This is a genomic window from Arthrobacter sp. RAF14 (assembly GCF_052114185.1).
In the GTDB taxonomy this organism is placed as follows: Bacteria; Actinomycetota; Actinomycetes; order Actinomycetales; family Micrococcaceae; genus Arthrobacter_E.
On sequence record NZ_JBFREG010000001.1, the window covers coordinates 961536 to 1075343 of the forward strand.

The 113808-nt window shown below is 66.5% G+C and carries 104 protein-coding genes, 1 tRNA gene, 2 pseudogenes and 1 riboswitch (2 of these 108 running past the window's edge); of the genes and pseudogenes, 67 read left to right on the plus strand and 40 right to left on the minus strand.

What is annotated here, in order from left to right; genetic code table 11:
• The 3 genes in view from AB4Y75_RS04525 to AB4Y75_RS04535 are tightly spaced (each overlapping or abutting the next) and all read right to left on the minus strand, a layout consistent with a single transcriptional unit that may run on beyond the window.
• Positions 1–762, minus strand: partial view of a carbohydrate ABC transporter permease gene (locus tag AB4Y75_RS04525; protein ID WP_441434673.1) — the 5' portion only. Its footprint begins 141 nt before the window's first position; only the first 762 of its 903 coding nucleotides appear in the window; it begins with the start codon at positions 760–762; its stop codon lies off the left edge, out of view.
• On the minus strand, positions 762–1664 hold the full coding sequence (locus tag AB4Y75_RS04530; protein ID WP_441434674.1) for a carbohydrate ABC transporter permease: 903 nt from the start codon (positions 1662–1664) through the stop codon (positions 762–764). The genes AB4Y75_RS04525 and AB4Y75_RS04530 overlap by 1 nt, the downstream gene beginning before the upstream one ends.
• Positions 1661–2953, minus strand: coding sequence for an ABC transporter substrate-binding protein (locus AB4Y75_RS04535; RefSeq protein ID WP_441434675.1), 1293 nt, complete (start codon positions 2951–2953; stop codon positions 1661–1663). Before AB4Y75_RS04535 ends, AB4Y75_RS04530 begins: the two co-directional genes overlap by 4 nt.
• A gap of 238 nt (positions 2954–3191) precedes the next feature.
• Between AB4Y75_RS04535 and AB4Y75_RS04540 the strand changes: the two genes are divergently transcribed.
• The 5 genes from AB4Y75_RS04540 to AB4Y75_RS04560 all read left to right on the plus strand — a co-directional run bounded on the left by AB4Y75_RS04540 (position 3192) and on the right by AB4Y75_RS04560 (position 8925).
• Complete coding sequence (locus tag AB4Y75_RS04540; RefSeq protein ID WP_441434676.1) at positions 3192–4415, plus strand: ROK family protein; 1224 nt, start codon at positions 3192–3194, stop codon at positions 4413–4415.
• A gap of 109 nt (positions 4416–4524) precedes the next feature.
• The gene (gene murA, locus AB4Y75_RS04545; protein ID WP_441434677.1) at positions 4525–5847 is read left to right on the plus strand and encodes a UDP-N-acetylglucosamine 1-carboxyvinyltransferase; all 1323 of its coding nucleotides are present in this window, start codon (positions 4525–4527) and stop codon (positions 5845–5847) included.
• A 36-nt stretch (positions 5848–5883) separates the two neighbouring features.
• Positions 5884–6663 carry a lysophospholipid acyltransferase family protein gene (locus AB4Y75_RS04550; RefSeq protein ID WP_441435258.1) on the plus strand — a complete coding sequence of 260 codons (780 nt, stop codon included), beginning with the start codon at positions 5884–5886 and terminating at the stop codon, positions 6661–6663.
• A 56-nt stretch (positions 6664–6719) separates the two neighbouring features.
• Positions 6720–7724 (plus strand): NAD(P)H-dependent glycerol-3-phosphate dehydrogenase, encoded by a 1005-nt coding sequence (locus tag AB4Y75_RS04555; RefSeq protein WP_441435259.1) that lies wholly within the window; start codon positions 6720–6722, stop codon positions 7722–7724.
• A gap of 70 nt (positions 7725–7794) precedes the next feature.
• Positions 7795–8925 (plus strand): D-alanine--D-alanine ligase family protein, encoded by a 1131-nt coding sequence (locus AB4Y75_RS04560; RefSeq protein WP_441435260.1) that lies wholly within the window; start codon positions 7795–7797, stop codon positions 8923–8925.
• An 86-nt stretch (positions 8926–9011) separates the two neighbouring features.
• On the opposite strand, the gene AB4Y75_RS04565 is transcribed toward AB4Y75_RS04560, so the two are convergent.
• Positions 9012–9545: a DUF3515 domain-containing protein gene (locus AB4Y75_RS04565; protein WP_441434678.1), complete on the minus strand. Its 534-nt coding sequence runs from the start codon at positions 9543–9545 to the stop codon at positions 9012–9014.
• 154 nt (positions 9546–9699) lie between these two features.
• On the opposite strand from AB4Y75_RS04565, the gene thiL reads away from it, so the two are divergent.
• From thiL to rsmD, 4 genes are read left to right on the plus strand one after another with little or no spacing between them, the layout of a single operon-like run.
• A complete protein-coding gene (thiL, locus tag AB4Y75_RS04570; RefSeq protein WP_441434679.1) occupies positions 9700–10758 on the plus strand; it encodes a thiamine-phosphate kinase in 1059 nt (352 codons plus the stop codon).
• 22 nt (positions 10759–10780) lie between these two features.
• Entirely contained in the window at positions 10781–11755 is a 975-nt protein-coding gene (locus AB4Y75_RS04575; protein ID WP_441434680.1) for a DAK2 domain-containing protein, read from the plus strand.
• Between the two features lie 60 nt (positions 11756–11815).
• Positions 11816–14035 carry an ATP-dependent DNA helicase RecG gene (locus AB4Y75_RS04580; RefSeq protein WP_441434681.1) on the plus strand — a complete coding sequence of 740 codons (2220 nt, stop codon included), beginning with the start codon at positions 11816–11818 and terminating at the stop codon, positions 14033–14035.
• A 60-nt stretch (positions 14036–14095) separates the two neighbouring features.
• Positions 14096–14659: a 16S rRNA (guanine(966)-N(2))-methyltransferase RsmD gene (gene rsmD / locus AB4Y75_RS04585; protein WP_441434682.1), complete on the plus strand. Its 564-nt coding sequence runs from the start codon at positions 14096–14098 to the stop codon at positions 14657–14659.
• Positions 14660–14892: 233 nt separating this feature from the next.
• On the opposite strand, the gene AB4Y75_RS04590 is transcribed toward rsmD, so the two are convergent.
• Genes AB4Y75_RS04590 through AB4Y75_RS04600 form a run of 3 tightly spaced genes read right to left on the minus strand, consistent with a single transcriptional unit; the run spans position 14893 to position 17382 of the window.
• Positions 14893–15390, minus strand: coding sequence for a GNAT family N-acetyltransferase (locus AB4Y75_RS04590; protein ID WP_441434683.1), 498 nt, complete (start codon positions 15388–15390; stop codon positions 14893–14895).
• Between the two features lie 4 nt (positions 15391–15394).
• Positions 15395–16180 carry a spermidine synthase gene (locus tag AB4Y75_RS04595; RefSeq protein ID WP_441434684.1) on the minus strand — a complete coding sequence of 262 codons (786 nt, stop codon included), beginning with the start codon at positions 16178–16180 and terminating at the stop codon, positions 15395–15397.
• The gene (locus AB4Y75_RS04600; RefSeq protein ID WP_441435261.1) at positions 16177–17382 is read right to left on the minus strand and encodes an aminotransferase class I/II-fold pyridoxal phosphate-dependent enzyme; all 1206 of its coding nucleotides are present in this window, start codon (positions 17380–17382) and stop codon (positions 16177–16179) included. Before AB4Y75_RS04600 ends, AB4Y75_RS04595 begins: the two co-directional genes overlap by 4 nt.
• Before the next feature lie 177 nt (positions 17383–17559).
• On the opposite strand from AB4Y75_RS04600, the gene coaD reads away from it, so the two are divergent.
• From coaD to mutM, 5 genes are all read left to right on the plus strand, one after another.
• Positions 17560–18042, plus strand: a complete 483-nt coding sequence (gene coaD, locus AB4Y75_RS04605; protein WP_441434685.1) for a pantetheine-phosphate adenylyltransferase — start codon at positions 17560–17562, stop codon at positions 18040–18042.
• A 145-nt stretch (positions 18043–18187) separates the two neighbouring features.
• The gene (locus AB4Y75_RS04610) at positions 18188–18715 is read left to right on the plus strand and encodes a YceD family protein (protein WP_441434686.1); all 528 of its coding nucleotides are present in this window, start codon (positions 18188–18190) and stop codon (positions 18713–18715) included.
• 52 nt (positions 18716–18767) lie between these two features.
• The gene (gene rpmF, locus AB4Y75_RS04615) at positions 18768–18971 is read left to right on the plus strand and encodes a 50S ribosomal protein L32 (RefSeq protein WP_307497329.1); all 204 of its coding nucleotides are present in this window, start codon (positions 18768–18770) and stop codon (positions 18969–18971) included.
• Positions 18972–19011: 40 nt separating this feature from the next.
• Positions 19012–19683, plus strand: coding sequence for a ribonuclease III (rnc, locus tag AB4Y75_RS04620; RefSeq protein WP_441434687.1), 672 nt, complete (start codon positions 19012–19014; stop codon positions 19681–19683).
• A 3-nt stretch (positions 19684–19686) separates the two neighbouring features.
• Positions 19687–20661, plus strand: a complete 975-nt coding sequence (gene mutM, locus AB4Y75_RS04625) for a bifunctional DNA-formamidopyrimidine glycosylase/DNA-(apurinic or apyrimidinic site) lyase (protein WP_441434688.1) — start codon at positions 19687–19689, stop codon at positions 20659–20661.
• A 140-nt stretch (positions 20662–20801) separates the two neighbouring features.
• Here mutM and AB4Y75_RS04630 read toward each other — a convergent pair whose 3' ends face one another.
• The 4 genes from AB4Y75_RS04630 to AB4Y75_RS04645 all read right to left on the minus strand — a co-directional run bounded on the left by AB4Y75_RS04630 (position 20802) and on the right by AB4Y75_RS04645 (position 26015).
• Positions 20802–22946 (minus strand): hypothetical protein, encoded by a 2145-nt coding sequence (locus tag AB4Y75_RS04630; RefSeq protein ID WP_441434689.1) that lies wholly within the window; start codon positions 22944–22946, stop codon positions 20802–20804.
• Between the two features lie 54 nt (positions 22947–23000).
• Positions 23001–25346: an AAA family ATPase gene (locus AB4Y75_RS04635; protein WP_441434690.1), complete on the minus strand. Its 2346-nt coding sequence runs from the start codon at positions 25344–25346 to the stop codon at positions 23001–23003.
• Positions 25347–25461: 115 nt separating this feature from the next.
• Positions 25462–25671, minus strand: coding sequence for a hypothetical protein (locus AB4Y75_RS04640; RefSeq protein ID WP_441434691.1), 210 nt, complete (start codon positions 25669–25671; stop codon positions 25462–25464).
• 8 nt (positions 25672–25679) lie between these two features.
• Positions 25680–26015 carry a carboxymuconolactone decarboxylase family protein gene (locus AB4Y75_RS04645; protein WP_441434692.1) on the minus strand — a complete coding sequence of 112 codons (336 nt, stop codon included), beginning with the start codon at positions 26013–26015 and terminating at the stop codon, positions 25680–25682.
• Between the two features lie 204 nt (positions 26016–26219).
• Between AB4Y75_RS04645 and smc the strand changes: the two genes are divergently transcribed.
• The 4 genes from smc to AB4Y75_RS04665 all read left to right on the plus strand — a co-directional run bounded on the left by smc (position 26220) and on the right by AB4Y75_RS04665 (position 33081).
• A complete protein-coding gene (gene smc, locus AB4Y75_RS04650) occupies positions 26220–29801 on the plus strand; it encodes a chromosome segregation protein SMC (RefSeq protein WP_441434693.1) in 3582 nt (1193 codons plus the stop codon).
• Between the two features lie 21 nt (positions 29802–29822).
• Entirely contained in the window at positions 29823–31025 is a 1203-nt protein-coding gene (gene ftsY / locus AB4Y75_RS04655) for a signal recognition particle-docking protein FtsY (protein WP_441434694.1), read from the plus strand.
• A 353-nt stretch (positions 31026–31378) separates the two neighbouring features.
• Positions 31379–32746: an ammonium transporter gene (locus tag AB4Y75_RS04660; RefSeq protein ID WP_441434695.1), complete on the plus strand. Its 1368-nt coding sequence runs from the start codon at positions 31379–31381 to the stop codon at positions 32744–32746.
• A complete protein-coding gene (locus tag AB4Y75_RS04665; RefSeq protein WP_441434696.1) occupies positions 32743–33081 on the plus strand; it encodes a P-II family nitrogen regulator in 339 nt (112 codons plus the stop codon). The genes AB4Y75_RS04660 and AB4Y75_RS04665 overlap by 4 nt, the downstream gene beginning before the upstream one ends.
• A gap of 128 nt (positions 33082–33209) precedes the next feature.
• Here AB4Y75_RS04665 and AB4Y75_RS04670 read toward each other — a convergent pair whose 3' ends face one another.
• Positions 33210–34613, minus strand: coding sequence for a glucose-6-phosphate dehydrogenase (locus tag AB4Y75_RS04670; protein WP_441434697.1), 1404 nt, complete (start codon positions 34611–34613; stop codon positions 33210–33212).
• Positions 34614–34755: 142 nt separating this feature from the next.
• On the opposite strand from AB4Y75_RS04670, the gene ffh reads away from it, so the two are divergent.
• Together ffh and AB4Y75_RS04680 are read left to right on the plus strand one after the other, a co-directional pair.
• Complete coding sequence (ffh, locus tag AB4Y75_RS04675; protein WP_441434698.1) at positions 34756–36327, plus strand: signal recognition particle protein; 1572 nt, start codon at positions 34756–34758, stop codon at positions 36325–36327.
• Positions 36328–36330: 3 nt separating this feature from the next.
• Positions 36331–36840 carry an alpha/beta hydrolase gene (locus AB4Y75_RS04680; RefSeq protein ID WP_441434699.1) on the plus strand — a complete coding sequence of 170 codons (510 nt, stop codon included), beginning with the start codon at positions 36331–36333 and terminating at the stop codon, positions 36838–36840.
• Between the two features lie 90 nt (positions 36841–36930).
• On the opposite strand, the gene thiC is transcribed toward AB4Y75_RS04680, so the two are convergent.
• Positions 36931–38688 (minus strand): phosphomethylpyrimidine synthase ThiC, encoded by a 1758-nt coding sequence (thiC, locus tag AB4Y75_RS04685; protein ID WP_441434700.1) that lies wholly within the window; start codon positions 38686–38688, stop codon positions 36931–36933.
• A riboswitch (TPP riboswitch) is annotated at positions 38682–38788 on the minus strand. (Overlaps the previous gene by 7 nt.)
• Before the next feature lie 103 nt (positions 38789–38891).
• Between thiC and AB4Y75_RS04690 the strand changes: the two genes are divergently transcribed.
• The 3 genes from AB4Y75_RS04690 (at position 38892) to AB4Y75_RS04700 (ending at position 41446) form a co-directional block, all read left to right on the plus strand.
• Positions 38892–40019 carry an amidohydrolase family protein gene (locus AB4Y75_RS04690; protein ID WP_441434701.1) on the plus strand — a complete coding sequence of 376 codons (1128 nt, stop codon included), beginning with the start codon at positions 38892–38894 and terminating at the stop codon, positions 40017–40019.
• A gap of 27 nt (positions 40020–40046) precedes the next feature.
• Entirely contained in the window at positions 40047–40925 is an 879-nt protein-coding gene (locus tag AB4Y75_RS04695; RefSeq protein WP_441434702.1) for a VOC family protein, read from the plus strand.
• A 74-nt stretch (positions 40926–40999) separates the two neighbouring features.
• Positions 41000–41446: a hypothetical protein gene (locus AB4Y75_RS04700; protein WP_441434703.1), complete on the plus strand. Its 447-nt coding sequence runs from the start codon at positions 41000–41002 to the stop codon at positions 41444–41446.
• 31 nt (positions 41447–41477) lie between these two features.
• Here AB4Y75_RS04700 and AB4Y75_RS04705 read toward each other — a convergent pair.
• A pseudogene (locus AB4Y75_RS04705) lies at positions 41478–42428 on the minus strand (cation diffusion facilitator family transporter); the annotation flags it as partial.
• On the minus strand, positions 42425–42790 hold the full coding sequence (locus AB4Y75_RS04710) for an ArsR/SmtB family transcription factor (protein WP_441434704.1): 366 nt from the start codon (positions 42788–42790) through the stop codon (positions 42425–42427). The gene AB4Y75_RS04710 and the pseudogene AB4Y75_RS04705, both read right to left, overlap by 4 nt.
• A gap of 255 nt (positions 42791–43045) precedes the next feature.
• Between AB4Y75_RS04710 and rpsP the strand changes: the two genes are divergently transcribed.
• The 15 genes from rpsP to AB4Y75_RS04785 all read left to right on the plus strand — a co-directional run bounded on the left by rpsP (position 43046) and on the right by AB4Y75_RS04785 (position 54889).
• Positions 43046–43459, plus strand: coding sequence for a 30S ribosomal protein S16 (gene rpsP / locus AB4Y75_RS04715; protein WP_066210725.1), 414 nt, complete (start codon positions 43046–43048; stop codon positions 43457–43459).
• Positions 43460–43702, plus strand: a complete 243-nt coding sequence (locus AB4Y75_RS04720; protein ID WP_307497316.1) for an RNA-binding protein — start codon at positions 43460–43462, stop codon at positions 43700–43702. It begins immediately after the preceding gene.
• 141 nt (positions 43703–43843) lie between these two features.
• Positions 43844–44392, plus strand: a complete 549-nt coding sequence (gene rimM / locus AB4Y75_RS04725; RefSeq protein WP_441434705.1) for a ribosome maturation factor RimM — start codon at positions 43844–43846, stop codon at positions 44390–44392.
• Positions 44393–44395: 3 nt separating this feature from the next.
• On the plus strand, positions 44396–45205 hold the full coding sequence (gene trmD / locus AB4Y75_RS04730; protein ID WP_441434706.1) for a tRNA (guanosine(37)-N1)-methyltransferase TrmD: 810 nt from the start codon (positions 44396–44398) through the stop codon (positions 45203–45205).
• 260 nt (positions 45206–45465) lie between these two features.
• On the plus strand, positions 45466–45825 hold the full coding sequence (gene rplS, locus AB4Y75_RS04735) for a 50S ribosomal protein L19 (RefSeq protein WP_441434707.1): 360 nt from the start codon (positions 45466–45468) through the stop codon (positions 45823–45825).
• A 54-nt stretch (positions 45826–45879) separates the two neighbouring features.
• Positions 45880–46536, plus strand: coding sequence for a signal peptidase I (lepB, locus tag AB4Y75_RS04740; protein ID WP_441434708.1), 657 nt, complete (start codon positions 45880–45882; stop codon positions 46534–46536).
• A gap of 19 nt (positions 46537–46555) precedes the next feature.
• Entirely contained in the window at positions 46556–47374 is an 819-nt protein-coding gene (gene lepB, locus AB4Y75_RS04745; protein WP_441434709.1) for a signal peptidase I, read from the plus strand.
• A 3-nt stretch (positions 47375–47377) separates the two neighbouring features.
• Positions 47378–48181 (plus strand): ribonuclease HII, encoded by an 804-nt coding sequence (locus AB4Y75_RS04750; protein ID WP_441434710.1) that lies wholly within the window; start codon positions 47378–47380, stop codon positions 48179–48181.
• Positions 48182–48233: 52 nt separating this feature from the next.
• Positions 48234–48560 (plus strand): DUF2469 domain-containing protein, encoded by a 327-nt coding sequence (locus AB4Y75_RS04755; protein ID WP_441434711.1) that lies wholly within the window; start codon positions 48234–48236, stop codon positions 48558–48560.
• Positions 48561–48582: 22 nt separating this feature from the next.
• Positions 48583–49878 carry an MFS transporter gene (locus AB4Y75_RS04760; protein ID WP_441434712.1) on the plus strand — a complete coding sequence of 432 codons (1296 nt, stop codon included), beginning with the start codon at positions 48583–48585 and terminating at the stop codon, positions 49876–49878.
• 166 nt (positions 49879–50044) lie between these two features.
• Complete coding sequence (locus tag AB4Y75_RS04765; protein WP_441434713.1) at positions 50045–50410, plus strand: YraN family protein; 366 nt, start codon at positions 50045–50047, stop codon at positions 50408–50410.
• Positions 50410–51963 (plus strand): YifB family Mg chelatase-like AAA ATPase, encoded by a 1554-nt coding sequence (locus AB4Y75_RS04770; RefSeq protein WP_441434714.1) that lies wholly within the window; start codon positions 50410–50412, stop codon positions 51961–51963. Before AB4Y75_RS04765 ends, AB4Y75_RS04770 begins: the two co-directional genes overlap by 1 nt.
• On the plus strand, positions 51960–53159 hold the full coding sequence (dprA, locus tag AB4Y75_RS04775) for a DNA-processing protein DprA (RefSeq protein WP_441434715.1): 1200 nt from the start codon (positions 51960–51962) through the stop codon (positions 53157–53159). The genes AB4Y75_RS04770 and dprA overlap by 4 nt, the downstream gene beginning before the upstream one ends.
• 82 nt (positions 53160–53241) lie before the next feature.
• A complete protein-coding gene (locus AB4Y75_RS04780) occupies positions 53242–54165 on the plus strand; it encodes a tyrosine recombinase XerC (RefSeq protein ID WP_441434716.1) in 924 nt (307 codons plus the stop codon).
• A 220-nt stretch (positions 54166–54385) separates the two neighbouring features.
• A complete protein-coding gene (locus tag AB4Y75_RS04785; RefSeq protein WP_066210699.1) occupies positions 54386–54889 on the plus strand; it encodes a DUF3145 domain-containing protein in 504 nt (167 codons plus the stop codon).
• 261 nt (positions 54890–55150) lie between these two features.
• Here the strand turns inward: AB4Y75_RS04785 and fabF are convergent, their stop codons facing one another.
• The 6 genes from fabF to aceE form a co-directional block, all read right to left on the minus strand.
• Positions 55151–56389, minus strand: a complete 1239-nt coding sequence (gene fabF, locus AB4Y75_RS04790) for a beta-ketoacyl-ACP synthase II (RefSeq protein ID WP_441434717.1) — start codon at positions 56387–56389, stop codon at positions 55151–55153.
• Between the two features lie 205 nt (positions 56390–56594).
• Positions 56595–56840, minus strand: coding sequence for an acyl carrier protein (locus tag AB4Y75_RS04795; protein WP_066210694.1), 246 nt, complete (start codon positions 56838–56840; stop codon positions 56595–56597).
• Between the two features lie 99 nt (positions 56841–56939).
• Positions 56940–57989, minus strand: coding sequence for a beta-ketoacyl-ACP synthase III (locus tag AB4Y75_RS04800; RefSeq protein ID WP_441434718.1), 1050 nt, complete (start codon positions 57987–57989; stop codon positions 56940–56942).
• Positions 57986–58969, minus strand: coding sequence for an ACP S-malonyltransferase (locus AB4Y75_RS04805; protein ID WP_441434719.1), 984 nt, complete (start codon positions 58967–58969; stop codon positions 57986–57988). The genes AB4Y75_RS04800 and AB4Y75_RS04805 overlap by 4 nt, the downstream gene beginning before the upstream one ends.
• A gap of 91 nt (positions 58970–59060) precedes the next feature.
• Positions 59061–60290, minus strand: a complete 1230-nt coding sequence (locus AB4Y75_RS04810) for a PucR family transcriptional regulator (protein WP_441434720.1) — start codon at positions 60288–60290, stop codon at positions 59061–59063.
• 187 nt (positions 60291–60477) lie between these two features.
• The gene (gene aceE / locus AB4Y75_RS04815) at positions 60478–63216 is read right to left on the minus strand and encodes a pyruvate dehydrogenase (acetyl-transferring), homodimeric type (RefSeq protein ID WP_441434721.1); all 2739 of its coding nucleotides are present in this window, start codon (positions 63214–63216) and stop codon (positions 60478–60480) included.
• A 346-nt stretch (positions 63217–63562) separates the two neighbouring features.
• Between aceE and AB4Y75_RS04820 the strand changes: the two genes are divergently transcribed.
• The 5 genes from AB4Y75_RS04820 to AB4Y75_RS04840 all read left to right on the plus strand — a co-directional run bounded on the left by AB4Y75_RS04820 (position 63563) and on the right by AB4Y75_RS04840 (position 65995).
• Positions 63563–63982, plus strand: a complete 420-nt coding sequence (locus AB4Y75_RS04820) for a DUF3052 domain-containing protein (protein WP_441434722.1) — start codon at positions 63563–63565, stop codon at positions 63980–63982.
• Positions 63982–64476: a peroxiredoxin gene (locus tag AB4Y75_RS04825; protein ID WP_441434723.1), complete on the plus strand. Its 495-nt coding sequence runs from the start codon at positions 63982–63984 to the stop codon at positions 64474–64476. The genes AB4Y75_RS04820 and AB4Y75_RS04825 overlap by 1 nt, the downstream gene beginning before the upstream one ends.
• Positions 64473–65339 carry an NAD-dependent protein deacetylase gene (locus tag AB4Y75_RS04830; RefSeq protein WP_441434724.1) on the plus strand — a complete coding sequence of 289 codons (867 nt, stop codon included), beginning with the start codon at positions 64473–64475 and terminating at the stop codon, positions 65337–65339. The genes AB4Y75_RS04825 and AB4Y75_RS04830 overlap by 4 nt, the downstream gene beginning before the upstream one ends.
• Positions 65340–65474: 135 nt before the next feature.
• A tRNA-Val gene (locus AB4Y75_RS04835) sits at positions 65475–65550 on the plus strand.
• Positions 65551–65575: 25 nt separating this feature from the next.
• On the plus strand, positions 65576–65995 hold the full coding sequence (locus AB4Y75_RS04840; RefSeq protein ID WP_441434725.1) for a hypothetical protein: 420 nt from the start codon (positions 65576–65578) through the stop codon (positions 65993–65995).
• Positions 65996–66535: 540 nt separating this feature from the next.
• Here AB4Y75_RS04840 and AB4Y75_RS04845 read toward each other — a convergent pair.
• Positions 66536–66748: a hypothetical protein gene (locus AB4Y75_RS04845; RefSeq protein ID WP_441434726.1), complete on the minus strand. Its 213-nt coding sequence runs from the start codon at positions 66746–66748 to the stop codon at positions 66536–66538.
• Between the two features lie 146 nt (positions 66749–66894).
• On the opposite strand from AB4Y75_RS04845, the gene mpaB reads away from it, so the two are divergent.
• From mpaB to AB4Y75_RS04905, 12 genes are all read left to right on the plus strand, one after another.
• Positions 66895–67908 carry a daptide biosynthesis RiPP recognition protein gene (gene mpaB / locus AB4Y75_RS04850; protein WP_441434727.1) on the plus strand — a complete coding sequence of 338 codons (1014 nt, stop codon included), beginning with the start codon at positions 66895–66897 and terminating at the stop codon, positions 67906–67908.
• A complete protein-coding gene (gene mpaD / locus AB4Y75_RS04855) occupies positions 67905–69200 on the plus strand; it encodes a daptide-type RiPP biosynthesis aminotransferase (protein WP_441434728.1) in 1296 nt (431 codons plus the stop codon). Before mpaB ends, mpaD begins: the two co-directional genes overlap by 4 nt.
• On the plus strand, positions 69197–70339 hold the full coding sequence (locus tag AB4Y75_RS04860) for an iron-containing alcohol dehydrogenase (RefSeq protein ID WP_441434729.1): 1143 nt from the start codon (positions 69197–69199) through the stop codon (positions 70337–70339). Before mpaD ends, AB4Y75_RS04860 begins: the two co-directional genes overlap by 4 nt.
• Positions 70340–70400: 61 nt before the next feature.
• Positions 70401–70538, plus strand: coding sequence for an MpaA1 family daptide-type RiPP (gene mpaA1 / locus AB4Y75_RS04865; RefSeq protein WP_441434730.1), 138 nt, complete (start codon positions 70401–70403; stop codon positions 70536–70538).
• Between the two features lie 47 nt (positions 70539–70585).
• Positions 70586–70717: an MpaA2 family daptide-type RiPP gene (mpaA2, locus tag AB4Y75_RS04870; RefSeq protein WP_441434731.1), complete on the plus strand. Its 132-nt coding sequence runs from the start codon at positions 70586–70588 to the stop codon at positions 70715–70717.
• A gap of 42 nt (positions 70718–70759) precedes the next feature.
• Complete coding sequence (gene mpaA3 / locus AB4Y75_RS04875) at positions 70760–70882, plus strand: MpaA3 family daptide-type RiPP (RefSeq protein ID WP_441434732.1); 123 nt, start codon at positions 70760–70762, stop codon at positions 70880–70882.
• A 144-nt stretch (positions 70883–71026) separates the two neighbouring features.
• Positions 71027–71761, plus strand: coding sequence for a daptide-type RiPP biosynthesis methyltransferase (gene mpaM / locus AB4Y75_RS04880; protein WP_441435262.1), 735 nt, complete (start codon positions 71027–71029; stop codon positions 71759–71761).
• Between the two features lie 350 nt (positions 71762–72111).
• On the plus strand, positions 72112–72987 hold the full coding sequence (locus AB4Y75_RS04885; protein WP_441435263.1) for a YcaO-like family protein: 876 nt from the start codon (positions 72112–72114) through the stop codon (positions 72985–72987).
• On the plus strand, positions 72869–74650 hold the full coding sequence (mpaP, locus tag AB4Y75_RS04890) for a daptide biosynthesis intramembrane metalloprotease (RefSeq protein ID WP_441434733.1): 1782 nt from the start codon (positions 72869–72871) through the stop codon (positions 74648–74650). Before AB4Y75_RS04885 ends, mpaP begins: the two co-directional genes overlap by 119 nt.
• A 31-nt stretch (positions 74651–74681) precedes the next feature.
• Positions 74682–75419, plus strand: coding sequence for an ABC transporter ATP-binding protein (locus tag AB4Y75_RS04895; RefSeq protein ID WP_441434734.1), 738 nt, complete (start codon positions 74682–74684; stop codon positions 75417–75419).
• A complete protein-coding gene (locus AB4Y75_RS04900) occupies positions 75416–76147 on the plus strand; it encodes a hypothetical protein (protein WP_441434735.1) in 732 nt (243 codons plus the stop codon). Before AB4Y75_RS04895 ends, AB4Y75_RS04900 begins: the two co-directional genes overlap by 4 nt.
• 71 nt (positions 76148–76218) lie before the next feature.
• Complete coding sequence (locus tag AB4Y75_RS04905) at positions 76219–76854, plus strand: hypothetical protein (RefSeq protein WP_441434736.1); 636 nt, start codon at positions 76219–76221, stop codon at positions 76852–76854.
• A 331-nt stretch (positions 76855–77185) separates the two neighbouring features.
• Here AB4Y75_RS04905 and AB4Y75_RS04910 read toward each other — a convergent pair whose 3' ends face one another.
• Together AB4Y75_RS04910 and AB4Y75_RS04915 are read right to left on the minus strand one after the other, a co-directional pair.
• The gene (locus AB4Y75_RS04910) at positions 77186–77338 is read right to left on the minus strand and encodes an Lsr2 family DNA-binding protein (RefSeq protein ID WP_441435264.1); all 153 of its coding nucleotides are present in this window, start codon (positions 77336–77338) and stop codon (positions 77186–77188) included.
• Between the two features lie 9 nt (positions 77339–77347).
• Positions 77348–77479, minus strand: a pseudogene (locus AB4Y75_RS04915) (Lsr2 dimerization domain-containing protein); the annotation flags it as partial.
• Between the two features lie 260 nt (positions 77480–77739).
• Here AB4Y75_RS04915 and AB4Y75_RS04920 point away from each other — a divergent pair.
• Positions 77740–80100 (plus strand): AAA family ATPase, encoded by a 2361-nt coding sequence (locus AB4Y75_RS04920; protein ID WP_441434737.1) that lies wholly within the window; start codon positions 77740–77742, stop codon positions 80098–80100.
• A gap of 147 nt (positions 80101–80247) precedes the next feature.
• Here the strand turns inward: AB4Y75_RS04920 and AB4Y75_RS04925 are convergent, their stop codons facing one another.
• Positions 80248–80778 (minus strand): hypothetical protein, encoded by a 531-nt coding sequence (locus AB4Y75_RS04925; protein ID WP_441434738.1) that lies wholly within the window; start codon positions 80776–80778, stop codon positions 80248–80250.
• 132 nt (positions 80779–80910) lie between these two features.
• Between AB4Y75_RS04925 and AB4Y75_RS04930 the strand changes: the two genes are divergently transcribed.
• Positions 80911–81075, plus strand: coding sequence for a hypothetical protein (locus tag AB4Y75_RS04930; protein WP_441434739.1), 165 nt, complete (start codon positions 80911–80913; stop codon positions 81073–81075).
• Positions 81076–81094: 19 nt separating this feature from the next.
• Here the strand turns inward: AB4Y75_RS04930 and AB4Y75_RS04935 are convergent, their stop codons facing one another.
• Both AB4Y75_RS04935 and AB4Y75_RS04940 read right to left on the minus strand, forming a co-directional pair.
• Entirely contained in the window at positions 81095–82093 is a 999-nt protein-coding gene (locus tag AB4Y75_RS04935) for an alpha/beta hydrolase (protein WP_441434740.1), read from the minus strand.
• 31 nt (positions 82094–82124) lie between these two features.
• The gene (locus AB4Y75_RS04940; protein ID WP_441434741.1) at positions 82125–83441 is read right to left on the minus strand and encodes an MFS transporter; all 1317 of its coding nucleotides are present in this window, start codon (positions 83439–83441) and stop codon (positions 82125–82127) included.
• A gap of 184 nt (positions 83442–83625) precedes the next feature.
• On the opposite strand from AB4Y75_RS04940, the gene AB4Y75_RS04945 reads away from it, so the two are divergent.
• Positions 83626–84732, plus strand: a complete 1107-nt coding sequence (locus AB4Y75_RS04945; RefSeq protein ID WP_441434742.1) for a LacI family DNA-binding transcriptional regulator — start codon at positions 83626–83628, stop codon at positions 84730–84732.
• Between the two features lie 10 nt (positions 84733–84742).
• On the opposite strand, the gene AB4Y75_RS04950 is transcribed toward AB4Y75_RS04945, so the two are convergent.
• Positions 84743–86380 carry a serine hydrolase domain-containing protein gene (locus AB4Y75_RS04950; RefSeq protein WP_441434743.1) on the minus strand — a complete coding sequence of 546 codons (1638 nt, stop codon included), beginning with the start codon at positions 86378–86380 and terminating at the stop codon, positions 84743–84745.
• Between the two features lie 223 nt (positions 86381–86603).
• Between AB4Y75_RS04950 and AB4Y75_RS04955 the strand changes: the two genes are divergently transcribed.
• A complete protein-coding gene (locus AB4Y75_RS04955; protein WP_441434744.1) occupies positions 86604–86852 on the plus strand; it encodes a hypothetical protein in 249 nt (82 codons plus the stop codon).
• 14 nt (positions 86853–86866) lie between these two features.
• Here the strand turns inward: AB4Y75_RS04955 and AB4Y75_RS04960 are convergent, their stop codons facing one another.
• The 3 genes from AB4Y75_RS04960 to AB4Y75_RS04970 all read right to left on the minus strand — a co-directional run bounded on the left by AB4Y75_RS04960 (position 86867) and on the right by AB4Y75_RS04970 (position 90246).
• On the minus strand, positions 86867–87625 hold the full coding sequence (locus AB4Y75_RS04960) for a VOC family protein (protein ID WP_441434745.1): 759 nt from the start codon (positions 87623–87625) through the stop codon (positions 86867–86869).
• Positions 87626–87684: 59 nt separating this feature from the next.
• Positions 87685–89223 (minus strand): S53 family peptidase, encoded by a 1539-nt coding sequence (locus AB4Y75_RS04965; protein ID WP_441434746.1) that lies wholly within the window; start codon positions 89221–89223, stop codon positions 87685–87687.
• A 93-nt stretch (positions 89224–89316) separates the two neighbouring features.
• Positions 89317–90246, minus strand: a complete 930-nt coding sequence (locus tag AB4Y75_RS04970; protein ID WP_441434747.1) for a LysR family transcriptional regulator — start codon at positions 90244–90246, stop codon at positions 89317–89319.
• A gap of 124 nt (positions 90247–90370) precedes the next feature.
• On the opposite strand from AB4Y75_RS04970, the gene AB4Y75_RS04975 reads away from it, so the two are divergent.
• Genes AB4Y75_RS04975 through AB4Y75_RS04990 form a run of 4 tightly spaced genes read left to right on the plus strand, consistent with a single transcriptional unit; the run spans position 90371 to position 96569 of the window.
• Positions 90371–91675, plus strand: coding sequence for an aromatic ring-hydroxylating oxygenase subunit alpha (locus AB4Y75_RS04975; RefSeq protein WP_441434748.1), 1305 nt, complete (start codon positions 90371–90373; stop codon positions 91673–91675).
• Complete coding sequence (locus AB4Y75_RS04980) at positions 91672–93066, plus strand: ferredoxin reductase (RefSeq protein WP_441434749.1); 1395 nt, start codon at positions 91672–91674, stop codon at positions 93064–93066. The genes AB4Y75_RS04975 and AB4Y75_RS04980 overlap by 4 nt, the downstream gene beginning before the upstream one ends.
• A 46-nt stretch (positions 93067–93112) precedes the next feature.
• Entirely contained in the window at positions 93113–94036 is a 924-nt protein-coding gene (gene purU, locus AB4Y75_RS04985; protein ID WP_441434750.1) for a formyltetrahydrofolate deformylase, read from the plus strand.
• Positions 94037–94061: 25 nt separating this feature from the next.
• On the plus strand, positions 94062–96569 hold the full coding sequence (locus AB4Y75_RS04990; protein WP_441434751.1) for a GcvT family protein: 2508 nt from the start codon (positions 94062–94064) through the stop codon (positions 96567–96569).
• Positions 96570–96873: 304 nt separating this feature from the next.
• On the opposite strand, the gene AB4Y75_RS04995 is transcribed toward AB4Y75_RS04990, so the two are convergent.
• The 9 genes from AB4Y75_RS04995 to AB4Y75_RS05035 all read right to left on the minus strand — a co-directional run bounded on the left by AB4Y75_RS04995 (position 96874) and on the right by AB4Y75_RS05035 (position 109464).
• Positions 96874–98589 carry an APC family permease gene (locus tag AB4Y75_RS04995; RefSeq protein ID WP_441434752.1) on the minus strand — a complete coding sequence of 572 codons (1716 nt, stop codon included), beginning with the start codon at positions 98587–98589 and terminating at the stop codon, positions 96874–96876.
• A 139-nt stretch (positions 98590–98728) separates the two neighbouring features.
• Positions 98729–100234: an aldehyde dehydrogenase family protein gene (locus tag AB4Y75_RS05000; protein ID WP_441434753.1), complete on the minus strand. Its 1506-nt coding sequence runs from the start codon at positions 100232–100234 to the stop codon at positions 98729–98731.
• Between the two features lie 4 nt (positions 100235–100238).
• Positions 100239–101945 (minus strand): choline dehydrogenase, encoded by a 1707-nt coding sequence (betA, locus tag AB4Y75_RS05005; protein WP_441434754.1) that lies wholly within the window; start codon positions 101943–101945, stop codon positions 100239–100241.
• A gap of 299 nt (positions 101946–102244) precedes the next feature.
• Positions 102245–102829, minus strand: coding sequence for a TetR/AcrR family transcriptional regulator (locus AB4Y75_RS05010; protein ID WP_441434755.1), 585 nt, complete (start codon positions 102827–102829; stop codon positions 102245–102247).
• Between the two features lie 158 nt (positions 102830–102987).
• Positions 102988–104205, minus strand: coding sequence for a formaldehyde dehydrogenase, glutathione-independent (gene fdhA / locus AB4Y75_RS05015; RefSeq protein ID WP_441434756.1), 1218 nt, complete (start codon positions 104203–104205; stop codon positions 102988–102990).
• Between the two features lie 71 nt (positions 104206–104276).
• On the minus strand, positions 104277–105266 hold the full coding sequence (locus AB4Y75_RS05020) for an ABC transporter substrate-binding protein (protein WP_441434757.1): 990 nt from the start codon (positions 105264–105266) through the stop codon (positions 104277–104279).
• A 14-nt stretch (positions 105267–105280) separates the two neighbouring features.
• A complete protein-coding gene (locus AB4Y75_RS05025; RefSeq protein WP_441434758.1) occupies positions 105281–107338 on the minus strand; it encodes an ABC transporter permease in 2058 nt (685 codons plus the stop codon).
• Entirely contained in the window at positions 107335–108417 is a 1083-nt protein-coding gene (locus AB4Y75_RS05030; RefSeq protein WP_441434759.1) for a quaternary amine ABC transporter ATP-binding protein, read from the minus strand. The genes AB4Y75_RS05025 and AB4Y75_RS05030 overlap by 4 nt, the downstream gene beginning before the upstream one ends.
• 390 nt (positions 108418–108807) lie before the next feature.
• Entirely contained in the window at positions 108808–109464 is a 657-nt protein-coding gene (locus tag AB4Y75_RS05035) for a GntR family transcriptional regulator (protein ID WP_441434760.1), read from the minus strand.
• 112 nt (positions 109465–109576) lie between these two features.
• Here AB4Y75_RS05035 and glyA point away from each other — a divergent pair, with 112 nt between their 5' ends.
• The 4 genes in view from glyA to AB4Y75_RS05055 are tightly spaced (at most 21 nt apart) and all read left to right on the plus strand, a layout consistent with a single transcriptional unit that may run on beyond the window.
• Positions 109577–110869, plus strand: coding sequence for a serine hydroxymethyltransferase (glyA, locus tag AB4Y75_RS05040; RefSeq protein WP_441434761.1), 1293 nt, complete (start codon positions 109577–109579; stop codon positions 110867–110869).
• On the plus strand, positions 110869–112086 hold the full coding sequence (locus AB4Y75_RS05045) for a sarcosine oxidase subunit beta family protein (RefSeq protein WP_441434762.1): 1218 nt from the start codon (positions 110869–110871) through the stop codon (positions 112084–112086). The genes glyA and AB4Y75_RS05045 overlap by 1 nt, the downstream gene beginning before the upstream one ends.
• A gap of 21 nt (positions 112087–112107) precedes the next feature.
• On the plus strand, positions 112108–112401 hold the full coding sequence (locus AB4Y75_RS05050; RefSeq protein ID WP_066210618.1) for a sarcosine oxidase subunit delta: 294 nt from the start codon (positions 112108–112110) through the stop codon (positions 112399–112401).
• Positions 112398–113808, plus strand: the 5' end (the start) of a protein-coding gene (locus AB4Y75_RS05055) for a sarcosine oxidase subunit alpha family protein (protein ID WP_441434763.1). The gene runs 1562 nt beyond the window's last position; 1411 of the gene's 2973 nt are visible here — the first part of the coding sequence; the start codon lies at positions 112398–112400; its stop codon lies beyond the right edge, outside the window. Before AB4Y75_RS05050 ends, AB4Y75_RS05055 begins: the two co-directional genes overlap by 4 nt.

A 113808-nucleotide genomic window follows, 5' to 3' on the forward strand; every position in this document is an offset into this window, starting at 1 on the left:
GTTCTGCCGAACCGGAAGGGTCTGCAGTGCCGGATCCGAGATGATCAGGGACGGCATCATGAAGTCGTTCCACGCGTAGAGGAAGGCGAAGATGCCGACCGTGGCGCTCATGGGAGCGAGCAGCGGGAAGATGATCCGCCAGAAGGTGGCCCAGGTGCTGGCGCCGTCGATCCGGGCGCTCTCCTCGAGTTCGAGCGGGATCGAGCGGAGGAACGCGGTGAACAGCAGCACGCTGAAGCTCAGCTGGAACATGCTGGCGAGCAGGATCACGCCGAGCGGGTTGTCCAGGTGCAGCAGGCCCGTGAGCTGGATCTGCGGCAGCGCCACCACGGGGAACGGGATGAACATCGCGGCCAGCAGGTAGTAGAACGAATAGCGGAAGACCTTGCGGTCCCAATTGCGCACGATCGCGTAGGACGTGAAGGCCGACAGCACGATGGTGAGCACCACGGTTCCGGCCGTCACGAGGAGGCTGACCCCCGCTCCCACGGGGAAGCTGGTCAGGTTCCAGGCCTGCACGAAGCCGTCCACCGAGAACGGCGCCGGCAGCGAGAAAGCGTTGCCGTCCACCGCCTGGGTTCCGGTCTTGAAGGCCATGGACAGCGTGACGTACAGGGGCAGCAGCACGGTGACCGCACAGAGCACAAGCAGGACCGTGGCGGGCCAGTTGACCCGTTCCATCCGGACGCGGGGCACGCGGCTGCGGCGAGGAGCGACGTCGGCGGTGGGGGTTTCGGTGGTGGGAATCGTCTGCGTCGACATCAGAGTGCGTTCCTTCCGCGGGTCAGCGACAGCTGGAGCAGGGAGATGAGGACCGCGACGACGAAGAAGATCGTCGCGTTGGCCATCTGATAGCCGTAATCGCCGCCGTTGAAGCCGGCGATGATGCTCATGGCGATGCTGCGGGTCGAGGTGCCCGGGCCGCCGTCCGTGAGGCCTTTGATGATGTCGTAGGCGTTCAGGAAGCCCTTGAACCCGAGGATCACATTGATGACGACGTACCCGGCGACCAGGGGCATGGTCACGCGGATCAGCTGCTGGGTCTTGCTCGCGCCGTCCAGATCGGCCGCTTCGTAGATGTCGCCGGGGACCGAGAGGAGGCCCGCGATGTAGATGAGCAGCGTGCCGGGGATCGCCTGCCAGGCGGTGACCGCCACGATCGCCACCCAGGCCAGGTCCGGGTTGGCGAGCAGGCTCGTCTGGAGCCAGGTGACGCCGGTGGCCGAGCCGACGGCGGGCAGGGAGTTGGAGAAGAGGAAGTTGAAGACGTAGGCGATGATGATGCCGGAGATCACCATGGGGATCACGAACACCGTGCGGAGCCCGGTCTTGAAGCGGATCCGTGCGGTCAGTCCGATGGCGAGCAGGAAGGCGATCACATTGACCACGAGCACGGTCACGATCGAGAAGCCGAAGGTGAACAGGTAGCTCTGCAGGATGGCCGGGTCGCCGAACAGCGCGATGTAGTTGGTCAGCCCGTTGAAGCTCCAGTCACCCACGCCGATCGAGTCGGTGAAGCTGAAGGTGATGCCGATGATGCCGGGCACCGTGATGGCCAGGGTGAACAGGACGAGGCTCGGCAGCAGGAAGAGCCAGTACACGGGTTCGACGCGACGGCGGCCGCGCCGCACCGGGCGGCCCGTGGCAGTGGTGGTTGCGCTCACTTGGTCTTCTCCTTCGTGGCCGGGGCGCGGAACGCGAGCCGTGCCCAGTCCGCGTCGAGGGTGCGCAGCGTCGCGCCCGGCTCGGCTCCGAGGGCGATCGCCTGCGCGTAGTTGAAGACCGGGATGGTCTTCGGGATGAGCACCGAAGGGCCCTGGTAGACCTTGCCCTGGTCGACGTAGGGGATCATCCCGGCGACCCGCGGGTCCTTGGGTGCCGCGGCGCCCTTGAGCGGGGTGAATCCCAGCTGGGAGTCGTTGTAGGCCTGGATGTGCTGTGGCGTGTAGAGGTAGTCCAGGAAGGCCCGGGCGGACGCCTTGTGCTTCGATCCTTCCGGGATCATGGCGGCGAGGTCCAGATTGACCCGGACGGCCAGGTCCTTCTCGTCGTTGGTCATCGGCAGCGGGAAGGTGCCGAGCTGCAGATCGGGCGCCGTCTTGGCGATCTCGCTGAACGCCCACGGGCCTTGCAGGTACATGGCCGCCTTGCCCTGGGCGAAGGCGAGATTCCCGTCGCCGTACGTCTGGCTGGAGGCGTTCTTGTTGGTGTACTTCAGGAGCTTCTGCATCTTGGCCAGCGGTTCGGCGAAGTCCTTCGAGAAGGACGGGCCGGAACCCCGGCCGACCGTGTCGCCCTCGGCGGCGAGGCGCTGGTAGAAGTCGACGACGTCGAGCGAGCCGCCCACGGCGTAGTCGAACCACCCCTGGCCCACCGTCCAGTTGTCCATGATGGTCGCCTGGAACGGTGTGACGCCCGCGGCCTTGAGGGCCTCGCAGGCGGCGAGGAGCTGATCCCAGGTCTTCGGGACGGCGATGCCGTGGTCCGCGAAGATCTTCTTGTCGTAGATGACGGACGAGGCCATGACCGAATAGGGCAGGGCACTCTGCCGGCCTTCGCAGTGACCGTACTGGTCCAGCAACGGCTGGTAGTCCTCGCGGATCCGGCCTGCGGCGGCCGTGCCGCTCAGGTCACTGAGCGCGCAGCGGTCGATGAATCGCGAGACCTCGGTGTTGTAGTTCGCGAGCATGAGATCCGGTGGATTGCCGCGGACGAAACTCGCCGAGACCACGTCCACGCCGGAGGTGTCCAGCACCACCCGGGTCTTGTCCTGGGAGGCGTTGTACTCGTTGACGAGCTTGGTCATGAAGGGGATGGCTTCGCGCTTGCTGAAGGTGAAGCGGATGGTCTCCGCGCCGCCGTCGCCCGCGCACCCTGAGAGCAGGCCCGCCAGCAGGAAGAGGCTCAGCGCCAACCCTGCGGCGCGCTTGGCCCGTGTCGGTTTCACAGACACCGTTGTCCTTTCGTCGTGCGGCCTCCGGGCCGCAGGCGCCAGGCGCGGAGTGCTTCCGTGAACGCTGCCGGGCGAGTTTAGATAGGAGGTAAATTTATAACCTATCGACAGTATAGAGGTGATCCGGCTCACGCCGTCAAGGATCGGGCGGACATGTTTCGCCGCCCCGGTTCATGAGCTAGATTTCAGAGCGGGCCCGCGAGGAGCCCACCGTCAGACGGAGTGAGGAGGGCCGAGGATGAGCGAGACCGCGCCCTCAACGCAGCTGGTGCGCCGGATCAACGCGAGCGCCATGCTCAAGGCCATGCGCGGGGCCGGGGTCCTCACCGGCACGGATCTCATGGCCGGGACCGGGCTGTCCCGGGCCACCGTCATTTCGATCTGCGACGAACTCGTGAGGCTCGGCTGGCTGCGGGAACTGGAGAACCAGCGGGACGCGGGGGACTACGTCAAGGGCCGGCCGGCCCGCCGCTTCGTCTTCGACGACCGTGCCGCCAGCGTTCTCGGCATCGACATCGGCGCCAACAAGATCACCGCCATCGTGGCCGACATGGCCGGCGCGCCCCTGTCCCAGGTGACCATGCCGTTCCGTGCCGACAACGTGCCCGCGGACGAACGCGCCGACGTCCTCGACCGCCTCGCGGCCCGGGCTCTGGCCGACGCGGACGTCTCCGCCGATTCGGTGCTCGCCGTCTCCGTGGGGGTGGCCGCGCCGGTCAGCCGGGACGGCGAAGTCCTCACGGTTCAGGAGTTCTGGCGCTCCTTCGACGTCCGGGGGATCGTCTCCGAGCGGCACGGCTGGCACGTGCTCCTGGAGAACGACGCCAATCTCGCCGCGCTCGCCGAACGCTGGCTCGGCGTCGCTCAGGGCGTGGACCACCTGGTGGTCATGCTCGCCGGTGACCGGCTCGGCTCCGGCGTGCTCGAGTCCGGACGGCTCCTGCACGGGCAGCTCGGCGGTTTCGGCGAACTCGGCTACCTCGATCAGCTCGACGGCGTGGGAGACACCCACGGCATCGCCCACTACGCGGCGCTCTGGGGGAGGGAGGCGGTCCGCGACGGCGCGAAGACCGCCCTGCGTGGACTCTGCGGGGGCGACCCTGGCAGGCTCAGCGCAGAGATGGTCTTCTCGGCCGCCGGCGACGGCGACGCGGTCGCCGTCGGGATCCTGGACCGGGTGGCCCACCGCATGGCGCGCGTCATCGGCTCGCTGAGCACCATGACCAACCCCGAGCTGGTGGTCATCGCGGGTGCGGTGGCCGAGTCGGCAGGCGCGCTCCTCCCGGCGATTTCCCGGGACCTGCCGCAGTTCACGCACACGCCGCCACGCGTCCTCGCCTCGACTCTGGGGGAGGGCATCGTCTCCCTGGGAGCCGTGCGGCACGCCCTCGATTACGTGGAGGAGAACGCCCTGGACGTGTACCCCGCCTCACTCGGCAAGGGCTCGTCCGGGCGCTCCTGACCCACGCCGGGGCGGCCACGCCGGGTCCCGCCTGCGCGGCATCGGGGCTCTATGCTTGATGAGGAACTGGGACCCAGCTCCGAACGTAGAAGTGCGAGGACAGATGTCGATGAGTAGTGTGCTGACCATCCGGGGCGGGGTTCCGCTCAGTGGCAAGGTTTCCGTGCGGGGCGCCAAGAACCTGGTGCCCAAGGCGATGGTGGCGGCACTGCTCGGGAGCGAGCCGTCCGTGCTGCGCAACGTCCCGGAGATCAAGGACGTCGAGGTCGTCACGAGCCTCCTCCAGCTGCACGGCGTCTCGGTGGAGAAGGACCCGGTGACCGGGGACCTCACCCTGGACCCGGCCAACGCCAGGAACGCCTCGCACACCGAGATCGACGCGCACGCCGGGGACTCCCGCATCCCGATCCTGCTCTGCGGCCCCCTCATCCACGCCATCGGCGCGGCCTTCATCCCGGACCTCGGCGGCTGCCGCATCGGCGACCGGCCCATCGACTTCCATCTCGCAGTGCTCCGTAAGTTCGGCGCCGTGGTGGAGAAGACCGGCAACGGCATCCACCTCTCGGCTCCCGAAGGCCTCAAGGGCGCCAAGATCACCCTCGACTACCCGAGCGTTGGCGCCACCGAGCAGGTGCTGCTGTCCGCCACCCGGGCCGAGGGCATCACGGAGCTGCGCGGCGCGGCCATGGAACCCGAGGTGGTGGACCTCATCGCGGTGCTCCAGAAGATGGGCGCCCTCATCAGCATCCAGACGGACCGGACCATCCGGATCGAGGGCGTCGCCGAGCTGGGCGGTTATGACCACCGCGCGCTGCCGGACCGCAACGAGACCGCGTCCTGGGCCTCCGCCGCACTGGTGACCCAGGGCGACATCTTCGTCGAAGGCGCCGCCCAGCACGACATGATGACGTTCCTGAACACCTATCGCAAGGTGGGCGGCGGCATGGACATCCTGGACGACGGCATCCGGTTCTACCACCCGGGCGGCAAGCTGAACCCGCTCGTCCTGGAGACCGACGTGCACCCCGGCTTCATGACCGACTGGCAGCAGCCCCTCGTGGTGGCGCTGACCCAGGCGGACGGCGTGTCGATCGTCCACGAGACGGTCTATGAGAACCGCTTCGGCTTCACCCAGGCCCTCACCCGCATGGGTGCGAGCATCCAGCTGCACCGCGAATGCCTCGGCAGCGTGCCGTGCCGCTTCGGACAGCGGAACTTCCTGCACTCCGCCGTCATCTCCGGCTCCACGCCGCTGGTGGGACGCGACATCGACGTCCCGGATCTGCGCGGCGGGTTCAGCCACCTGATCGCCGCCTTCGCGGCCACGGGCGTCTCCCGGGTCACCGGCACCGAGGTGATCCAGCGCGGGTACGAGCGTTTCACCGAGAAGATCGCCGGGCTCGGCGCCGATTTCGAACTCACCGGAGCGTAGAACCCCATGGGGAAGACCGAGATGAACCACAGCGGCATGAAGGAGAGCCCGGGCGCCCGGGCGACCTTCGCCTTCCTGGCCGGGGTGCTCCGGCCGCTCATGAACCTGGTGCTGTCCAAGCGGTGGGAGGGGCTGGAGAACCTGCCGTCGGGCGGCTTCATCGCCGCACCCAACCACGTCACGGAGATCGACCCGGTCGTCGTGGGACACATGCTGTACAACGCCAAGCGCCCGCCGCACTTCCTGGCCAAGGCGAGCCTGTTCAAGATCCCCGTGTTCGGACGCCTGTTGCACAGCTCCCGGCAGATCCCCGTGGAGCGCACGACCGCCGGGGCGAACAACTCGCTCAAGGTGGCCCAGGAGGTCGTGGACGCCGGGGGATCCATCATCATCTACCCGGAGGGCACCCTGACCCGCGACCCGGATCTGTGGCCCATGAAGGGTCACACCGGAGCGGCCAGGCTGGCCCTCCAGACCGGCGCCCCGGTGGTCCCGATCGGGCACTGGGGAGCGCAGGAGCTCTTCCCGCGCTACGCCAAGCGGCTCTACGTCTTTCCGCGGAAGCGGGTGCGGGTCCTGGTGGGGCCGCCGGTGGATCTGGAGGATCTGCGCGGCAAGCCCCTGACCAAGACCGTGCTCACCGAGGCCACCACCCGGATCATGAATGCCGTGACGGCACTCGTCGCCGAACTCCGCCAGGAGCCGGCGCCCGCCTCCCGCTGGGATCCTGCGGCGCACGGCCAGAGCGCCACGGGCCGCCTGGATGACAAGGGCGCCACCGCCGCGCCGAAGAACGACGACGGCGGTGCCGCGTGAGCGTTCAGGACACGGCGAACGCGCCGGGAGAGGCCGCCGTGGAGAAGATCGCCGTCATGGGCGCCGGTTCCTGGGGGACCACGTTCGCGAAGGTCCTGGGCGACGCCGCGCTCGCGGCGGGCGAATCCCGGGACATCGTGCTCTGGGCCCGGCGTGCCGAGGCCGCGGAGGAGATCAACCGCGAGCACCGCAACAGCCGCTACCTGCAGCAGACCCCGCTCCCGGACGCCGTGCGCGCCACGGACAGTGCCGCCGAGGCGCTGCGGGAGGCCGCCGTCGTCGTGCTGGCCGTTCCGGCGCAGTCCTTGCGCGAGCAATTGCGCGCCTGGAAGGACGCCGTGGCCCCTGGGGCGCTGGTGGTCTCGCTCATGAAGGGACTGGAGCGCGGGACGGACGAGCGCATGAGCGAGGTGATCGCCCAGGAATGGGGGACTCCCGCGTCCCAGATCCTGGTGCTGTCCGGCCCGAATCTGGCCATGGAGATCGCCCGTGAGGAACCCACGGCGTCCGTGGTCGCCTGTGCGGACGAGGCCGTGGCACAGCGCGTCGCGGAACTCTGCACCGCCCCGTACTTCCGGCCCTACATGAGCTCCGACGTGGTGGGCGTGGAGATCGGCGGGATCGTCAAGAACGTCATCGCGCTCGCGGTCGGTATCTGCGAGGGCCGGGACATGGGTGACAACACCAAGGCCTCGGTCATCACGCGCGGCCTGGCCGAGACCACCCGCCTGGCCCTGGCGCTCGGCGGGGAGGCCCACACGCTGGCCGGCCTGGCCGGGCTGGGTGACCTCGTGGCCACCTGCGCCTCGCCACTGTCCCGCAATCACACGGCCGGCAAACTCCTGGGCCAGGGACTCACCCTGGAGGAGACCGCGGAACGCATGACCCAGACGGCCGAGGGCGTGAAGTCCGCGGACGCCGTGCTGGAGCTGGCGGCACGCCAAGGTGTCGAGATGCCCATCACCGCCGCGGTGGTGGCGGTGCTCGCCGGTAAGCTGGCTGTCGAGGATCTCGGCCCGCTGCTGCTGAACCGCTCCCTGAAGTCCGAGGACGGCTACTGAGCCGTCAAGCCCCACCAATCGCCAGCCCCACCAACCGCCAGCCCCACCAACGACCAGCTCCACCAACAACCTGAACGGAACCACTGTGACTGACGCCCGGAAGCCCCGCATCGCCGTCCTCTTCGGAGGACGCTCCAGTGAGCACGCCGTCAGCTGTGTCACCGCAGCGGGCGTGCTGGGCGCCATCGACCGGGAGAAATACGACGTCATCCCGATCGGTATCGCCAAGACGGGCCAGTGGGTGCTGCCCGAAGGCGATCTGAGCCAGTGGACGCTCACGGCCGGGTCGCTTCCCGAGGTCACTCCCGGGGACGCCACGGTGGCCCTGGCCGAGATCGGAGGGGAGCACCAGCTGATCGTGGCCGCGCCCGATCAGGTGCCCACGGAGCTGGGCCAGGTGGACGTGGTGTTCCCGCTCCTGCACGGCCCCTTCGGCGAGGACGGCACGGTCCAGGGCCTGCTGGAGCTCAGCGACACCCGCTACGTGGGCGCGGGAGTGCTGGCCTCGGCCATCGGCATGGACAAGCACTTCATGAAGGTGGTCTTCGAGGCCGCCGGGCTGAAGGTCGGTCCGTACGTGGCGGTCACCGACCGTGAGTGGCTCCGCGACCCCGCCGGCGTGCGCCGCCGGGTGGAGACCCTCGGGTTCCCGGTGTTCGTCAAGCCTGCCAGGGCCGGTTCCAGCATGGGCATCTCCAAGGTGGACCGTGCGGAGGACCTGGACGCGGCGATCGAGGAGGCCCGGAGGCACGATCCCAAGCTGGTGATCGAGGCCGGGATCGTCGGCCGCGAGATCGAGTGCGCCGTGCTGGAAGGCCGGGGCACCGATGAGCCGCGCGCTTCGCTGCCCGCCGAGATCGAGGTGGCCGTGGGGGAGCACTCGTTCTACGACTTCCAGGCCAAGTACGTGGACAACGCCGCGTCCCTCAGCTGCCCGGCCGACCTTCCGGAAGAGGCCATCGCCGAGGTCCGGAAGCTGGCCGGCCTGGCATTCGACGCCATCGGCGCCGAGGGCCTGAGCCGCGTGGACTTCTTCTACACCCCCGACGGCGAGTTCGTGATCAACGAGATCAACACGCTGCCGGGCTTCACGCCCAAGAGCATGTACCCGCAGATGTGGGCCGCCACGGGTCTCAGCTACACCGAGCTGATCGATGAGCTCATCCACCTGGCGCTGCACCGCAAGACCGGGCTGCGCTGACCACGAGGCACTGATCACGCACTGACCGGGCACACGAAAGGCCCCCACCGTTTCCGGTGGGGGCCTCGTCGTTCAAGGGTGACGGTCTACTTGCCGCTTCCCGGGAGGTTCTGCAGATCCTCCTGGCCCACGCACTTCTTTCCCGCGTCGATCTTGCTCACCGGGGCGGAGAGGTCCGCGAGCACGGTGGCCGAGGAGATCTTCCCGGGATCCAGGAGCACCTCCACCGCCGGAGTCCGCCCGAAGGTGGTCAGGGTGTAGATCGGGTTTCCCTTCTCACCCTCCTTGATGACCCAGTCCACACCGTTGACGGTGGCGCAGCGGTCCTTCGTCGGACCGGGAGGGGTGACGCCGCAGCGCAGGATCACCAGGGAAGGATCGCCCCAGGCAGCCGTCGCCTGGGCGTTGGTCTTCCTCAGCGTGGCGTCGCCGATCTTGTCCGGCAGCGCCACCATCATGGGCGCGCAGTCCGGGTTGGCGGCATCCTTGGCCGGAGTGACGTCGACGGCGGGCGAGCAGGCGCTGAGGGCCAGCACGGACCCCAGCGAGAGGGCCAGGAGGGAGGCCGGTTTCCGGAGCTTCCGCAGTTCTGGCCGCGGTACAGGACGGGTGACACGCATGGCACCAGCCTACCGAGCTTCGCTGGGAGCTCCTGTCAGGGCGGCATGCCAGGAGGCCGGGCCCGGGTGCCATGCCCAGCCCTCCGGCGGGCGGCTCGGGATCAGGGGGCGGACCGGTTGACGCCCCGGCCCGGAAGTTGGATAGCGTTGCCGTGTGCCAGAGAACCAGCCGACCGTCGCCACCGTGGGCGAAGGGGGCCTCCTCGCGAGGATCTTCCCTCTCCTGCCCCAGGGCTCCGCCATGCTCCTCGGACCCGGGGACGACGCCGCCGTGGTCGCGGCGCCGGGAGGCAGCGTGGTGGTCTCCATCGACACTCAGACGCAGGACCAGGACTTCCGGCTGCGCTGGAACAACGGCTACGCGAGCACCGGCTACGACGTGGGCTGGAAGTCGGCGGCGCAGAATCTGAGCGACATCAACGCCATGGGCGCGGAACCTCATTCGCTGCTCATCAGTCTCACCCTGCCCCCGGCGACCCCGGTCGCCTGGGTGGAGGACTTCGCCAGGGGAGTGCACGACGCCGTGCGCTCGCTGGGAGCGGACGTCGCCGTCGTCGGCGGTGATCTCGGCCGTGGCCGGGAGATCTCGGTGACCGCCACGGCCATGGGCCGGGAGGCGGCCGGGAAGGTCGGTCTCCGCTCGGGGGCTTCGGCCGGGGACGTCATCGCGGTGGCCGGAAGACCGGGCCGTGCAGCCGCCGGCTGGGCCCTGCTCGAGAGCCCCGTTCCGGTGGGGAGTCTCACACCCGTCCAGCGCGAGCTCATGGATGCCCAGTGCCGCCCCTGCCCTCCGCTGGGCAGCGGAGCGGAGGCTCTGGCGGCCGGGGCCACGGCCATGATGGACATCTCCGACGGGCTGCTGAAGGACTCCGCGCGGCTCGCCAGGGCCAGTGAGGTCAGCCTGGAACTCGACCCCGCTCTGCTGGCGGTGTTCGCGCCGGAACTGCTCCCTGCGGCGGAGCTGCTGGCTGGTGTTCCGGGCTCCGGCGAGTCCCCCGAAGAGCTCATCCGCGGCTGGATTCAGGGTGGGGGTGAGGACTTCTGCCTGCTCAGCACTTTCCCAGGAAACGGTCCCGTACCGGACAGCTTCACTGTTGTAGGCTCGGTGGTGCCCACAGCGCCTGGACAGGATCACGGTTCCCGGATCCGGAACGGCGAGGGGGATTCGGCAGGGCACGCGACGCGAGGATGGGATCACTTTGGGGCACCATAAGATTGCCGCCAACTCTCAGGCGATGAGGCGCTGGCTCTGCACCGCCGAGCAGGTGGTGGGCAATCACAGCGACCGCCTGAACGCCATCAACATCTTCCCCGTCGCCGACGGTGACACCGGAACCAACCTCTACCTGACGCTCCGTGCCGCGGCACGCGCCATCGGGCCGGAGGAATACCCTCTGGGCAACGACGTGGGGGTCGTGCTCGCGGATGCCGCCGGAGCCGCCATGGAGAACGCACGCGGCAATTCCGGAACGCTCCTGTCGGTCTTCCTGGCCGCACTGGCGGAATCGGTGCAGGGCCATCCACGTCTGAGCGCCCCCTTGCTGGCCTCCGGCCTGCGCAGGGCGCGGATGCGCTGCTGGTCCGCGCTGAGCGAGCCGGTGGAGGGCACCATGCTGTCCGTGCTCGCCGCGGCCGCCGACGCTGCCGAGGAGATGGATTCCTCCCTCAACGGGGACGACAGCAACCTGGCGCTGGCCCAGTCCCTGAACCACGTGGTGGAGACGGTCCGGCTGGCCGTGGTGCGCACCGAGGAGCAGCTCGGAGCGCTCCGCCAGGCGCAGGTGGTGGACGCCGGCGCGGTCGGCTTCCTCCTGGTGCTGGACTGCCTGCGCGGCACCATCCTGGGCACCGAGACGAGCGAGACGGCCTGGGACGAACTGCACGGTTACCAGACCGAGTTCCCCCACATCCACGGTGACATGCCGGCGGATGACGGGTACGAGGTCATGTGCACCATCGAGCTGTCCCCGCTGGACGCCGCCACCCTGCGGCAGCGGCTCGATGAGATCGGCGAGTCCGTGATCATCTCGCCCGTGAAGGCCGTCTCCGGGCACCGCGACGGCGTCGACGTCCAGGAAGGCGAGCTCAGCTACCGGTGGCGTGTCCACGTGCACGCCGCCGACCCGGCTCCCATCCTCGAATTGATCAACGCCCTGGGTGAGCCCGCCAACGTCACCCTGTCTGAGCTCGCCGCCCCTCGTGAGTCCTGAATGGGACGACGGAATGACAGCGCGGCGGTCGTGAGCGCGCCCGGCCAGGGACGCTGACCCGTGGAACAGCACACCGCCCTTGAACTCCTCCTCGGCAAGCGCGTGGCAGGCAGCCTCGAGAAGAACCTGGGTCTGCACACCGTGGCCGACCTTCTCGACGACTTCCCGCGCCGGTACCTGGACCGCGGCGAACTGAGCAGCATCGAGACCCTGCCCTTCGACGAGGATGTCACCATCCTGGCCCGCGTCATCTCCAGCAGCACCCGCACCATGCGCGCACGCCGCGGGTCCATCACGGACGTGGTCATCAGCGACGCCGAGGACGAAGCCGGCCCCGCCCTCTCCGCTGTGAAACTGAGCTTCTTCAACGGGTTCAAGGCCCGCCAGCAGCTTCAGCCCGGGGTGCTGGCGCTGTTCTCCGGCCGGGTGGGCTCCTACGCGGGCAAGCTCACGCTGACCAATCCGGACTTCATCCTTCTCGACGAGGCGGTGACCAGCACCGCCGACGCCGAAGCCCTGGCCCGCATGCCCATCCCCGTCTACGCGGCCACCGCCAAGGTCAGCTCCTGGACCGTGCAGCGAGCCGTCGGAGTGGTCCTGGACCAGGTGGACACGGGAAGCTGGGGGGACCCGATCCCGGCGGAGATCCGTCGCAGGAAGAACCTCCCGGGCCTGTCCGAGGCGTACCGCATGATCCACCAGCCCGCCACGGCGGAGGACTACTGGCGCGCGCGGCACCGTTTCCGGTACCAGGAGGCGCTGGTCCTCCAGACTGCCCTGGCCCGCCGTCGCGCCGAGGCGGCGCAGGAAGTGGCGACCTCCCGTCCCGGAACGCTCGACGGCGCCCTGCAGGCCTTCGACGCCCAGCTCCCGTTCACGCTCACGGCCGGTCAGCGGCGCGTGGGCGAGGAGCTGTCGCGGGATCTGGCGACCTCCCATCCCATGAACCGCCTGCTGCAAGGCGATGTCGGGTCCGGAAAGACACTCGTGGCGCTGCGCGCCATGCTCCAGGTGGTGGATTCGGGAGGGCAGGCCGCGCTCCTGGCTCCCACCGAGGTGCTGGCGGCTCAGCATGCCGACTCGATCCGCCGCACCCTCGGGTCGCTGGCGCGCGACGGTCTGCTCGGCCCGGGGGACGGGCCCTCCGTGAGCGTGGCACTCCTCACCGGTTCCCTCTCCACCGCCGCTCGCAGGCAGGCCCTCCTGGACGCCGCCTCGGGCGCTGCGGACATCGTGGTGGGCACGCACGCCCTGCTGGGGGACAACGTGACGTTCTTCGACCTCGGCCTGGTGGTGGTGGACGAACAGCACCGCTTCGGTGTGGAGCAGCGGGACGCCCTGCGGGCCAAGGCGGACGCCCCGCCGCACCTGCTGGTCATGACGGCCACGCCCATTCCGCGCACGGTGGCGATGACGGTGTTCGGGGACCTGGAGACCTCCGTGCTGGATGAACTGCCTGCGGGCAGGGCTCCGATCGTCACGCATGTGGTGGGTCTCCAGGAACACCCGTCCTGGGAGGCCCGGCTCTGGCAGCGGGCCCGCGAGGAGGTCGACGCCGGCCGTCAGGTGTACGTGGTGTGTCCCAAGATCGGGGACGGCGAGGTCTCCAACGACGACGGCGGCGAAGGACTCGCCGAGCAGCCCGGCGGTGAGCAGGGCGCACAGCAGCTGGCCGGCGTCGTCGGCATGCTGGAGACCCTGCGGGCCGCCCCGGCGCTTCAGGGCGTGCGAGTGGAGGCCCTGCACGGCCGGATGGCGCCCGAGGAGAAGTCCGCCACCATGGCCGCGTTCGCGGCGGGGGAGGTGGGCGTCCTGGTCTCCACCACGGTGATCGAGGTCGGTGTGGATGTCCCCAACGCCACCCTCATGGTGATCCTCGACGCCGACCGCTTCGGCATCTCGCAGCTGCACCAGCTGCGCGGCCGCGTGGGCCGTGGCGGACTGCCGGGCACGTGCCTCCTGGTGACCAGGCTGGAGCCGGACCACCCCAGTCGTGAGCGCCTGACGGCCGTCGCCGCCACCACGGACGGATTCGCCCTGTCCCAGGAGGATCTCAAGTTGCGGCGAGAAGGCGATATCCTGGGCGCCCGCCAGTCGGGTGGCCGGTCGACGCTCAAGCTGCTGCGCGTCATCCAGGACGAGAAGATCATCGCCGAGGCCAGGGATGACGCCCAGGACCTCGTGGCGGAGGATCCCACCTTGCAGCACCACCAGGCGCTGCGGCTGGCGCTGGAGAATTATCTGAACCCGGAGAAGGAAGCCTTCCTTGAACGGGGCTGAGCACGCACACCGGTGCGCGGCGGGACGTCACGTCCCTGGCGCGCCGGAAGGAAGGAACGCATGAGCCGGATCATCGCAGGCGCCGCCGGAGGCCTGAGCCTGGTCTCGGTGCCGGGCACGGCCACGCGCCCCACCACGGACCGGGTCAAGGAGGCGCTGTTCTCGCGTCTGGAGGCCTACGGGATCCTGCAAGGGGCCGAGGTGCTCGACCTCTTCGCCGGCTCGGGGGCGCTCGGACTGGAAGCCGGGAGCCGCGGCGCCGCCTCCGTGACCCTGGTGGACCTCGACGAGAAGGCCGCCCGGGTCTGCCAGAAGAACGCCGAGCTGGTGAGCGCCTCCGCGAAGGGGCTCCGCACCTCGGTGCAGCGCTCCAAGGTGAGCGCGTTCCTGGAGCGCACCGCGGTGGGGACCTGGGACCTGGTGTTCCTGGATCCGCCCTATCCGCTCAGCGAGGAGGACCTGGTGAGGGTCCTGGAACTGCTGGTGCCGCGATTGTCCGACGGCGCCGTCGTGGTGGTGGAGCGGAGCTCGCGGTCACCGGAGCCGGGCTGGCCCGAGGGCGTGGAGCGGTTCGCGGAGAAGAAGTACGGCGAGACGACCCTGTGGTTCGCGGAGCCGGTCTGAGCGCTCGTTCCTGAGTCCGGCCGGGGTCCGTAGGGGCGTCCGCCGGGTGTTTTCCCTCGCGGCTCAGACACGCCTCTGCGCTCGTTCCTCGCTCCGAGGCGCGATGCGCCGCTTCCGGGAAAACGCCCGGCGGACTGCATTCCGCTTTGCCCTGCGCTGTGGACTTTCCCCTGCGCTTCAGCGGCGGGGAATGTCCGTCGAGCCGGGGACTTTCACCCGAGCCAGTCTTCAGGTCAATCTCGCTCAGGACCGTGCCTCAGAGACAGCGCCATCCAGACGTTGTCAGGACCTCCCAGGTCATCGGGAGTCCGGTGGGTTTCCGCGAAGCCCCAGCGCTCGTAGAACGACCGCGCTCGAGTGTTGCCCTCTTTGTGCGCCAGGCGGATGGACGTGGCGCGGCTCCCAGGGCCATCGATGACGGCCTGGAGCATCTGCGCACCGACGCCGGAACCCTGGAACTCGGGCATCACGTACAGCTTCCACAGGTCGACCACGGAACCGTCGGCGGAGAACATTGCAACTCCCACCACGCGGTCGTCGACCTCCGCGACCAGGATCTGTCCGGCCGCGATGGCTTCGGCGATTCCCTCTGAGCCCCACCATCGCGCCAAACCGGCCTTGACGTACTCGGCGCCGGCCAGCTCCAGATACGTTGGCGGCCAGGTCGTGTGCCCGACGGCGACGACGCCGTCGACGTCGGCTGCCTTCGCCTGTCGAACGTGTGGATTCATCGACTCACCCCAGCCAGTCTTCGAGTTCCATGCCGCTCAGGACCGCGGCCGGGTGCGGGCCTGCGGCGAGGAGGGCTTCCGTCCAGGTGGCGGTCCAGGGCTCGGCGCGGGCCGCGAACACGATGTTGCCCGGGTACCGGGCAGCGAGCATGCCGGTCTCGCACAGCGCCGCGACTCCGCCCGGGAAGACGTCCAGGAGGGCCTTGCCCTGGCTCCGGATGAGGGTGAAGGGCGGGTCGTCGCCGACGTTCACCAGGAACAGGCCGCCGGGTTCCAGCCGCGCCGCCACCTCACGGTAGAACTCGGCCGAGGCCAGGTGCGCCGGGGCCTCCGGGCCGGAGAACACGTCCAGGACCACGACGTCGAACCGTCGCGGTTCGCCGTCGTGCCCCGGTTCCAGCGCCGCGAACTCCGCCCGTGCGTCTCCCAGCGCCATCTCCAGCCGGGTCCCCGGGGGAAGCGGCAGCTCCGTCAGGACGAAGTCCGGGAGCTCCCGCTCCAGCTCGACGGCCCACTGCCGTGACCCGGGCCGCGTGTGCTGAAGGTACCGGGGCAGGGTCAGCGCCCCGGCCCCGAGGTGCGCGGCCGTCACGGGTCGTCCGGCCGGGGCCACGAGGTCCGTCGCGTGGGCCATGCGGGCGAGATATTCGTAGAAGATCTGACCCGGGTCGGCCAGGTTCACGTGCGACTGCTCGGCTCCGCCCAGTGCGAGGATGGCGGAGCCGGGCACCAGGGTGTCCGGCTCGATGCTCGCGTGGACGCCACCGGCCCGCAGGTACCGGGAACTCAACGGCCTGCCTGAGGGGACTGGCCCAGCGCCTCGCCGAGACCGCCCAGGCGCGCGACCGCCTCGCGGAGCACCGGCTCGCGCTTGCAGAACGCGAAGCGGAGCAGGCTCGCGGTGCGGCGCGCGCCGTCGTCGTGGCAGAAGACCGAGAGCGGGATGGCGGCCACCCCGATGCGTTCCGGCATCAGCCGGGCCAGCGCCGCCGCGTCGTGGAAGCCCAGGGGAGCGGTGTCCACGGTCACGAAGTACGTGCCCTGGGGCTCGTACACGGTGAAGCCCGCTGCCCGGAGGCCTTCCGAGAGCAGGTCCCGTTTCCCGCGTAACGTCTCGGCGAAGCTGCGATAGAGCGAGTCGTCCAGGTTCAGCGCGGAGGCCACGGCGCCCTGGAACGGTGTGCCGGAGCTGTAGCTCAGGAACTGCTTGACGGTCCTGGCGGCGGCGACCAGCGACGCCGGCCCGCTCAGCCAGCCGATCTTCCAGCCGGTGAAGGAGAACGTCTTGCCGGCCGAGGAGACGGTCAGGGTGCGGTCGAACGCTCCGGGACGGGTCGCGATCGGCACGTGGGGCACGTCGAACGTGAGGTGCTCGTATACCTCGTCGCTGAGGATCACGGCATCGTGCCGGGTGGCCAGTTCCACGACCTGATCCAGGACGTCCGTGCCGAACACGGCGCCGCACGGATTGTGAGGGTTGTTGAGGATCACCAGGCGGGTCCGGGGGCCGAATGCGGCCGCCAGTTCCTCGGGGTCCGGCTGGAAGTCCGGAGCGCGCAGCGGGACGGTCCGGTGCACGCCGCCGGCCAGCGCGATCATGGCGCCATAGGAGTCGTAGAAAGGCTCGAACGTCACCACCTCATCGCCCGGACGCACGACGGCGAGGATCGCCGCCGCGATGGCCTCGGTGGCGCCGGTGGTCACCACCACCTGGGTTTCGGGATCGAGGTCGATCCCGTAGAAGCGGTGCTGGTGGCCTGCGATCGCCTCGCGCAGCGGCTGGATGCCCTTCCCTGGCGCGTACTGGTTCTCGCCCCGGGCGATGGCCTCCTGGGCGAGCTCCCGCACGGGGCCCGGACCGTCCTCATCGGGGAAGCCCTGGCCCAGATTGATGGCCTGATGCCGGACGGCCAGGCCGGTCATCTCCTCGAAGATCGTGGTCCCCAGGGAGCCGTCGGCGCCGAGGAGGTTCGCTCCGCGGGCCGCGTCCATCCATGGGGAGTCCGTCAGCCAGGGGATCTCTTCTGCTGGAGTCACGTGAGGTGCCTGCTTCGCATGGTGCCGCCCCGGGGCTCCGCGCCCGTGCATGACGTCGCGGGCCCTGGGAGGAGGCGCGGCGCGCCCCTCTCGGTCATGCTATCCCGGTCGCCTCTGCTGTAGCGTCGAGACATGCGTCGTGCAGTCTGCCCCGGTTCCTTCGATCCCATCCATCACGGGCATCTGGAGGTGATCGCGCGTGCCGCGAATATCTTCGACGAAGTGGTGGTGGCGGTGTCCACCAACCCGGCCAAGAAGTACCGCTTCAGCCTGGAGGAACGGCTCGACATGGCGCGGGAGACCCTGGGGTATCTCAGCGGGATCATCGTGGAGCCCATGGGGGAGGGACTGCTGGCAGAGTACTGCCGGCGCCGCGGCGCCAGTGCCATCGTCAAGGGGCTGCGGTCCTCCAGTGACTTCGACTATGAGCTCCCCATGGCGACCATGAACCGGCAGCTCTCCGGAGTGGAGACCGTCTTCCTGGCTGCGGAGGGCCGCTTCACGCACATCTCCTCGTCGCTCATCAAAGAGGTCGACTCGCTGGGCGGGGACATCTCGGACTTCGTTCCCCGCGCGGTGCTCAAACGGCTCCGCGGCGGCGCGCCGAAGGCCTGAAACCCGCCGCCGCAGGGTAGGATTTTTGGGTGAACCGAGCGGGCTCAGGCCCGTGGTTTGAGTCAAGTGCCCGACTCACGCTAAGATGGTTCGTCGGTCCTATGTTCTTTCAGGAGTTCTCATCAAACGCGATCACCGCACCCCTTTGACTATCGATGTCAAGGACCTTGGGCGCAGCCCAGGCAGCATGCGGACCCTGGAAGAGCAAGTGCCAGCACCAAGAGATCTTGGTGTGCCGCTCATTGGCGTCAAGGAAGGTTCCCCCGTGGAGCTGGACTTGAAGCTGGAGTCCGTACACGAAGGAATTCTGGTATCGGGAACCGCGGATGTCCTCATCGAGGGCGAATGCGGCCGCTGCCTGGATCCCCTTGCGTATGACCAGCGCGTCACTGTGCAAGAGCTTTTCTTCTACCCGGAACACGTGTCCGAGGCAGAGGGAGACGATGAAGAGCAACGTCGAGTCGAGCACGATGAGATCGATCTTGAGCCGGTGTTGCGGGATGCGGTAGTGACTGCGCTGCCCTTCCAGCCGGTGTGCCGGGAAGATTGTCAGGGTCTGTGTTCCGAATGCGGGATTCGCCTTGATGACGAGCCGGGGCACCACCACGAGGTATTGGATCCTCGCTGGGCTGCCCTCGCGAATCTGCAAGGCCAAACCGGCAAAACCGATTGATTCAGTGTTGGACCCAAGTTCAGAGATGGACTGAGAGAGAAAAGAGTTAGCCGTGGCTGTTCCCAAGCGGAAGATGTCTCGCTCGAATACCCGTGCCCGCCGCTCCCAGTGGAAGGCTACCGCCCCCAACCTGGTGAAGACCGTCGAGAACGGTCGCGTCACCTACAGCCTGCCCCACCAGGCCAAGGTTGTGACCGACTCCGCAGGTACCGAGCTCTTCCTGGAGTACAAGGGCCGCAAGGTCGCTGACGTCTAATCCGCCCCCGGCTGATATGACGTCTTCGCCTGAAGACCTGATGAAGCGTCTCGGTGTCATTTATGACGCCGAGACGCTTCGTCTTGCACTCACACACCGGTCCTACGCCTACGAGAACGGCGGGATCCCCACCAACGAGCGCCTGGAGTTCCTGGGCGACTCGATCCTGGGGTTCTCCGTCACCGAGGCGCTGTACCGCGATTACCCGGATCTGCCGGAAGGCGAGCTGGCCAAGCGCCGCTCCGCCGTCGTCAGCACCAGGGCGCTTGCCGGCGTCGCACGCGAGCTCGGCGTCGGGGAGCACATCTACCTCGGCCAGGGCGAGAAGCGCACCAACGGGATGGACAAAGCCTCCATCCTGGCCGACACCATGGAAGCCCTGATCGGCGCGTGCTACCTCAACCATGGGATCGAGGTGGCCCGGGAGATGGTCATGCGCCTGATGGGTCCTCTGCTGACGGATGCCGCCGCCCTGGGCGCGGCCACCGACTGGAAGACCTACATCCAGGAGTACGCGGCCAGCCGTCAGCTCGGCCCCGTGGTCTACGACGTCACCGGCTCCGGCCCGGATCATGCCCGGGTCTTCAAGGCCGTGCTCATGATGGGCGGCAACGCCTATGGCACCGGCCACGGCAATTCCAAGAAGGAAGCCGAACAGGAAGCCGCGGGTGACGCCTGGCGTCAGCTGAACCCCGTTCCGGCCGACTCCTGACCCATGCCTGAGCTGCCCGAAGTCGAGGTCGTGCGCTCCGGCCTGGAGCGCTGGGCGGTCGGCCGCCGCATCGAGAACGCGGAAGTGCTCGACGCGCGGAGCATCCGCAGGCACGACGGCGACCCCTCCCACTTCTCCTCCTCCCTCGGAGGCGCCCGGATCAACGCGGCGGTCCGCCGCGGCAAATATCTGTGGCTTCTGCTCGAACCGGCCGGGGGACAGGCCGATCCTCCTGGACCGTTCCCGGCCACGGCGCTCCTGGCCCATCTGGGGATGAGTGGCCAGCTGCTCCTCGAAGAGCCGGACGCTCCCGACGAGAAACACCTCAAGGTGCGGCTGTCCCTCAGTTCCAGCCCCGGCATGCCGGACGAGCTGCGGTTCGTGGACCAGCGGATCTTCGGCGGGCTGTCCGTCACCTCGCTGATCCCCACCCTCGACGGGCTGCCCGGCGGACGCGGTTCCGCGGCGCCTTTGCTTCCCGGCGAGGTGGGGAAGATCGCCCGTGACCTGCTGGATCCCCATTTCGACGCCGAAGCGGTGCACCAGATCCTGATCCGCAGACGGAGCACCGTCAAGCGTGCCCTGCTGGACCAGAATCTCGTCTCCGGCGTGGGCAACATCTACGCCGATGAGGCGCTGTGGGCCGCGCGCCTGCATGGCGAACGCTCGACGGCGACCCTGCGGAGGCCCGAGACCTTCCGGCTCCTCGACGCCTGCCGCGAGGTGATGGAGCAGGCCCTGGCCGCAGGCGGGACCAGTTTCGATTCCCTGTACGTGAACGTCAATGGGGCGTCGGGGTACTTCTCCCGGTCGCTGAACGCCTACGGTCGCGAGGGTCAGCCGTGTCTGCGCTGCGCCGCCGAGGGCCGGGAGACCCTCATCCGGCGTGTGTCGTTCATGAACCGCTCGTCGTACTTCTGCCCCAAGTGCCAGCCTCTTCCTAGACGTGGCTCTGACCAGTCGCTAGCTCGGCCATGACGACCACGAACTAGCCTTTTGTTTCTTCCCACTCACGTGGTGAGTTCAGAATAGGCGGTGAAGCTAAGTTGGGTAGGACTCGTTATGACTAGGGCTTTCTCGAGAAACTGATCGCATCTGGACGATTCTGAAACTCGAAACTACCGATCGTAGACGGAATCGATCAGATCTGTGCCGCGTTCCCAACGAATCTCATCAACCTTTTGGCGCACACGCCGTTGGATCACACGTTCGTCTAGGCCGATGAGAGCGGCTCGTTCCTTGTCCGCAACTTCCACCACACTGATCGGAATCGCGGCGAAGCGTAGGTAGTTCGCCATGGTGGGGAGTGGGACCTGCAACTCACGCTCGACGGACGAACGAACTTGCCTTAGCCGGAGAAGTTCGACAAGAAAGTCCGGGTTCAAAGCCGGAGACTTAGGTGCGGCCTCTTCGCCGATCCGATCCCGCAGCCACGAAGACATTCGAAAGGCTGCGCGATCAAGGGTAAGCCACCAGTGTTCGAAGCCCATAGGGCCAACTGGTGTTTTCCCTCTGAGCTGAATTACGCCGATGGAGCTAGTCACGTCGTGACTGGCGAGACGCAACACAAGGGCTGGGTCGGTTTCATGCCCCCATTGCTTTCGGCGATCCTCGTGGGTCTGCGCCCAAAACTCTTTCATCGCCGCACGAAGCTCAGGTGGGGCCTCGTCTGCGACGGCTTCAAGATCATGTACGACGATTCCGTGCTCTTCCTCGAGGTACAGCGCGAGATCGTCTTCAGGATACGTGTCGCCGCGGAAAGTCTCGAGCCACTCGACCATTTGACTTCTACCTCTGCCACTGGCGGCATACCTCCCAAAGAGGTATGGAACCGTGCCTTCCCAAGCAGTGGAGATCGTGCGCGCACAGTTCAACGACCTAGAGATATGCTTGAGCAACTCTTCAATGACGCCATCCGTGACGTAAAGCGAAGCACCAGCGTCCCGAGCCGCTTGAATCAACGAGGTGAAATATCGTTGCGTGGCATTCTCCTGAAGGCGTTCTGAAAGGAGGGGAAGCAGGACGTTGGTGTCGAGCCAGATCTTCCCGCCTTGGAAAACGTTCAGCATCGCTTTCTGAACATCGGGAGTTTGGCGGAGGAAAGAGAACAGGGTATAGGCCGACGCGAGATTACTCAGGTATGCGCGTGTAGCTGCACTCGGAGCCTCGAGAGTCTCGCCAACGATCGAAATCAGCGCATCGGCAGAGGGGCCACCCTCAACCGGTGAGAGTAGTGACTCAAGTGTTCTGGGATCGAAATCTGTGACCTCACCCGTAAGCACCGCTGAAGCAAATGCCTCTCCTCTGCGCAGCAACCAGGTGTCCATGGCAACACGCAAATCGGATGCTGCTGTGATGGCTCGAGATTCATCGATACCATCGAGAACGCGGATTCTTGCTTTTAGTTCGTCAAGTAGATCTTGTTCTGATGACAACACTGCCGCAGACTGATTGCGGACCCGCTCCTGCTCGTGAAAGGACAGACGATACTCGTCCGTACCGCGCATATGCTTTATCGGGCCCTTCTTCGAGAGTCGGGTCAGCGCACCCCGTACCTGTGCCTCGACCTGTGCAGGATCACCGGCGGGAACCAGAGCCGCGGTTTGTGTGATGATTTCGTCCACGGTCATCGTTAAATTGGCATTCGTGTCATGCATGACAGAACGAACGAGTGCTTCAAAGGCGCTACGGGTAATGCCCTGGTTGTCTCGACGGTCCACGCTGTCGAGAGCGAGATGGATCAGGGCGACACGCGCCTCAGCGGGCCCAAGGGGCCGTGCTACACGGGGCGCGAGCCCGGCAGAGGCCAAAAGAGGGTCGACGAAGCGACGAGCGAGATCGTTACTCGCCGCCGTTCGCTGTTCGTGAGTGTGGGCTCGTTCGACAAACCAAGTTCTATCCCGCACATCGACTTCAAAGCCGGCCTTACGTTGCTCCGCTACCAGAGTGTCAGCATCCGGTCCGATCTTTTGGTTCGTCGCGTAGATCAGCCGGAAATTGCCACCAAAGTTCTTCGTGAGGGTGGCAATCGTTCCAGTGATCTTAGCCCTCCAGCTCTCAGTGACCGAGTACTGAATGAATGTAGTCTGCTCTTCGTTCGGCTGATAGAGCTGCCCGTCCCGACCTCTGTCTCCCGACATGGAAGCCATGGTTCGGAGTGATGGGTAGTCAACGACGAGAAACTCAGCTGCGAACTTTTCGAAAGCTGACCAGTCCTCTGGTCCGAGCTGTCGAAGTGCCATATCGAGTCGAGCGTCCGCCATGGAAGAACGATATCGTGGCGTGGGACAAAATCATCGCAGAACCCGCGTGGCTTGTTACGATTCGCTAGAGCGTGAGATCAGCCCTTGGTTGTTGAGCCGTTCAAAGTGGCGTAAACCGCTCAAACGTTCCAAGAATACCGGGTAGTCATCGATCTTCTTGAGAGGGTCTGTGGCCAGCTTGAAGTCGCGTCGGATGCTCGCGGTACCGACCCGGATCGCGTCGCCAGCAGTAGTCGAATCTGCGGCCGCGTCGATCTGGTTGAGCATGATCATTGCCCGATCTCTTGTGGATCCTGTCGGGTAGTCTTTCGCAAAGGTGTCGAGCGTTCGATCAAGCCGTTGGTTACGTCTGCCCTCCAATTCCATCTCTTTCGCACGACTCAGTGTTTCTGCTAGTCGCTGAAGTAGCAGACCAAAGTTTTTGTCCAGCGCAGGCACGCCTGCCGGTCGCCGATCGTCGGGTGCCTCAGCCAAGTAGGCGAGGAGTTCCTTCGCGAAACCTGCCTTCCCAATATCTGTTGCAAAGACGTCAGCGAAAGTCTGCGCAAGGGCATCCCATAGACTTCCTTCCTTGGTCGCCAACTTGCCAGTTACCTCGCTCTCGGTGAGCTTGGATGCAGTCACGTCGTCGTGCCCGAGGAAGTTCTTTGCATACCGCCGGGCTGCGACGATGGCGACCCCTGCTGGCACGAGATCTTCGGGCTCGCGCACCGCTACTCCCGGGGTTACGTCTAGCGAAGCCTCGGCAGCCCATTCTCCAAGATGAACGACGAGTTCGTCAGCTACGGTGGGTTTGCCGTGCGCGCCGTTCCGTTTGATTTGCCTGCGTGCGGTGTCTCCGGCCGGGTCTCCGTCTACGAGGACAGCGCAAGCCGGTTTCACCTGATCCCGGCCACGTGCAAGGTAGAGCATGTAGGGGATGTTCGAACCGCCTGGGACGATCGTCACCTGGTTCAGGTCGAGGCACTGGCTAGGTGCAACACCGTGGCGCAGTAGTCGCATGTTCATACCGGCCAGCAGCACCTGGTCAGAGATGCCTTCGACGAAGAGGTTGTCGCCTCCGATGAATGCAGTTTCGGCGACGAAGGAACCTAGCGAGGTTCGCAATGGCTCATAGTGATTGCGTGTCGCGTCTTTGACGTGCCGGGTGCCTTCGTCACGAGACCCCTTGTCGACGACGCGGACGCGGTGACCGGCGTTGCGGTTGATGAGGAATGGGGAGTGGGTAACGTAGACAACTTGATCCTCCCGATCGGCATCGTCGGGGCGAGCGTGGTGCTCGAGTACGCGAAGGAGGTCCTGCTGGCCTGACGCCGATAGGTAGGCATCTGGTTCGTCCATGAGGAGAACCTCCGGTTTTGCCTCTGGGCGTTCGTGAGCGAGCATCTGTACGTAGTAGCTGAGGAAGTACTGCAGACCGCGGCTGCGTTCCGCGAACGAGTAGTCCGTACCTGTTCGATCCCGGATGGTGAAGACCAACTCGTGCTCGCGAGGTGAGACGCGGAGTTGGAATTCTGGATCCTGACTCCACCACCGCGATACGTTGAGGTGACGGGAGATCGAGTTGTTCATCTCCTGGATAAGGCCATTGACGAGGCCCTCACGTTCCTCAGCGATTGCCTCCTGCAACTCTCGGAAGCTGGACTGCTCAATCCGAGCAATCTTAATGAGGAGATCGATCCCAAGCTGTTGCTCTTTCCACTTCTTGGAGTCAGTGGTGTCGTCGCTTGCGATTATCTGCGCCAAGTTCGAAGCTTGTTGTGTTAACTCATCGGCTGAAGTCGTTGAAGCCAGCAGATCGAATACCGCGCTTCGTTTTCTTCGCCCTGAGAGCGGGTTTGCTTTGCCAGCGAGCATTGAGATTGACACCGAATCAGGGAGTGCGACGTTCGTATCGAGTTCGTGAGGGTGCGGCAATAGTGCTTGGAGCGCTGAAGCTTGACTATCACTTAGGTTGACGCGTTCGTCATCCGCTCCCACCGTTACTATGACGCCTGGCGCGGGACGGAGTAGGAGTACGTTACCGTTCTTTAAGCGCGGGATCCCCTGTGCGCTGATCATTTCCGTTTCATCGAGATCGGGAGTTAAAATTGCCCCGACCTCGGGGTAGAGGCGAGAACCGTGTTCGACCGAGAAAAGTGTGGAAGATCGACAGAAATCTCTCTGGCGTAGGCCGTCTCCCGTGAGTACGATCTTGATTGCGTCAAGAAGATGGGTCTTACCCGATTCGTTGGCTCCGACCACGGCCGTGATGTCGGGCTCAAGCGGAATACGTACGTGTGGCATCCAGCCATCCTGGGTTAGCTGCCACGGCAACTGCTTGGCGTTCGGTAGTGCTTTTAACTCGTAGTCGAAGTTAAACGACTTGTAGAAGCGCACCAATAGCTGCGTCACGCGCATTGCGTACCATCACCTTCGTTTCGTTGCTACTTCGAATGCTGCTGGTACACAGTCTACGAAGTGAGACTGACAACTATTTGACATCGGCGGTCGCGGGCGTGGTAGGACGCCGCGCCTAATCAGCGTCACATTCAGCTACCACGGTGTCGACGGCGCCGGACGGCACCTGCAATGGCACGCAGATCCCGTCGTGACCGCGTCCGGCGAACGTCCGCGTGAGCCACTCCGGTGACTGTACGTGCGCGATGGGGTCTCCGATGATCGGGAACAAGCGGGTGGCTCCGCTGAGACGGGCGGCGGTCTCCGGCATCGGGTGGTTGCTCATGCGCTGCGTCAGGCGCCGTCGATGACGGTCTTCAGCACGCCGGTGGCTCCCATGCCGTTGGGCCAGCCGGAGTAGAACGACAGGTGCAGCAGGGCCTCTTTCAGCTCGTCTTCGGTGACGCCGTTCTGGAGGGCGAACCCCAGGTGGAATTTCAGCTGGTCCATCTTGCCCAGGGCCGTCAGTGCTGCGACGGTGATCAGGCTGCGATCCCTGGGGGAGAGGTCCTCGCGCTCCCAGACCTCGTCGAACAGAACCCGGTCCGTGTAGTGGACCAGCCCGGGGGCGAAGTCTCCGAAGGCGTTCTTCGCTCCGTTCCAGCCGGTGCCGGATTCCTTCTCGCTCATGGGCAGTCTCCTCCGTGGTCGGTTCGTGGATGAATCCAGTTCATCGTGGATGCGGTCCGGGAGGGAGTCCCCAGCGAAGGGTGTACCGGCAGGGCGTCACTGGTCCGGAGCCGCGCCACCCTCAGGAACCCCGCCATCCCGGGATAGTCTTGAGGGACGTATTCCTCCAACCCGTCCTGAGCCGGCCAGAGAGTCCCCACCACCGTGCACCTGAAGAACCTCACCATCCGTGGCTTCAAGTCTTTCGCCTCGGCTACGAGCTTCACGTTCGAGCCGGGTGTGACCGCCATCGTGGGACCCAATGGCAGCGGCAAGTCGAACGTGGTGGACGCCCTCGCCTGGGTGATGGGTGAGCAGGGTGCCAAGACCCTGCGCGGCGGCAAGATGGAGGACGTCATCTTCGCCGGGACCTCCGGTCGCCCGCCACTAGGCCGCGCCCACGTGTCGCTCACCATCGACAACGCCGACGGCGCGCTGCCCATCGACTACAGCGAAGTCACCATCTCCCGGACCCTGTTCCGCACCGGCGGCAGTGAGTACGCCATCAACGGGACCAGCTGCCGTCTCCTGGACATCCAGGAACTGCTGTCCGACTCGGGCCTGGGCCGCGAGATGCACGTGATCGTGGGACAGGGCCAGCTGGACCGCATCCTCCACGCCACCCCGGAGGACCGCCGCGGCTTCATCGAGGAGGCCGCGGGCATCCTCAAGCACCGCCGTCGCAAGGAGCGCACGCTCCGCAAGCTCGACGCCATGCAGGGTAACCTCCAGCGCCTCAGTGACCTCTCCGCCGAACTGCGCCGCCAGCTGGGCCCGCTGGGGCGGCAGGCCGCCGTCGCGCGCCGGGCTCAGACCGTGCAGAGCGAACTTCGCGACGCGAAAGCACGCCTCCTCGCCGACGACCTCGTGCGCCTGACCGGCGAACTCGAGTCCGACGCCGCGCGGGAGCAGGCGCTCCGGGAACGGATCGCCGTGGTCGAGGCCGACCTCGCCCAGGGCCGGGAACAGCAGTCGCTTGCGGAGCAGTCGGCGGCCGCGATGTCCCCGCGCATCACGCAGGCCCGTGCGACCTGGCACCAGCTGACCACGGCCCGTGAACGGCTGCGCGGCCTCGGACAGCTCGCCACCGAACGCCACCGCCTGCTGGGCAGCTCGGAGCCCGTGACCCGCCAGAACGACGCTGAGCAGATGGAGCAGCAGGCCGTCCGCGCCCGCGAGGAAGCCGCCCGGATCGCAGCCGAGGTGGAGCAGCTGAAGGAGATGCTCGACGTCGTCGTGAACCAGCGCGCGGAAGCCGAAGCGCTCGCGCGGGCCGAGGACGCCCGCGTCACCGCCGCGCTCAGGGCGGCTGCGGACCGCCGTGAGTCCCTGGCCACCCTGAGTGGCAAGGTGGGCGCCGCACGCTCGCGCGTGCAGTCCGTGGAGGCCGAACTCGGACGGGTCCACGACTCCCTGCTGGAATGTGAACGGCGCCGCTCGACGGCGGAGGCCGAGTTCGCGGCCCAGGAGGCAGAGCTCGCGGACAGCGAATCCGGGGAACAGGACCTGGACAGCGAGTACGAGCAGGCGGCCGCAGCCCTGGAAGCGCTGGAAGAGCAGGACGAGCGGCTGGCCGCCGAACAGCGCGACGCCGAGCACCAGCTCGCCGCGCTCGGCGCCCGCATCGAGGCGCTCCGCCAGGCGACCGCACCCCGGGACGGGAGTGCCCGTCTGGAAGGTCATCCGGGGATCCTCGGGAGCATCGCCAATGCCGTCAAGGTCACTCCCGGCCACGAGGCGGCCATCGCCGCCGCCCTGGGGCCGTTCGCCGAGGCGCTCGTGGCCGATGGGGTCCCCGGGGCGGCGCACGCCCTCGAACAGCTCAAGGAGGAGGACGCGGGCCGGGCCCACGTCCTGATCGGCCGCCCGGGCGAGCAGGAGTCCCGTCCGGGCCAGGCCCCGGCCGCCGGACCCGGGGGAGCCGTGCCGGCCCACGCCGTGGTCACCGCACAAGGGCCGGGGGCCGAAGCGGTCCTGCGGCTGCTGGAGTCGGTCCTCATCGCGGAGAGTCTGGACGCGGCCGGCCGCGTCCTGGCCGCCGCGCCCGACGCGACCGTGGTGACGCGTGAGGGAGACGTGCTCTCCGCCCACACCGCCAGCGGTGGTTCGCCCGCGAGCGGCTCGCTCCTGGAGACCCAGACCGCTCTGGAGGAGACCGAGCAGCGTCTCAACACGGTGACCGCCGAACTGGAACGTCTGCGATTCACCCGCAAGGGACTCGGGGACCAGCTGGAACAAGCCCGGGAACGGGCCGACGCCGCCCTGGACCGGCTGCACGAATCCGATGCCACCCTCGCCGCCTCCGCGGAGAAGCTCGGCAGCCTCAAGGGGCAGTTGCGTTCCATCACGGCCGAGGCCGAGCGGCTGCGGGAGAATCGCGACCGGGCCCAGCGGACCCTGGCCCAGGAGAACCAGGATCTGGAGGCGCTCGCCGCCCGTCTGGCTCAGGCCCATGAGGACGCCTCGCAGTCCCAGGAGGGCGAGGTGATCCAGGACCAGCGGGAGACGCTGGAAACCCGCGCCCGCGAGGTGCGCGCCATGGAGGTCGACGCCCGGCTGGCCCTGCGCACGGCGGAGGAACAGCTCTCCAACGGCGAACGCCGCGCAGCCGGCCTGGAGCGCGCCGCCGCGAGCGAACGCCGTGCTCAGCAGGAGGCCGTGGTCCGTGCCGAGCGCCGTCGGCGGCAGGCCGCACGGGCTGCCGCCGTTGCGGAGGCCGCGCGGCAGGCCGTCCTGGTGTCCGACCGTTCCGTGGAATCCGCCGCCGCGGAACTCGCTCGGGTCGAGGAGGACGGGAGTAAGTACGACACCCTCCTGGGCGGGCTGAGGGCCGGCAACGACGCCTTGGCCCGGGAGCTCGCGGAACTGACCGGCTCGGCGCACCGGGACCAGCTGGCGCTCACCCAGCAGCGCGCGAAGATCGAAGCCGTGGAACAGCGGGCGATCGACGAACTCGGTCTCGGCCCGGAGGAGCTGGTGGCCGAATTCGGCCCGCACCTTCCGGTCCCCTCGGCGGATGCCGCCCAGGACAAGTGGGCCGAGCTGCGTCAGGAAGTGGACGAGGACGGCAACCCCATCCCCGTGGGAGTTCCGTTCGTGCGCGCGGAGCAGGAGAAACGTCTCAAGCGGGCGGAACGGGATCTGTCCTCCCTGGGCAAGATCAACCCGTTGGCCCTGGAGGAGTTCGCGGCGCTGGAAGAACGTCACCAGTTCCTCAACACCCAGCTGGAGGATCTGAAGGCCAGCCGCAAGGACCTCCTGGACATCATCAAGGAAGTGGACGCGCGCGTGCAGGAGGTGTTCTCCCAGGCCTTCGCGGACACCGCCGCCCAGTTCATCCACGTGTTCGGGCGCCTGTTCCCGGGCGGCGAGGGCCGCCTGGTCCTGACCGACCCGGACGACATGCTCACCACGGGCATCGAGGTGGAGGCACGGCCCGCGGGTAAGAAGATCAAGCGCCTGTCACTGCTGTCCGGTGGCGAGCGCTCGCTGACGGCGGTGGCGCTTCTGGTGGCCATCTTCAAGGCGCGCCCCTCGCCGTTCTACGTCATGGACGAAGTCGAGGCCGCGCTCGACGACATGAACCTCGGCCGCCTCATCACCATCTTCGAGGAACTGCGGGAGTCCAGCCAGCTGATCGTGATCACGCACCAGAAACGCACCATGGAGGTGGCGGACGCCCTCTATGGGGTGACGATGCGCGGCGATGGCGTCACCACGGTGATCTCACAGCGCATGGGGGAGTAGCCCGCGTGAGAAGCTAGGGGGGTGAATGATGTCCTCCTTCCCGTGATCCTGTCCATCGTGGGCGTCCTGGTGGTGGTCGGCCTGGCCGTCCCGCTGCTTCTCAAGGGCCGCAACTCCCGGAAGTACACCAGCACGCGTGACGCGAACGATCCCGTGCGTCCCTCCTCCGGCGGCACCGCCGTCCTGGACCGCGACGACGCCGCCCCCGCACACGACCCCGCCACCTCGCCCGGCGCCGGCACCCTGGTCGAAGAGCCCGTCGAGGAGGTCCTGCCCGCCGCGCCGCTCGTGGAGCGTCCCGCGCCGGTCGCGGGCCGCCTGAACCGCCTCCGGGCCCGCCTGGTGGGTTCCGGCAACATCCTCGGCAAGGGCCTTCTGGCCCTGCTCTCCAGTGACCGCATCGACGAGGACACCTGGGACGAGATCGAGGAGACGCTGCTCCTGGCCGACCTCGGCACCGAACCGACCCTGGAGCTGATGGACGCGCTCCGCGCCCGTGTGAAGGTCATGGGCACCCGGGACACCGCGGAGGTCCGGGCGATGCTGCGCGAGGAACTCCTCAAGCTGGTGGACCCGTCGATGGACCGCACCCTGAACGTGACCCGGCACGCCGATCGGCCCGCCGTCGTGCTGGTGGTCGGCGTCAACGGCGTCGGCAAGACCACCACCGTGGGCAAGCTGGCCCGTGTGCTCGTGGCCGAGGACAAGGACGTGCTCCTGGGCGCCGCGGACACCTTCCGCGCGGCCGCAGCCGAGCAGCTCACCACCTGGGGCGAGCGCGTCGGCGTTCCGACCGTCAGGTCCGAGGTGGAAGGCGCCGACCCGGCGTCGGTAGCGTATGAGGCCGTGAAGGCCGGCATCGATCAGGAAGTGGACGTCGTCATGGTGGACACCGCCGGACGTCTCCAGAACAAGGCCGGCCTCATGGACGAGCTCGGCAAGGTCAAGCGCGTCATCGAGAAGCTGGCCGATGTGGATGAGGTCCTCCTGGTCCTGGACGCCACCACGGGACAGAACGGCCTCACCCAGGCCAAGGTGTTCTCCGAGGTGGTGAACATCAGCGGCATCGTCCTGACCAAGCTCGACGGCACGGCCAAGGGTGGCATCGTGGTCGCGATCCAGCGCAGCCTGGGCGTCCCGGTGAAGCTTGTGGGCCTCGGTGAAGGCCCGGATGATCTGGCGCCCTTCGACCCCGAAGCGTTCGTCGACGCACTCCTCGACTGACCGTTCCGGGCCACGGCCCGTCGACGCGCAGGCCCTTCCGAAGGCCCCGCAGGTGAACGCCTGCGGGGCCTTCGCGTGTCCCGGAACGGGTTCCAGAAGGGGTTCCGGGACGCTTCCGGCCGGCTCCGGCGGGTTCCGGGCCGCTTCCGAAGCCCGTTCCCGGGCCCCGAAACATCCCGGAAACGTTCCCGACACCGACCCTTTACTCCGGGGCCCGAAGCGTAACAACCGCGCAATGAACCACCAGGCCGGGTGAAACACGGAGCGCCGAAAGTTGAATGCAGGACGCCCCGGCGTCGGAGAGAACCACGGGCACCTCGCGAGAGAGCCCCTTCGAGAAAGGACCGAAAGCCATGGAACTTACCGCCAGCAATGTGTGGGTCATGGTGGCTGCGGCCCTGGTGTTGTTCATGACGCCCGGCCTGGCATTCTTCTACGGCGGCATGACCCGTGCCAAAGCCGCCCTGAACATGATGATGATGAGCTTCATCTCCATCGGCATCGTCGGCGTCGTGTGGGTCCTCTGGGGATCCTCCATGAGCGGCGGCGAGGGTGTCCTCGAACTGTTCGGCAACCCGTTCGCCACCTTCGGCCTGGAGAACGTGAGCAGCCCTGACGGTCTGATCAAGGCCGGATACGCCGCCACCTTCGCCATCATCACCGTGGCCCTGATCTCGGGAGCCATCGCCGACCGTGCCAAGTTCGGCGCCTGGGCGCTGTTCGTCCCGGTCTGGGTCACTCTGGTCTACTGCCCGATCGCGTTCATGGTGTGGGGTGGCGGTCTGTTCGGCCCCGACGGCGCCATCGGCAAGGCGCTCGGCCCGGCCATCGACTTCGCAGGCGGCACCGTGGTGCACATCAACGCCGGTGTCGCGGGCCTGATCCTGGTGCTCATCATCGGCAACCGCCGTGGCTTCGGCAAGGACCCGAACCACCGCCCGCACAACATCCCGTTCGTCATGCTCGGCGCGGCGATCCTCTGGTTCGGCTGGTTCGGCTTCAACGCCGGCGCGGCCACCACGGCCCAGCAGGGCGGTCTCATCTGGATCAACACCCTCGCCGCCCCGGCCGCCGGCATGCTCGGCTGGCTCGTGACCGAACGCATCCGTGACGGTCACCCGACCTCCCTCGGCGCCGCATCGGGCGTGGTCGCCGGTCTGGTCGCCATCACCCCGGCCTGTGCCAACGTCAGCCCGGTCGGCGCGATCGGCCTGGGCATCGTGGCCGGTGTGGCCTCCGCCCTGGCGGTCGGTCTCAAGTTCCGCTTCGGTTATGACGACTCCCTGGACGTGGTGGGTGTCCACCTGGTCTCCGGCCTCATCGGCACGGTCGCCCTCGGTTTCATCGCCATCCCGCTCGAAGGCTCCCGCGCCGGCCTCTTCTACGGCGGCGGCTGGGACCAGCTGATGTCCCAGCTCGCGGCGGCAGGATTCTCCATGGTCTACACGGCGATCCTGACGGCCATCATCGGCTTCGCCATCCACAAGACGCTCGGCTTCCGGGTCTCTGAGGAGCAGGAGGAGATCGGCGTGGACCTGTCGCTCCACGCGGAGTCCGCCTACGAATTCGGCATCGCCGGTCACGGCGGCACCTTCCAGCCGCACGGCTCGCTGGAGGCCATCTCCGAAGCGCTGGACCGCCGGGCAGCCGAGTTCCAGCGGGAATCCGCAGGATCCAAGAAGACCGCAGGCAAGGATCGCAAGGAGAGTGTTGACGCATGAAACTCATCACGGCAATCGTCCGGCCGGAGAAGCTCGAGAGCATCCGCGAAGGTCTTGAAGCGTACGGGGTCCAGGGCCTCACGGTGAGCGCGGCCAGCGGCTACGGCCGTCAGCGCGGCTACACCGAGGTCTACCGCGGAGCGGAGTACAACGTGAATCTCCTGCCGAAGCTCCGCGTGGAGGTCCTGGCCACGGACGAGACGGCTGATGACGTGGTGGATGTCATCATCGCCAGCTCCAACACCGGCCGAGCCGGGGACGGCAAAGTCTGGTCCGTGGACGTCTACGAGGCGGTCCGGGTTCGGACCGGAGAACGCGGAGCGGCCGCCATCTAGCGGTCCCGCTCCGGCCTCCCGCCCAGCGGGGGACACAGACCCTCCCCAGCACGATCACACCCCCCACGACGACGGCGACGCACCCTGCCAGGGTGCGTCGCCGTCGTCGCGCATTCAGCGGGCGGGTGTCAGCTCTCGGTGACCGGCCCCTGGGACCCCGCCGGGTAGTCCTCCAGCGGCACCCGGCCGTTGGCCCAGGCGGTGAGGACGGGGTCCACGATCCGCCAGCAGTCCTCCGCCACATCGGCGCGCACCGAGAGCAGGGGGTCTCCGTGCAGCACGCCGTCCAGGACCTCGCCATAGGGCAGGAGTGCCGAGGAGTGCAGTTCCGTGGTCAGCTCCGCCCGGGAGAGCTCGAAGCCGTTGCCCGCGCTCGTGACGTCCAGGCCGATGCTGAGCGTGTCCGGCCCGAAACCGATCCGCAGCTCGTCCGGCGCGTCGGTGCCGGTGAACCCGTTGGGCAGGTGCGCCAGCGGACGGAAGCGGACCACGGCCTCCTTCCGGCGGGCGCCCATGGCCTTGCCGCTGCGCAGGATGAAGGGGACCCCGGCCCAGCGGGCGTTGTTGATCTCCACCCGGACCTCGGCGAAGGTCTCCGTTTCGCGGTCCGGATGCACGCCCTCCTCAGCCACGTAGTCCGGGACTTTCCGGCCGCCGAGCTTTCCGGCGGTGTACCGGGCGCGCCGGGTGTTGCGGCGGAACGGGGTGGAGACACGGCTGGCCCGGAGCAGGGTGGCGATGCCGTCCCGCAGATCGCGCTCGCCGAGCGTGGCCGGCGGCTCCATGGCCATGAGCGCCATGACCTGGAGGAGGTGGCTCTGGATCATGTCCCGCAGGGCTCCCGCGGAGTCGTAGTACCCCGCGCGGCCTTCCAGGGCGAGGTCCTCCTCGAAGGCGATCTCCACCTCGGCCACGTGGTCCCGGTTCCAGAGCGGCTCGAAGAAGCGGTTGGCGAAGCGCATGCCGATGATGTTGAGGACCGTGGATTTGCCGAGGAAGTGGTCCACGCGGTGGATGTGCTCCTCCGGGACCAGGCGGCGCAGGGTGCCGTTGAGTTCGCGGGCGGAGGCGGCGTCGGAGCCGAACGGCTTCTCCAGCACCAGCCGAGTCCCGAACGGCACCTCGTCCGGAGAGAGCGATTCGCAGGCGAGCTGGCTGATCCGTGGAGGAAGGGCGAAGAAGACGGCCACGGGGCCTTCGAGGGAGGCCAGCATGGCGGCCAGGGCGCCGGGTGCGGTGACGTCCAGCTGGCGGTACTGTGACGAGGCCATGAGCTCCTTCCAGTGGGCGCTCGCCTCCTCGCCGGCATCCAGAGGGAGTGCCTTGGCGAGGCGCCGCTGCCATTTGCTCGGAGTCCACGATTCGGCTCCCGCGCCCACCAGGGTGAGGCCGGGCGCCCGCCCGGCCGAGACCAGGGAAGCCAGCCCTGGCAGCAGGAGCCGACCCGTCAGGTCGCCGGAGGCGCCGAGGATGAGCAGTGTCTTGATGTCCTGGGCCCGGGATCGCCGGGCGCGTCGCGTACTGGTCACCATGCCAGCATGCCATCCCGTCAGTCCGACTTGGTACCCTAGAAAGCTGAAAGCCTGTGCCACCCTGGCGCGGGGCCCGGCGAGGGATCCGATCCCATGCCTGGGCGAAGTCCTCGAACCTCCATCCGAAAGAAGTGCGCGGCGCGTGTTCAATTCACTCTCTGACCGGCTCACAGCGACGTTCAAGAACCTCCGCGGCAAAGGCCGCCTGAGCGAGGCCGACGTCGACGCCACCGTGCGCGAGATCCGGCGCGCCCTGCTGGATGCCGACGTCGCCGTGCCCGTGGTGCGTGAGTTCGCCTCCCGCGTCAAGGAACGGGCGCTCGGCGCCGAGGTCTCCGCTGCGCTGAACCCGAGCCAGCAGATCGTCAAGATCGTCAACGAGGAACTCGTCACGATCCTGGGCGGCGAGACCCGCCGTCTGCGTCTGGCCAAGAACCCGCCCACGGTGATCATGCTCGCGGGCCTCCAGGGCGCCGGTAAGACCACCCTGGCCGGCAAGCTCTCCAAGTGGCTCAAGGGCCAGGGGCACAGCCCGCTGCTGGTGGCGTGTGACCTCCAGCGTCCCAACGCCGTGACCCAGCTGCAGGTGGTGGGTCAGCGCGCCGGCGTGCCCGTCTTCGCTCCGCACCCGGGCACCACCAGCGAGTCGGACGTCCCCACGGGTGATCCGGTGGCCGTCGCCGAGGCAGGTGTGGCCGAGGCCCGCCAGAAGCTGCATGACGTCGTGATCGTGGACACCGCCGGCCGTCTCGGCGTGGACGCCGAGATGATGGACCAGGCGCGCCGCATCCGTCAGGCGATCAACCCGGACGAGGTCCTCTTCGTCATCGACGCGATGATCGGTCAGGACGCCGTCAACACGGCCAATGCCTTCCACGAGGGCGTCGACTTCACCGGCGTGGTGCTCTCCAAGCTGGACGGTGACGCCCGCGGCGGCGCCGCCCTCTCCGTCGCCTCGGTCACGGGCAAGCCCGTCATGTTCGCCTCCACCGGCGAAGGCGTGGACGACTTCGAGCTCTTCCACCCGGACCGCATGGCGTCCCGCATCCTCGACATGGGCGACATCCTCTCCCTGATCGAGCAGGCCGAGCAGAACTGGGACAAGGACGAAGCCGCCCGGATGGCGAAGAAGTTCGCCGACCAGGAGGACTTCACCTTCGAGGACTTCCTCGCCCAGATGCAGCAGATCCGCAAAATGGGCTCGATGAAGAAGATGCTCATGATGATGCCCGGCGCTCAGAACATGCGCCAGCAGCTGGAGCAGTTCGACGAGCGCGAGATCGACCGCGTCGAGGCGATGGTCCGGTCCATGACGCCGCACGAGCGCGTGGCCCCCAAGATCATCAACGGTTCGCGCCGCGCCCGCATCGCCCGCGGTTCCGGTGTGCACGTCTCCGAGGTCAACGGTCTTCTGGAGCGTTTCGGTCAGGCCCAGAAGATGATGAAGAAGATGGCGCAGGGCGGTATGCCGGGGATGCCCGGCATGTCCATGGGCGCCGGCGGCGGCACGGCACGCAAGGCGGCCAAGAAGAACGCCGGGAAGAAGAAGGTCCGTTCCGGCAACCCGGCCAAGGCCGCGCAGGAGCTGCGCGAGGCCGAGGCCCGGCGGGCGAACCGTGCCCCGTCCGGCGCGGCTTTCGGTCAGCAGGCACAGGACTTCGACCCGTCCAGCATGGAGCTCCCCAAGGGCTTCGAGAAGTTCCTGGGCAAATAGGGTTTGGTCCTGAACAGCACCGGCGCGCTGGCCCGGGTGGTCTTCGTCCCCGGGCGTGAGGCGTCCGGGGCGGCCGCCTGGCCGCGGCAGCACGGCCTGGCCTTGGAGTTCGATGCTCTGTTCCTGAGGCAGCCGGACGGCCGTGCTCTCGACGTGGAGACCATCCTTGAGACCGTGGATGGCGTTCCGTCGGTGCTCGTCTCGCACGGCGAGGGTTCGACGGCGGCCGTGCGGGCCGCCGTCGAACATCCGTCTCTGGTGCGCGCACTGGTCCTGTGCGAGCCCTGGCTGCCGGAGCTCACCGCCCGGCAGCCGCAGGGGGCCGAAGGCGCGATCATCCCGGGTGTCCCCATGCTCGTGGTCTCCGGCGGCTGGGAACCGGCCTATGAACGCACTGCCCGGGTCCTGGCGGAATCCGGGGCGGAACACGTCGTGGCTCCCGGCGGCCACCGGCCCCAGGACTCCGCCGAGGGCGCCGCCGCCATCAAGGACTTCCTCCGCAGGACCGCCTGAGCAGGACCGCCTGACAACCACGTTGCGGGGTCACTTCATGCCGGTTCCGGGCGGAACATCCGGCATCATGTGACCCCGCAATCGTGAACCTCAGTCCTTCGGCGCCCCGACCGGGATCGATTCCACGTAGACCTTGGCGCCCTGGGCCAGGAATTCCCGGCTCTTCGCGGCCATCCCCGCCAGGGCCTCCTCTACCTTCGCTTCCTGGGCGTCGCGGGAACCGAACTCGTTGCGGATGTCCTGGGAGATGCGCATCGAGCAGAACTTCGGGCCGCACATCGAGCAGAAATGCGCCGTCTTGGCCGGCTCCGCGGGCAGCGTCTCATCGTGGAACGCTTCGGCGGTGGCCGGATCCAGGGACAGCGAGAACTGGTCCCGCCAGCGGAATTCGAACCGTGCCTTGGAGAGGGCGTCGTCGCGCTCGTGCGCTCCGGGGTGCCCCTTGGCGAGGTCCGCCGCGTGGGCGGCGATCTTGTAGGTGATGACGCCGGTCTTCACATCGTCCTTGTTCGGCAGGCCCAGATGCTCCTTGGGCGTGACGTAGCAGAGCATCGCGGTGCCATAACGGGCGATCTCGGTGGCTCCGATGGCCGAAGTGATGTGGTCGTAGCCCGGCGCCACATCGGTCACGAGCGGACCGAGTGTATAGAACGGCGCCCCGTCGCAGAGTTCCTGCTGGCGCCCCACATTCTCGCGGACCAGGTGGAACGGGATGTGCCCCGGTCCTTCCACCATCACCTGCACGTCGTACTCCCACGCCCGCTTGGTCAGTTCGGCGAGCGTGTCCAGTTCGGCGAACTGTGCGGCGTCGTTGGCATCCGCGGTGGATCCGGGCCGCAGCCCGTCACCCAGGGAGAACGCGACGTCGTACTGCGCGAAGATCTCACAGAGTTCGTCGAAGTGCGTGTACAGGAAGTTCTCCTGGTGGTGCGCCAGGCACCAGCCGGCCATGATGGATCCGCCGCGGGACACGATCCCGGTGACGCGGTCCGCCGTGAGCGGCACGTACCGCAGGAGCACTCCGGCGTGGATGGTCATGTAGTCCACGCCTTGCTCGCACTGTTCGATCACGGTGTCCCGGAAGACCTCCCAGGTGAGCGCCGAGGCGTCCCCGTTGACCTTCTCCAGCGCCTGGTAGATGGGCACGGTTCCGATCGGCACGGGGGAGTTCCGCAGGATCCACTCGCGGGTGGTGTGGATGTCGTCTCCGGTGGAGAGATCCATGACCGTGTCGGCGCCCCAGAGGGTGGCCCAGTGGAGCTTGTCGACTTCCTCGGCGATGGAGCTCGTGACGGCGGAGTTGCCGATGTTCGCGTTGATCTTGACCAGGAACGCCTTGCCGATGATCATCGGCTCGGATTCCGGGTGGTTGATGTTGGCGGGGATGATCGCGCGTCCGGCGGCCAGCTCGGAGCGGACCAGTTCCACGGGGCAGTTCTCACGGAGCGCCACGAACCTCATCTCCGGTGTCACGATCCCGGCGCGGGCGTAGTGCATCTGGGTCACCCGCCGGCCCGGCCGTGCACTGAGCGGTGGGCGCTGCGCACCTCGCCACTCCTGGGAGGCGGCGCCACGGCGTGCGGCGGAGCGGCCGTCGTCGAGCAGATCACGCCGTCGGCCAACATATTCCTGCACGTCGTCACGGGAATGGATCCACTCTGCGCGCAGCGGCGGTAGTCCGTGCTCGGGCTCGCTGCCCGGCCCCACTGTGCGGTAGGCCTGGAACGGCGCGTTGGCCGTCCCGTCGGGGGAGTCCTCCAGCCGGATACTCGTCACGGGCACGGCGATGCCGTCGTCTCCCGGGAGGAATTCCAGGCTGTGGGCAGGGGATTGCTGCAAGGATTTCATCGGTACTCACTTCCTTCGCCGGCATTACCCGGTCAGGTTCTACGGTCCGGACAGTGACAGTCCGATCTCAGCCCCTCCTGGGACACCCGTGTGGTCGCGAACACCGTAACACGACCCCAGGGACGGAGGCCCGGAACCGTGTGGTGCGGACTGTCATCTCCCGTGCAGAGCCCCTCTGACCTACGCTTGAATCCATGCCGGACATGCGACGCCATCCAGTCATCGAGTTCACGGGTCCCGTTCTGCTCGGACCGGACGATGAAGCGCTCGGACTCTGGTCCGTGGACGGGCGGCTGACCTTCTGCATGCCTGCGGTGGAACCGGACCTCACTCTGGACGGCTGGGTGGTTCCCGGGCTGGTGGACGCGCATTGCCACATCGGCCTGGTGGCCGGTGGCGCTGCGGATGAGCCCACCACGCTGGCGCAGGCACGTGCAGATCTGGCCGCGGGAACGCTCCTGGTGCGCGACGCCGGGTCCCCGGCCGACACGCGCTGGCTGACCGGCCGTGCGGACGCGCCGCACATCATCCGGGCCGCGCGTCATGTCGCGGCTTCCCGCCGTTACCTGCGCGGCCTCGCTCTCGAGGTCGAGGACCGGGATCTGGTGGCGACGGTGCGTGAGCAGGCCCGATTGTCCGTGGCCGCGGACCCGAGGGGCTGGGTGAAGCTGGTGGGTGACTGGATCGACCGCGACGCCGGGGATCTTCGCCCGTCGTTCCCGGCCGAGCTGGTGGCGGAGGCGATCGCCGCGGCCCACGAAGAAGGGGCCCGCGTGACGGCGCACTGCTTCGGCGAGGAGGTCCTGGACGACGTGATCGCGGCCGGCATCGACTGCATCGAACACGCCACGGGACTGCAGCCCGAGCATCTGCCGCAGCTGGTCGAAGCGGGCATCCCGATCGTCCCCACCCTGGTCAACATCGCCACGTTCCCGGACATCGTGGCTCAAGCCCAGCCGAAGTTCCCCGTGTACGCGGCGCACATGCACGCTCTGTGGGAACGGCGCTATGACAATGTGGCGCGAGCCTACGCTGCGGGAGTGCAGGTCTTCGCCGGCACGGATGCGGGCAGCGTGATCGCCCATGGCCGGATCGCGGACGAGGTCGCGGAGCTGCACCGGGCGGGCCTTCCTTCGGTGACGGCGCTGGACGCCGCCTGCTGGTCCGCGCGGGAATGGCTGGGTGCGGAGAACCTGGAAGAGGGCGCCCCGGCCGACGTCGTGTTGTACGCGCAGGATCCGCGGCGGAACCTGGGAACTCTCGCCGCACCCCGCCGAGTGGTCCTCAATGGCGACCTTCCGGGGGATCACCGCGTCGCCGGTATGGAATAAATTGAAGCTTCAAGTAATTTTAAGGGTATGAACACTTCGCTTCCGCAGTCCCAGGACCTCCTTCCCGCCGATCTCAGCATGGGAACGGTCATGCTCAAGGTCGCCGACATGAACCTCATGAGCGACTACTATCAGCGCGCGCTCGGCCTGGAAGTTCTCGCGGAGCAGGACGGCGGGCTCGCGCTGGGCCGCGGGACGTCCACCCTGGTGCACCTGGCCCCCGCCGCCGGCCTTCAGCTGCCGGGCAGGGGAGAGGCCGGTCTCTTCCACACGGCACTCCTCTTCGAAGACCAGGCCTCACTCGCCGCCACCCTGGCCACGGCGGCCTCCTATGACGCGCGGCTCTTCCAGGGCAGCGCGGACCACTTGGTCAGCCAGGCGTTCTACTTCGGTGACCCCGAAGGCAACGGCATCGAGCTGTACTACGACCGCCCGCGCAGCGAATGGTCCTGGGAGGGCAGTACCGTCGTCATGGACTCTCTGCCCCTGGATCCCAACGGTTACCTCGGCGAGCACCTGAGCGAAGCGGCACTGCAGCAGCAGCGGCAGGCGCGTGCCGACGTCGGGCACGTGCATCTGCAGGTGGGCGATGTCGCAACGGCCGCGCGTTTCTACGTGGACACGCTGGGCTTCGAGCGCACCGCGGAGATCGGGAACAGTGCGCTGTTCGTCTCCGCGGGCGGCTACCACCACCACATGGCCATGAACGTCTGGAACAGCCGCGGCGCCGGCCCGCGCAAGGACACACTGGGCTTGGGTGAGGTGCTCATCCGGGTCCCGGCCGACGACGACGTCGCGGCGCTCGCCGACCGCCTCCGCGTCGCCGGGGTGACGCATCACCACACCGGCGCGGAATTGCGCTTCGAAGACCCGTGGCGCAACCAGGTGCGCGTCGCGGTGGGATAGCCTGAAGCCATCCGGCTCCAGCGGTCCTGGAGAACCGGCAGCCCGCCAGCGCCACCGACGAACCCGAGGATGACATGAGCCAGTCGAACGCTTTCGTAGAGGTCTTCATCGCCACGCACCAGGAGGCCCTCCAGCGGGCCAAGGCTTTGTCCGGAGGTGCGGCCCCCGACGGGTCCGCTCTCAGGATTCCCGGCATCAGTGATTTCGAAGTGGAGCAGCTGTGTTCCCTGGCCGCTCAGGCCGTGCACACCCAGGGGGAGCAGGAGCTTGAGATGGCGGACATCGCCGTCGAGGAGCTGTACGCCTTCCCGGCGTCCGCCGTTCGGGTGCTTGAGGAGCTTCCCGGATACCAGAGCGATGGCGAGGACCCTGCGCTGCCGTCCGTGGCGGTCCAGTGGGCCGCCGACGAGGACGTGCCGTTCGCCGCCGGTGAGGCCCAGCAGTACCTGCTCGCGCTGTCCGCCCTCGCCACGAAGACGGACTCATCCTCCCGTAATCGCCTGTATCTCTACTCGGCCTGAGCGGCTCGAAAGGTGGGGGGGGGGGGGGTGAGAGAGAGTTTTCCGCCTCTTCCGCCACGCGATCTGCCTCGGCGAGGGTCAGCGCCGATGCCCGGACGACGGCGTCACCGTGCAAGCGGTGGCCCATCCAGCGGAGGCGGACCCGTTCCACGGACTCGACCCGCGCAACGTGTCCCAGAGCGTGCTCGGCGCGCTCCAGAAGTTCGGGCTCGACGCCGTCCATGAGACGACGTCCTACGGACCGGACAGTGCCGATCAGCAGTACTGCGATCATGGCCGCGATCAACAGGCCGATCACGGGGTCCGCCAGCGGGAACCCCAGAAGAACTCCGATGCCGCCGATCACCACGGCCAGTGAGGTGAACCCGTCGGTGCGGGCATGGACGCCGTCGGCGACGAGGGCCGCCGAGCCGATGCGCCGGCCGACCCGGATGCGGTAGACGGCGACCGCCTCGTTGCCGAGGAAACCGATGACTCCGGCGGCGATCACCCAGCCGATGTTCTGCACCGGGCGTGGGTTGATGATCCGGTCCACGGCCTCCCATGCCGCGATCACCGACGACAAGGCGATCATCAGGACGATGAACAGCCCGGCCAGGTCCTCCGATCTGCTGAAACCGTAGGTGTATCTCCGTGTCGCCGCACGTCGGGAAAGGACGAACGCGATCCACAGTGGAACCGCGGTGAGCGCGTCAGACAGGTTGTGGATCGTATCCGCCAGGAGGGCCACCGAACCAGAGAACGTCACCACCGCTGCCTGGGCGGCGGTGGTGAGGAGCATGATCACGAGACTCACCTTCAAGGCTCGGATGCCTTCGGAATGGGCTTCGAGAGCATCGTCGATCGAGTCCGAGGCGTCATGCGAGTGCGGGACGAAAAGGCCGTGGAGGAAGCCTCTCAACCCGGAGGGATGCGAGTGGTCGTGGTCGTGTGTGTGGCCGTGCCCAGAATCATGGCCGTGTGAGTGGCCGTGCCCGCTCATGCCCCGCTCCGTTCGGTGTGGTGGTGACGCGGAAGTCCGCCCAGCGAGTGCTCCGCCTGGAAGATGGCGTCGGAGACGAGCTGGGAGGCATGCTCGTTCTCCAACCGGTAGAACACCCTTTGCCCCTCCTGCCGCGTCGCGACGATGCGGGCCATCCGCAGCTTCGCCAGGTGCTGGGAGACTGCAGCGGGGGACTTACCCACCAGTTCGGCGAGGTGGTTGACGGAGAGTTCCTCCTCGCGGCGCAGGGCCAGGATGATCCGCACGCGGGTGGCGTCGGCCAGGAGGGCGAAGACCTCCACGGCGAGTTCCACGTATTGGCCGTCGGGATCCATTCCGCATATCTGCTTATCTGCGTCCATACGCAGATTATTACACGATGGCCTCGACTGAGGTGCGTGGTCCGGGAAGGCGAAGGGGCAGGGAGTCGTGATTCAGGTCGCTGCGCGGCGCATTAGGCACCCTTGGCCGTCTCTGGCATAATGGACGGGTACCTGATCTGCGTGGCCCCTCTTCCCAGGCATGATCATGTCCTTCCGAACCCTCCAGTATGGCCCGCCCCACGGGAGCAGAACGCTGGGTTCAACCCCGTTTCAGAAACAGGAGTGACCACAACAGTGGCCGTTAAGATTCGTCTCAAGCGCTTCGGTAAGATGCGCGCACCGTACTACCGTATCGTCGTTGCGGATTCCCGCACCCGCCGCGATGGCCGTGCCATCGAGGAGATCGGCAAGTACCACCCCACCGAGCAGCCCTCGTACATCGAGGTCGACTCCGAGCGTGCTCAGTACTGGCTGTCCGTCGGCGCTCAGCCGACCGAGCAGGTTCTGAACCTCCTCAAGATCACCGGTGACTGGCAGAAGTTCAAGGGTCTCCCGGGCGCCGAGGGCACCCTGAAGACCAAGGAAGCCAAGCCGGCTTTCGTGGCTCCGTCCACTGACTCCGTCGTCATGCCGGAAGCCATCACCCCGAAGGCCAAGAAGGCTGAGGAGGCTTCCGAGGAAGCCGCCGAGACCACCGAGGCTGAGTAGTTGCTTCCCGAGGTTCTTGAGCACCTGGTCCGCGGCATCGTGGACAGCCCCGAGGACGTCTCCGTCGCTGCCAAGAATGGCCGCCGCGGAGAAAGCCTCGAGGTTCGTGTGAACGACGACGACCTGGGCCGAGTCATCGGCCGCCAGGGCCGTACGGCACGAGCGCTCCGCACGGTGGTGGGCGCCCTCTCTGAGGGTGGCCCGATCCGCGTGGACGTCGTCGACGGCGAACGCCGTCGTTAGAACCGGCCTGCGAAGACAAGGCTAAAGCCGGAACGGCCCCTCCGCCCTCGTGGTGGAGGGGCCGTTCCCGTCAGATGACATCCACGGTGTAAACCCGGCGCTCCCGGCGCCTCCGACAGACATGAAATGGGTAGGTGGAACATGCAGCTCCAGGTTGCACGCTTGGGCAGGCCTCACGGCATCCGTGGGGAAGTCACCGTCGAGTTGTTCACGGACGATCCCGAGGGCCGCTTCCACCCGGGCGCGGAATTCGTCACTCAGCCCACGGCCAACGGCCCCCTCACGGTGACCAGCGCGCGCTGGAACAAGGGCACCCTGCTGCTCGGGTTCGAGTCGGTGCGGGACCGCAACCGCGCTGAAGAGCTCCGCGGCACGTACCTCTTCGTCGACAGCGACGAACTGGAGGACGACGGCGAGGATGAGGGCTGGTACGAGCACGAACTGCTCGGCCTCGAGGTCCGCGTGGGCGAGGAGAAGGTCGGCACCGTCGCCGAACTCCGCACCATGCCCGTTCAGGATCTGCTGGTCATCCGCACCATCGGCGGCGAGGACGTGCTGATCCCGTTCGTGGACGAGATCGTCCCGGAGATCGACCTCGAGGAGGGCTACGTGCTCCTGACCCCGCCCCCAGGGCTTCTGGAGCTGAACACCGACCAGGAGGGCGCCGGCCCGTCCCGCGACGAGGCCTGAGCCATGCGCATCGACGTCATCAGCATCTTCCCGGAGTATCTGCAGCCGCTGGGGCTTTCGCTGCTCGGCAAGGCCCGCCAGGACGGCCTCCTGGCGCTGGAGGTGCACGACCTTCGGGACTTCACCACGGACCGGCACCGGACTGTGGATGACACGCCCTACGGGGGCGGCGCGGGCATGGTCATGAAACCCGAGCCCTGGGCCCAGGCACTCGAATCGATCCTCCCCGTTGCGGGGACGCGCGAGGGCAAGCCGGTCCTGATCGTCCCGTCCCCGGCGGGCGCACGCTTCACCCAGGCTATGGCTTACGAGCTGGCGGAAGAGGAACAGCTCGTCTTCGCCTGTGGCCGGTACGAAGGCATCGACGAACGGGTGATCGACTGGGCCCAGGAGCACTTCGACGTCCGGCCCGTCAGTCTCGGCGACTACGTCCTGAACGGCGGCGAGGTGGCCGTCATGGCCATGGTCGAGGCGATCGGCCGCCTGGTGCCGGGGGTTGTGGGGAACGCCGAGTCCCTCGTGGAGGAATCCCACTCCGACGGCCTGCTGGAGTACCCGGTTTACACCAAGCCGTCGTCCTGGCGGGACCATGAGGTCCCCGAGGTTCTGCTCTCGGGCAACCACGGCAAGATCGCCCAGTGGCGACGTCACCAGCAGTACGCGCGGACGGCGGAGCGCCGGCCGGACCTCCTCGCGGACTTCGACGCGGCGAAGCTGCCCCGCGCGGACCGTGAGGCGTTCTCGGCGCTGGGGTACGACGTCGTCGGCGGCCGTCTGGTGCGCCGTCCGGAAAGCGGCGACGCAGGCGTCTGACTCCCGGTCCGGAGGCGCCGTCAGGGGAGTGTTCATTCCGGGAGTCGCCGGATTGGCCCCGCCCCGGCGCCTGTGGCAAAATTGATTCTTAGTGTCCATTGGGCTGCCGCCTGCCACAGGGGGTGTGCCGTCAACAAGAGGACCACCGCGGAACCCACAAGGGGGCCGCGGCTTGCAACTTCAGCACCGTGCCCGGCTCCGGCCGTCGCGGCGCTGGCTACCCAAGCGGATGACCTGTGGCGTTCGCCAGGAGTATGGATATGAACATCCTCGATTCCGTCGATGCAGCTTCGCTGCGCAACGATGTCCCCGACTTCCGCCCCGGCGACACCCTGAAGGTGCACGTCAACATCATCGAAGGCAAGAACAGCCGTGTTCAGGTCTTCCAGGGCTTCGTCGTGGGTCGTCAGGGCGCCGGCGTCCGCGAGACCTTCACGGTCCGCAAGGTCTCCTTCGGAGTGGGCGTGGAGCGTACCTTCCCGGTGCACTCCCCGATCATCGAGAAGATCGAGCTCGTCACCCGTGGTGACGTGCGTCGCGCCAAGCTGTACTACATGCGCAAGCTCCGCGGCAAGGCTGCGAAGATCAAGGAAAAGCGCGACTTCAGCAACGCCAAGTAAGTCTTCAGACCTGCGTCTCCGCTTCGGCAGAGCGCTCCTGGGATTTTCCTTCGCATGAAGACGACAAAACGCCAGAACCCGTTGCGGGGCTGGCGTTTTGTCGCTTCCGGGGTGGTTCTCGCCATCCTCCTGGTCTCCTGCGTCCGCGCCCTGTGGGTGGACGTGTATTACATCCCCTCGGCCTCCATGGAGCCCTTGCTTCAGGAGGGTGACCGGATCGCCGTGTCCCGGACGGCGTTCCAGGGCCAGGAGCCGCGCCGCGGTGACCTGGTGGTCTTCGATGGACGGGGCTCCCTCGACCCCGCCTCCAGCGGGAAGGGTCCGGTGCTGGACGCCTTCACGTCCATCGGGCAGTGGCTGGGAGTGATCGGCCACGACACCGTGTACGTGAAACGCGTCATCGGAGTGGGCGGCGACCGGGTACGGTGCTGCACGGTGGACGGGAAACTGGACGTGAACGGGCACCCTGTGCCGGAGAGCTACCTGTTCCCCGGCGACAAGGCGAGTGACTTCGCGTTCGACGTGCTGGTGCCGGAGGATCGTCTCTGGGTCATGGGGGACCATCGTTCGGTGTCCCGTGACTCACGGTCGCTGCTGGGCGCTCCCGGAGGCGGGATGATCCCGCTGGACCACGTGGTGGGCCGTGCGGAGAGCATCGTCTGGCCCCTTGATAGATTTGGACAGATCCCGTCACCGGCAACTGGCCCGTGACCTGAACGGAAGGACGGCATTGGGAGCACACCTTCCCGAACCGGAACCCCAGCCTGAAGAGGCTCCGCAGGATCGCAAGAGCCGGGCTCGGCAGCGGAAGAAGGACCATCCCCTGCTGTCCTTCCTGAAAGAGGTCGGAGGGATCGTCGCCGCAGCGGTGGTGCTGTCCTTCCTCATCAAGACCTTCCTGTTCCAGGCCTTCTTCGTGCCCAGCCCGTCGATGGTCCACACCCTCGAGGTGAATGACCGGATCTTCGTGAACCGGCTGGTGCCCAGTCCCATCGGCCTGGAACGCGGTGACGTGGTGGTGTTCCGTGACACCAAGGGCTGGCTGCCTCCTGCGCCGGTGGAGAACCGCGGGCCGTTCGCCTGGGTCGGTGACACGCTCGTGTTCCTCGGCCTTCAGCCGGACGACACCAAGCAGTACCTGGTCAAGCGGCTCATCGGCCTGCCCGGCGATCACGTGGTCTGCTGCGACGCGCAGGGCCGGCTCCAGATCAACGGGACCAGCCTCAATGAGAAGTACATCAACCCGGACAGCGCGCCCGTGGTGAAGCCGTTCGACATCGTCGTGCCGGAGGGCAAGATCTGGGTCATGGGTGACAACCGGAACGATTCCGCGGACTCCCGGGCTCATGTGGACGGTCCCGGGAACGGCTTCGTCGATATCAAGGACGTGCAGGGCCGGGCCGCGGTGATCGTGCTGCCGCTGAACCGGATGTCCGTCCTGGACAACTACCCCGACGTGTTCAAGGATGTCCCGTCCCCGTCCAAGGCGGCCGAGGACAGCCGTCCGGACCAGGGTGCCGCCGTGGGCACCACGCACTCGGGGGAGTAACCGATGCCCGCTCCCACTCTGGAGATGGAACGTTCTCTCGCCGGGCCGTCGGTCCGGTACCTGGCGTGCCTGGACGAGGTGGGCAGGGGCGCTCTGGCCGGTCCGGTGAGCGTGGGTCTGACGGTTCTGGATCTCCAGGAGCTGGTGGAGCTGCCGGAGGTGCGTGACTCGAAGCTCCTCAAGGCCGCCCGGCGGGAGGAACTCGCGCCGGTGGTCCGGGAGTGGGCGGCATTCAGCGCCGTGGGCCACGCCGAGGCGTCCGAGATCGATTCCCTGGGGATCGTGGAGGCACTGGCCCTGGCCGCGCAGCGTGCGTGGTTCGGGGTGGTTGCCGCGGGCGGTAGGGCCGACGCGGTCCTGCTGGATGGCAAGCACAATTGGCTCAAGCGTCCCGAGGAGTCTCTCTTCGACCTCTTCGGGACCGCCGGCGACGGCGCTGAGCCGGCCGGACTCTTCCCTGCCGACGACGGCGTGGCCGGCCTGCGCGGCGGGGGCACCGCCGTCGTCGCTTCAGTTCAGTCCGCGCCGCCTGTCGCGGCAGCCGCACCGGGGCAGGTGGCCACCTCCGTGGACATCCGCGACATCCCGGTGACCATGCGCATCAAGGCGGACATGGACTGTCAGGGCGTGGCCGCCGCCAGCATCCTGGCGAAGGTGGAGCGCGACGCCATCATGGCCGCGCTGGCGGAGGAGCATCCGGCGTTCGGCTGGAACGTCAACAAGGGCTACGGAACCGCGGCGCACAAAGACGCGATCCGGCAGCTCGGGCCCTGCGACCATCACCGCCGGAGCTGGAAACTCCTCTGACCCGCCCGCGAGCTGGTGTGCACTCCTGTCTCGGCTGGGGGAAGATGGAACCATGAGTGCCGAAGATCTTGAGAACTACGAGACTGAGATGGAGCTCCAGCTGTACCGGGAGTACCGGGACGTGGTGGGGCTGTTCAGCTACGTCGTGGAGACGGAACGGCGCTTCTATCTGGCGAATCACGTGGACCTGCAGGCGCGCAGCGCCGACGGCGAGGTCTACTTCGATCTGAATCTGAGCGACGCCTGGGTCTGGGACGTCTACCGCACCGCACGCTTCGTGAAGAACGTCCGGGTCATCACCTTCAAGGACGTCAACGTAGAGGAACTGCCGCGCAACGAGGATCTGGGCCTTCCCCAGCCTGGCGACCTGGGCAACTGACCGTCCCCGCGGGAGGATCGACGTGAGTGATGCGCGCGGTTCCGTCCTGCGGATCCCGGAATTCCGGCGGCTCCTTGAGGTGATGTCGGCGACCATCTTCGCGGAGTTCCTCCTGGAATCCGTGGTGTACTGCTGGATCGTCGCCGCCACCGTCGGTGATCCGGTGCTGCGCTCGCTCCTCATCGGTTCCTACGTGGTGTTCTCCACCCTCCCGAGGATTTTCGGCGCCGCGGTGATGGGCGTCCTGTCGGACTCGCTCGGCGCTGCCAGGTCGGTGAAGCTGTCCACCGCCGCCCGGGCGGGTTTCGCCGCAGTGGCCGCCGTCGCATCTTTCCTGGGCCGAACGGACGTGCCCGTCACCGCGGTGCTCCTGCTGGCCCTCGTGGTGGCCTGTTCCACGTTCAATCAGCTGTTCACCTCGGCCAGGGCCAAGACCGTGCAGCAGTTCGTGGAGCCGGACCTGCGAGGGACGGCGTCGAGTCTGTCGATGACCGTGCTCACGGCTCTGAGCATCGTGTCGGCTTCCCTGGGTCCCTTCGCCTTCAGCTTCGCCGGGCTGGAGCTCTGCCTGATCCTCATCGCCGGGCTGTTCGTGCTGGGGACGGTCCTGAGCCTGTCCGGTTTCCCGCGGGGTCACCCTGGCGGCCCACTCCCTGCAGTCTCGAGACCCGGCTTCCTCGGCGCGCTTTTCGAGGGGTGGAAGGTCTCCTGGACCGTGCCGCGGCTCCGGTACGTTCTGCTCGGTTCCGTGCTGTACGGCGTTCCTCTCGGCGTGAACAATGTGGCCCTGGTGCTGCTGTGGGTGGACACCAAGGGCGGGACGCTGATCGACTACGGGCTGGGTTCGTCATTGTTCGGTGTCGGCGGCTTCGTGGGAGCGGTGGCCGCGCACCGATGGGTAAAGCGATGGAGCCTACGACGGCTCTTCTCGTCGAGTCTGACCTCGCTGGGCGTCAGCTACGGCTTGCTGGCCTGGATCCCGAACCTTCAGTTCTCCTTCGCGCTCATGTTCGCGAGCGGGTTCCTGTTCAGCCTGTATGCGGTCGTTCAGACCCCGATCCTCCTGGACGTCACGCCCCCGGAACTGACCGGCCGGGTCGTGTCGACCACGGCGTCCGTCGCCGCGCTCAGCTCGCTCGCGGCCGCTGCCGCGGTTTCCGTGCTTTTCGCCCTGGCCGGCTCCGGCGGGGGCTTGGTTTCGTGGGCGGTCTCGGTCGGTGGCGGATTGACCGTGCTGGGCGGTGCGCTGCTGATGATCCGTGATCGCAAGGGAGACGTGGCCGCACCTGAGAACGTGCCCGTCGCACAGGATCGGTGAGCCGGCGGTGAGCCGCCGGTGAGCCGTCACTGAGGCGTCACTGAGGCGTCGTCGAGACGACGGCTGCCGTCTGCGGAGCCCTGTGGATGCTCCGGACCGGGAGATTTCCACATGCCGTGATCCGCTTCCTCCGCTCGTCCTCCCGTGTCGAAGACTGGGCGTGGAGGTGGTTCGGATGAGGCCGAAGGACGTGCTCGGGCGGCGGGGCGAGGAGCTTGCCGCGGATTTCCTGGAAGATCAGGGGATCAGGGTGGTGGAACAGAATTGGCGGTGCGCCGAGGGCGAGCTGGACATCGTGGCCGTGGACGGGGACACCCTGGTGGTGGCCGAGGTCAAGACCAGAAGCAGTCTGGACTATGGGCACCCCTTTGAAGCGGTGACGCAGCACAAGCTCGCTCGCTTGCACCGGCTGGCGTGCCGTTGGGTGGGGGAGCGGCGGCTGCGTCTGCCGCGCCGACGGCTGGATGCGATCGCCGTCATCACCCCGCGCGGTGAGGAACCCGTCATCGAGCATCTGAAGGGGATCGGCTGATGGCGGGCCGGAACGGGGTCGGGCGATCCTTGTCCGTGGCGCTCAACGGTCTGGAAGGCCGGGTGATCGAGGTGGAGGCGGACATCGGGAACACGCTTCCGGGGTTCGTCATTCTCGGTCTGCCGGATGCGGCGCTTTCCGAGTCCCGGGAGCGGATCCGCGCCTGTGCGGCCAATTCGGGTATCCCGTTGAGCCGTCGGAAGATCACGGTGAATCTGTTTCCGGCGTCGCTGCCCAAGCGGGGTTCAGGGTTCGATCTTGCTATAGCCGTCGCGGCTGTCGCGGCGAATGGTGAGATCCGGGGTACCGAGGGGGTGGTGTTCCTGGCGGAGCTGGGGCTGGATGGCCGGCTCCGTCCGGTGCGTGGGGTGCTGCCTGCGGTGGCCGCCGCGGTGAGGGCCGGGCATACCCGCGTGGTGGTGGCGCGGGGCAACTCGGCGGAGGCGTCCCTGGTGCCCGGTGCGGAGGTGTCCTCGTACCGGACCTTCGCACGGCTGGTGCTGGACTTCGGGGCGGACCCCAAGGAGCTGAACCTGGACTTCGATCCTGCGGAGCCCGGCACGGCGGCCGGGACGACGGGTTCGTCCGGCGCAGCGCCGGATCTGGCGGATGTCGCGGGACAGTCCGAGGCGCGCTTTGCGTTGGAGGTCGCCGCGGCCGGGGCGCACCACATGCTCATGGTCGGCCCTCCGGGTGCGGGTAAGACGATGCTCGCAGAGCGGTTGCCGGGTCTGCTGCCGCCACTGGACGACGACGCCGCCCTCGAGGTGACCAGCATCCACTCGCTGGCAACTCAGGGCGAGATCCGCACCGAGCTCGTCCGCCGCCCGCCGTTCGAGAACCCTCATCACACGGCCACGTGTGCCTCGATCGTCGGCGGCGGCGCGGGATTGCCCCGTCCCGGTGCCGCCTCGCGAGCACACCGCGGGGTGCTGTTCCTGGACGAGGCGCCGGAGTATGACCGGAGAGTGCTGGATGCGTTGCGTCAGCCCCTGGAACAAGGACGGCTCGTGATTCACCGGGCGGGAGGAATCGCGTCCTATCCGGCCAGGTTCCAGCTGCTCCTGGCGGCGAACCCCTGTCCGTGTGGGAAGGCGAGTGGCAAAGGGCTGGAATGCAGCTGCACACCCTTGGCCCGGAGGCGGTACTTCGGGAGGCTCTCCGGCCCCTTGCTGGACCGCGTGGACATTCAGCTCGGAGTGCAGAAGATCAGCCGCCTGGACCTGGATTCGCAGGGACGGAACGAAAGCACCGCCGTGGTGCGGGAGAGGGTGCGGCGGGCACGTCTGGCCCAGAGGGATCGGCTCGGGCGCTTCGGTCTGGAGACCAACGCGATGGTTCCCGGGAAGATCCTCCGCGGCGGCCTGCGGCTGGATCGTGCGTCCACCAGGATCCTGGACGCGGCGATGGACCGGGGTTCTCTCAGCGCGCGTGGCTACGACCGCGTGCTCCGGCTGGCGTGGACCCTCGCCGATCTGGCGGAAGAGAGCTCTCCTGATGCTGACCACGTGGGCCTGGCACTCGCGCTGCGGACCCCGGAGGCGACAGCATGAGCGAGCGTGCAGCCCGTGCCTCCCTGACCCGGTTGTTCGAGCCACAGGACGCCGTGGGCCTCGCTCTGGTGGCCGCACTCGGCCCGGAGGAAGCGCTCGCCGTCATCGTCTCGGGAAGCGATCCGGACCCCAGGCACGAACAGTCCGTTCACGAGGTGCTCACCGAGCACGGTGGGAGCACCTCGTGGAAGGGACTGGGGACCGCTTTCGCCCGCTGGAGACCACGGGTGCCATCGTTGGCACCCGAACGGGATCTGATGGTGCTGCAACGGCTCGGCGGCGGCTTCCTGATCCCCTCGGACGAGTACTGGCCGGAGCAGCTGGAGGATCTGGGACTGCAGTCGCCACTCGGGCTCTGGTATCGGGGGGCCCCTTCGCTTCTCCCCGGGGCCGCGCACGCCGTGGCCGTGGTGGGGTCACGGGATTCGACGGCCTACGGCGCCACGGTCAGTGCCGACATCGCCCACGGGCTGGCCCGTCGTGGGTTCACCGTGGTGTCGGGCGGCGCATATGGCATTGATGCGCATGCTCATCGTGCGGCGCTCGCCGGCGGCGATCCCGAGTCCGGTCGCGCCCCGACGGTGGCCTTCATGGCCGGCGGCCTGGATCGGTTCTACCCGAGCGGCAATGACGAGCTTCTGCGGACGGTGGCACGGCGCGGACTGGTCCTGGCAGAGGTTCCGCCCGGCGCGGCTCCCACGCGCTACCGGTTCCTGCAGAGGAACAGGATGATCGCCGCGTTCGCCGGGGCGACGGTGGTGGTCGAGGCACGCTGGCGCTCCGGCGCTCTGAACACCGCTCATCATGCCGAGGCCCTCGGACGAGCGGTGGCCGCCGTACCCGGCTCGGTCCTCTCAGCGAACAGTGCGGGCTGCCACCGACTCCTGCGCGACGGCGGGGCCGTCCTCGTCACGGAGGTGCAGGAAGTCCTGGAACTGCTCGGAGGGCACCCTGCTTCGAACGACGGTGTCCGGGCCCGGAACGACACTGCGATCCAGGACGGCCTGACACTGGAGGACCTGGTGCTCCTGGACGCTCTGCCGCTGAGGACGCCGGTTCCTCCGGAGAAGCTGTGCGTGGTGGCCGGGCTTGGACTGCTCGCCGTTCGTGCCGGGCTCGGGCGGCTGCAGGTGCTGGGATTGGCGGAATCGGTCGGGGCGCTGTGGCGCCGTGGCCCGACAAGGGATTCCGCATGAGGGTGGGAGGAGACTGCACCGGTCCGTCGGCCACCCCCAACACCGGCTTGATCCTGAACCTCAGGGGCGGCAGAGTGGAGAGGTGCCACAGAGTCCAGCCCCGTTCCACGACGACGTCCTGGACGAGTACGCCCGGTACCTCACGGGGGAGCGGGGCCGATCCGGCAACACTTTGCGGGCCTACCTCACCGATGTCCGTCAGCTGCAGGAGTTCGCCGTGAAAGCCGGAGCCGCGTCGTGGGATGAGGTGGACCTTCACCTGCTGCGTGAGTGGCTCGCGGACCACTCGGCGCGCGGAATGGCCCGGGCCACCCTGGCGAGACATGCGGCCAGCGCTCGCACCTTCTTCGCCTGGCTGCTCCGGGAAGAGCGGGTCTCCCAGGACCCGACCCTGCGCCTGCGTTCACCCAAACGCACCTCCGGCCTCCCCACCGTTCTCAGGCCCGCTCAGATGGACCGCGTCCTCACCGACTTGGCGGAAGCGGCTCAGGAGGCCGATCCCGTCGCGCTGCGTGACCTGGCCATCGTGGAGACCCTCTACGCCTCCGGCATCCGTGTCGGAGAGCTCGTGGGGCTCGACGTGGATGACGTCGACCTCGAACGCCGCACACTCCGGGTGCTCGGCAAAGGCGACAAACAACGGACAGTGCCGTTCGGGGTACCCGCGGAGCGGGCGATCGTCGGTTGGCTCCGTCGGGGGCGACCTGCACTGGTCACGGCACGCAGCGGACCTGCGCTCTTCCTCGGCGCCCGGGGCGGGCGGGTGGATCCGCGGCAGGTCCGCAGCCTCGTCGCGGATCGGTTCGCCGCCCTCGGAGACACCGCGGCCACGGGTCCTCACGCGCTCCGCCACACGGCCGCCACTCACCTCCTGGACGGCGGCGCCGAGCTCCGGGCGGTCCAGGAACTCCTGGGACACAGCACCCCCGCCACCACCCAGCTGTACACCCACGTCTCCGTGGAACGACTCAGAGACAGCTACCGTCAGGCGCACCCGAGGGCCTGACAGCCGGTCATTCGGTCCGGGTCGTTCCGCCACTGGCACAAATCCGCAGGCTACGGCACAATAAGAACCAGCGCCGGGGTTCAAGCACTGCTTGAACCATCGGCCGGTGCCGCAAGGCGCCGCAGACAACTCAAGAGCCTGTGAAAGGCAGACAGGAATCACCGGACTTCGTGAAGTCGAGGGCGTTGGGGAAGACGTACCTACGGCTAAGGAGGATGGGATGTCTGTTGCAATGACTCGGGGAGTGCTGTTCGTGCACTCCGCCCCGGCTGCGCTGTGCCCCCACGTCGAGTGGGCCGTTGCATCGCTGCTGGACGATTCGGCCACCCTGGAGTGGGTGGCTCAGCCTGCTGCGCCTGGAATGTTCCGGGCTGAGCTGGCCTGGACCGGTGCTCCCGGCACCGCCATCCAGCTCGCCTCTACCCTGCGCGGCTGGACCCACCTCCGCTACGAAGTGACCGAGGAAGCATCCCCCGGAACCGATGGTGGACGCTGGTCCCACACTCCGGAACTCGGCATCTTCCACGCCGTCACCGACGCCCACGGCAACATCATGGTCTCCGAAGACCGTATCCGCTTCGCCTACGAAGCCGGTGCAGGCGACCCCGCCGCCGTGTACCACGAGCTCTCGCTCGCCCTCGGCGAAGCCTGGGACGAGGAACTGGAACCCTTCCGGCACGCCTCGGAGGGTTCCAACGTCCGCTGGCTCCACCAGGTGGGCTGACCGCTTCATCCACACCGGCGACTCCCGGGCCGGGCCTCCTCCACGCCACCGGCCCACCCGGGTGCCGTCACGTCGCCGTTTCCGCCCCGACCGGCACACCGTCACCATCGGCGAAAGTCGGGCACAGCGCCCCTGACGGGCGTTCAGCGCGGCGTCCTGCCCTCACCGTCCTTCCCCAGCCCGAACTGCATTCCCCAACGAGAACGGCACCGCTCACCCTGAGGTGAGCGGCGCCGTCGTCGTGGTGCGGCTGAGTGCGGATCAGTAGTTGCGGACCGCGATCACGGCGTTGTGGCCGCCGAAGCCGAAGGAGTTGCTCAGGGCCACGATGTCACCGGCCGGAAGGTCGCGGGCGGTCTTGGTGACCACGTCCAGCGGGATCTCCGGGTCCTGGTTCTCCAGGTTGATGGTGACGGGAGCCTTGCGCTCGTAGACGGCCAGAGCGGTCAGCACGGCCTCCACGGCGCCGGACGCGCCCAGCAGGTGACCCATCTGGGACTTGGTGGCGGAGACCGCCACGTCGTCCACGTGGGTGCCCAGAGCGGCACGGAGAGCCGTGTACTCCGGCTTGTCGCCCACCGGGGTGGAGGTGGCGTGGGCGTTGACGTGCACCACGTCCTCGGGCTGGATGCGGCCGTCGAACATGGCCGCCTTCAGCGCGCGGGTGGCACCCAGGCCCTCGGGGTCCGGAGCGGTGATGTGGTAGGCGTCGGCGGTGACCGAGGTGCCGGCCAGTTCGCCGTAGATGCGGGCGCCGCGGGCCAGTGCGTGCTCCTCGGCTTCCAGCACCAGTGCACCGGCGCCTTCACCCATGACGAAACCGTCGCGGTTCACGTCGTACGGACGGGAGGCGTGCTGCGGATCGTCGTTGCGGCGGGACAGGGCCTGCATGGAGGCGAACGCCGCGATCGGCATCGGGTGGATGGCGGCTTCCGCGCCACCGCACATGACCACATCGGCCTTGCCGGAACGGATCAGGTCCAGACCCAGGTGCAGCGCCTCGGTGCCGGAGGCACAGGCGGAGACCGGGGTGTGGGCGCCGGCGCGGGCGCCGAGGTCCAGGCTGACGGCAGCGGCCACGCCGTTGGGCATGAGCATGGGCACGGTCATGGGGAGGACGCGGCGCGGGCCACGCTCCTTCAGGGTGTCCCAGGCATCCAGGAGAGTCCAGACGCCGCCGATGCCGGTGGCGAAGGCCACGCCGAGGCGGTCCTTGTCCATGTCCTCGATGCCGGAGTCCGCCCAGGCTTCACGGGCGGCGACCACACCGAACTGGGTGGACGGGTCCATGCGCTTCATCTCGACCCGGCTGAGCTTCTCGGAAGCCGGTTCGGAGCAGCGGGCGGCGAAAGTGACGGGGAGCTCGTAGGTGCTGACCCACTCGTCCTCGAGGGTGCGCGCGCCGGAGACACCCTTGAGGGCGTTCTTCCACAGAGTGGGGACATCGCCGCCGATGGGCGTGGTGGCACCGAGGCCGGTGATGACAACTTTGCGAGGCATCGTCACTCTCCAAGTGATCTAAGGGTCTGCCCCGAGGGGCGTCAGGTTCAGGGGAGTGCCGTGGTGGACGCCTCCTGGGACGGCGTCCGGCACGGGCAAGGCGGCCGTGCGTCCTCTCCGGGGAGGTGAGCGTGGGCGGGCCTTGCCAGGGAGCGCCATCCCGGGATGAGGTCATCCCGGGATGGTCAGCTCCGGCAGCAGGCGATCAGGCCTGGGCGTTGGCGATGAAGTTCACGGCATCGGCGACGGTCTTGAGGTTCTTGACCTCTTCGTCGGGGATGCGCACGCCGAACTTCTCCTCGGCGTTCACCACGATGGTCATCATGGAGATGGAGTCGATGTCCAGGTCCTCGGTGAAGGACTTGTCCAGCTCGACAGCCTCGGGAGCCAGGCCGGTCTCCTCGTTGACGATTTCAGCCAGGCCGGCCAGGATCTCTTCGTTGCTAGCCATGTCGGCTCCTTTTCTGTGTTGTTCCGGCAGCTGCCGGGGCTTGACGGTCAGCTGGTGCTGACCGGTGGTTGTGAAGTTGTGGTCGGGAAGTCGTGAGGCTCAGGGGAGCCGGACCACCTGCGCGCCGAACACCAGACCGGCCCCGAAGCCGATCTGCAGCGCGAGGCCGCCACTGATGTCCGGGTTCTCCTCGAGCAGGCGGTGCATGGCCAGGGGGATCGACGCGGCGGACGTGTTGCCCGAATCGGCGATGTCCCGCCCGACCTTGACGTGCTCGGGAAGCTTGAGCTGCTTCACCATCTCGTCGATGATGCGCATATTGGCCTGATGGGGCACGAACGCGCTCAGGTCCTCCGCGCTGACTCCGGCCGCGTCCAGGGCGGCCTGTGCCACCTTGGCCATCTCCCAGACGGCCCAGCGGAAGACGGTGGGCCCGTCCTGGCGCATGGTCGGCCAGATGTTCAGTGCGGCGGAGACGACGGCTTCGTCATCGCCCTCGGCGGCCAGGGTCTCCAGGCCGCGGACATCGTTGAGCGAGTGGGTCATGCCGATGGCGCCCCACTTGCTGCCGTCGGATCCCCAGATGGACGGGCTGATGCCCGGCTCATCGGAGGGACCGATCACGACCGCCCCGGCTCCGTCCCCGAGAAGGAAGGAGATGGTGCGTTCGTGGTTGTCGATGAGGTCGGAGAGCTTCTCGGCGCCCACCACCAGGACGTACTCGGCCGCCCCGGAACGGACCAGGGCATCCGCCTGGGCCACGCCGTAGCAGTACCCGGCGCAGGCGGCGGAGACGTCATAGGCGGGGGCCGGAGTCGCGCCGAGGCGCTCGGTGAGGGCCGTGGCCGCAGACGGCGTGGCGAACGGGTGCGAGACCGTGGAGACGATGACCGCGCCGAGACGGGACGCTTCGATCCCGGCGTTGGCCAGGGCGTCACGCGCGGCGCCTTCGGCCATGTCGATGACGCTCACGTCCTGCGCTGCGCGGCGCCGGGTCACGATGCCCGTGCGCTGGCGGATCCACTCGTCCGAGGAGTCGATCCACTGGCAGACGTCGTCGTTGGTGACCACGACGTCTGGACGGAAAGCCCCCACCCCGTGGATGCGGGTCCCCGCCCTGACCTCGTCCTGCCGGAGGACGGGTGTCATGCCTGTGCGCCCTCGGTGTTCCCCGCGGCGTGGTGGCCGGAGCCGCCCGGTGCGGCGTCCTGCTCGACTTCGGCGAAGAGGGCCAGTGCGGCGTCGAGGTCGGCCGGGGTCTTGACCGCGACCGTCTTGATGCCGGGCATGCCGCGCTTGGCCAGTCCGGTGAGCGTGCCGGCGGGGGAGAGCTCGATGAGGCCCTTGACACCCTGAGCCAGGAGGGTCTCCATGCAGAGATCCCAGCGGACCGGGCGGGAGACCTGGGCGACCAGGCTGGCGACCCCGGCCTTGCCGTTCGCGACGAGCCGGCCGTCGTAGTTGGAGAGCAGCGGCACCTGGGGCTCGTGGATGTCCAGTTCGTGCTGGAGGACGTCCAGAGCCGCCACAGCTGGGGCCATGTGCGTGGTGTGGAAGGCGCCTGCGACCTTCAGCGGGATCACGCGCGCCTTCGCCGGCGGATTGGCGGCCAGGGCCTCGAGCTGCTCGAAGGTGCCTGCGGCCACCACCTGGCCGGCGCCGTTCACGTTCGCGGGGGCGGCGCCGGAAGCCTTGATCGCGGCGAGCACCTCGGCGGGGTCACCGCCGACGACGGCGCTCATGCCGGTGGGCGTGACGGCTGCGGCCTCGGCCATGCCGTTCGCCCGCTCCCGCACGAAGCGCATGGCGTCGGCTTCGCTCAGGACACCGGCGAGGGCGGTCGCGGTGATCTCGCCCACCGAGTGACCGGCCAGCGTGACGGGCAGGGTCGAGAGCTCGACGTCGAAGAGCGCCTTCGCGGAGACCAGGCCCGCAGCCACGATGAGCGGCTGCGCGACGGCGGTGTCCTTGATGGTCTCCTCGTCGGAGGTGGTTCCATGCGCGGCGAGGTCCTGCTGAGCCACTTCGCTCAGGGCGGCCAGGTGCTCGGCGACGCCGGGGACCTCCAGCCAGGGCGCGAGGAAACCGGGGGTCTGGGAGCCCTGTCCGGGGCAGACGATTGCTAGCACTTAATCAGCTTTCCAAATCGAGGTGACATTGCCGCCTGTTTGCTTGAACGAAGCTCAGGGGGCCTGTTTGTAGGAAGTCTACAAGAATGGGTCAATGTGGGCGGCTTGCGAGCCGGTCGTGCGCGGGTCGCTGCGGTGGAGCGAGCCGCCCGACCGCCAGCGCGGTCTGCAGCACGTACGCCTCCCGGGGGATCAGCGGGTCCCAGCCGGTCACGTCGCAGACCCGTTTGAGCCGGTACCGGACGGTGTTCGCATGCACGAACAGCTCGCGGGCCGTCGCCTCGAGGGAGTGCCCGAGTTCCAGGTAGCTGCTCAGGGTGTCCACCAGTCCGTTCGAGGCGGCCAGCAAGGGCCGGTAGATCCCGGCCACGAGCTGTCGCCTGGCGGTTTCATCGCCCGAGATGACCCGCTCCGGCAGCAGGTCTCCCGCCGCCACCGGCCTGGGCGCCGCGGGCCAGGCGCGGGCGGCGGTCAGCCCCGCGAAAGCCGCCTGCGCGGACAGGCTGGCGTCGGTCAGCGAAGCCGCTTCGGGGCCGTGCACCACGGGACCGGGGGCGAACAGTTCGCTCAGTTTCGCCAGGGAGTTCTCCCGGTCATGGAGTCCGCCGAGCACCAGGATCAGGCGGTCGCCCTGAATGCCCACCAGAGCGTCGTCGGCGTACCGGCCGGCGGTGCGCCGCAGCTCGCTCACGTAGCTCGCGCTCGTCTCGAGGGGGGTCTTGCCCACCACCACGGTGAAACGTTCCTGGGCCTTCCAGCCGAGGGCCGCGATCCGGGACCGGAGGGCGTCCGTGTTCTCGCCGCGCAGGATGGCGTCGACGATCAGGGCTTCCAGCCGAGTGTCCCAGGAACCGCGGGATTCGGCCGCCCGGGCGTACACGTCCGCCGCCGCGAAGGCGACTTCGCGGGAATACCGGAGCACGGCTTCCCGGAGTTCGGGCTGCGCTTTCTCCGGGGCCAGGACCGGGACCTGTTCCTCGACCACCTCCACCACGATCCGGATCAGCTGGAGTGCTTTCTGCAGGCTGATGGCCCGGGTCATCTCGCTGGGGGCGGTGCCGAAGACGTCCGACAGGATCCAGGCCGGGGAACTGGGCCGTTCGTACCAGGTGACGAATGCGGCGATGCCGTTCTGCGCCACCAGACCGAGCGTGGATCGTTCGTCGGCGCTGAGCCGTGCGTACCAGGGAAGGGACGCTTCGAGCTGCCGGGTGGTCCTGGTGGAGAGCTGCCCCACGTTGGCGCGCAGCTTCTTCAAGGTCTCGGCCTTGTCCGCGGAGGCGGACGGGATGGGCGAGGGCTTTCCTTCGGACTGCGTCATGCTATGAAGCTTAGTGCCAGGCGCTTTGTGTGAAGGCTACAACTGAGGCGCGTTCCACCTGCCGTCACGACGACGGCGCGGCCCGTCCGCCGTCGTCGTGCGCGGCTGACGCTGTGCGCAGGGACGGCCGAGGCCCGCATCCGGTGGGATGCGGGCCTCAGTTGTCAGCAGCGTCGGTGGACGGGGATCAGGCGTCGCCGCCCGCGCCGCCCGTGGTCCCGGCGTTCACGTTGGTCAGGTCGTACTTCTCGATCGCCTGACGCGGTGCGGCCGCGTCCACCTTGCCTTCGGCGGCCAGCTGCTGGAGAACGGCGACCACGATCGAGTGGGTGTCGTTCTTGAAGAAGCGGCGGGCGGCCTGGCGGGTGTCGGAGAAGCCGAAGCCGTCCGCGCCCAGGCTGGTGAAGCGGTTGGGCAGGTACTGGCGGATCTGGTCCGGCACGGCGCGCATGTAATCGGAGACGGCGACCACCGGGTGGGGGTTGTCGGCCATCTTCTGCGTGATGTACGGGGTCTGGAGATCCTCCGGGTTGAGCAGATTGTGCTCGTCCACGGCCACACCGTCACGGCGCAGTTCGTTGAAGGAGGTGACGCTCCAGACGTCGGCGGCCACGCCCCAGTCCTCGGCGAGGACCTGCTGGGCTTCGAGAGCCCAGGGGACGGAGACGCCGGCGGCGAAGACGTTGGCGCGGGGGCCGTCGACGCTCGGGGAGCTGATGTGGTGGATGCCGCGGGTGATGCCCTCGACGTCCACGTTCTCCGGCTGCGCGGGCTGGTGGATCGGCTCGTTGTACACCGTGAGGTAGTACATGATGTTCCGGTCGTCCGAGTCCGGGCCGTACATGCGCTCCAGACCGTCGCGCATGATGTGGGCGATCTCGTAGCCGTAGGCCGGGTCGTAGCTGCGGATGGCGGGGTTGGTCCCGGCCAGGATCGGCGAGTGGCCGTCCGCGTGCTGGAGGCCTTCGCCGGTCAGCGTGGTCCGGCCGGCCGTGGCGCCGATGATGAAGCCACGGGTCATCTGGTCCGCGGCGGCCCAGAAGGAGTCGCCGGTGCGCTGGAAACCGAACATCGAGTAGAACACGTAGATCGGGATGAGCGGGACGCCGTGGGTCGCGTAGGACGTGCCGGCCGCGGTGAACGCGGCGACGGCGCCGGCCTCATTGATGCCGGGGTGGATCAGCTGACCCGTTGCGGCTTCCTTGTAGGCCAGGACGAGTTCGCGGTCCACGGACAGGTAGTTCTGGCCGTTCGGGTTGTAGATCTTCGCGGTGGGGAAGAACGCGTCCATGCCGAAGGTGCGGGACTCATCCGGGACGATCAGGGCGACGTGCTTGCCGAATTCCTTGTCGCGGAGAAGGTCCTTCAGGAGGCGGACGAAGGCCATGGTGGTGGCGGCCTTCTGCTTGCCGGACCCCTTGTACGCGACCTCGTACGCCTTGTCGGACGGCAGGACCAGTTCGTCGTGCTTGGCACGACGCTCGGGAACCGAACCGCCGAGTGCCGCGCGGCGTTCCATCATGTACTTGATCTCCGGAGCGTCCGTGCCCGGGTGGTAGTACGGCGGGTTGTAGAGGTCCTTCTCGAGCTCTTCGTCCGAGATCGGGATGCGCAGGTGATCACGGAAGGCCTTGAGGTCCTCCATGGTCAGCTTCTTCATCTGGTGGGTCGCGTTACGGCCCTCGAAGTGGGTGCCGAGGCCGTAGCCCTTGACCGTGTGGGCGAGGATGACCGTGGGCTTGCCCTTGAACTCCATGGCTGCCTTGTAGGCCGCGTAGACCTTGCGGTAGTCGTGGCCGCCGCGCTTGAGGTTCCAGATCTGGTCATCGGTGAGGTCCGAGACGAGTTCCTTGGTCTGCGGCGTGCGTCCGAAGAAGTGCTCACGCACGAACGCGCCGTTCTCGGCCTTGTAGGTCTGGTAGTCACCGTCCACCGTGGTGTTCATGACCTCGACCAGGGAGCCGTCGGTGTCCTTGGCGAGGAGGTCGTCCCACTCGCGGCCCCAGACGACCTTGATGACGTTCCAGCCGGCGCCGCGGAAGAACGCTTCGAGTTCCTGCATGATCTTGCCGTTGCCGCGGACAGGGCCGTCCAGGCGCTGGAGGTTGCAGTTGATCACGAAGGTCAGGTTGTCCAGGCCCTCGTTGGCGGCGAGCTGCAGCAGGCCGCGGCTCTCCGGCTCGTCCATCTCGCCGTCGCCCAGGAACGCCCAGACGTGCTGGTCGCTCGTGTCCTTGAGCCCGCGGTTGTGCAGGTAGCGGTTGGACTGCGCCTGGTAGATGGCGTTCATGGGGCCGATGCCCATGGAGACCGTGGGGAATTCCCAGAACTCCGGCATGAGACGGGGGTGCGGGTAGGACGACAGACCGTGAGGGGCCTTGGACTTCTCCTGGCGGAAGGCGTTGAGGTCTTCCTCGCTCAGGCGGCCTTCCATGAAGGCGCGGGCGTACATGCCGGGGGAGGCGTGGCCCTGGAAGAAGACCTGGTCGCCGCCGCCCGGGTGGTCCTTGCCGCGGAAGAAGTGGTTGAAGCCCACTTCGTAGAGGGTCGCTGCACCCGCGTAGGTGGAGATGTGGCCGCCGACGCCGATCCGGGGATCCTGAGCGCGGTGCACCATGATCGCGGCGTTCCAGCGCATGTAGGCGCGGTAACGGCGTTCCAGTTCCTCGTTGCCCGGGAACGCGGGTTCCTGGTCCACCGGGATGGTGTTCACGTAGTCGGTGGTGGTGACCATGGGGACGCCCACGGACTGTGCGCCGGCGCGCTGCAGCAGGGAACGCATGACGAAGCGTGCGCGCTCCGTGCCCTGCTCGCGCACCAAGGCGTCGAATGACTCAACCCATTCGCTGGTCTCCTCGGGATCCGCATCGGGGATACCGGCGGTCAGACCGCTCAGGATCGAAGGGGTGATTTCTTCAGCAGCCACGTCAAACCTCTCTTTGATGCAACTGCGGCGCCTCGCTGATCCAGGGGCTACCGCGCGCGGCAAATCGCTTCCGGGCGCCGGTCAGGTGATTCCGGCACTCTCAACTGGTCACTTGTCCTGCACGGCCGGGGTTCCGGACGTGACTCACTCGTGTTCATGGATCACTCTAGCCCTCACATCGCGGCCTTCGCATTTGGGAACCTTTGCATTGCGCGCGGTCCGCGCCTCCGGAAACGGCCCCTGACGACAAATCGGTGTCAACCGCTGCGAAAGCGCCGCCCATGCATCACAATGGGAAGTGACGCGGGCCGGAATGAAGTGACCGGCCTACTACGAGGAGGAACGAGTGAGCGAGGCCGACGCCGTCGCGGACGTCACCACTGCCAGCCGTCTGGGTTTCAAGGACGGCGACCTGATCCAGGAGTTCGGATACGACGAGGACGTCGATTTCGACTTCCGCGCGGACATCGAGGAGATCACCGGTTCGGAGCTGCTGGATGAGGATGAACAGGAAGTAGTCGACGCCGTCATCCTCTGGTGGCGCGACGAGGACGGCGACCTGGTCGATGCCCTGGTCGATGTCCTGCCCGCCCTCGAAGGCGACGGTGTGGTCTGGATTCTGACCCCCAAGTCCGGCCGGGACGGATACGTCGCTCCCGCGGACATCCAGCACGCCGCCCCCACCGCGGGTCTGCACTGCACGTCAACCCTGTCCGCTGCGAAGGACTGGTCCGGGACCCGACTGGTGTTCCGGAAGAAGAAGTGATGTCTCAACAAGTGGCGAACCCCCTGGGGCTGGTCTCACCGGCCGTGGGGGAGGAGGCACCCGACTTCACCCTGGTGAACCAGTTCGGCGAGCAGGTGACGCTCAGTTCGCTGCGCGGCCGGCCCGCCGTCGTCGTGTTCTTCCCGTTCGCCTTCTCCGGCATCTGCACGGGTGAGCTGTGCGAGATCCGGGACAACATCTCCCTGTTCGCCGGGCTCGACGCCCGCGTGCTGGCCGTGTCCGTGGACAGCAAGTTCGCTCTGCGTGCCTGGGCCGATCAGCAGGGGTATGACTTCGATCTCCTCTCGGACTTCTGGCCGCACGGCGAAGCCGCCCGGGCCTACGGGGTGTTCGACGAGGAGACGGGCATGGCCGTCCGCGGCACCTTCATCCTGGACGCCCAGGGCGTGGTCCGCTACGGCGTGGTGAATCCCCGCGGCCAGGCCCGGGACTTCGAGGCTTACCGTCAGGCGCTGGCGGAACTCTCGGCATGACCGATATCGCCACGGACGAGGCGCTGGAGGAGGCCCAGGACCTTCTCCGGTCCCGTGCCGTGGTGGTGCTGACGGGTGCCGGGATCAGCACGGATTCCGGCATTCCGGCGTATCGCGGTCCGAATTCGCGACCGTCGAACCCGATCACGCTCCAGGAGTACATGGGCTCCGCCGAAGCCCGGCAGCGCTACTGGGCCAGGAATCATCTGGGCTGGCGACGGGTGAAATGGGCCGAGCCCAATGACGGTCACCTCGCGCTGGCTGAACTGGAGCGCGGCGGGGTCATCCAGGCCGTCATCACGCAGAACGTGGACCGGCTTCACGAGGACGCCGGCAGCGAGAACGTGGTGGATCTGCATGGCCGGGTCGACCAGATCATCTGCACCGAGTGCGGCGATCTGCTGCGGCGCCGGACGCTCGAGGAGATGCTGACCGCGCTCAACCCCGGGTTCATCGAGCGTGCCGAGGCGCTGGGCGTCGTGGAGGCGCCCGATGCCGACGCACAGATCGATGACGCCCTGGCCCGTGAGTTCGTGGTCGCTCAGTGTCCGCGCTGCGGGGGAGTGCTGAAGCCGGATTTCGTGTTCTTCGGGGAGAACGTCCCGAAGCCGCGTCTGGCGCGTGCCCTCAAGCTCGTGGAGGAGGCGGATGTGCTGCTCGTGGCCGGGACCTCGCTCACGGTCATGAGCGGGCTGCGTTTCGTCCGGCAGGCGGACAAGGCCGGCACCCCGGTGGTGGTGGTCAACCAGGGCCCGACCAGGGGTGATGAACTCGCCACGGTGCGGCTCCACAGCGGGACCTCGGAGACGTTGCGGGCGTTCGCCCGCGCGCTGCTTCCGCCTCCGGTGCCCCGAGCGCACTGACCCGCGCACGACGACGGCGGGCTGCTTCCTCCGGAGGGTGCCGCGGCAGGGTTGTTTGCGGCGCCGCCGTTTGCCCGCTGAACTGGGCATCCGCTAAGGTTGATACCTGTTGACCGCAGCGCGGACGGCAGAGAAGGGCCTTTAGCTCAGCTGGTAGAGCGCCACGTTTACACCGTGGATGTCATCGGTTCGATCCCGGTAGGGCCCACCACGGTGAACTTATTCACACCAGAGACATGTTGGTTTTTGGGTGTTGTGTCGAATTGACCACTCAGTCCCGGAAGGGCTGGGTGGTTTTTCGTTTCCTGGGGGATGGCTACGTCGTTCTCCTGGATCCTGTCGAAGAGAGCAGCGACGGGTGCTTGGAGGGTGCCGGTTACCGCGGGGTTATTGTCTCCATCGGCACGGCCGAGCCAGAGTTCGCCGAAGAGGGCATCGATGATGAGTCGCCTCGTAGTGTCGCTCGCATTGCGGTAGTGCCTCTGAGGATCGCTGAGCAGCGTGATGTAGGCCAATGCCGACTTCACTCCGTGCTCGATGGCCTGTTTCGTGTTGATGAGGTGGTCACGGATGGCGGATTGTCCGATGGCATTTTCTTGGTGTTTGGTGCGAAGCATAGTGCCGTCGTAGATGCCGGCTGCGGCGAGGTCGAGTAGGTTACGTTCCCGCATTATGAGCTGCTTGAGGCGTTTCTCCATTGCCCGGCGTTGTTCGATTTGGCGAGCGTGGTAGTCGGTGAGATACCCCTCGAAGATTTCACCGTTGGTCGTGAGCTGTTCCTCGGTGAGCATCCAAGGGAGAGCGGGACGTGTCACAGTTCGGGCCGGAGCATCGGTGCAGTGAAAGCGCAGGATCTAGCCGGGGTGGACTCAATGCGGGGCAGAAGGGGTTCCGGGTAGCCGCGCATGAGAAAATCGGCAGCCGCGGTGGAGAGAGTGACTCCTGTGGGAAGGTACGTGCCGATTACCGTTACGGTCCGTTGAGCTGCCAGGAGTTAGAGAAACTCCACACGACCGAACAGACGGAGAATGACGGTTTCGGCTCGAGCCACCACTGAATACCACATGTCCGAACCAGAACGTAGCCCGGGTTGGATCACGAGTGCTGCATGATCCTGGTCTGTAGTTGCAGGATGCGATGGACGTGTAGCAGATCGCGGGATCCGCGCCTTACATCCAGCTGAGATCGATACTGGGCTACTTCGAACTCTTCGTGATCGCGCGAATCCCGAAGTAGCCCAGCAAAGCCGCGCCGGCCAGGGCGACGACCCCGGTTGCGTATGACCACCACCCTGCGGCGCCGACGAAGAATGTCACGCCCATGACAGCTATTGCAATGCAGCCAAGGATCATTGCAATCCCGTATGCGCGGTTTGTGGAGTCTGTCTCGGTGGATCGATCCTCATTCATGCCTACGAGTCTAGCCGCCGGCGTTGACATACGTGCAACCTGGAGGAACGCTCTGACTGGTGCCTTGGACATTTACTCAGACGTATGTACTATCCTTCTTGATCAAACGGGTTGACCGGTATGTTCGTCTATTGGGGAGTGGAAGAGTGCAGGAAAAGTTGGCCGTGCAGGCTCTGGAGCAATGGGTGGTCGGAAGCGTTCGACCGGGGGCGAAGCACGCGTTCATTGAGTACGGGGTCGATCCTGAAGTCGCCAGCGATGCCCTTCCGAAGGTCGATGTCGCGTTCGTTCCCGCGGGATCTAGCATCGCTGGGGACCATCGGATGGCGGTCGAGTACGACGGCGCTCTTAGCGCACCAGGCGACCAGCTCTTCCTTGACGGTCAGGTCGTCGAAGTTCAGGACTACGTTGCTTCGGGGTTTGTGGACGTACTTGGTCCGACAGTAGTTCACCTCAGCGGTGACGACGGCTGGGCCGCGCTGGTCGAAGATGCCGAGGCTGCGTTGCAGCTGGGAGTTTTTCCGGAACATTTGCTGAATCCCAGCGTCCTTCTCGCTGATCGTTTCCCGCTGTTGGACCTGGCGGCAGCGACCCGGCCAAGCCGCTTCTACTGCAAGGCGGGTGGATCAACCGCGTTCGGGATGCAGGGCGGGGACCTTGACATCGCTGATCTAGCCGAATGTGAGACAGTTTCCGAGCTTCCTGCTTGGGCAGCAATCTCTGGGGTGGTAACTGAACGAACGCTGGACCGCGACCAGATGCGTTTTGCTTCGGTCGGGCGTTTTGTTGGTGCCGTTGAGCTGTTGCGCTCGCTGAAGCTTGTTCCAGCTGATATCGACTTGGTCGGATTCGGGATGAGCCTGGTTGCGGACGATCGGGCTGACGCTGTCGTATGTGGTCGGGAACCCTTCCTGACTCGTCAGGGGGGCGAGTATTTGCTCCTGAACCAGGAGACGAGAAGCCGGCATCGCCTCAGCCGCGATACCGCTGGGCTAGTCGAAATTATCCAGAGCTCTTCTTCGCTGGAGCTGGCAATCGACCGGGCGTGCCGTACTCTTGCGGCGAGCAGCGAGTCTGTCGCACAGGGGCTCCTGCAGGTGCAACAGAGCCTCAAGGTGAGCGTTGCCGTCCCTGGGCAACCCGTTGGAGCGATCAAGTGACCGACACGTTTGCATCTGATCTTGGACATTCAGTTGACCGTCAGGACGTCTGGCCATTTCTGCTTCCGTCGGCGAGCAAGATTGACGACCGGAGGACTGCACTGAGCTCCTCTGGCGTGACGGTTCGATATAAGGACGGTACGCAACGACTCTGCGCGGCCAGCGGCTTGTGGAATGCTCCGCTGGGGTTTGGGAATGCTTTCATCACCGAGAGCATTGAACGCGCATTGCGAGAGGCGTCCTATTTGACGCTCTTTCGCTCGGTGCACCAGCCCGCGGAAGATGCTGCCAGCGTATTGCTGGATCGTGCAGGCCGAGGGCGCTACGGCAAAGTGATCTTCTCGACCTCTGGTGGAGCCGCAAATGACGCGGTAATGAAGCTAGTCCGTCAATACTGGCATGCGAAAGGCGCTCCGGAACGGCAGTTGGTTATCGGTCTCCACGGTAGCTATCACGGCACGATGTATGGCAGCCAGAGCCTGAGCGGTGATGACTTGTTGCAGTCCGTGTACGCGGTGGATCGGCGAACCATTCGTCACGTCGCTCATGACGATGGGGGCACTCAGCTAGAGGCACTCGTGCGGCGTGAGGGCCGCCGTGTCGGTGCAGTGGTTCTGGAGCCCGTTCTCGGGAGCGGCGCCCATGCTCTTCCAGCGGAATTCTTAGCCAAAGTTCAAGAGCTTCGCGACGAGGTGGGCTTCCTGCTCGTCGCGGATGAGGTTGCTACAGGGTTTTGGCGTACTGGTCCGATGTTCGCATCTGAAGTATGGGAGAAGGCCCCGGACGCTCTCATCGCTTCTAAGGCGCTCACCAATGGGACTCTCCCGGCCGCCGCCATCTTGGTCGGACATCAGATCGTGCAGCAGATGAAGGCTGCAAACGCCACGTTCGTTCACGGGGAGACGCAGGCAGGCACGCCCGTGACCTGTGCTGCGATCATCGCAACCTTGCACGAGATGGACCGAATCCAAGTATCGTCGTTGGTCGAGCGGTTGAGCCTGGAACTGTCTGACGGCTTGGAAAATCTGATGCGTCGATCAAACGTTACGGCCGTATCTGGTCGAGGCCTCTTCAGGGGCATTCACCTCCGGCATCTGAACGGTGATGTTCTCTCGGGGGCGGAGGTGATGGACGTTGTGGGTTCGATTTTCGACCACGGGGTCATCGTTCACCCCGGTCCAAGCAGCATCCAATTGTTGCCCGCTTACATTTATGGGAGTTCAGGCATCCGAGAGATGCTGGCTCGCATTGATGGTGGGTTGGCCGCATATTTCAATGGACAGGGACGATGAGCGTCCGTGTTCTATCCGGTGATCAGGCGCTGGCGGATCATCTCGTACAGTCATCAGGCAGTGGTACGACGATGATCATCGTCGACCGTGCGGCTGAGGTGTCGGAGAAGCGCTTCGACGGGACCGCTACCGACGTTCTTGAGGTCTCGGTGGGTCAAGGTGGGCTGCGCCTCGAGGAGATTAGGCAGATCGTTACCCGAATTCGGCAGCTCGGTCCGAGAGAGGTACTGGGTGTTGGCGGCGGTTCGGTCATGGACGCGGTCAAAATTGCCGTGGTATGCGCCGAGCAGGACGGGAGGCTGGAGCACCTTGCCGTCAGGAGCGCCAGATCAGGCTTGGTTCCGCTTGGAGGCAGCTGGCGCAGGTCAATTACTCTCGCCCTGGTACCCACGACGATCGGGACCTCATCTGAAGTCAACTCCACTGCAACGATCCTGACACCGGCTGGTCGTAGGTTGGTTCTCGGCGAATCGCTTCGCCCTGACATCGCGATCCTTGATGCGGAGCTGACACAGACCTTGCCTCCTCACCTAGTGGCTGAGGGCGTGATGGAGGCATTTCTGCGAGTTGCAGGCGTTTTTGCGTGGACGCCTCGACCAAGAACCATCGAACGCACGGCCATCAACCTTGCGAGGGCGATTCTCTCCGCAGGTCTGGAGCAGCCAGCCGCAGACAGGAAGACGCTGGGCTTAGTGTCCGCGGCCACCCACACCAGTGGGGCGTTGATTTCGGTGACTCCTTATCCGATGAAGCATTGGTACATAGCCAATGAACTCTCCTACGCCGCGAGAGTCCGGAAGATCGAAGCCACCGTGCCGCTCATCGGGCCGGTGTGGGCAAGGATCCTGCAGGGTGATTCGCGATTCGGGGACGCTGCGACCTTGAATCGGTTCTGGGACAGCGTGGGGGAGTTGGTACCTGGCGCCTGCCTCGACCCAGTCAATGGAATCCGGTCTCTTGCCGCAACGCTTGGTATCGCCACGAAGCTGCCGGTTTCGTCCATGGAAATCGCCTCCTGTGCGAATTCCTGCATTCGGAATTGGGGCGGACCTCTCCCTATGCTTCCCGGGCTGACCGCAGCCGATATCCGCAGTCTGCTTGAAGAAAGTAGCCTGCCGCGGCTGACAGCCGCGGACTGACGCTTCTCCGGACTATCCGGTCCTGGAGGTTCACCGAAATTTTGGGGGGGAGGTGAATTGAATGACCAAGAACGACATTCTCGATCTGCACATGGAAGAGATCGAACCTATGGATGCTCCCAGCGAAGACAGCTGGTGGCAGGGAGTCTTGTCCGGGATCGCCGTCGTCGGCATGGTCGCGGCGATCGGCGCGACCTGATCCTAGAGCTTCTAGGCCGCAAAAACTCGTACCGAAAGGAGGCACAGATGAACGCTCCCGCGCTCAACCTCGACTTCGTCGAGCTCGAGTCCATGGACGCCCCCGACGATGGTTGGGACTGGTTCCGCGGCTTCTCCGTCGGCGTGGCGGCCGGCGCAATCGCCCTGAGCCTGACCTGACCGGAATCGGCATCACAACCCAGGAGAGGAGGTGATCTGACGATGAACGAAATGACTCTCCAGTTCGAAGAGATCGAAGCTATGGAAGCGCCGCTCGAATGGTGGCAGCACGCTACCTACGCTATTGCGGCTGCTGCCGGCCTGGTCGCCATCGCAGCCACCTAAGCTCGATAGATCCGTCTGTAGGCGTCCGCATTGGGCGCCTACAGACGGGCAGGAAGGAACCCAATGAATTCCCTAGTGACGGGCAACGCCCACCTCACTGGCGCGATGTTGAACTATCTACATACCCACCAGCTTCAGCCTTGCATGGAGGACCTTTATAGTGCCGGAGGGTCGCGCGTATACGACGCAGTGACCCGCAGTGATCGAAGCGAAGTTAGGGAATTCATCAATCTCAGTCGACAGCACCCAGGAAGAATCCTCGACCTGGGCGCAGGCTCGGGGCGCCTTACAATCCCGCTGGCTAGGCTCGGTCACGAAATGCATGCGTTGGACAACTCGCGGACCATGCTCCAGCTTCTCCAGGAACGTACATCCTCCAGTTGCCCGGTCACCACTCACCTTGGGAATATGGCCACTTTCAGCCTTGGTCTCAAGTTTGACCTCATTATCCTGGGAGCGACATCAATTACGTTGCTCAACGCCGAAGACCGTCGCAACCTTATGAGTTCAGTGAGGACCCATCTCGCTCCAGGCGGCTCTTTTGCACTCTCCCTCGCTGATGCTGACGCTGCCCATGAACTCTCTCAAGCCAAGGAGTCTCACCTCCAGTTCTCGGAGGGACAAATCAAGCAGAGCGTGTATTTCACGCAGGAGCTATCAGCTGACGGGCGTAGCCGGTTGGTCAACTTCGCTGATCTGAGCTCGCGAACCACACCGCCGGGGTCCGTCCCGGTCTACTTCAGCACGGTGCAGTTGTTGCCTATGGACGAAATGATTCGCGAGCTGGAAAATGGCGGGTTCTCGGTGGAGAACGTCCATCAGGTTCGATCCAGCGTGACCGGCCTTGGTAGAGGAATCGTGGTCGTCGAATGTCGATGAAACCTTACGTGCAGGCCCTCGACCCGTCCGTTGGAATCGTTCGCAACCATGTCCTGTTGCCTCGCATTGCTGGAGAGACGCCCCTTGTCCGAATGGCGATCGAGCTCGCCAGTCCTCAAGCCGAGAACCCAAGCAATAAGCTTGACCTCGTGGGGGCATACGATCTGGTCCAACTTCGAGCGATGAAACGAGCAATCGGAGAAGCAGTGGAGAGGTTTGCTCTCCTTCCTACTTCTCAAACGGTTACAAAAGCACGAAGTCGGCGCGGCATCAATACCGCCCGGAGGGTGTCCTCGTCATCGACCCTGGATCCCAGATTCCCTGCCTTTTTGCAGATCGGGAACCACCGCATGTCCGACTCCCTAACCAGTCACGAGATCAGCTATCGATCAGGGCTCGACTACTCGTCAACGACTGGGCTGGAGCCGTCCCCATCTGGCTCTGCATCGGGGCTGAGCCTCGAAGATGCAGCCTGTTCTGCATTAATGGAACTCATCGAGCGGGACGCGGTGATGGTTGCCTGGGCGCGCCAGCTGGTCTTGGATGAATTGTCCTTGGACTCGGACACGTGGGGATCCCCACAACTTACGTTCATGACCGGTTTCCTGAACCAACTTGAACGAACCGTTCGAATTGGCCGTTGCCGTACAGGCGTGCCCGGGGTGGACGTGTACCTGGCGGCGACCTTCTCTGAAGGTGACCGTCTCTGCGGATTCGGCGCTAAGGCTTCAACAACGCCCTCCGAGGGTGTGTTGGGTGCTCTCTTCGAAGCCTGCCAGCTTTACGACGTACTTGGACTCGCTCGCACCTGGACAGATATTGCCGTGGTGGAAAAGCCTCGTAATGATGAGGAACGCGCTCGATATTGGTCGCTTCCACACGCATCGACACTTCTGCAGGGATGGTTCGACACGTTTAACACAGTCGAAGGTTCATCGCAGGCTGAGGAACGCCTCATGTCACAAGATCTTGCCCGGTTCATGTGTGACGACGGTGCAGAGTCGGTCTTCGTCGCTGACCTCACAGGTCGCCTCCCAAACGGAGCGCGCGAGATCGGTTGGCACGCCGTCAAAGCCTTCGCGAGTGGGTATCAGCAGCTAAGGCTCGATGAGCGACGCCATGACACATGGAACGCCAGTCGATTGGCCCGAGCCGAAGAGCGGACCGGCCACGCGAGCTCTCTGGACTCCGACAGAATTTTCCCAATACCTCACCCTCTGGTTTGAAGCGATGAAGCAGCTCTTATCCAACCGTCGTACTCCACCGATCACGCCTGAAACGTCACCACAGCGCACCCCGAATGTTGACTTTGTGCCGCCCGGAGTGCCGGACGGAACCTGGGTCATCACCGTCGACGGTGTTCCCGTGGCCCGGGCCTCGGCACACATTACCGAACTGGTCCGTAGTCTGGACGGTACGAGGGCTGTCAGCCAGATCTACCTGGCATACTCGGACCGGCTGTCTCTCGAAGACTTCCTCGCCTTGCTTGGACGCTTTCAGCGTATTGGAGTCATTGCGGGTGGAACCTACCGGGCCGCAGGCCGTCTAACATATCGTCCTCCGTTGACGGTGCAACTCGCGTCGTTGAAGTCAGCATGGCTCTTTTCCCGCACGGCGCCACTGCTGCGACCAGTTTTCAGCCGCGTCGGTGCGATCGTCGTGGCGGCAATCGCGTTGACCGGGTTTGTAGTAGCCGCGGTTCAGCTGCCGCAGATCATCCAGACCTTGTCGCAGCCCGTTACTCTTGCTGGCATGCTTGCGGTGACGGCAATCTTGATCACGGCGACAGCAATCCACGAATATGCACATGGCGCGGCCCTGGCGAGCTTCGGCGGGACACCGCGACGTGCTGGATTCATGCTCTTCTACTTGGCCCCAGCCTTCTTTGTCGACGTCACAGATGGGTGGCGGCTGCCGTCACGTTGGCAGAGGGTCGGGGTTGCCCTCTCTGGGCCTGCGGCTCACCTCCTCATAGGGGGGACTGCGGCCACCGTCGGCCTCCTGTCCTTAAACCAGGACTTCAAGGAAGTCTGCTGGATCGTCACTGTTGCTTGCTATAGCGTGGTCGCGTTTAATCTGATCCCCTTTGTCCGATTCGACGGGTATCTAGCACTAATGACCGCATTGGACGAACCGAATCTCAGAGCGAAATCCATGAAGGATGCTGGCGGATGGATTGCACGGCAGCTATTCGGAGCTGCTCCTGAACCACAGCAGATTGAAAAGTGGTGGAGCGTACCGTTCGGCATCGCCTCAGCAGTATTCCCCTTCGTACTGGTCGCCGGATCATTGAGCCGATTGATCGTACTCATCAGCGGCAAAGGTCTCATTTCGGGCCTAGTAGTGCTCGGGGTCGAAATGCTCCTCGCGCTGCTGGCCGTCAAATGGGTCATCAGTGCCGTCACTCACCTGAGGGCCAAGGGTACGCGGGCAACCGTAGTCGCGTTGCGCGGCACACTTTTAGTGGCGGCCATCATCCTCATCGGCATGGTCATCAAGGTGCCGACGCAAGCGAGAGCAGGCTTCGTTCAGGACGGTGGAACTCTCAGTCTCGTCCAGGCAGCTGGAGCTCACCAGATCAGCATGCCTTTGGGCCAACGCGTCGAGCTACGGACAAATGGACTCTTGTTCAGTACAGCAATCGGCATAGCGTCCGTCTCCCAGAGCGAATCCTCTCCTGGCGATGCGGATATAACATCTCTCTACCCAATTGAAGTTCCAGGAGCGACCGTCGCGGTATCGAAGACTTCACTGAGAGTCGACCCAGGTGCTTCACTTGAAGGTCTTCCGAGAGCAGGTATGGCACAGATTCGGCTATCAGACAAAGATCTCTGGTCTGCCACATTCGACACTTTTATCAGCCCTGCCCTAAAAGATATCATCCCCTGATGCCAGATACCTTCCGGAGAAAAGGAATTCTATGGACAACTTTGAGCACCAAGTGAGCATCGAATTTAATGGCTTCTCCAAGAGATTTGGAACGACCAGAGCAGTAGAAGATCTCAGCTTCACGGTTCCGACTGGGAAGATCGTGGGTCTACTCGGCCCCAATGGCGCAGGCAAATCAACGGCCCTGCGCGGACTAGTTGGACTTCTCCGGCCCAGCGCAGGTAGCGCGACCGTTCTTGGAAAGCCCCTCGAATCCCATGACAACCCTGGCCGAGTCGTTGGCGTTCATATGGACGGCATGGGGTTCGAGACAGGAATCACCGCGCAGCGGCATCTTACGATCGGATGCCTGGCATTGGGGCAACCTTCCAGCCGGGTGGCAGAAGTACTTGAAGAGGTTGGGCTGACGTTCGCCGCGCGGAGACGGGTCAAAACCTACTCCACCGGAATGGTTCAGCGGCTCGGCCTGGCTACCGCCTTGCTCGGGTCACCCAAAATTCTCGTCCTCGACGAGCCGGGCAACGGCCTAGATCCCGAAGGGATGCGATGGCTCAAAAGGTATCTCCGAGCCTACGCCAAAGCTGGAGGGACGGTCCTGATCTCCAGCCATCAACTTCGAGACCTAGAGAGCATTGTCGATGAGGTGATCATCATCAAGCGCACAGTCCTCTTTGCTGGTCTACTCACAGACCTCGTATCTGACGGTGGCTCAAACCTCGAGGACAAATACTTCGAGCTGACTGAAGCTGATGGGGTCCGTACAGCATGAGAAAGACGATTGTCGCCGAGCTATTACGATCCGTCAGCGGGCTCTCCTTCCTTGCTGTCGTGCTGTTTCTCTTTCTCATACCGTTCTTTGTTCTCATTCAGACCAATGACATGGACTCATTCGCTTCGATGTCCGACCTGGAGGCAAGCCGGGCATTCTATCGTCCGGTCGGTGCTGGGTTCATCACCACGGCATTCCTGGCCTCCTATGCGGTTACCCGCGAGTTCTATTACCAGTCGATCGACCGCAGTCTGATCCAGGCCGGCACTTGGAGGCTGCTGCTTTCGAAGATGGTCGCCAGTTCAATCACGGGCCTCGGCCTTGCCCTTCTGCTGGCAGTAGTCTGGCCTCTCATTGGTTCGTGGTGGTTCAGCACGATGGGCCATACCTTTGTCCTTGATCAGGGAACATTCACTGTGGGGTTGGGGACGCTCTTAAGCTGCTTGCCCGCCTCAGCCTTTGGCTGTCTCCTCGGATGGGCCATCAGAAACTACTACGTAACGACAGCGGTGGTGTTTGTGCTTCCATTGGCCGTGGAGTTCCCGCTACGAGCTGCAGCCCCGGATCTCGCGAAACTACTGCCCAACAATGCGCTCAGCGGGCTCGCAGGGTTCACCGCACAAGACAGCACACTTGGATGGTGGTCATGCCTACTCGTAGCGTCAGCCTGGATCGTCCTTGTCGCAGTCACCGTGTGGACTCTGGAACGACGTAGGGACATCCGATGATCCGGAGCCTACGTACAGAACTCGCCCGTCTAGTACGCGACAAGGTATTGGCCGGAGCCTTGACTGCGGCCGTGTTGATCGTCCTGGCCTCAGCAGTCGGACTACCACGTGACCTGAACTCAGTACCGGCGTCGATGACCGAAACCGTGATGCACGCTTTTCGCATCCCCCTGGCCGTGAATGCCGCCACAATGGCCAGCATCTATGGCTCGTTCCGGTTCACGATCGACTACAGGGACGGCTACATCGCTCGCCAGCTCCTCTGGCAATCACGGAACACATCCCTGATCGCGAAGATGCCGCCAACCATGGCCGCTGGGGCCGCAATCGGCGCCATTAGTTGCCTGATCTTCGCTGCAGTTGTCGGGGCGGCAATGCGGCGTCCGGTCCTGGACTTCGAGACACTCGGGCAAGCGGCTGTCCTCGGCATCGCATGCTCATTGTGGGGCTTGTGTGTTGGAAGTCTCGTACGGGCTCATTTGGTTGCCCTGTTCATTGTCCCGGCCACCTTGGTACTGGCTCTGCCCCTCGCCCTGTGGAAGCCCGAAGTTAGCGGATGGTCTCCACTTAGCGCGCTGCTTCAAAGCACAGGCAATCGGATCCCGGGGGAACTACCACTTCAACTTGCAGGGGCTCTAGGTTTGGCTTGGCTCGCGCTGGCGATAATCGCGTCATTATGGGCATTTAATCGTCGGGATATCTGCTAGCGTGATCAACGACGCCAGATCTCATGCTGGCTAACCGTTTGCTCGTGGGCCGGCATCAATGACTGACGGGTCGATTCGGCCCTTTGTTGCTACCTTATGGTGCTGGCCTCCGGCAACTGTCGAATTCTGGCGAGCTCGGGCTCATCTGACCGAGGGCAGCTTGTCCCGAGCCCCTGGACATCGCTTCGGGCAACTCCATCGCTAGCAACATCATCGGTGGAATCATCCTGGCGCTGGCGATTGTGCTTATCGTGCTCCTGGTCCTGCCTCGCAAGCGAACCTGAAGGTGCGAGGTCCGTTGCGGAGCTACCAGGCAGAGGACCCTTAGCTGCTAAGCCTGAGCTGCGTCGTATTCCTCGATGACCTTCTGGGCAATCCGTCCACGTTGCGCCACCGTGTACCCATTCGCGCTTGCCCACTCGCGGATCCTATCCAGATCCGGTTTATTGGGCCGTGGGCGGTTGGCACTGCGCTTGACGGTCACCTGCCGGGCTGCCCTGATGCAAAAAGCGAGGGCCTTGTGAAGATCGGTGAGTTCGCCGTTCGTCAGGTCAATCTCATAGGTGGACCCGTCGAGTGAGAACGACAGGGGATTCACCGACGCATCGCCGGAGATGTCACTGAACCGATGAACTACAGTCTAGGTTGCCATGCAGACGAGCTTATACTCCGGCCGCTCTTGTTGGATGAAAGAAGTGGGGCTGAATGGTTGTCACGTTGAAGTCCTTCAGTCCGGCCCTCGGGTGGCTCTACTCGACCAGACGATGCGGCTTGGGCTGAAAATTCACCAAACTTGATAGCTCGGTCTGCACCGCAGATGCTATTATTGATTGATGGCCTTTGTTGGTCGGTCGCTGAAGCGGCATAAGTATTGGGGGGCGGCAGTTGTTAAAGCGTATTGAATGGCTCAAGGATTGTGGTCACTTTGCTAATTACCGATGGGACAGCGGCTTACCTGAGCTCAGCCGAATCAATGTTATTTTCGGACCCAATGGCTCAGGGAAGACGTCCTTAGCTCGGTCATTCGATGACCTTCGGAACCATGCTGATGGCGAAGGGTTTCGACACGTTTCGTTTCTTCTCAGTAATGATGACGTTGACCAATCGACTAGCGGGCACGATCACCCCGAATTTGATCGCGTCTATGTATTTAGCGATCGATACATAGCTGACAGTCACCGCTTCCATGCGGATGATCCCTCGATGGAAGCCGTCCTCACTATCGGCAAGAGGAGCGTTGATGACGAACTCCGATTAGAAGAGCTTCGGAGGGACGAGAAACATCGTCAGGACGAACGAGTTAATAAGTTCGATGCGAAAAAGTCTGCCGAGAAACTCCTTGAGTCTCAGTACGGATCGATTGCGCAGCAGGTAGTTGGCGCCGCCGCCAGTGCAGGTGGCCGATGGAAGTCACGGGGGAGCTTTAGCGCGAAGGTCGTACGGACTGCCTTCGAGGGGTCGCACTCGAAATGGGTCCAGCTTAGTGAAGCCGCTCTGAAGGATAAGATCGGAATCATCAACTCCGGGCAATCTGACCCGATTCCCTCATTCACAGCGGCGGTGACAGTACCTGGAGGCATTGCCAAACGCCTCTCTGACGCACTAAACGCCACACCCATCACAACCGTACTTGACACGCTTCAGTCCCATCCAGAGGCAGCCTCGTGGGTGCAAGAAGGTCAGCAGCTCCACAGCGAAGTTGATACCTGCTTGTTCTGTTCGGGCCCAGTCACCACAGAGCGCAAGGAAGAGATCAACCGACACTTCTCTGACGCGGTCGCGCAGCTACAGCGCGAGCTCGGAGCGGTATCGCGAGAAATTTCGTCAATAGAGACCAACGCCAACATTGCCTTGGCGAACCTTCCCAATCGAGGTCTTTTGTTTCCCGACCTTCGGGAGCGCTACGAAACTGCTTCGGAAGAACTAGCCACCGATTTGAAGACACTGGCGCGATGGGCATCGGATGCAAGGTTACGAGCAGAGGAGAAAGCTAGGAATGTTCTTCTCACGGTCGAGTCGGAGATCGATGAACCCGTAACGGTGGATCCCAGCGTCGTCCGGGCAGTCTGCGAGGAGCACGACAATAGAGTTCAGGCCCATGGAGCCCTCGTGCGCGAGGCCGCGGAAGCTGTCGAGCTTCACTATTTGAAGTCCGGGGAGAACCTAGTCGAAGAGCTTTCTAAAGCCACAGGCGTCCTCGGGGGCGAGCTCGATAATCTGGACAAGGAACTTGTTTCCATACGCGCGGAGATCGCCGGTCTTGAGTCCGCGGACGGAGACCCAAATCCAACTGCACGGGTACTCACTGAAGAAGTTACTCGCCTACTCGGACGTTCAGAACTCAAGTTTGAAGCGGTAGGGGGAAAGTACCGTGTGCTGAGACACGGCGAACCAGCAATTGGTCTCAGTGTCGGCGAGCGAACGGCAATCACACTCGTCCACTTCCTGGAGACCGTGGCAAAACACGACAATGGAAAGTCCATTGTCGTTATCGATGACCCGGTATCCAGCCTCGACAGTAATGTATTCTTGGGTGTTTCGACACATATTTGGTCCGAAGTGGTCAACAAGTCCCACATCGAACAATTCTTTCTTTTGACACATAATTTTGAGCTTTTCCGCCAATGGGATATTCAGATCCAAGGCGTCCCTGAGAAATTCCGACCCAAGCACCAGTTTTACGAGATCAAGGCGCGAAATGTGACCCGCGCAGGCATTACGAAGCGTGAGCCTTTGCTCGCCAAATGGCCGCATCGCGAGGACGCGCGGAAGAAGATTCGTTCAACTTACCATCATGCCTTCATTGCTGTCGTAGAAGCAAAGCAGCGGCTCGACAACGATGACTCTTTGGAGAACCGGCTTGATGCTCAGTTGCTATTCCCAAATGTCATCCGGCGCATGCTCGAGTCCTTCTTGGCATTCAAGTATCCGGAGCGTGTAGGGAACTTCAATGACTCTATGCGCGATGCCGGAAAGATGCTCGCGGCTGCAAACTATTCCGGAGACGCGGACGCTCTTCGACTTCGGCTTACCCGCTATGCTCACGCATACTCACATAGCGAGAGTCCAGCGACTGATGACGTGGTAAACCCAGAGGAAGTCCGTCCGGCGATAGCTGCGGCCTTCGAGTTCATGAACGCACTGGACGCTGCTCACTTTGAAGGGCTATGCCAAATACTCTCGGTGGATCGCGCAATGCTCATGGCGGGAGGGGCGGAGTTTGCCACTACCTCTGACGGGGTATAGCCATCGGCACCCAAGATGTTGTTGAAGCAAGGAAACCGGGTTTGAGTGCCTGCGTCGCTCGGACTGCCTTCGCGCTAGGTCATCGTCGCAGCGAACAATGGTTTTGCGCCACCGGGCAGTTCGATGCGTGATGGGGTCGGCGCTGCGCTACTCCGCTCCGTGTTTCGTTACTCGACGCCCCGGCCATTTGTGGCGGAGGCCGAGGAGTAGCTGGCGAGACTTATGGGTGGCACCCGCTTTCCGCAGGTGGTTGTTGAGGGTGGTTGGGGTAAGGCCGAGTTGGGTGGCGATGGAAGCGATGCTCAGTCCTTGGGCGTAGAGCGCTATTGCCTGTGTGAGCTGGTCGGTGCTCACAGGATGCCCCCTGCATGGGCGAGCGTCGTGGCTGACGAGGATGGTGCGGCCCCGGCCCCGGCTCACGTCAAGCTGGCGCGACAGCGCACTGACAGTTGCCCCACCGCTGTTTGCGGCCACAAGACGTTGCTCGTCCGTTTTGCTTAGCTTCCAAAGGATCCTCTGGATCTGCGGTGCATCGTTGCGGTCATTCTCAACGGTCACATCTCGAACAAGCTGCTCGAGTTCTTCCAGCGTCTTCTCGGGGTGAACAGGGTTCGAGTATCGACCGACCAGGCGCACCACCGAAAACCCCGGTGCCGCAGGATTTCCATCCTGCAACACCGGGGTTTTTCCGTAGGCGCCGGTTCATTTTGGCCCTGCCGCCAAGCGACCGCACCGTTGTCCTCGGGAGCTCACCTCGGTAGGCTCCAGAGACAACAGGTCGAAAATCGTGAGCAGTGGGGGAGCACTCAGATGAACAAGTGGGGGACGGCCCTTGCGACGCTGGCAGGCGCCGGGGTGGGCTACTACGTGAATGGTCCGACGTCGGCGGCGATCGGAGCGATCACCGCTGCGATCCTGGCGGAGTCGTCTCGCCGGAAGCGCCTCGAGCGGGAAGCTGCCCGCGACCGGAGCTGAGGATCGCCTCAGACCGCGCCTACTCCCGCAGCCGCGCCACTTCATTGACCCATGCGCGGTGCGCGAAGTCGCCCGCCGCGAACGGGACCGGGATTCCCAGGGACTCGTGGGTCTGCGAGACGAACCGCAGCGCCGTCACCGGGACGCCCGATGCCGAGAGCGCCCGGGCGTACGCCTCACCGTCGCCGCGCAGTGGGTCCAGCTCCGCGGTGAAGATCACCGCGGGCGGGAGGCCTTCGTGGGATGCCGCCAGCAGCGGTGACGCATACGGCTCCCGAGCCAGCGCCCGGTCCGGCCCGAGGTACTGGGCCACGAGAGCGCGCCCCGCCTTCTCCAGGATGACGTGCGGCATGCTGGGGCCGATTCCCCTCATGTCCGCGTGGCCGATCGTGAGATCGAGGGCCGGGTTCTCCAGGATCTGAAGCCGCACAGGAATCCGGTTCCGGTCGCGATTCATGAGTGTCACCGTTGCCGCGAGGTTGCCGCCCGAGGAAGCGCCGCCGATGGCAAGCCGCTCACGCGACCCTCCCAGTTCCTCGGCGTGCTCGAAGGCCCATTCGAACGCCGCCCAGCACTGCTCCGGCTGGACCGGGAACTGGTGCTCCGGTGCGTGCGCGTAGTCCGGCGCCACGATGATGACTCCGGCGTCCTGAGCCCGCCGTCGCAGTCGGGCGTCCCAGGCCTTCCAGTCGATCCCGCCCAGGGTGAAGCCGCCGCCGTAGCAGTACACGAGCACCGGGAGCCCCGTCCCGGGGGAGGCCGGCTCCCAGCCCGGCCAGTACACCCGCACCCGCACATCAGGCGCCTGACGCGCAGGGACCACGTGATCCGCCGTCGCCGTCTCCGGCGGTGTTTCAGCGAACTCGGCCTGAAGGCGGTCGTCGTTCTCCTGGGCCGCGCGACGTCGCCCCGCAGGGTCGGCCGGTTCCGGCGTCTTGAGCGGAGCCGCCGCCTGCTCGAAGGCGGTGACCGCCGGGTCGACGGCGGGGCGGCGCCAGTGTCCTCGGCTCCACCTCATGCCGAGACGCCCTTCGCGGGGTGGGAAGCCATCAGCGCACACTCCTGATCCTGAGGACGGACAGCCCGGCGAACACCGCCATGACGAAGGCCGCCACATAGAGCGCCCCGAAATTCTCACCGGTGGGCGAGCCGATCCTGGTGAGGAGGAAGCCGAGCACCGGGACGAAGATATTCGGCAGCAGATACGCCAGCGCCACGATCCCGAGGTCCTTGCCGGCCTCCTCCACCGAGGGGAGGCATTCGGTCATCAGGGCCACGTCCGCCGAGATGTAGGCGCCCTGTCCGGCGCCGATGAGGGCGATGCCGACGAGGAAGATGGGCAGGCCCGGAGTCGCGACCGCCACGATGAGGCCCACGGCGCTGAGCATCGCGCCGAACAGCACGCTGGGCTTGCGCCGTCTGGTCCGGTCCGAGATGACGCCGAAGAGGAAAGCGCACAGCAGATTGCAGACGGTGAAGACCATGGTGGCCTGAGTCTGCACCCCGGCGATCACCGAGGGATCATCGAGGCCGAACCGTCCGGAGATCGTGAGATAGAGGTAGCTCGTCACGGTCACGATGGATGCGGTCATCAGGAAGCGGCAGATCCACGCCCAGGCGAAATCGGGGTGACGGCGCGGACTGAGCCAGAAGGTGCTGACGAACGCCTCCAGATTGAACGGCGGGGGAGCATCTGTCCGCCGGAGATCCCGGAGCGTGACGAACAGCGTCAGGGACAGCGCCACCGCCACGGCACCCGGGATCAGGAACATGGCGGCCTGGCCGAGAGAGGCGAGCTGCCCAGTCATCATCGTGCCGGCCAGGATCCCGACGGTGCCGGCCGCTCCGGTGACCGCGGACATGATGGCGCGGATCCGGCGTCGGATCTGATCCGCGAAGAGGCTGTGCTGCGCCATGGCGACCGCACCCCAGCCCACGTAGTTCAGCACGAGGCCGATCCAGAGCCACGCGGGCGACGGCGCCCAGGCGAGCGCAAGGTAGCCGGCGAGGGCGATCAGCGATCCGGAAAGGATCCACGGCCGTCGCAGTCCCAGGCGGGACCGCGAGCGGTCGCTCAGCCGCCCGAACACAGGTGTCACCACGAGCGTGGCGAATCCTCCGACGGTCAGCAGGATGCTCAGATTCGCCGAAGCGCTCGCAGCGTCCCACTGTTTCAGCAACTGCGGTACGGCGACGCCGACCATCCCCTGCGCGACGCCGGTCGCGCCCCACGCGAGGGCGAAGCTCACCCAGAACCACGGAGTCTGCCGCTCGCCTGGAACGGTTTCGGCGTCGGACAAGTGGACGGCATCCTCGGGGACGCCGAGGGAGGGGTCTGCTACGGGGATTCTCTTCTGGACCGACATGTCACTCCTCGTCGAGTTGGCGCACGGACGTCCTGCCGGAGACTGGTGGGTTTGAGTGTATGCGCGTACATTCGTGGAGACAAGGGGCTGAGTGGCGCTGTTTCCGATACCGTTGGGGGCGGCGACCCCGGCCCATTCCGGGGTGACCGACGTCGAGGCCGGCGTCAGAGGACAGGGAGTGAGGATGACCGTGACGAAGGCGCGTCCATCGGTGTACGACGTCGCAGCGGCGGCCGGCGTGTCCACGGCATCGATCTCGAGGTACTTCCGCACTCCGGAAAAACTCAGCGAGACCCTCAGGGACCGCATCAGGAACGCCGTCGAGGAACTCGGCTACCTGCCCAGCGGGCTGGCCCGCGGACTCGCGGAGCAGAGCACCGGCACCCTCGGCTTCTACTCCTTCAGCGGGCACGAGCCTGATGAGTGGGACCGCGACCGTGTGCCGAGCACGGTCGGAGACGTGCCCCGCGTCGAGTACCGTGGCGACTGGCCCCGTCTGTTCCCGCTCTATGCGGACGAGGTCCTTCGCGGCATCGAACTGGAGTGCACGCTCCGCCGGCTCCCGCTCCTGGTCGGCTGGCAGGATGCCGACGGCCGAGGTGTGGCGCTCGATGACATCGCCCGTCGCAGCGACGGTCTGGTGGTGCTGCCGTCGACCATCGACGAAGCGCAGCTGCGGCTCCTCGATCAGCGTCTCCCGATGGTGCTCGTCTCGCAGCTCGTGCCGGACGGCATGGCCGCATCGTCGGTCCGGGTGGATGACTTTCACGGCATGCGGGCTCTGACGGCGCATCTGGCCGATGACCATGGCGCCCGTCGTCTCGCCTTCGCCGGTTCCGCCACGGGCGCCGAGCATGCGCAGCGCTACGCAGGGTTCGCCGCGGCGCTGCAGGACCGCGGCCTGGACGTGCCAGGGGAGCCGCTCGTGGATGCCGGGTCCCGCTCCGCGACCTACGCCGCGCTGAGGGCGCTGCTCCGGTCGGACCCGTCGTTCGGGGAGTCGCTTCCCGACGCGATCGTGTGCTCGAGTGATCAGACTGCTCTTGGCGTCCAGTCGGCGCTCGTGGAGCACGGGTTCGCAGTCCCCGGGGACATCGCCGTCACCGGCTTCGACGGGATCGACGCGGCCCGTCTGGCGGACCCGCCACTCACGACGGTGCGCCAGCCCATGGATGAGCTGGGGCGTGTCGCCGTCGAGCTTCTGACCGAGGCGCTGGAGGCGCCGGGCACCACCCGGCACGTCGTCCTGCCCGTGGCGATCCTTGTGGGCCGCAGCTGCGGCTGCCCCTGAGCGGCCGTTCCTACACCTGGTAGCCGGCGAGCCCACGTCCCACGAGCGTCGGTTCCCGCCAGGTGAACGAGAAGTGCCCAGTCGCGGGGGAGAGCCGCAACAAGCCCACATGCGGCCCCTCGATCATCCGGAGTTCCGCCTCGAACGACTCGGGCCCGTCCCAGCCGCCCCGCGTCGCGAAACGGACCGGGGGCTCGCTCAACAGCTCGCCCCGGGCCCAGTCGTCCTCGCCGACCGCGAGACGGAACTGCGCGCCGTCGAGCGTCAAGATCAGGGTGCCGCCGTCGAGCTGGACGGATTCGAGTTCGGGCAGGTCCCTGCCGCCCAGCCCGCCGAAGCGCACCGGGGGGATGCCGGGCTCACCGGGAGCGCGCGTGAAAACGATCCCAGACGCGCTGTACGACGACGGCGGGGCCAGCCGTGCGCCCTCTGCTGCGGCCGACTGCGCGGCCACGGCAGCCCACTCCGGCGCGCGCTCGGCGGCCCCCGCCCAGCCGGCCGGCGCATCCTCGCCCCGTAGCGCCAGCACGAGTCCCGCCAGCATCCCGAGATTAGCGTTCGCCTGGGCCGCGGCGCGGCGTTCGGCGCCGGCGGAGGGAGCCGGGACCTGAGCTTGCTGGAGGCGGCGGATGACCGCGGCGCTGTCCGTGGCGCCGGCGGGGGTTGCCGGAGCTGCGCCCCGCTCCGAGAGTGCGGGGAGCAGGTGATCCCAGACTGCGTCGAGCAGCGGCTGGCCGAGAACGGTGGACGCGGTCAGAGCGATCACCGAGTTCACTCCGGGAAGGACGATGCACAACTGGCTGTACGCGCCGCCCGCGTGGTAACCGTGGTCGCCGATCCAGAACTGATACCCGTACCCGAGCGAGCTGTCGCGGTCCACTGGCTGGCCCGGGGGAAAGCGGTGATCGGCGTCATTGTTGATCCGTACCGAGGTGGCCTGATCGATCCATTCATCCGGCACGAGCTGCCTCCCCTGCCAGGAGCCGCGCTGCAGCAGCAGTTGACCGAACGCGGCGATCGACTCGGTGTGGAGGTGGAGGCCCGTGAAGCCGGGGTTGGAGTCCCCGCCGGCCCACTTGGCCTCCGCCATTCCGAGGGGTTCGAACAGGCGAGGACGGAGGTATTCGAAGAGTGAGGTTCCCGCGTTCCGTTCGATGATCTTGGCGACCGCGAAGGTGGCGAGCTGATCGTAGGTGAAGATCTCTCCTGGACGCCGTTCCGGATGGTAGGCGGCCAGCAGCTGGAGGAGGCCGTCGTCGGTGACGGGCAGCTCGACGCTCGGGTCCAGGACCGGATCGAGGAGGTGTCCCACCGACATGCGGAGGGCGTCGGCGATCGTCGCCTCGCCGTACCCGGCCGCTTCCGGCAGGTGATCGGCCAGCCGGTCGTCCCGGTGCAGCAGACCCTCGGACTCCGCGATGCCCGCCGCGATGGAGGTGAAGCTCTTGCTCAGTGAGTACAGCAGATGGGGAGTGGAAGCGTCGTACGGATGCCACCAGGACTCGGCGGCGACGGCCCCGTCGACCACGATCATCAGGCTGTGCAGCTCAATGCCCGCTCCCTCGACCGCATCGAGAAAAGCGTTGATGCCATGAGGGTCCACGCCGAGCTGGCTGGGCGTCTGACGGGGCAACACGTCCTGGGTCACGATGACCACCTTCCACCGAGGTTCTGTATGCGCATACATAGCGCCTGACGTCAGCCTATGCAAGCAAACGCGGTCGGTCCACCCCCGGCTCCACCGGAGGATCTCCGCGGAATCCAGTCTGCGGTTCCACGTCACGATCCGGGGCTTCGCGCCACTTAACGACGTGATGAGCTGGTGCCGGGGTGTTCCCTCCAGCGCCGCCCCGAGGATGGAGGATGTCGACGTGAGTGAGAGCTACCTGGCCTTCGGCGGGCAATGCGCCTTCGCCCTGTCCCTCGGAGCCGGTTCGACGGCCCCGGAAGGGAAGCCGGAGTTCGCCCTGGTGCGGGACGGCCGGACCTACGTCTTCTCCGGTGCCGTGCCGAAGGCGCTGTTCCGGTGGATTCCCGGAAGCGCGATGCGGGCACGCCGCAACTGGGTGAAGGCGCGGCGTGGCACCAGGGCAAGGCACCGGGCGAGCAGCTCCGTCTGAGGGTGCCGGCGAACTCAACGTTCAGCGGCCCGGGGGCCGGACTCCAGTGGCTCAAGCGCTCGAACGGTGAATTCGTTGCCGTCCGGGTCCGTCAGCACCACAGCGGCATCGCTGTCGCGAGTGGTTCCTTCGGGGGCGGGGGAGGCTCCGAGCGCGACCAGACGCTCCACCGTCCCAGCGAGTTCCTCTGGGCGCGTTCCGAGTTCGAAACGCAGCCGTGACACACCGGCCTTCGGCCGCACGGGCGGACCACCCCAGGTGATCTTGGTGCCGCCTTCGGGCGACTGGATCGCGGTTTCTTCGTTCTCATCCCACACCAAGGGCCATCCCAGAGCCTCGGCCCAGAAATAGCCCACGCGCTGCGTGCCGTCCCCGGAGAGTGCGCCGATCGCCGCCGTGCCGGCCAGGAAACGGTTGTCCGAGGGGATCACGCAGAACTCGTTCCCCTCGGGGTCGGCGAGGACCACGTGGCGCTCCTCGGGACGCTGACCGACGTCGAGGTGCTGCGCCCCGTGCGCGAGGGCTCGTTCCACCAGGGCGGCCTGGTCCTCGGGCGAGGCGCTGGTGAGGTCGAAGTGGTAGCGGTTCGGCGTGGTCTTCGGCTCGACGCTGGGCCGGAAACGCACCGGGAACTCGGCGTCGCTCATCGCTTCGAGCAGCGCGCCGTCACCGTCTGCGGAGACATCCCGGTCCAGGACCGCGGACCAGAAGACGCCGAGAGCGGCGGGATCCCGGGCGTCGAAACACAGAGCGGCCAGTTGGGGGACGGTCATGACTTTCCTTTCTCGGTGGAGGTCGCCGGGAGCGGCGCCCGCGGGCGTGGTGCCGGCCCTCACCCCTCGAGCGCCGCCAGCAGCGCAGTGCCGTCCGGCGTGCCCAGTCCCGTGCAGGCGTCCCAGCCTGGCCCAGCGTGATAGCTTCCGTTGTCGCCGACGGTCACGTCCCGGAACCCCGAGGCCGCGGCGTACAGCGAAGGCTGGATGAGTCCGAAACGCCGGTTGCCGGCCTGTGCCATCCGGGCGATGAGCGCCGCCCAGAGTGGAGCCACGGCACTCGTGCCGCCGATCACCATGTCCTTGCCGTCCACGCGGATCCGGTAGCCGGTCTGCGGATCCGCGACGGCGCTGACGTCCGGCACGCCGCGGCCGGAATGCCCGGAGGACGGCGACTGCCAGGCCGGCCGGGGGAACACCTTGCTGTAGCCGCCGCCGGTCGCCGAGTCGGGGCCTTCATTCCACACGGTCTCCGAACTGATCGTGCCGGACTCCGGATCGGCTTCGAGGCGCGTGCCACCGCAGGCCAGGGCGTGCGGGCTGGAGGCCGGGAAGTCCACATGGGCCTTCCCGTCGGGGGCGCCGTCGCTGCTGCCGCGATCGCCGGACGCCACGGTCGTGGTGATGCCGAGTGCGGCGGCGTCGGCGAGGGCCTGGTCGAACGCGTCGCGAGCCTGGGCCGTCCACTGGTCCTCGCTCTGGCCCCAGCTGATGCTGATGGCGCACGGCGAGGCTTTGGTCGCGGCGACCAGGGCGTCCAGGAACCCGGCGTCCGTGTTGGGTGCGAAGTACACCTGGATCGCCGCTTTCGGCGCCAGCGCCCCGACCACTTCAATGTCCAGCAGGACCTCGCCGTCCGCGCCCTGCGGGTCGTTCCCGCCTTGATTCGCACCGCCGTCGACGCCGATGGAGGTGATCTGGGGTGTGGCGAGTCCCAGCCCGGCGAAGTAGGCGTCCAGATCCGCCTGAGCGTAGCCGCCGCCGAGTTCCAGGATGGCCACCGTCTGACCCGCGCCATCGGTGCCGTCCGGGAAGCCGTACACCCGGCCCAGGTCCACGGGGCTGTAGCTGGTGCCCGCCGTCGTGCGGGGGAGCATGCGGAAATGCGCGCGGGCCTGGGGCCGGTCGTCCAGGCCGAGGACGGCGACCACGATGCCGTTCAGCTCCGCCGGGATGCTCAGCTCGCCCGTCCGGTGGCGGTATTGCACCGAGTCGCCATCCGAGGAGGTTTTTGTCGCGTCCTCCAGCGTGGTGCCGAAAATGCGGCTCAGCTGCTCCACGGTCCCGGACAGCCGGAGGCGTCGCGAGGCGGGATCCGATTCGACCACGTCCAGTCCCAGGCGGGTGAACGTCTCGGTCGCGAGGCGCAAATCGGCGTCGGAGGCGCCGTATTGCGCGGCCAGCTCGGCGGGAGTCAGCCGCTCCTGGGCCGGCACGGCCGGAAGCTCCGACCGGCGCCGCAGCACCACCGTGACCTCGATGCGCTGGTCCCCGTCCGCGGGGCCGTGAAGAGTGACGCCGGGCGCGCCGGCCCGGGCGGAGTCCTTCAGGGGCACCCCATCAATCCGTGCGTTGTAGGGTTCGTTCACTCCGGCCATCGGGTCCTCCAGACGTCGTCGGTTCGCAACGGTTCCCCGTTTTCAGTATTGCGGTGCCGACCGACAGGGTAAAGGCCCGTCGACCCCCGCCGCTCAGTCCTCCTCGTCGAGGCGGGCGGTGAGGATCTGGTGGGCGCTCGCCTGCAGAATTCCGAGCGACTCCTGAATCAGGGGGGAGCCCAGGCTGCCCCGGCGGGCGACGGCGATGATCCGGCGCGAGGGCCGCCCCTTGCCGGTGATCCGCAGCCGCACGACGTTCTCGGCGCCACGCAGCGGCGCCAGTCGCGGCAGGAGCCCGACGCCGAGCCCGGCGCCGACGAAAGCGATCATGGTCTCCCATTCGGACGCTTCGTGGGCGATGCGGGGAGTCACACCGACCGCCGTGAACGCCGCCGTGAAGAGCGAGTGATAGGTGGAGCCGACGGCCTCGGTGATCCACGGCTCCCCGGCCAGTTCCTCCAGGGTGACCACGGCACGTGATGCCAGGGGATGGTCGGCGGGAACGATCACATCCAGCGGATCATCGAGCAGCACGGTCTTCTCGAAACGCTGATCGTCCTCCTGGCCCTCCGATTGCATGGCGATGATCACGGCCAGGTCGATGCGTTCCGCCACCAGCAGATCGAAACACCGGGCCGGATCGGCTTCGAGGACCTGGACGTCAACCAGGGGCCGGGCCGACCTCAGCGTCGCGGCGAGCGGGGCGAGCAGGTGCGCCGCCGCCGTCGAAAAGCCTCCCAGTCCGAAATGTGACTGCACCTGATCGCCCGCCTCCATGGCGGCGGCCCGCAGGCTCTCCCATTCGGCGATCAGGGCGTCCGAACCGGCCACCAGGAAGCGCCCGGTGGCGGTCAGTCTGAGGCCGCGCCCGTCCTTGGTGAGGAGCTGCATTCCAAGCACTCGTTGAAGCTCCCGCAGCTGAGCGGACACCGCCGACGGCGAGTATCCGGTGAGCTCCGCGGTCGCCCCGATGGTGCCGCATTGGGCGAAGACTCGGAGCGTGATGAGCCTGACATCGATCATGCATCAATTCTGCATGGATCTTCGCTAAATCTCGCGCTTTTTCTGCGGGGACTGTGATCCTAATCTCATCTTGACAAGCCTGTCGCGCACCCCCGCCCCTCGTGTCTCCCCGGGAGGAAACCCCATGACCGCTCCAGCGAACGCTCCCCTCAGCTCGCGCGGACGAATCGCCGCCACTCTGCCCGTGGAGCAGCTGGCCGAAATCTCCGCCTTGTTCGAGTTCCGGCGCACCGGATACTCCCTCGACGCACCGTTCTACACGGATCCGACGATCTTCAAGCTGGACATGGAGGCCATCTTCGGTCAGCACTGGATCTTCGCCGCGAGCACCGCGGAACTGCCGGAGCCGGGGGACTATGTGACGGTCGATTACGGCCCGTATTCGCTGATCGTCCTGCGTAACGACGACGGCGGCGTGAACGTCCTGCACAACGTCTGCCGGCATCGCGGCGCCCGGGTGCTCACCGAGGCCGCCGGGCAGACCGGCAACCTGGTCTGCGGGTACCACTCCTGGACGTACTCGCCCGAAGGCAACCTGATCCACGCCTCAGCGCCCGGCGAGGCCAAGTTCGACAAGAACTGCTTCGCGCTCAAGAAGGCTCACGGCTTCGAAGTCGCCGGGCTCATCTTCGTCTGCCTCGCCGCCGAGCCGCCGACCGACTTCTACGAGACGGCCAAGATCTTCGAGCCGTACCTCGCCCCCCACGAGCTGGCCAAGACCAAGATCGCGTACCAGCAGAACATCATCGAAGAGGGCAACTGGAAGCTCGTCATGGAGAACAACCGTGAGTGCTACCACTGTGACGGGCATCCCGAGCTCGCCTGCTCCCTGTTCCCCACCTGGGGCCTGACCGAGGGCCTCATCCCCACCCACCTCGAAGAGGTCTGGGAACGCAACAAGGTCGCCCAATCAGATCTCGAGGCGCGCTGTGACCGCTACGGTCTTCCGCACCAGGTGGTCGAAGAACTCGACACCCGCGTCGCGGGCATCCGCATCTCGCGTGAAGCCCTCGACGGTGACGGTGAGTCGTTCTCCGCCGACGGCCGGCGGCTGTCCAAGAAGCTCCTCGGCGATCTCCGCGACTTCCGTCTGGGACGCTGCTCCATGCATCTGCAGCCCAACTGCTGGTTCCACTTCATGAGCGATCACGTCATCACCTTCTCGGTGTTCCCCATCAACGAACACCAGACGCTGGTCCGCACCACCTGGCTCGTGGCCGACGACGCCGTGGAAGGCGTCGACTACGACCTGGACAAGCTCACCTACACGTGGAAGCAGACCAACATCCAGGACAAGGCGTTCGTGGAACTCTGCCAGCAGGGCGCCGCCAGCCCCGCCTACGAACCCGGCCCCTACATGAAGAGCGAGTACCAGGTGGAGGCCTTCATCAACTGGTACGTGCAGCGGGTGCAGGAGCACCTGGCATGACCGAAGTCCTCACCGGGGCAGTGGTCCAGGAGCCCCAGCGCATCCGGGGTCTGGAGATGCCCTGGAACAGGGTGATGGGAAGCGCCGAGACGCCCGCGCGGGCCGCCCGGGCGCTGGGTCCCTGGCATCCGCAGGAGTTCATGGCCGAGTGCGTGGAGACCATCCCCGAGGCCGGCGGCCTGATGACCTTCGTGTTCCGGCGCGGAGACGGGGCTCCCTTGGCGTTCCGTGCAGGGCAGTACGTGAACATCGCCTTCCCCGTGAACGGCGAGGACGAGGATCCCGTGGACCGCAGCTACTCGCTGTCCAGTTCACCCACCCAGCCCTGGACCTTCAGCTTCTCGGTCAAGAGGGACTCCGCGGGGACCGTCTCGCCGTGGATCCACGAGAACGTCAGGCCCGGCACCGTCCTCGACATGCTCGGACCGGTCGGCGCGTTCCACCTGCCGGACGCGGACCGCCGCGCGCGCTACCTGTTGCTGGCGGCGGGTGCGGGCATCACCCCCATCATGTCCATGGTCCGGACCATCCACTCGCTGCCCGGCCACGCCGACGTCGTCGTCCTGTATCACGGCGCCGAAGCCGACGGTTTCGCCTTCCAGCGGGAACTGGACCACATCGCCTCCGTGGATTCGCGGATCAGGGTCCATTACTCCCTGGGCGACCGGGCCATCCCGGAGAGATGGCAGGGGCTCCGCGGCCGTCTCTCGGCGGCGATGATCGATGAGGTCGCCCCGGATGCCAACGGCCGCCAGGTCTACGCCTGCGGGCCCGAAGGGTATCTGAACACCGCCACGGAGCTGCTGAAGAAGGTCGGCGTCGACGACACCTCCATCTACATGGAGTTCTTCACCGGCAACCGGCAGACGCTCCTGGAATACCAGCAGGAGATCGCACTCGCCACCGACATCGCGGAGGAGATCGCCGAGGAGATCGCGGAATCCCCGGAGGACTACTTCGAGAGTCAGCCGGCCGCGTTCGGACTCTACGAACCCGGCTATGACGACGAGGGCACGCTCGATGCCTCCGGCCTGCCGCTGGAGGCCTCGGACTCCGAGGCGCCCACCGCGGAGGCGGCACCGGCTCCCGGGACCCCGGACCCGTCGGAGTTCGGCACCGTGGGCAGCGGCAGCCTCACACTGTCCTTCCTGCGCACGGGTGTCAATGTCCGGATCGACCCCAGCGAACACATCCTCGAAGTGGCCCAGCGTGCCGGCGTCCGGATCGGCGCCAACTGCAAGGAGGGCATGTGCGGCTCCTGCAAGGTCGTCAAGCTGTCCGGCGAGGTCGAGATGAACCACCAGGGCGGCATCCGGGCGCGGGAGATCGCCGCCGGGAAATTCCTGCCCTGCTGCTCCACGGCGACGACCGATCTGGTCATCGACGCCTGAACTCCCCGTTCCCCACCCAGCACGTCTCAAGATCCAGGAGTAGATCGTGACCGTTGTTCTTGAAAGCCGCACCGCCGGCGGGGCGACCGCCGAAAACGTCACCGCCCCCGGCAGGACCACAGCCCCCCAGTACGTCCTCACCCTCGCCTGCGCGGAACGCCCCGGGATCGTCCGGGCCATCACCGCCTTCCTGGCGGACCGTGGCTTCGACATCATCGAACATCAGCAGTTCGACGACCAGGTCAGTGGCAAGCTGTTCCTGCGCACCGCCTTCACCCCCGGGGACGAGGAAGTCTCCGTCGAAGGTCTCAGCCAGGAATTCGCCGCAGTCGCCGAGGAGTTCGGGATGGACTTCACCATCCACGACAGCCGGCCGCAGCGCCTGCTGGTGATGGTCTCGAAGTTCGGCCACTGCCTCAACGACCTCATCTTCCGGTGGAGGGCCGGCAGTCTGGGCGCGGAGATCGCCGTCGTGGTGTCCAACCATGAGGACCTGCGGGCGATGGCGGAGGCCGCCGGCCTGCCGTTCATCCACGTCCCGATCACCGCCGACACCAAGCCACAGGCCGAAGCCCGGCTGCTCGAACTGGTGGAGGAGTACCAGGCCGATCTGGTGGTCCTGGCCCGTTACATGCAGGTTCTCTCCGATGATCTCACCCGGACCCTGCGCGGACGAGCCATCAACATCCACCATTCGTTCCTCCCGGGGTTCAAGGGCGCCAAGCCGTACCACCAGGCCTATGACCGCGGCGTGAAGCTCATCGGCGCCACCGCCCACTACGTCACGGCCGATCTGGACGAGGGCCCGATCATCGAGCAGGAGGTGTTCCGGGTGGATCACAGCCTCGATGCGAACGCTCTGGCCACCGTCGGCCGGGACGCCGAATCCCAGGCCCTGTCCCGGGCCGTGCAATGGCATTGCCAGCACCGGGTCCTGCTGAACAACACCCGAACCGTCGTTTTCCGCTGACGCGAACCAGGAGAATCACAAGAAGATGAGCACATCACCACGAGTCGTCATCATCGGCGCAGGCATCGTCGGCGCCAACCTGGCGGACGAACTCTCCAGTCGCGGCTGGAACAACGTCACGGTCGTCGACCAGGGGCCACTGGAACTGGCGGGCGGTTCGACCTCCCATGCGCCGGGACTGGTGTTCCAGAACAACGGATCCCGGACCATGACCCGGTTCGCCACGTACACGGTGGAGAAGTTCCTGGGACTGAGCAAGGACGGCCAGTCCTGCTTCAACCAGGTGGGCGGCCTGGAGCTGGCCACCACGCCGGAACGGCTGAAGGACCTGCACCGGAAGATGGGTCTGATGACGTCCTGGGGCGTCGAAAGCCGCATCATCGACGCGGACGAGTGCGAAAAGCACTATCCGCTGCTGACCACCGGCGCCCTGAGTGATGGCCGGGAGGTCCTCGGCGGCCTGCTCATCCCGAGCGACGGGCTCGCCCTTGCGGCCCGCGCCGTGCAGCTGCTCATCGAACGCTCCAGCGAGCGCGGCGTGGAATTCCGTGGCTCCACGACCGTCACGGGCATCGCCCAGGACGGCGGCAGGGTCACGGGTGTCGAGACGGACGCCGGTCTGATCCCGGCGGACATCGTGGTGTCCTGTGCCGGATTCTGGGGCCGTGAGCTGGGCAAGATGGTGGGGCTGGAGGTGCCGTTGCTGCCGCTCGGGCATCAGTACGCCGTCACCACCCCGCTGCCCGAACTCGAGGGCGTCAACGAACTCCCCAAGGGGGCCACCAAACCGATTCTGCGCTACCAGGACAAGGACCTCTACTACCGCGAGTGGGGCGACCGCATCGGCATCGGCAGCTACGCCCACCGTCCGATGCCGGTGGACATGACCCAGCTGCCCAAGGTCTCCGCCGAGGAGATGTCCGAGCACAAGATGCCCTCCCGCCTGGACTTCACCCTGGAGGACTTCCTGCCGGCGTGGGAGGACAGCCAGGACCTCCTTCCGGCGCTGCGGAACGCGGAGATCGAGGACGGCTTCAACGGCATCTTCTCCTTCACACCCGACGGCGGCCCGCTCATCGGCGAGCACCCGGACCTGGGAGGGTTCTTCGTCGCCGAAGCGGTCTGGGTGACCCACTCCGCCGGCGTCGCGAAGGCCGTGGCCGAACTCCTCATCGAAGGCCGCTCCAGCATCGATCTGCACGGCACGGAGCTGACCCGTTTCGAGAAAGTGCAGACTTCCGACGACTACGTCTCGGAGACCTCGCAGCAGAACTTCGTGGAGATCTACGACATCCTGCACCCGCTCCAGCCCAAGGAGTCCCCGCGGGATCTGCGCGTGAGCCCGTTCCACGTCCGCCAGAAGGAACTCGGCGCCTTCTTCCTGGAGGCGTCCGCCTGGGAACGCCCGCACTGGTTCGAGGCGAACCGTGGGCTTCTGGAGGAGCTTCCCGCCGAGTGGCAGGCTCCGGAGCGCGAGTCCTGGTCGGACATGTTCCATTCGCCCATCTCCGCGGCCGAGGCCTGGAAGACGCGCACCGCCGTCGCGCTGTATGACATGACGCCGCTCAAGCGCCTGGAGGTGGTCGGCCCCGGCGCGGAGGCGCTCCTGCACCGCCTGAGCACCGGCAACATCACCAAGAAGCCGGGCGCGGTCACGTACTGCCTCCTTCTGGAGCACGACGGCGGCATCCGCAGTGACGTGACGGTGGCCCGCCTCGATCAGGAACGCTTCCAGCTGGGCGTCAACAGCAACGTCGACTTCGACTACCTGCGCGCCGAGGCCCGCAAGCAGTCGTCCGAGGATCCGTCGCAGTGGGCCCACGTCTCCGATATCACGGGCAGCACCTGCTGCATCGGTCTCTGGGGTCCGCTGGCCCGCGAGGTGATCGGCAAGGTCAGCGGCGACGATCTGAGCAACGACGGCCTCAAGTACTTCCGCGCCAAGGAGATCTCCGTGGGCGGCATCCCGGTCACCGCGATGCGGCTGTCGTATGTCGGCGAGCTCGGCTGGGAGCTGTACACGAGCTCCGAGTACGGACTGAAGCTCTGGGACCTGCTCTTCGAGGCGGGTCAGGAGTTCGGCATCATCGCCGCCGGCCGTGGCGCGTTCAACAGCCTGCGCCTGGAGAAGGGTTACCGCCTCTGGGGCACGGACATGAACACCGAGCACCACCCGTACCAGGCGGGCCTGGGCTTCTCCGTGGCCAAGGACAAGGTGGGCTTCACGGGCGCGGAGGCGCTGGTCGAGCGCAAGGACGAGCCCGCGGAGAAGACGCTGCGCTGCCTCACGATCGACGACGGACGCTCGGTGGTGCTCGGCAAGGAACCCGTGTACGTCGACGGCGAAGCCTCCGGGTACGTCACCAGCGCCGCGTACGGCTTCTCGATCCACCGTCCGATCGCCTACGCCTGGCTGCCCACCGCGGTCGGCATCGGTGACCGGGTGGAGATCGAGTACTTCGGTGAACGGATCCCCGCCACGGTGACGGCCGAGCCGCTCTACGATCCCAGCATGGAGCGCATCCGCGGCTGAACCGCGGCTCACCCGGCTCCGCCCCGGTCATGGACATCCGTGACCGGGGCGGAGCTGTGTGCTGCCCGGGCCGCCTTCAGGAGATCCCCTGGCTTATGGACTTCCCCCGGCGCTCCAGCTGTGGGGAAAGACCGTAGCCCCGGGGAAGACGGTGGGCGGCGCCGTCCGCAGGGGTTCCCCTACGGAACGGAGAGAACCCGTGCCCCGAGGAGTGCCGGTCCTGGGCCGGGGGAGGGCACGGAAAAACCCGGCCGGTAGGTGACCAGCCGGGCTTTTCCGGGTGCGTGTTCGGCGGGCTGCGCTCCTACTTCCCCTGAACCTCGTAGGGGCAGCGGGCGGGCCCGGCGCCGCTGAGGACGGGTGCTCGCCGATGGTGGCGGTGATGCACGGGACACGGCTGGAGCTGCGCCTCGCCCGGCGCTCCGGCCACAGGGTCTTCTTCAGCCGGAGCAGACGGACTGGACGCCGCACCGGACTGCACGACGGCGGCGTGTTCGGCTAGGACGCCCGTCCGGTGACGGATCCTCAGGCGGTACAGCAGTGAGCCGATGACGATGACGCCCACCACGAAGATGACCCCGCCCCACTGGAAGTACCACTCGAACGGCGGCACGGAGTTGTAGATCTCCTGACGGGGCCAGACCAGGTTGAGCGTCATGGCGGCACCCCACACCACCGCCAGGATGTTGACGGGGAGGCCCCATTTGCCCAGGCTGAAGCCGACCTCGGTGCCGTCGTCCTTGAGCGGCCACTTCTTCAGGAACCGCCGGCGCAGCATCGGGGCGGTCACGAGGAGATAGGACAGGTAGATCAGCACGATGCTGATGCTGGACAGGATGGTGAAGATGGCCGGCTGCGTGATGTTCACCAGCAGCGGGATGACGGCCAGGACGCCGATGACGATCGCGGCCACGGTGGGGGTCTTGCGGACCGGGTCCACCTTGCTCAGCTGGCGGCTGAACGGCAGATTGTTGTCGCGCGCCATGGCGAACATCATGCGGATGGCGGCGGCGTGCACCGCGAGGGTGCACACGACGACGGCGACCACGATGCAGGCCAGGAACGCCTTGCCGAAGGGGCCGCCCAGGACGGAGAGGACGATGTGCTGCAGGCCGCCGTCGGGGGAGCCCAGCTTCGGGTCCTTCAGATCGGGCGCGGCGAGGATGCCGCCGAAGAGCAGGAGGCCGCCCAGCAGGAAGGACGCCGTGACGGCCCGGAGGATCGCCTTGGGAGCGGTCTTCTTGGGGTCCTTGGTCTCCTCGCCCAGTGAGGACGCGGTGTCGAAGCCGTACATCACGTAGCCGGACGCCATGGCGGCGATGAGGAACACTCCGAAGAAGCCCATCGGCTTGCCTTCGCCGAATCCCTTGGTGTCCAGGAGGACCTCCGGGCCGTTGTTCACATGCCAGAACAGGGCCACCACCAGGAGCACCGCGGCGATGAGCTCCACGAAGACGCCGATGCTGTTGATCTTGGTCATCAGCTTCACGCCGAAGGCGTTGATCAGCGTGGAGATGACGATCATGCCGGTGGCCAGGACGACGCCGTTGATGGCGAAATCGTACGGGCCGGTGCCGTCGCCGACGAACTGGAAACCGCTCCACAGCTGCGGCAGGGTGATCTGGAGCGCCAGGGCGACGGATCCGAGCGCCATGATGGAGGAGATCAGGAGCAGCCAGCCCGCCAGCCAGGACGGGGTGCCGCTGCTGAGCCGCTTGGCCCAGTTGTAGACGGAACCGGCCACGGGATACCGGCCGGCGAGTTCGGCGAAGCAGAGCGCGACCATGAGCTGGCCGACGAAGACGATGGGCCAGGACCAGGCATAGGCCGGTCCGGCGGTGGAGAAGCCGAAATAGAAGAGCTGGAAGACGCCGGTCAGGATGGAGATGTAGCTGACTCCGGCGGCGAAACTGGCGAATTTCCCGATGCTGCGGTCGAGAGTCTGGGCGTACCCGAACTCATCCATCCCGCTGCTGTCGGCGGCCTTGCCGGGGCCGGTGACGGTTGACGATTCTGACATCTGTGCTCCTAGCTGATGTGACCCACCGGTTCCGCCACGCCCTGGCCGGGCGCGGCGGAACCGGCCGGACGCGCCTCATCGCGTGTCCGGGAGGGTCCCCTGGATGACCGGATGCTGCTTGTTCAGTCGGTGGCCTTTTTCAGTCGGTGGAACCGAACCAGCCACTGGGAGCGGGCTGGATGTTCTGCCAGATGTGCTTGGCCTCGCGGTATTCGTTGAGGCCGGCGCGGCCGAGCTCGCGGCCGATGCCCGACTTGCCGAAACCGCCCCACTCCGCCTGGGGGACGTAGGGGTGGTAGTCGTTGATCCACACGGTCCCGTGCCGCAGCGCGCCGGCGACCCGCTGTGCCTTCGACGCGTCCGAGGTCCACACCGCGCCCGCCAGGCCGTACTCCGTGTCATTGGCGATGGCGACGGCCTCGGCTTCAGTGCGGAAGGTCTCCACGGTCAGCACCGGTCCGAACGACTCCTCCTGCAGAACACTCATGCCGGAGCGGCAGTTGCCGAGCACGGTGGGCGGGTAGAAGAAGCCTTCGGCGAGTGGGCCGTCCACGGGGATGACACCGCCGCACAGGAGTTCGGCGCCCTCGGCGATGCCGGCCTGGACGTAGGCGTGGACCTGGTCGCGGTGCTTCGCGGAGATGAGCGGGCCGGTCTCCGCCTCCGCGTCGAACGGGCCGCCCATCCGGATCTTCTGCGCCCGTTCCACGATCTCGGTGACGAAGCGGTCCGCGATGGTCTCCTCGACCACGAGCCGGGCCCCGGCCGAGCAGACCTGGCCGGAGTGCAGGAACACCGCGGTCAGGGCGTTGTCCAGAGCTGCGTCCCAGTCGGCGTCGGCGAAGACGACGTTGGGGTTCTTTCCGCCGAGTTCGAAGGCGATGCGCTTCACGGTCTGCGCCGCGGATGCCATGATGGTCTGGCCCGTGGCCAGGCTTCCGGTCATGGACACGAGATCCACGCGTGGATCGGAGCTGAGCACCGGTCCGACCTTGGAGCCGCTTCCCGTGACCAGGTTCGCGACGCCGGCCGGCACCCCGGCTTCCGCAAGGGTCTCCATGAGCAGGATGGACGTGGAGGGGGTGAGCTCGCTGGGCTTGAGCACGAAGGAATTCCCTGCCACGAGCGCCGGGGCCACCTTCCAGGCAGCCTGGAGGAGCGGGTAGTTCCAGGGGGCGATGAGGGCGCAGACGCCGAGCGGCTCGTACACCACGCGGCTGATGGCGTTCGGCAGGCCCGTGTCGATGACCCGGCCGGCGTCGAGCCCGGCGATCTTGCCGTAGTAGCGGAAGCACGCGGCGATGTCATCGATGTCGTACTCGGACTCGACCAGGCGCTTCCCGGTGTCCAGCGACTCGGCACGGGCGTAGGCGGCCTTGTCGCGTTCGAGCAGGCTCGCGATCTTCAGGAGCACCTCGCCGCGCTCGATGTCGGTCTTCCGGCGCCACGGTCCTTCGTCGAAGGCGGTGCGGGCGCTCGCGATCGCCTGCTCGGCGTCCTCCACGGTCGAGGACACGACGACGGCGACCTCCCGCCCGTCCGCCGGACAGCGCACGGTGGTGGTTCCGCCGTCGGCGGCCTGCCGCCAGGATCCGTCGATGAACAGGCCACGGATGGTCTTGGTCTCGGTGGGTGTCGCGGTCATGTTCTCAACCCTTCACTGACTGGCCGTTGGCGGACTGGTCCCGCTCGAGCGGGGAGATGCCGTGGCGGTAGAACTCGGTGTGCTGCGCCGCGAGCGGCTCCTTGCCCAGGATGAGGTCGGAGGCCCGCTCGGCGAGCATCATCACCGGTGCGTAGATGTTGCCGTTGGTCACGTACGGCATGGCCGAGGCGTCCACGACGCGCAGGCCCTTGGTGCCGTGCACGCGCATGGTCAGCGGGTCGACCACGGCCATCGGGTCCGAGGCCGGGCCCATCTTGGCGGTGCAGGACGGATGCAGTGCGGTCTCCGCATCCTTGGCCACCCAGTCCAGGATCTCCTGGTCCGTCTGCACCCGGGGGCCGGGGGAGATCTCACCACCGTTGTACGGCGCCATGGCCGACTGGCCCAGGATGTCCCGGGAGATGCGGACGGCTTCCACCCATTCCCGGCGGTCCTGGTCCGTGGAGAGGTAGTTGAAGATCATGGAAGGGTGAACGGTCGGGTCCGAGGAGCGGATCTTCAGGCTGCCGCGGGCGTCGGAGTACATGGGGCCGATGTGGACCTGGTAGCCGTGCTTGGCCTCGGCCTTCTGACCGTCGTAGCGTACCGCCACCGGCAGGAAGTGGAACATGAGGTTGGGGTACGCCACGTCCTCGTTGGAACGGACGAAACCGCCGCCTTCGAAGTGGTTGGTGGCCGCCGGCCCCTTGCGGCCGAGGAGCCACTGCAGGCCGATGAACGGCATGCGCCACACGTCCAGAGCCGGCTGCATGGAGACGGGCTGGGTGCAGGCGTGCTGGATGTAGACCTCCAGGTGGTCCTGCAGGTTCTCGCCGACGCCGGGAAGGTTGACCACCGACTTGATGCCGAAGTTCCGCAGGTGCTCCGCGTCGCCCACTCCGGAGAGCTGGAGCAGCTGCGGAGTGTTGATCGCGCCGCCGGAGAGGATGACTTCGCCGGCGTTGACGGTGTGGGTCTTGCCGTTGTGGCGGTAGGTGACACCGGTGGCGGTGTCACCGGAGAAGTTGACCTTGGTGACCAGGGCCCGGGTCTGCACGGTCAGGTTCGGCCGGCCCCGGTTCGGGCGGAGGTAGGCCCGGGAGGCGGAGAGGCGCTGGCCCTTGTGGACGTTGCGGTCGAAGGGTGCGAAGCCCTCCTGACGGTAGCCGTTCACGTCGTCGGTGAGGGGGAAGCCGGCCTGCCGGGCGGCCTGGAAGAAGGCGCCGAAGAGGGGGTTGGTGGCGGGGCCGCGTTCGAGCACGAGGGGGCCGTCGTGGCCGCGGAACTCGTCGTCCGGGTCCGCGGCGAGGGTGGTCTCCATCCGGCGGAAGTAGGGGAGACAGTGGGCGTAATCCCAGGTCTCCATGCCGGCGTCGGCGCCCCAGCGCTCGTAGTCGAGGGGGTTGCCGCGCTGGAAGATCATGCCGTTGATGGAACTGGATCCGCCGAGGACCTTGCCCCGGGCGTGCGCGACGCGGCGGCCGCCCATGTGCGGCTCGGGATCGGATTCGTAGCGCCAGTCGTAGAACGGATTGCCGCTGGGGAAGGTCAGCGCCGCGGGCATCTGGATGAACAGGTCCCAGGGGTAGTCACTGCGGCCCGCTTCCAGGACCAGCACGCTGCGGGTGCCGTCCTCGCTCAGACGGTCGGCCAGCACGGAGCCGGCGCTTCCCCCGCCTACGATGACGTAGTCGTAGCTGCTCTTGCTCATGAAGTCTCCTTGTACCTCGAGCGGAAGTGCGGCCTGGCGTGAACTCCACCGAGCATGGAGTGGCGCATGCCGTGGGCCTGGACGGCCTCTTTCCGCAAGACCCGCGCCTGTGTGACGCGGGTCATATTTTCGAGGTTAGCGGAGCTTGAACAAACGTTCAAGACCCAGTTTGGACATCTGTTCAAATCCATCGGGCGCAGGATCCTCAGACCCTGGTCAGGCGGGGTGGAGGCGCTTTCCGGGCACGACGGAGCCATCCCGTCACAAAAGTGCCGGGAGGGATCGAACGGGGGAAGACGTCAGTCGGCGAAGGCGATCTCTTCGGTGCGGAGGATGCTCCGCTCGATCGATGAGGGGTCGATGCCGAGCAGGGACGTGAGCCACATGCCGTTCTGCAGCACGACGATGTCCGCGGCCCGGTCTTTGCAGGCCTCGGGTGTCAGACCGGGTCGCGCCTTGCCGATCAATCCGGCCAGGCCGTCGAGATACCGGTCGAACGCCTCGGCGTTGATGGCCGCGAATTCCTCGTCCGCCTGGGCAAGCGCCCAGAGGTGGAGGCGCAGGGACAGGTACTGCGTGGTCAGGATCTCCGGCGCCGCGACGCGGCGGAGGGCGGTGCGCAATTGCTCGTCCGGAGCCGCGTCGGGATCCGGGGCGACCAGACGCAGATCGCTCTCGCTGATCCGGCCGAGGACGGCGCGGATCAGGCTGGGCCTGTCCGCGTAGTAGTAGTTGACGAGTCCGAGCGCGACGCCGGCCTCCCGCGCCACCGCTCGCATGTTGATGCCCGAGATACCGTGGCGCGACAGCAGCTCCAGCACCGCGTCCAGGATGCGGGATTGCCTGTCCACCTGCTGCCGGTTGTTCACTGTGCTGGGTTCCACTCGGACAGACTATGGCGAAAGTCGCCGCAGACGCATCCACCTGCGTCTTCCACGGCTGTCCAGGAGTCTCCGGCGGAATGTGCAAGGCTCTCCCGGCCTGTGACCGGGAGAGCCTTGCAGGTCCTCAGACGGAAGCGCTCAGGCGCCCCCGCCCTGTGTCAGTTCCGCACGTAGCCGTTCGGATCCAGCACGTACTTGGTGGCCGCGCCGGCGTCGAATTCCGCATAGCCCCGAGGGGCGTCCTCCAGCGGGATGGCCTTGGCGTTGACGGCCTTGGCGATCTGCACCTTGTCGTGAAGGATCGCCATCATCAGCTGGCGGTTGTACTTCATGACCGGGCACTGACCCGTGGTGAAGGAGAGCGACTTCGCCCAGCCGGTGCCCAGCGAGAGCGAGAGGGAACCGCGCTGCGCCGCCTCGTCGATGCCGCCCGGATCGCCCGTGACGTAGAGACCGGGGATGCCCAGCGCTCCGCCCGCAGCGGTCAGATCCATGAGTGAGTTGAGCACGGTGGCCGGCGCCTCATGCGAGGCGTCCTTGCCATGGCCGCGGGCCTCGAAGCCCACGGCGTCGACGCCGCAGTCCACTTCCGGGACCCCGAGCAGCTGCTCGATCTGGTCGCGGGGATCGCCCGCCCCGACGTTGACGGTCTCGCAGCCGAAGGAGCGGGCCTGCGCCAGGCGGTCCTCGTTCATGTCACCGACGATCACGACGGCGGCGCCCAGCAGCTGCGCTCCGGCGGCCGCCGCGAGACCCACCGGGCCCGCACCGGCGATGTACACGGTGGACCCGACGCCGACCCCGGCGGTCACTGCGCCGTGGAAGCCGGTGGGGAAGATGTCGGAGAGCATCGTCAGGTCCATGATCTTCTCCAGGGCCTGATCGCGGTCCGGGAACTTGAGCAGATTCCAGTCCGCGTAGGGGACCAGGACGTACTCCGCCTGGCCTCCGACCCAGCCGCCCATGTCCACGTAACCGTAGGCGCTGCCGGGGCGGTCGGGATTCACGTTCAGGCAGATGCCCGTCTTGCGCTCCTTGCAGTTGCGGCACCGGCCGCAGGAGATGTTGAAGGGCACCGAGACGATGTCGCCGACCTTGATGAATTCGACGTCGGATCCCACTTCGATCACCTCGCCGGTGATCTCGTGCCCCAGGACCAGATCCTGTGGCGCCGTGGTCCGTCCGCGGACCATGTGCTGGTCCGATCCGCAGATGTTCGTGGTGACGGTCCGGAGGATCGCCCCGTGCGGAACCTTGCGGCCCACATTGAGTGGGTTGACCCCCGGGCCATCCTTCAATTCGAACGTCGGGTACTCGGTGTCGATGACTTCAACGACCCCGGGCGCTTTGTAGGCGACTGCTCTGTTTCCTGACATGCGCTGCTCTCCATTCTTTTGATGTGGCGAACCCGGGGCGGAGCCGCGAACGGCCCCACCCCGGGGACGTGTTATTTGAGCCAGGCCGCCACCTTGTCCGGGTTGGCGTCGATCCACTTCTTGGCCGCGGCTTCCGGGCTCATGCCGTCCTTCGCGATGTATCCGGCGACGGCGTTCTGATCCGCGTTGGTCCACGTGAAGCTCTTCACCAGCTTGGCGGCCGGGCTGCCGGAGGCGATGAACTTGCTCGAGGCGATCTTGTTCAGCTCATACTTCGGGTAATCGCAGGCCACCTTCGCGGCGTCGGCGTCGCAGCCGGCCGTGTAGGCGGGCAGGTTGACCTTCACCAGCGGAACCTCATTGAGGAACCACTGGGGCTCATAGAAGTAGCCGAGGAGCGGGGTGTGCTTCTGCTCCGCCTGACGGAAGGCCTGGATCAGGGCGGGCTCACTGCCCGCATAGACCACCTTGAAATTCAGGTTCAGGTTCTTGACCAGGGCCTCGTCATTGGTGACGTAGGAGGGGTCGCCGTCGAGCAGCTGTCCCTTGCCGCCCGACTCCGAGGTCTTGAACAGATCGGCGTACTTGTTCAGATTCTTGTAGTCCGTGATGTCCGGGTACTGCTTGGCCATCCATGGCGGGACGTACCAGCCGATCACGCCGGTGTTGCCGGTGGGGCCGGCATCCACGGCGGTCTTCTGCTGCTTGATGTACTTCTCCGTCAGGTCGGGGTGGCCCCAGTTCTCCAGGACGACGTCCACTTCGCCGCTGCCGAAGCCCTGCCAGGCCACTTCCTCCTTCAGCGTCTTGTAGTTCACCGTGCAGCCGAGCTTCTCCTTGGCCACCGTGCCCACCACATAGGCATCCGCCTCGTAACCCACCCACGGGTTCACGGCGACATTGAAGGCGCCGCAGGCCGCTGCTGCTCCGGACGAGGAGCCTCCGGAGGAGATGTCCCCGCCGCAGGCCGTGAGCCCGAGCAGCCCCGTCATGAAGACCGCGGCAAGGGCCGTGTTCCTCGTGCGTCCTGCGCCCCCACGCTGTTGATTCCGTTTCTTCATGGCGTTTTCCTTTGTCATTCCCGGCCCAGGCGGGCCGCGGTGTATTTGGTGATGCGGTCGAGCATGACGCCGAGCGCGGTGATCGAGATGCCGGCGGCCAGGCCCTTGCCGAAGAGCTGGGACTGGGAGAAGCCGGCGACCACCAGGTAGCCGAGTCCACCGCCGCCCACGAGACCGCCGACGACCACCATGGACAGCACGTAGAGGAGCCCCTGATTGGCGGCCAGGACCACGGCCGAGCGGGACATGGGCAGCTGGACCTTGGAGATCATCTGCCAGGAGGTGGTGCCCATGGACTCGGAGGCTTCCACCGTGACGGGCGAGACCCCACGGATCCCGTCCGCCACGAGCTTGGTGGCGATGGGGACCCCGTAGCAGAACGCCGCGATGATGGCGGTGAAGCGGGTGGGCCCGAACAGAGCCAGCGCCGGGACCAGGTACACGAAGGACGGGATGGTCTGTAGCGCGTCCAGGACCGGCCGGACAACCGAGTCCACCATCTTGCTCCGTCCCATCCAGACGCCCAGCGCCATGGCCGCGATGATGACCAGCAGCGTGGCCACCAGAGTGGTCGCCAGGGTCTTCATGCTCTCGTTCCACAGCCCGGTCCCCAGGATCACCGCTTCGCAGACGATCGTCACCGCGGCGGCGCGCATGCCGCCCAGTGCCAGGGCGACCCCCAGGAGGACGATCGCCATGACCCACCACGGGGCCTGCGCCAGAAGGGACTGCAGCGGGTCCACCAGGAGCATCGTCACGGTGTCCTTGAGCCAGCCCGTGAAGCCGGCGAAGGTGGACACGATCCACTGGGTCGCCGCGGAGATCGCGTCGGCCAGCGGCGTCCCCAGGTTCGGGGACTCCGGGAACTTGGCCAGTGCCATGTAGCTGTGCGACAGGTAGATGGCCACGGCTGTCACGACGGCCGCGGCGGTCACGATGATCCGGCGCCTGCGCGGCCCCGGCATGAGCCCCTTGCGGGAGCGCTTCTGGAAGCGGGCGGCGACGGCGGAGCGTTCGGAGGCCGCCGTCGTCGTGCGGTCCAGCATGACGGCCATGAGCACGATGGCCAGGCCGGAGACGAAGGCCCCGCCGACATCGAGGGACTGCAGGGACTGCAGGACCGGCTGGCCGAGGCCCGGGCCGTTGATGAGTGCTGCGATGGTCGCCATCGAGAGCGCGGCCATGGTGCACTGGTTGATCCCGACCACGATGGTCCGGCGGGCCATGGGTAGCTGCACGGTGACGAGCGTCTGCCAGGGGGTGCCGCCCATGGAGGTCACGGCCTCCAGCGTGGTGGGGGAGACGTTCCGGATGCCGTGCTCGGTGATGCGCACCAAGGGAGGCAGGGAGTAGATGATGGTGGTCACGATCGCCGCAGCCGGGCCGATCCCGAAGACCAGGGCGAGCGGCGCCAGGTAGGCGAAGGACGGCAGGGTCTGCATCAGATCCAGCACGGGCGTGAAAACGGCCGACGCCCGCTGGCTGCGCGCCATCCAGATGCCGAGCGGCAGGCCGACCACGGCGCAGAGGATCACCGCCACGAACGTGACGATCAGGGTGTCGATGCTCTGCTGCCAGTACCCGAAGAAGCCGAACAGCAGGACGCACACCGTGACCAGGACGGTCGAGCGGAGGCCCGCGAAGGTGTAGGTGAGCCACGCGAGCAGGGCTACGACCCCCAGCCAGCCCACTTCGGGCACGGGACGGGTCGCGCTTCCCTGGCTGAACAGGCTCTGCAGGCCCGTGACCAGACCGTTGACACCGTCCGTGATGGGCTGCACCACGTACTGGAAGAACGCCGAACTGCCGCGGGCCGCGTCGAAGGAATCCCGGACGCTGTTGAGCCACAGGTGGATGTCGGTCTTGTCGGCGCCGCCGATCTCGAGTGTCTGGGTGCCCTTCAGCAGGGCCCAGAGGATCACCCAGAGGACGACGACGGCGACCAGCAGCGTCCGGCGCCAATGGCGCCGGAGACTGCCCAGAAGGGAGTCGCCGGGCGTCGTGGCGGCCGCGGCCGGAGTCTCGGATGCGGGGCCCGCCTGGCGCTCCGGGGCGCTGGTGGACGTGCTCACGGGGCTTCCTCCGCCACGACCACGCGCAGGATGTCGTCGTCATCCACGACGCCGAGGAAGTCCTCGCCGTCGAAGACCCGGACGGGCAGCGAGGAATGCAGGACCTGGCTGGCCGCGGAGCGCACCACCTGGTCGGCCTGCATGATGGGCCCGTCCACGGACTCGCCGGGCCGGGGCGGCCTGACGACGTAGCGCAGGGTCAGGACATGGGAGCGAGGCACTTCGGAGACGAAATCGCGGACATAGTCGTCGGCGGGATTGGCCACGACCTCGGCCGGGGTGCCCACCTGGACGATCTCGCCGTCGCGCATGATGAGGATCCGGTCGCCGATCTTCAGGGCTTCCTGGAGGTCGTGGGTGATGAAGACCATGGTCTTGCCCACTTCCTCGTGGAGGCGGACGACCTCGTTCTGCATGTCCCTGCGGATCAGGGGATCCAAGGCGGAGAAGGGTTCGTCGAAGAAGAGGACCTCGGGGTCCACCGCCAGAGCGCGGGCGAGCCCGACGCGCTGCTGCATGCCGCCGGACAACTGATCCGGGTAGGACTGTTCGTAGCCGGAGAGCCCGACCAGCTCCACCATCTCCTGCGCCCGTGCCAGGCGCGTGGCCTTCGATTCGCCCCGGACCTCCAGCCCGTAGGCGACGTTGTCGATGACCTTGCGGTGGGGGAGGAGGCCGAACTGCTGGAACACCATCGACATGTGCTTGCGGCGGAGCGTCCGGAGTTTCGTCTTGCTCGCCTGGGTGACGTCCTCGCCGTTGATGGTGACGCGGCCGGCCGAGGGCTCGATGAGCCGGGTCAGCAAGCGGACCAGGGTGGACTTGCCGGATCCCGAGAGGCCCATGATGACGAACACCTCGCCGCGGGCGACGTCGAAGGAGATGTCTTTGACGGCGGCGAGGCACCCGGTCTGGCTGAGGAGCTCCTGCCGGCTGAGATCCGCCTGGGGGGTGCCCATGATCTTGTCGGCTTTGGGACCGAAGATCTTCCACAGTCCTTCCACACGGAGAGCGGTGTCTTCAGAGGCTGGGGCGGATCGTCCGGCAGAGGATGGTTCCGCGGTGGCCACAGTGTTCACGTCGTTCTCCTTAGCGGTTGCGGCCTCGGATTCAGGTCATCCGAGGCAACTGGAAGCAACATGCACAACTGTGACGCAACTCATATATCAGCGTCAAGGGTTCGCGGTGTAAACACTGTGTTGCGTCGGGAAGTCCGGGGAGATGACTGTTGTTCCGGCCGTCATGGCGCGGAATTCCGGGGAAAAGGGCCGGTTCGGGCCGAGGCGGCTCATGGGGCGGCGCGAGCCTGGGCCGCGTTTCGGCGCGGTGGAGGGCGCTATGGATCGCTCGGTGGAGTCAGCCTCGGCCGGCGTTCACGACGGCGGCGCCGCCGTGGCGCTGGGGTGCCCGGACGGGGGGGCGAAAAGGCCGGGAGGGCGAACCGCCGGCTCGCGGTCCTGGAGGCCCGCTCAGAGGACCTTGCGGATCTCCGTTTCGAAGTCGGTGACATGCGCCAAGGCGAGTCCGGCCGCGCGGTCGGCGTCGCCGTCGACGATCGCCTGGAGCAGTGCCGCGTGTTCGACGATGTGACCCGACAGCCCGGGCAGCCGCTCGATCACCAGGCACCAGATGCGGGTGGAGAGGTTGTCGTACCGGATCAGCACGTCCTCCAGATGCGGGTTGCCCGCGGCCCGGTAGATGAGGCGGTGCACGGACATGTCCAGGCTCATGAGCTCCCGCTGCGCCTCGCCCGACTCGTCGAGGGTGTGGAGCCGCTGGATGAGCTCCGTCATCTCCCGGCGCACGGCCGGGGTGGCGTTCTCCGCCGCGCGACGGGCTGCGACGGGCTCCAGGACCGAGCGGATGTCCCAGATCGCGGCGAGCTCCGTGATGTCCACACTCGTGGCGAAGGTGCCGCGGCGGGGATAGGAGACCAGGAGGTGGTCGGTTTCCAGGCGCTTGATCGCCTCACGCACGGGCGTGCGGCCCATGCCGAGTTCGGTGGCCAGCAGGCCGTCGTTCAGAGGCTCGCCCGGCCGGATGTCGAGCATGACCAGGCGGTCCTTGATGGTCTCGTACGCCTGGTCTGCGAGGGACCGCCCCGCGACTCCCGGATCCGCTGTCACGTCAGTCGTTCCTTTCCTGATGGATCGTCGTTGACATCTTCTCAGACCACAGCGATACTCGTCGTAGGGTTCTGATATATCAATTAGATACTAGACTTTGTGAGGAGACCACATGACTGAGGTTCTGACTCGATCGCTCGCGGAGACCGATCCCGACGTCAAGGCGGCCATCGACCGGGAACTCCTGCGTCAGCAGGGGACCCTGGAGATGATCGCCTCCGAGAACTTCGCGCCGCTCGCGGTCATGGAGGCGCAGGGATCGGTCCTCACGAACAAGTACGCCGAAGGCTATCCCGGCAAGCGCTACTACGGTGGCTGCGAACACGTGGACGTCATCGAGCAGCTCGCGATCGACCGGGTCAAAGCCCTCTTCGGAGCGGAGGCCGCGAACGTCCAGCCGCACTCCGGCGCCCAGGCCAACGCGGCCGCCATGTTCGCCCTCCTGGAGCCGGGCGACACCATTCTGGGCCTCTCGCTCGCCCACGGTGGGCACCTGACCCACGGGATGAAGATCAACTTCTCCGGGAAGCTTTACCAAGTGGTCCCGTACGAGGTGAACCGGGACACCCTGCTGATCGACATGGCGGAAGTGGAACGCCTGGCGTTGGAACACCGCCCCAAGCTCATCGTCGCCGGGTGGTCCGCCTACTCCCGCCAGCTGGATTTCGCGGAGTTCCGACGCATCGCGGACCTGGTCGGCGCCTACCTCATGGTGGACATGGCGCACTTCGCCGGGCTGGTGGCCGCCGGCCTGCACCCCAACCCGGTGCCGTACGCCGACGTCGTGACCACCACGACCCACAAGACCCTGGGTGGGCCGCGCGGCGGCGTCATCCTCAGCAAGGAATCGCTGGCCAAGAAGATCAACTCCGCCGTCTTCCCCGGCCAGCAGGGCGGCCCGCTCGAGCATGTGGTGGCTGCCAAGGCCGTGGCTTTCAAGCTCGCCGCCGAACCCGCCTTCTGTGACCGCCAGCAGCGAACGCTGGAAGGCGCGCAGATCATCGCCCGGCGCCTGCTGGCCGACGACGTCGCACAGGCCGGCGTCGCCGTGGTCAACGGAGGCACCGATGTGCACCTGGTCCTGGTGGACCTGCGGAACTCCGAACTGGACGGGCAGCAGGGCGAGGACCGGCTGCACCGGATCGGCATCACCGTCAACCGCAACGCCGTGCCGTTCGATCCGCGGCCGCCGATGGTCTCCTCCGGTCTGCGGATCGGAACCCCGGCGCTCTCCGCGCGCGGCTTCGGCGCCCCCGAATTCACCGAGGTGGCGGACATCATCGCCGCGGCCCTGAAGCCCGATTTCAGCGACGAACTGGCCGAGGAACTCAGCGCCCGCGTCCGCGTCCTGGCGGACAAACACCCTCTCTACCCGAACCTGAACGCCGAGAACGGAGCGCTCTGATGGCGGACCTGCTGCCCGAACACCCGGATTTCCTGTGGCGGAACCCGGACCCCAAACCGTCCTATGACGCGATCATCGTCGGCGGAGGCGGCCACGGCCTGGCCACCGCCTACTACCTGGCCAAGCACCACGGGATGACCAACATCGCCATCCTGGAACGCGGCTGGCTCGCGGGCGGCAACATGGCCCGCAACACCACGATCATCCGCTCGAACTACCTCTGGGACGAGTCGGCGGCCATCTACGAACACTCCCTGCGCCTCTGGGAAGCGCTCCCGGAGGAGCTGGAGTACGACTTCCTGTTCAGCCAGCGCGGTGTCATGAACCTGGCGCACACCCTCCAGGACGTCCGCGAGTCGGTGCGCCGTGTCGGTGCGAACAAGCTCAACGGTGTGGACGCCGAATGGCTGGAGCCGGAGCAGGTCAAGGAACTCTGCCCGATCCTCAACATCGGCCAGGACATCCGCTATCCCGTGCTGGGCGCCACGTACCAGCCGCGCGCCGGCATCGCCAAGCACGACCACGTCGCCTGGGCCTTCGCCCGGAAGGCTGACGAGCTCGGCGTGGACATCATTCAGAACTGCGAGGTCACGGGGTTCCTGAAGGACGGCAACCGGGTGGTGGGCGTCCAGACCAGCCGTGGCACCATCCACGCCGGGAAGGTGGCACTGTGCGCCGCCGGGCACTCCTCGGTCCTGGCGAAGATGGCCGGTTTCGATCTCCCGATCCAGTCCCACCCGCTGCAGGCCCTCGTCTCCGAGCTGCACGAGATCGTCCACCCGACCGTGGTGATGTCCAACCACGTCCACGTGTATGTCTCCCAGGCCCACAAGGGCGAGCTGGTGATGGGCGCCGGCATCGATTCGTACAACGGCTACGGTCAGCGCGGCGGGTTCCATGTCATCGAGGAGCAGATGGCGGCCGCGGTCGAACTCTTCCCGGTGTTCGCCCGCGCCCATCTGCTGCGCACCTGGGGCGGCATCGTGGACGTCACCCTGGACGCGTCGCCGATCGTCGGCAAATCGCCGGTGGAGAACCTCTACGTGAACTGCGGCTGGGGCACCGGCGGGTTCAAGGGGACCCCGGGCGCCGGATGGACCATGGCCCATACGATCGCCACGGACGAACCTCACGCCCTCAACCTCCCGTTCGCGCTGGAGCGTTTCGAGACCGGCGCCCTCATCGACGAGCACGGCGCGGCCGCCGTCGCTCACTGACCCCACGAAAGGAGCCGAGCCATGCTGCTCATCACCTGCCCGAACTGCGGGCCGCGCGACGAGACCGAGTTCCATTACGGGGGACAGGCGCACGTGCCGTATCCCGAGGACCCCAGCGCCCTGAGCGACGCCGAGTGGTCCAGGTATCTGTTCTACCGCGAGAACCCCAAGGGCCTGTTCGCCGAGCGTTGGGTCCACAGCGCCGGCTGCCGCAAGTGGTTCAACGCCCTCCGCGACACCGTGACGTACGAGTTCAAGACCATCTACACCGGGGAGAAACCCCTCACCGCCGGCGCGAAAGGAGACTCCCAGTGAGCACCGCAGAGTCCGCCCAGCCGTTCCGCCTTCCCGCGGACCGGGCCCCGCATGCCCGCGTCTCCCGTGAGGACACCCTCCGGTTCACGGTCGACGGCACGGAGTACACCGGTCGGGCCGGGGACACCGTCGCCTCGGCGCTGATCGCCCACGGCGTGGTCGAGGCGGCCCCGTCCCTGTACCTGGGGCGCCCCCGCGGCATCCTGACCGCCGGCGTCGAAGAGCCGAACGCCCTCCTGAAGGTCAAGGACCGGGGCGCCGGCGGCGTGGACGAGTCCATGCTCCCGGCCACCCTCGTCGAGCTGACCGACGGTCTCGACGCCGAGTACCTGTCCGGGCTCGGCAAGCTCGATCCGCGCAAGGACGAGGCGTACTACGACAAGAAGCATGTGCACACGGACGTCCTGGTGATCGGCGCGGGCCCGGCGGGCCTGTCGGCCGCGCGTCAGGCCGCCGCCACCGGCGCCCGGGTCATCCTGATCGATGATCAGCCGGAACCGGGCGGTTCGCTGCTCTCCACCCCGGGCGAGAGCGTCGACGGCGTCCCCGCACCCGAGTGGATCGCCTCGGCCGCCGCGGAACTCGCCGCCGCCGAGGAGGTCACGGTGCTGACCCGCACCAATGCCTTCGGCTCCTATGACTCCAACTACGTGATCGCCCTGGAGTCGCGCACGGACCACCTGGGGTCCGCGCGGGCCCGGGAACTCGACGCGCAGGGCGTCTCCCGGCAGCGCCTCTGGCACATCCGTGCCGGCCAGGTGGTCCTCGCCACCGGTGCGCACGAGCGGCCACTCGTCTTCGCGGACAACGACCGGCCCGGCATCATGCTCGCCTCCGCAGTGCGCAGCTACCTCAACCGCTACGGCGTGGTGCCCGGCAGCCGTGCCGTGGTGTTCACCACGAACGACTCCGCCTACGAGACCGTCCGCGATCTGGCGTCCGCCGGGGTTCCCGTGGCGGCCGTCGTCGACGCCCGCCCGGAGAAGACCGACGCCGCGCTGGCCGCCGAGTCCGCGGGCGTGCGCGTCCTGGCCGGGGCCGCCGTGTGCGGCACCGAGGCGGACGGGACGAGTGGCCGCGTGAGCGCCGTCGTCGTCCGTGAGCTGGCTGCGGACGGTTCCCTCAGCGGCGAGCCGGAGCGGATCGAAGCGGATCTCCTGGCCGTGTCCGGCGGCTGGAGCCCCGTGGTCCACCTGTTCAGCCAGCGGCAGGGCAAGCTGCGCTGGGACGAGGAGCTGGCCGGGTTCGTCCCGGCGAGCACGGTCAACGCCCAGCAGATCGTGGGCGCCGCCCGCGGTTCCTACCGTCTGTCGGACTGCGTTTCAGAGGGCGCCCACGCCGGTGCCGTCGCCGCGTTCAACGCCGGATTCGTGACCGAGGCCGGGGCGCATGCCTCCGCCCTGTCCA

What these genes read in the sequence shown, in the direction of transcription:
- AB4Y75_RS04690 (WP_441434701.1), top strand. Translation starts at nt 38,892, where the DNA reads ATGCGACGCCATCCAGTCATCGAGTTCACGGGTCCCGTTCTGCTCGGA.
- glyA (WP_441434761.1), top strand. Translation starts at nt 109,577, where the DNA reads ATGACTGAGGTTCTGACTCGATCGCTCGCGGAGACCGATCCCGACGTC.
- AB4Y75_RS04550 (WP_441435258.1), top strand. Translation starts at nt 5,884, where the DNA reads ATGAAGGAGAGCCCGGGCGCCCGGGCGACCTTCGCCTTCCTGGCCGGG.
- rplS (WP_441434707.1), top strand. Translation starts at nt 45,466, where the DNA reads ATGAACATCCTCGATTCCGTCGATGCAGCTTCGCTGCGCAACGATGTC.
- mpaA1 (WP_441434730.1), top strand. Translation starts at nt 70,401, where the DNA reads ATGACCAAGAACGACATTCTCGATCTGCACATGGAAGAGATCGAACCT.
- AB4Y75_RS04825 (WP_441434723.1), top strand. Translation starts at nt 63,982, where the DNA reads ATGTCTCAACAAGTGGCGAACCCCCTGGGGCTGGTCTCACCGGCCGTG.
- trmD (WP_441434706.1), top strand. Translation starts at nt 44,396, where the DNA reads ATGCGCATCGACGTCATCAGCATCTTCCCGGAGTATCTGCAGCCGCTG.
- AB4Y75_RS04995 (WP_441434752.1), bottom strand. Translation starts at nt 98,589, where the DNA reads ATGTCAGAATCGTCAACCGTCACCGGCCCCGGCAAGGCCGCCGACAGC.
- AB4Y75_RS04895 (WP_441434734.1), top strand. Translation starts at nt 74,682, where the DNA reads ATGGACAACTTTGAGCACCAAGTGAGCATCGAATTTAATGGCTTCTCC.
- AB4Y75_RS05000 (WP_441434753.1), bottom strand. Translation starts at nt 100,234, where the DNA reads ATGACCGCGACACCCACCGAGACCAAGACCATCCGTGGCCTGTTCATC.
- mpaA2 (WP_441434731.1), top strand. Translation starts at nt 70,586, where the DNA reads ATGAACGCTCCCGCGCTCAACCTCGACTTCGTCGAGCTCGAGTCCATG.
- rimM (WP_441434705.1), top strand. Translation starts at nt 43,844, where the DNA reads ATGCAGCTCCAGGTTGCACGCTTGGGCAGGCCTCACGGCATCCGTGGG.
- AB4Y75_RS04830 (WP_441434724.1), top strand. Translation starts at nt 64,473, where the DNA reads ATGACCGATATCGCCACGGACGAGGCGCTGGAGGAGGCCCAGGACCTT.
- rsmD (WP_441434682.1), top strand. Translation starts at nt 14,096, where the DNA reads ATGAGCCGGATCATCGCAGGCGCCGCCGGAGGCCTGAGCCTGGTCTCG.
- AB4Y75_RS04945 (WP_441434742.1), top strand. Translation starts at nt 83,626, where the DNA reads ATGACCGTGACGAAGGCGCGTCCATCGGTGTACGACGTCGCAGCGGCG.
- AB4Y75_RS04980 (WP_441434749.1), top strand. Translation starts at nt 91,672, where the DNA reads ATGACCGAAGTCCTCACCGGGGCAGTGGTCCAGGAGCCCCAGCGCATC.
- AB4Y75_RS04630 (WP_441434689.1), bottom strand. Translation starts at nt 22,946, where the DNA reads ATGGCGGACGCTCGACTCGATATGGCACTTCGACAGCTCGGACCAGAG.
- AB4Y75_RS05045 (WP_441434762.1), top strand. Translation starts at nt 110,869, where the DNA reads ATGGCGGACCTGCTGCCCGAACACCCGGATTTCCTGTGGCGGAACCCG.
- AB4Y75_RS04965 (WP_441434746.1), bottom strand. Translation starts at nt 89,223, where the DNA reads ATGGCCGGAGTGAACGAACCCTACAACGCACGGATTGATGGGGTGCCC.
- AB4Y75_RS04960 (WP_441434745.1), bottom strand. Translation starts at nt 87,625, where the DNA reads ATGACCGTCCCCCAACTGGCCGCTCTGTGTTTCGACGCCCGGGATCCC.
- fabF (WP_441434717.1), bottom strand. Translation starts at nt 56,389, where the DNA reads ATGCCTCGCAAAGTTGTCATCACCGGCCTCGGTGCCACCACGCCCATC.
- AB4Y75_RS04660 (WP_441434695.1), top strand. Translation starts at nt 31,379, where the DNA reads ATGGAACTTACCGCCAGCAATGTGTGGGTCATGGTGGCTGCGGCCCTG.
- AB4Y75_RS04590 (WP_441434683.1), bottom strand. Translation starts at nt 15,390, where the DNA reads ATGAATCCACACGTTCGACAGGCGAAGGCAGCCGACGTCGACGGCGTC.
- betA (WP_441434754.1), bottom strand. Translation starts at nt 101,945, where the DNA reads ATGAGCAAGAGCAGCTACGACTACGTCATCGTAGGCGGGGGAAGCGCC.
- AB4Y75_RS04750 (WP_441434710.1), top strand. Translation starts at nt 47,378, where the DNA reads ATGCCCGCTCCCACTCTGGAGATGGAACGTTCTCTCGCCGGGCCGTCG.
- AB4Y75_RS04900 (WP_441434735.1), top strand. Translation starts at nt 75,416, where the DNA reads ATGAGAAAGACGATTGTCGCCGAGCTATTACGATCCGTCAGCGGGCTC.
- AB4Y75_RS04540 (WP_441434676.1), top strand. Translation starts at nt 3,192, where the DNA reads ATGAGCGAGACCGCGCCCTCAACGCAGCTGGTGCGCCGGATCAACGCG.
- AB4Y75_RS04885 (WP_441435263.1), top strand. Translation starts at nt 72,112, where the DNA reads ATGTCCGACTCCCTAACCAGTCACGAGATCAGCTATCGATCAGGGCTC.
- dprA (WP_441434715.1), top strand. Translation starts at nt 51,960, where the DNA reads ATGAGCGAGCGTGCAGCCCGTGCCTCCCTGACCCGGTTGTTCGAGCCA.
- AB4Y75_RS04635 (WP_441434690.1), bottom strand. Translation starts at nt 25,346, where the DNA reads ATGCGCGTGACGCAGCTATTGGTGCGCTTCTACAAGTCGTTTAACTTC.
- AB4Y75_RS04795 (WP_066210694.1), bottom strand. Translation starts at nt 56,840, where the DNA reads ATGGCTAGCAACGAAGAGATCCTGGCCGGCCTGGCTGAAATCGTCAAC.
- mpaM (WP_441435262.1), top strand. Translation starts at nt 71,027, where the DNA reads ATGGAGGACCTTTATAGTGCCGGAGGGTCGCGCGTATACGACGCAGTG.
- AB4Y75_RS04990 (WP_441434751.1), top strand. Translation starts at nt 94,062, where the DNA reads ATGAGCACATCACCACGAGTCGTCATCATCGGCGCAGGCATCGTCGGC.
- AB4Y75_RS04755 (WP_441434711.1), top strand. Translation starts at nt 48,234, where the DNA reads ATGAGTGCCGAAGATCTTGAGAACTACGAGACTGAGATGGAGCTCCAG.
- AB4Y75_RS04935 (WP_441434740.1), bottom strand. Translation starts at nt 82,093, where the DNA reads ATGAGGTGGAGCCGAGGACACTGGCGCCGCCCCGCCGTCGACCCGGCG.
- AB4Y75_RS04665 (WP_441434696.1), top strand. Translation starts at nt 32,743, where the DNA reads ATGAAACTCATCACGGCAATCGTCCGGCCGGAGAAGCTCGAGAGCATC.
- fdhA (WP_441434756.1), bottom strand. Translation starts at nt 104,205, where the DNA reads ATGTCAGGAAACAGAGCAGTCGCCTACAAAGCGCCCGGGGTCGTTGAA.
- murA (WP_441434677.1), top strand. Translation starts at nt 4,525, where the DNA reads ATGAGTAGTGTGCTGACCATCCGGGGCGGGGTTCCGCTCAGTGGCAAG.
- AB4Y75_RS04770 (WP_441434714.1), top strand. Translation starts at nt 50,410, where the DNA reads ATGGCGGGCCGGAACGGGGTCGGGCGATCCTTGTCCGTGGCGCTCAAC.
- AB4Y75_RS04695 (WP_441434702.1), top strand. Translation starts at nt 40,047, where the DNA reads ATGAACACTTCGCTTCCGCAGTCCCAGGACCTCCTTCCCGCCGATCTC.
- AB4Y75_RS04860 (WP_441434729.1), top strand. Translation starts at nt 69,197, where the DNA reads ATGAGCGTCCGTGTTCTATCCGGTGATCAGGCGCTGGCGGATCATCTC.
- AB4Y75_RS04555 (WP_441435259.1), top strand. Translation starts at nt 6,720, where the DNA reads ATGGGCGCCGGTTCCTGGGGGACCACGTTCGCGAAGGTCCTGGGCGAC.
- AB4Y75_RS04810 (WP_441434720.1), bottom strand. Translation starts at nt 60,290, where the DNA reads ATGACGCAGTCCGAAGGAAAGCCCTCGCCCATCCCGTCCGCCTCCGCG.
- AB4Y75_RS04575 (WP_441434680.1), top strand. Translation starts at nt 10,781, where the DNA reads ATGAGGCGCTGGCTCTGCACCGCCGAGCAGGTGGTGGGCAATCACAGC.
- AB4Y75_RS04700 (WP_441434703.1), top strand. Translation starts at nt 41,000, where the DNA reads ATGAGCCAGTCGAACGCTTTCGTAGAGGTCTTCATCGCCACGCACCAG.
- coaD (WP_441434685.1), top strand. Translation starts at nt 17,560, where the DNA reads ATGCGTCGTGCAGTCTGCCCCGGTTCCTTCGATCCCATCCATCACGGG.
- AB4Y75_RS04600 (WP_441435261.1), bottom strand. Translation starts at nt 17,382, where the DNA reads ATGGACGCGGCCCGCGGAGCGAACCTCCTCGGCGCCGACGGCTCCCTG.
- AB4Y75_RS04670 (WP_441434697.1), bottom strand. Translation starts at nt 34,613, where the DNA reads ATGGTGACCAGTACGCGACGCGCCCGGCGATCCCGGGCCCAGGACATC.
- AB4Y75_RS04840 (WP_441434725.1), top strand. Translation starts at nt 65,576, where the DNA reads ATGTTGGTTTTTGGGTGTTGTGTCGAATTGACCACTCAGTCCCGGAAG.
- AB4Y75_RS05020 (WP_441434757.1), bottom strand. Translation starts at nt 105,266, where the DNA reads ATGAAGAAACGGAATCAACAGCGTGGGGGCGCAGGACGCACGAGGAAC.
- AB4Y75_RS04785 (WP_066210699.1), top strand. Translation starts at nt 54,386, where the DNA reads ATGTCTGTTGCAATGACTCGGGGAGTGCTGTTCGTGCACTCCGCCCCG.
- AB4Y75_RS04975 (WP_441434748.1), top strand. Translation starts at nt 90,371, where the DNA reads ATGACCGCTCCAGCGAACGCTCCCCTCAGCTCGCGCGGACGAATCGCC.
- rnc (WP_441434687.1), top strand. Translation starts at nt 19,012, where the DNA reads ATGAAGCGTCTCGGTGTCATTTATGACGCCGAGACGCTTCGTCTTGCA.
- mpaP (WP_441434733.1), top strand. Translation starts at nt 72,869, where the DNA reads ATGAGCGACGCCATGACACATGGAACGCCAGTCGATTGGCCCGAGCCG.
- AB4Y75_RS04710 (WP_441434704.1), bottom strand. Translation starts at nt 42,790, where the DNA reads ATGGACGCAGATAAGCAGATATGCGGAATGGATCCCGACGGCCAATAC.
- thiC (WP_441434700.1), bottom strand. Translation starts at nt 38,688, where the DNA reads ATGAAATCCTTGCAGCAATCCCCTGCCCACAGCCTGGAATTCCTCCCG.
- AB4Y75_RS04930 (WP_441434739.1), top strand. Translation starts at nt 80,911, where the DNA reads ATGAACAAGTGGGGGACGGCCCTTGCGACGCTGGCAGGCGCCGGGGTG.
- AB4Y75_RS04800 (WP_441434718.1), bottom strand. Translation starts at nt 57,989, where the DNA reads ATGACACCCGTCCTCCGGCAGGACGAGGTCAGGGCGGGGACCCGCATC.
- mutM (WP_441434688.1), top strand. Translation starts at nt 19,687, where the DNA reads ATGCCTGAGCTGCCCGAAGTCGAGGTCGTGCGCTCCGGCCTGGAGCGC.
- AB4Y75_RS04845 (WP_441434726.1), bottom strand. Translation starts at nt 66,748, where the DNA reads ATGAATGAGGATCGATCCACCGAGACAGACTCCACAAACCGCGCATAC.
- AB4Y75_RS04970 (WP_441434747.1), bottom strand. Translation starts at nt 90,246, where the DNA reads ATGATCGATGTCAGGCTCATCACGCTCCGAGTCTTCGCCCAATGCGGC.
- AB4Y75_RS04640 (WP_441434691.1), bottom strand. Translation starts at nt 25,671, where the DNA reads ATGAGCAACCACCCGATGCCGGAGACCGCCGCCCGTCTCAGCGGAGCC.
- AB4Y75_RS04565 (WP_441434678.1), bottom strand. Translation starts at nt 9,545, where the DNA reads ATGCGTGTCACCCGTCCTGTACCGCGGCCAGAACTGCGGAAGCTCCGG.
- mpaA3 (WP_441434732.1), top strand. Translation starts at nt 70,760, where the DNA reads ATGAACGAAATGACTCTCCAGTTCGAAGAGATCGAAGCTATGGAAGCG.
- lepB (WP_441434708.1), top strand. Translation starts at nt 45,880, where the DNA reads ATGAAGACGACAAAACGCCAGAACCCGTTGCGGGGCTGGCGTTTTGTC.
- AB4Y75_RS04645 (WP_441434692.1), bottom strand. Translation starts at nt 26,015, where the DNA reads ATGAGCGAGAAGGAATCCGGCACCGGCTGGAACGGAGCGAAGAACGCC.
- AB4Y75_RS05050 (WP_066210618.1), top strand. Translation starts at nt 112,108, where the DNA reads ATGCTGCTCATCACCTGCCCGAACTGCGGGCCGCGCGACGAGACCGAG.
- AB4Y75_RS04940 (WP_441434741.1), bottom strand. Translation starts at nt 83,441, where the DNA reads ATGTCGGTCCAGAAGAGAATCCCCGTAGCAGACCCCTCCCTCGGCGTC.